The sequence below is a fragment of the Chryseobacterium lactis genome, assembly GCF_003815875.1.
Taxonomy (GTDB): domain Bacteria; phylum Bacteroidota; class Bacteroidia; order Flavobacteriales; family Weeksellaceae; genus Chryseobacterium; species Chryseobacterium lactis.
This window is the reverse complement of record NZ_CP033924.1, coordinates 2075941-2191283: the sequence shown is the minus strand read 5'-3', so window position 1 is coordinate 2191283 and position 115343 is coordinate 2075941. Positions and strand designations below refer to the sequence as shown.

The 115343-nt window shown below is 36.8% G+C and carries 99 protein-coding genes, 3 tRNA genes and 3 rRNA genes (2 of these 105 only partly in view); 65 read left to right on the top strand and 40 right to left on the bottom strand.

The window, feature by feature from the left end; all coding sequences use genetic code 11:
• Window positions 1–140, top strand: the end of a protein-coding gene (locus EG342_RS09480; protein WP_103291614.1) for an IMPACT family protein. 466 nt of this gene lie to the left of the window's left edge; only the last 140 of its 606 coding nucleotides appear in the window; the start codon falls outside the window, past its left edge; the stop codon is at window positions 138–140.
• Here the strand turns inward: EG342_RS09480 and EG342_RS09475 are convergent.
• Entirely contained in the window at window positions 137–847 is a 711-nt protein-coding gene (locus EG342_RS09475) for a zinc metallopeptidase (protein ID WP_185126895.1), read from the bottom strand. The two genes, EG342_RS09480 and EG342_RS09475, sit on opposite strands and share 4 nt — an antisense overlap.
• A 104-nt stretch (window positions 848–951) precedes the next feature.
• Here EG342_RS09475 and EG342_RS09470 point away from each other — a divergent pair, with 104 nt between their 5' ends.
• From EG342_RS09470 to EG342_RS25470, 20 genes are all read left to right on the top strand, one after another.
• Window positions 952–2085 carry a GTP cyclohydrolase gene (locus EG342_RS09470; RefSeq protein ID WP_103291617.1) on the top strand — a complete coding sequence of 378 codons (1134 nt, stop codon included), beginning with the start codon at window positions 952–954 and terminating at the stop codon, window positions 2083–2085.
• 69 nt (window positions 2086–2154) lie between these two features.
• The gene (locus EG342_RS25135) at window positions 2155–2331 is read left to right on the top strand and encodes a hypothetical protein (RefSeq protein ID WP_164465166.1); all 177 of its coding nucleotides are present in this window, start codon (window positions 2155–2157) and stop codon (window positions 2329–2331) included.
• A gap of 122 nt (window positions 2332–2453) precedes the next feature.
• Window positions 2454–2825: an NADH-quinone oxidoreductase subunit A gene (locus EG342_RS09465; RefSeq protein ID WP_103291619.1), complete on the top strand. Its 372-nt coding sequence runs from the start codon at window positions 2454–2456 to the stop codon at window positions 2823–2825.
• 78 nt (window positions 2826–2903) lie between these two features.
• Window positions 2904–3464: an NADH-quinone oxidoreductase subunit B gene (locus EG342_RS09460; RefSeq protein WP_002983540.1), complete on the top strand. Its 561-nt coding sequence runs from the start codon at window positions 2904–2906 to the stop codon at window positions 3462–3464.
• Between the two features lie 6 nt (window positions 3465–3470).
• Window positions 3471–3965 carry an NADH-quinone oxidoreductase subunit C gene (locus EG342_RS09455; protein WP_103291620.1) on the top strand — a complete coding sequence of 165 codons (495 nt, stop codon included), beginning with the start codon at window positions 3471–3473 and terminating at the stop codon, window positions 3963–3965.
• 62 nt (window positions 3966–4027) lie between these two features.
• Window positions 4028–5251 carry an NADH dehydrogenase (quinone) subunit D gene (nuoD, locus tag EG342_RS09450; protein ID WP_103291621.1) on the top strand — a complete coding sequence of 408 codons (1224 nt, stop codon included), beginning with the start codon at window positions 4028–4030 and terminating at the stop codon, window positions 5249–5251.
• Between the two features lie 127 nt (window positions 5252–5378).
• Window positions 5379–5888 (top strand): NADH-quinone oxidoreductase subunit NuoE family protein, encoded by a 510-nt coding sequence (locus tag EG342_RS09445; protein ID WP_103291622.1) that lies wholly within the window; start codon window positions 5379–5381, stop codon window positions 5886–5888.
• Window positions 5889–5966: 78 nt separating this feature from the next.
• Window positions 5967–7325: an NADH-quinone oxidoreductase subunit NuoF gene (gene nuoF, locus EG342_RS09440; RefSeq protein WP_047382176.1), complete on the top strand. Its 1359-nt coding sequence runs from the start codon at window positions 5967–5969 to the stop codon at window positions 7323–7325.
• A gap of 27 nt (window positions 7326–7352) precedes the next feature.
• Window positions 7353–8201 carry a hypothetical protein gene (locus tag EG342_RS09435; RefSeq protein WP_103291720.1) on the top strand — a complete coding sequence of 283 codons (849 nt, stop codon included), beginning with the start codon at window positions 7353–7355 and terminating at the stop codon, window positions 8199–8201.
• A 41-nt stretch (window positions 8202–8242) separates the two neighbouring features.
• Entirely contained in the window at window positions 8243–9241 is a 999-nt protein-coding gene (locus EG342_RS09430) for an NADH-quinone oxidoreductase subunit G (protein WP_103291623.1), read from the top strand.
• A 113-nt stretch (window positions 9242–9354) separates the two neighbouring features.
• Complete coding sequence (gene nuoH, locus EG342_RS09425; RefSeq protein WP_103291624.1) at window positions 9355–10419, top strand: NADH-quinone oxidoreductase subunit NuoH; 1065 nt, start codon at window positions 9355–9357, stop codon at window positions 10417–10419.
• A 124-nt stretch (window positions 10420–10543) separates the two neighbouring features.
• Complete coding sequence (locus tag EG342_RS09420) at window positions 10544–11101, top strand: NuoI/complex I 23 kDa subunit family protein (RefSeq protein WP_034703566.1); 558 nt, start codon at window positions 10544–10546, stop codon at window positions 11099–11101.
• Window positions 11101–11598, top strand: a complete 498-nt coding sequence (locus EG342_RS09415) for an NADH-quinone oxidoreductase subunit J family protein (RefSeq protein WP_103291625.1) — start codon at window positions 11101–11103, stop codon at window positions 11596–11598. Before EG342_RS09420 ends, EG342_RS09415 begins: the two co-directional genes overlap by 1 nt.
• 4 nt (window positions 11599–11602) lie before the next feature.
• Window positions 11603–11932: an NADH-quinone oxidoreductase subunit NuoK gene (gene nuoK / locus EG342_RS09410; RefSeq protein ID WP_045492868.1), complete on the top strand. Its 330-nt coding sequence runs from the start codon at window positions 11603–11605 to the stop codon at window positions 11930–11932.
• Window positions 11933–11934: 2 nt separating this feature from the next.
• A complete protein-coding gene (nuoL, locus tag EG342_RS09405; RefSeq protein WP_103291626.1) occupies window positions 11935–13848 on the top strand; it encodes an NADH-quinone oxidoreductase subunit L in 1914 nt (637 codons plus the stop codon).
• Between the two features lie 2 nt (window positions 13849–13850).
• Window positions 13851–15344 carry a complex I subunit 4 family protein gene (locus EG342_RS09400; RefSeq protein WP_103291627.1) on the top strand — a complete coding sequence of 498 codons (1494 nt, stop codon included), beginning with the start codon at window positions 13851–13853 and terminating at the stop codon, window positions 15342–15344.
• Window positions 15345–15495: 151 nt separating this feature from the next.
• Window positions 15496–16875, top strand: a complete 1380-nt coding sequence (locus EG342_RS09395; RefSeq protein ID WP_103291628.1) for an NADH-quinone oxidoreductase subunit N — start codon at window positions 15496–15498, stop codon at window positions 16873–16875.
• Between the two features lie 336 nt (window positions 16876–17211).
• Entirely contained in the window at window positions 17212–19677 is a 2466-nt protein-coding gene (locus EG342_RS09390) for a TonB-dependent receptor plug domain-containing protein (protein ID WP_103291629.1), read from the top strand.
• A gap of 249 nt (window positions 19678–19926) precedes the next feature.
• On the top strand, window positions 19927–20928 hold the full coding sequence (locus EG342_RS25475) for a hypothetical protein (RefSeq protein ID WP_246008762.1): 1002 nt from the start codon (window positions 19927–19929) through the stop codon (window positions 20926–20928).
• Between the two features lie 45 nt (window positions 20929–20973).
• The gene (locus EG342_RS25470) at window positions 20974–22236 is read left to right on the top strand and encodes a hypothetical protein (protein WP_246008761.1); all 1263 of its coding nucleotides are present in this window, start codon (window positions 20974–20976) and stop codon (window positions 22234–22236) included.
• A gap of 66 nt (window positions 22237–22302) precedes the next feature.
• Here EG342_RS25470 and EG342_RS09380 read toward each other — a convergent pair whose 3' ends face one another.
• Window positions 22303–23478 carry a Pycsar system effector family protein gene (locus EG342_RS09380; RefSeq protein WP_103291630.1) on the bottom strand — a complete coding sequence of 392 codons (1176 nt, stop codon included), beginning with the start codon at window positions 23476–23478 and terminating at the stop codon, window positions 22303–22305.
• A 26-nt stretch (window positions 23479–23504) separates the two neighbouring features.
• Here EG342_RS09380 and EG342_RS09375 point away from each other — a divergent pair, with 26 nt between their 5' ends.
• Both EG342_RS09375 and EG342_RS09370 read left to right on the top strand, forming a co-directional pair.
• The gene (locus EG342_RS09375) at window positions 23505–27221 is read left to right on the top strand and encodes a metallophosphoesterase (protein ID WP_103291631.1); all 3717 of its coding nucleotides are present in this window, start codon (window positions 23505–23507) and stop codon (window positions 27219–27221) included.
• Window positions 27222–27550: 329 nt separating this feature from the next.
• Complete coding sequence (locus EG342_RS09370) at window positions 27551–28273, top strand: hypothetical protein (protein ID WP_123868059.1); 723 nt, start codon at window positions 27551–27553, stop codon at window positions 28271–28273.
• An 84-nt stretch (window positions 28274–28357) separates the two neighbouring features.
• On the opposite strand, the gene EG342_RS09365 is transcribed toward EG342_RS09370, so the two are convergent.
• From EG342_RS09365 to ruvX, 5 genes are all read right to left on the bottom strand, one after another.
• Complete coding sequence (locus tag EG342_RS09365) at window positions 28358–29230, bottom strand: hypothetical protein (protein ID WP_103291633.1); 873 nt, start codon at window positions 29228–29230, stop codon at window positions 28358–28360.
• A 59-nt stretch (window positions 29231–29289) separates the two neighbouring features.
• Window positions 29290–30057 (bottom strand): nucleoside triphosphate pyrophosphohydrolase, encoded by a 768-nt coding sequence (mazG, locus tag EG342_RS09360; protein ID WP_103291634.1) that lies wholly within the window; start codon window positions 30055–30057, stop codon window positions 29290–29292.
• A gap of 215 nt (window positions 30058–30272) precedes the next feature.
• Entirely contained in the window at window positions 30273–30830 is a 558-nt protein-coding gene (locus EG342_RS09355) for a DUF5606 family protein (RefSeq protein WP_103291635.1), read from the bottom strand.
• 76 nt (window positions 30831–30906) lie between these two features.
• Window positions 30907–31479, bottom strand: a complete 573-nt coding sequence (gene def / locus EG342_RS09350) for a peptide deformylase (RefSeq protein ID WP_103291636.1) — start codon at window positions 31477–31479, stop codon at window positions 30907–30909.
• Entirely contained in the window at window positions 31476–31892 is a 417-nt protein-coding gene (gene ruvX, locus EG342_RS09345) for a Holliday junction resolvase RuvX (protein WP_103291637.1), read from the bottom strand. The genes def and ruvX overlap by 4 nt, the downstream gene beginning before the upstream one ends.
• Before the next feature lie 115 nt (window positions 31893–32007).
• On the opposite strand from ruvX, the gene EG342_RS09340 reads away from it, so the two are divergent.
• Window positions 32008–32484 carry a SixA phosphatase family protein gene (locus tag EG342_RS09340; RefSeq protein WP_103291638.1) on the top strand — a complete coding sequence of 159 codons (477 nt, stop codon included), beginning with the start codon at window positions 32008–32010 and terminating at the stop codon, window positions 32482–32484.
• 175 nt (window positions 32485–32659) lie between these two features.
• Here EG342_RS09340 and EG342_RS09335 read toward each other — a convergent pair whose 3' ends face one another.
• Both EG342_RS09335 and EG342_RS09330 read right to left on the bottom strand, forming a co-directional pair.
• Window positions 32660–33862, bottom strand: coding sequence for a retropepsin-like aspartic protease (locus tag EG342_RS09335; RefSeq protein ID WP_103291721.1), 1203 nt, complete (start codon window positions 33860–33862; stop codon window positions 32660–32662).
• A 135-nt stretch (window positions 33863–33997) separates the two neighbouring features.
• The gene (locus tag EG342_RS09330) at window positions 33998–35542 is read right to left on the bottom strand and encodes a serine hydrolase (RefSeq protein WP_103291639.1); all 1545 of its coding nucleotides are present in this window, start codon (window positions 35540–35542) and stop codon (window positions 33998–34000) included.
• Window positions 35543–35635: 93 nt separating this feature from the next.
• Here EG342_RS09330 and EG342_RS09325 point away from each other — a divergent pair, with 93 nt between their 5' ends.
• The 6 genes from EG342_RS09325 (at window position 35636) to rsmD (ending at window position 39060) form a co-directional block, all read left to right on the top strand.
• Window positions 35636–36100 (top strand): hypothetical protein, encoded by a 465-nt coding sequence (locus EG342_RS09325; RefSeq protein ID WP_123868058.1) that lies wholly within the window; start codon window positions 35636–35638, stop codon window positions 36098–36100.
• Window positions 36101–36190: 90 nt separating this feature from the next.
• Window positions 36191–36640 (top strand): hypothetical protein, encoded by a 450-nt coding sequence (locus EG342_RS09320; RefSeq protein ID WP_103291641.1) that lies wholly within the window; start codon window positions 36191–36193, stop codon window positions 36638–36640.
• Window positions 36640–37137, top strand: a complete 498-nt coding sequence (locus tag EG342_RS09315; RefSeq protein ID WP_103291642.1) for a metallophosphoesterase family protein — start codon at window positions 36640–36642, stop codon at window positions 37135–37137. Before EG342_RS09320 ends, EG342_RS09315 begins: the two co-directional genes overlap by 1 nt.
• A 60-nt stretch (window positions 37138–37197) precedes the next feature.
• Complete coding sequence (locus EG342_RS09310; RefSeq protein ID WP_103291643.1) at window positions 37198–37692, top strand: Smr/MutS family protein; 495 nt, start codon at window positions 37198–37200, stop codon at window positions 37690–37692.
• An 18-nt stretch (window positions 37693–37710) separates the two neighbouring features.
• The gene (locus tag EG342_RS09305) at window positions 37711–38427 is read left to right on the top strand and encodes a DUF3822 family protein (RefSeq protein WP_103291644.1); all 717 of its coding nucleotides are present in this window, start codon (window positions 37711–37713) and stop codon (window positions 38425–38427) included.
• 60 nt (window positions 38428–38487) lie between these two features.
• Window positions 38488–39060 (top strand): 16S rRNA (guanine(966)-N(2))-methyltransferase RsmD, encoded by a 573-nt coding sequence (rsmD, locus tag EG342_RS09300; RefSeq protein WP_103291645.1) that lies wholly within the window; start codon window positions 38488–38490, stop codon window positions 39058–39060.
• On the opposite strand, the gene EG342_RS09295 is transcribed toward rsmD, so the two are convergent.
• Window positions 39057–39404 (bottom strand): winged helix-turn-helix transcriptional regulator, encoded by a 348-nt coding sequence (locus tag EG342_RS09295; protein WP_103291646.1) that lies wholly within the window; start codon window positions 39402–39404, stop codon window positions 39057–39059. The genes rsmD and EG342_RS09295 overlap by 4 nt on opposite strands.
• A gap of 84 nt (window positions 39405–39488) precedes the next feature.
• Between EG342_RS09295 and EG342_RS09290 the strand changes: the two genes are divergently transcribed.
• A complete protein-coding gene (locus tag EG342_RS09290; RefSeq protein WP_103291647.1) occupies window positions 39489–40091 on the top strand; it encodes an NAD(P)H-dependent oxidoreductase in 603 nt (200 codons plus the stop codon).
• Between the two features lie 36 nt (window positions 40092–40127).
• On the opposite strand, the gene EG342_RS09285 is transcribed toward EG342_RS09290, so the two are convergent.
• Window positions 40128–41177, bottom strand: a complete 1050-nt coding sequence (locus EG342_RS09285; protein ID WP_103291648.1) for a substrate-binding domain-containing protein — start codon at window positions 41175–41177, stop codon at window positions 40128–40130.
• A gap of 232 nt (window positions 41178–41409) precedes the next feature.
• Here EG342_RS09285 and EG342_RS09280 point away from each other — a divergent pair, with 232 nt between their 5' ends.
• From EG342_RS09280 to EG342_RS09240, 9 genes are read left to right on the top strand one after another with little or no spacing between them, the layout of a single operon-like run.
• A complete protein-coding gene (locus tag EG342_RS09280) occupies window positions 41410–42360 on the top strand; it encodes a class II fructose-bisphosphate aldolase (RefSeq protein ID WP_213083881.1) in 951 nt (316 codons plus the stop codon).
• Window positions 42357–43238, top strand: coding sequence for a myo-inosose-2 dehydratase (iolE, locus tag EG342_RS09275; RefSeq protein WP_103291649.1), 882 nt, complete (start codon window positions 42357–42359; stop codon window positions 43236–43238). Before EG342_RS09280 ends, iolE begins: the two co-directional genes overlap by 4 nt.
• A 17-nt stretch (window positions 43239–43255) precedes the next feature.
• Window positions 43256–44287 carry a Gfo/Idh/MocA family oxidoreductase gene (locus EG342_RS09270; RefSeq protein WP_103291650.1) on the top strand — a complete coding sequence of 344 codons (1032 nt, stop codon included), beginning with the start codon at window positions 43256–43258 and terminating at the stop codon, window positions 44285–44287.
• A gap of 24 nt (window positions 44288–44311) precedes the next feature.
• Window positions 44312–45178, top strand: a complete 867-nt coding sequence (iolB, locus tag EG342_RS09265) for a 5-deoxy-glucuronate isomerase (RefSeq protein WP_103291651.1) — start codon at window positions 44312–44314, stop codon at window positions 45176–45178.
• A 20-nt stretch (window positions 45179–45198) separates the two neighbouring features.
• On the top strand, window positions 45199–46203 hold the full coding sequence (iolC, locus tag EG342_RS09260; RefSeq protein WP_103291652.1) for a 5-dehydro-2-deoxygluconokinase: 1005 nt from the start codon (window positions 45199–45201) through the stop codon (window positions 46201–46203).
• Window positions 46204–46221: 18 nt separating this feature from the next.
• Window positions 46222–48102 carry a 3D-(3,5/4)-trihydroxycyclohexane-1,2-dione acylhydrolase (decyclizing) gene (gene iolD, locus EG342_RS09255; protein WP_103291653.1) on the top strand — a complete coding sequence of 627 codons (1881 nt, stop codon included), beginning with the start codon at window positions 46222–46224 and terminating at the stop codon, window positions 48100–48102.
• Between the two features lie 9 nt (window positions 48103–48111).
• The gene (locus EG342_RS09250) at window positions 48112–49590 is read left to right on the top strand and encodes a CoA-acylating methylmalonate-semialdehyde dehydrogenase (RefSeq protein WP_213083880.1); all 1479 of its coding nucleotides are present in this window, start codon (window positions 48112–48114) and stop codon (window positions 49588–49590) included.
• A 46-nt stretch (window positions 49591–49636) separates the two neighbouring features.
• A complete protein-coding gene (iolG, locus tag EG342_RS09245) occupies window positions 49637–50614 on the top strand; it encodes an inositol 2-dehydrogenase (protein ID WP_164465165.1) in 978 nt (325 codons plus the stop codon).
• Window positions 50615–50656: 42 nt separating this feature from the next.
• Window positions 50657–52261 carry a solute:sodium symporter family transporter gene (locus EG342_RS09240; protein ID WP_246008760.1) on the top strand — a complete coding sequence of 535 codons (1605 nt, stop codon included), beginning with the start codon at window positions 50657–50659 and terminating at the stop codon, window positions 52259–52261.
• Between the two features lie 129 nt (window positions 52262–52390).
• Here EG342_RS09240 and murI read toward each other — a convergent pair whose 3' ends face one another.
• From murI to EG342_RS09210, 6 genes are all read right to left on the bottom strand, one after another.
• The gene (murI, locus tag EG342_RS09235) at window positions 52391–53221 is read right to left on the bottom strand and encodes a glutamate racemase (RefSeq protein ID WP_103291656.1); all 831 of its coding nucleotides are present in this window, start codon (window positions 53219–53221) and stop codon (window positions 52391–52393) included.
• A 43-nt stretch (window positions 53222–53264) separates the two neighbouring features.
• The gene (locus EG342_RS09230) at window positions 53265–54860 is read right to left on the bottom strand and encodes a DUF4139 domain-containing protein (RefSeq protein ID WP_103291657.1); all 1596 of its coding nucleotides are present in this window, start codon (window positions 54858–54860) and stop codon (window positions 53265–53267) included.
• Window positions 54861–54909: 49 nt separating this feature from the next.
• Window positions 54910–56034 carry a radical SAM family heme chaperone HemW gene (gene hemW, locus EG342_RS09225; protein ID WP_103291658.1) on the bottom strand — a complete coding sequence of 375 codons (1125 nt, stop codon included), beginning with the start codon at window positions 56032–56034 and terminating at the stop codon, window positions 54910–54912.
• A gap of 51 nt (window positions 56035–56085) precedes the next feature.
• A complete protein-coding gene (locus EG342_RS09220; RefSeq protein WP_103291659.1) occupies window positions 56086–57036 on the bottom strand; it encodes a PorP/SprF family type IX secretion system membrane protein in 951 nt (316 codons plus the stop codon).
• Between the two features lie 51 nt (window positions 57037–57087).
• The gene (locus EG342_RS09215) at window positions 57088–58161 is read right to left on the bottom strand and encodes an RluA family pseudouridine synthase (RefSeq protein ID WP_185126896.1); all 1074 of its coding nucleotides are present in this window, start codon (window positions 58159–58161) and stop codon (window positions 57088–57090) included.
• 74 nt (window positions 58162–58235) lie between these two features.
• Window positions 58236–59321 carry a PASTA domain-containing protein gene (locus EG342_RS09210; protein WP_103291660.1) on the bottom strand — a complete coding sequence of 362 codons (1086 nt, stop codon included), beginning with the start codon at window positions 59319–59321 and terminating at the stop codon, window positions 58236–58238.
• Between the two features lie 156 nt (window positions 59322–59477).
• Here EG342_RS09210 and EG342_RS09205 point away from each other — a divergent pair, with 156 nt between their 5' ends.
• From EG342_RS09205 to EG342_RS09185, 5 genes are all read left to right on the top strand, one after another.
• Window positions 59478–60461, top strand: coding sequence for a D-alanine--D-alanine ligase (locus EG342_RS09205; protein WP_103291725.1), 984 nt, complete (start codon window positions 59478–59480; stop codon window positions 60459–60461).
• An 89-nt stretch (window positions 60462–60550) separates the two neighbouring features.
• Window positions 60551–61015, top strand: a complete 465-nt coding sequence (gene coaD, locus EG342_RS09200; RefSeq protein WP_089028976.1) for a pantetheine-phosphate adenylyltransferase — start codon at window positions 60551–60553, stop codon at window positions 61013–61015.
• A gap of 43 nt (window positions 61016–61058) precedes the next feature.
• Window positions 61059–61412: a four helix bundle protein gene (locus EG342_RS09195; RefSeq protein ID WP_103291661.1), complete on the top strand. Its 354-nt coding sequence runs from the start codon at window positions 61059–61061 to the stop codon at window positions 61410–61412.
• Between the two features lie 49 nt (window positions 61413–61461).
• Window positions 61462–62094: a trimeric intracellular cation channel family protein gene (locus tag EG342_RS09190; protein WP_103291662.1), complete on the top strand. Its 633-nt coding sequence runs from the start codon at window positions 61462–61464 to the stop codon at window positions 62092–62094.
• Between the two features lie 247 nt (window positions 62095–62341).
• The gene (locus EG342_RS09185; protein ID WP_103291663.1) at window positions 62342–63178 is read left to right on the top strand and encodes a T9SS type A sorting domain-containing protein; all 837 of its coding nucleotides are present in this window, start codon (window positions 62342–62344) and stop codon (window positions 63176–63178) included.
• A gap of 75 nt (window positions 63179–63253) precedes the next feature.
• Here EG342_RS09185 and EG342_RS09180 read toward each other — a convergent pair whose 3' ends face one another.
• Window positions 63254–63820 (bottom strand): hypothetical protein, encoded by a 567-nt coding sequence (locus EG342_RS09180; RefSeq protein WP_103291664.1) that lies wholly within the window; start codon window positions 63818–63820, stop codon window positions 63254–63256.
• Between the two features lie 150 nt (window positions 63821–63970).
• Window positions 63971–64468 carry a dihydrofolate reductase gene (locus EG342_RS09175; RefSeq protein ID WP_103291665.1) on the bottom strand — a complete coding sequence of 166 codons (498 nt, stop codon included), beginning with the start codon at window positions 64466–64468 and terminating at the stop codon, window positions 63971–63973.
• Between the two features lie 75 nt (window positions 64469–64543).
• Here EG342_RS09175 and EG342_RS09170 point away from each other — a divergent pair, with 75 nt between their 5' ends.
• The 5 genes from EG342_RS09170 to EG342_RS09150 all read left to right on the top strand — a co-directional run bounded on the left by EG342_RS09170 (window position 64544) and on the right by EG342_RS09150 (window position 68976).
• The gene (locus tag EG342_RS09170) at window positions 64544–65149 is read left to right on the top strand and encodes a LemA family protein (RefSeq protein ID WP_103291666.1); all 606 of its coding nucleotides are present in this window, start codon (window positions 64544–64546) and stop codon (window positions 65147–65149) included.
• Complete coding sequence (locus EG342_RS09165; protein ID WP_394338013.1) at window positions 65149–65577, top strand: TPM domain-containing protein; 429 nt, start codon at window positions 65149–65151, stop codon at window positions 65575–65577. Before EG342_RS09170 ends, EG342_RS09165 begins: the two co-directional genes overlap by 1 nt.
• Window positions 65558–66370 (top strand): TPM domain-containing protein, encoded by an 813-nt coding sequence (locus tag EG342_RS09160; RefSeq protein ID WP_103291668.1) that lies wholly within the window; start codon window positions 65558–65560, stop codon window positions 66368–66370. Before EG342_RS09165 ends, EG342_RS09160 begins: the two co-directional genes overlap by 20 nt.
• 197 nt (window positions 66371–66567) lie before the next feature.
• Window positions 66568–67089: an NAD(P)H-dependent oxidoreductase gene (locus tag EG342_RS09155; RefSeq protein WP_103291669.1), complete on the top strand. Its 522-nt coding sequence runs from the start codon at window positions 66568–66570 to the stop codon at window positions 67087–67089.
• 3 nt (window positions 67090–67092) lie between these two features.
• Window positions 67093–68976 carry a monovalent cation:proton antiporter-2 (CPA2) family protein gene (locus tag EG342_RS09150; RefSeq protein ID WP_103291670.1) on the top strand — a complete coding sequence of 628 codons (1884 nt, stop codon included), beginning with the start codon at window positions 67093–67095 and terminating at the stop codon, window positions 68974–68976.
• Between the two features lies 1 nt (window position 68977).
• Here the strand turns inward: EG342_RS09150 and EG342_RS09145 are convergent, their stop codons facing one another.
• Window positions 68978–69793: a head GIN domain-containing protein gene (locus tag EG342_RS09145; RefSeq protein WP_103291671.1), complete on the bottom strand. Its 816-nt coding sequence runs from the start codon at window positions 69791–69793 to the stop codon at window positions 68978–68980.
• Window positions 69794–70034: 241 nt separating this feature from the next.
• Here EG342_RS09145 and EG342_RS09140 point away from each other — a divergent pair, with 241 nt between their 5' ends.
• From EG342_RS09140 to EG342_RS09125, 4 genes are all read left to right on the top strand, one after another.
• Window positions 70035–72176, top strand: coding sequence for a M3 family metallopeptidase (locus EG342_RS09140; RefSeq protein WP_103291672.1), 2142 nt, complete (start codon window positions 70035–70037; stop codon window positions 72174–72176).
• A gap of 3 nt (window positions 72177–72179) precedes the next feature.
• Entirely contained in the window at window positions 72180–73025 is an 846-nt protein-coding gene (locus EG342_RS09135; RefSeq protein WP_103291673.1) for a hypothetical protein, read from the top strand.
• Window positions 73026–73027: 2 nt separating this feature from the next.
• Entirely contained in the window at window positions 73028–73450 is a 423-nt protein-coding gene (locus tag EG342_RS09130; RefSeq protein ID WP_103291674.1) for a hypothetical protein, read from the top strand.
• A gap of 101 nt (window positions 73451–73551) precedes the next feature.
• Window positions 73552–73929, top strand: coding sequence for a YchJ family protein (locus tag EG342_RS09125; protein ID WP_103291675.1), 378 nt, complete (start codon window positions 73552–73554; stop codon window positions 73927–73929).
• A gap of 218 nt (window positions 73930–74147) precedes the next feature.
• Here the strand turns inward: EG342_RS09125 and EG342_RS09120 are convergent, their stop codons facing one another.
• Together EG342_RS09120 and EG342_RS09115 are read right to left on the bottom strand one after the other, a co-directional pair.
• On the bottom strand, window positions 74148–74648 hold the full coding sequence (locus EG342_RS09120) for an FKBP-type peptidyl-prolyl cis-trans isomerase (RefSeq protein WP_103291726.1): 501 nt from the start codon (window positions 74646–74648) through the stop codon (window positions 74148–74150).
• Window positions 74649–74866: 218 nt separating this feature from the next.
• Window positions 74867–75118 (bottom strand): VF530 family protein, encoded by a 252-nt coding sequence (locus tag EG342_RS09115; RefSeq protein ID WP_103291676.1) that lies wholly within the window; start codon window positions 75116–75118, stop codon window positions 74867–74869.
• A 466-nt stretch (window positions 75119–75584) separates the two neighbouring features.
• On the opposite strand from EG342_RS09115, the gene EG342_RS09110 reads away from it, so the two are divergent.
• Both EG342_RS09110 and EG342_RS09105 read left to right on the top strand, forming a co-directional pair.
• Window positions 75585–76790, top strand: coding sequence for a metallophosphoesterase family protein (locus tag EG342_RS09110; RefSeq protein ID WP_103291677.1), 1206 nt, complete (start codon window positions 75585–75587; stop codon window positions 76788–76790).
• Between the two features lie 3 nt (window positions 76791–76793).
• Entirely contained in the window at window positions 76794–79829 is a 3036-nt protein-coding gene (locus EG342_RS09105; RefSeq protein WP_103291678.1) for an SbcC/MukB-like Walker B domain-containing protein, read from the top strand.
• A 216-nt stretch (window positions 79830–80045) separates the two neighbouring features.
• Here the strand turns inward: EG342_RS09105 and EG342_RS09100 are convergent, their stop codons facing one another.
• Complete coding sequence (locus EG342_RS09100; protein ID WP_103291679.1) at window positions 80046–81071, bottom strand: LLM class flavin-dependent oxidoreductase; 1026 nt, start codon at window positions 81069–81071, stop codon at window positions 80046–80048.
• A 434-nt stretch (window positions 81072–81505) separates the two neighbouring features.
• Entirely contained in the window at window positions 81506–83644 is a 2139-nt protein-coding gene (locus EG342_RS09095; RefSeq protein ID WP_103291680.1) for a S9 family peptidase, read from the bottom strand.
• Window positions 83645–83983: 339 nt separating this feature from the next.
• On the opposite strand from EG342_RS09095, the gene EG342_RS09090 reads away from it, so the two are divergent.
• Both EG342_RS09090 and ygiD read left to right on the top strand, forming a co-directional pair.
• Window positions 83984–84496, top strand: a complete 513-nt coding sequence (locus EG342_RS09090) for a YceI family protein (RefSeq protein WP_103291681.1) — start codon at window positions 83984–83986, stop codon at window positions 84494–84496.
• An 81-nt stretch (window positions 84497–84577) separates the two neighbouring features.
• Complete coding sequence (ygiD, locus tag EG342_RS09085; RefSeq protein WP_103291682.1) at window positions 84578–85405, top strand: 4,5-DOPA-extradiol-dioxygenase; 828 nt, start codon at window positions 84578–84580, stop codon at window positions 85403–85405.
• A gap of 129 nt (window positions 85406–85534) precedes the next feature.
• On the opposite strand, the gene EG342_RS09080 is transcribed toward ygiD, so the two are convergent.
• The 3 genes from EG342_RS09080 to hutH form a co-directional block, all read right to left on the bottom strand.
• Entirely contained in the window at window positions 85535–87016 is a 1482-nt protein-coding gene (locus tag EG342_RS09080) for a S8 family peptidase (protein WP_103291683.1), read from the bottom strand.
• A 137-nt stretch (window positions 87017–87153) separates the two neighbouring features.
• Window positions 87154–87600, bottom strand: a complete 447-nt coding sequence (locus EG342_RS09075) for a GNAT family N-acetyltransferase (RefSeq protein ID WP_103291684.1) — start codon at window positions 87598–87600, stop codon at window positions 87154–87156.
• A 79-nt stretch (window positions 87601–87679) separates the two neighbouring features.
• Window positions 87680–89167, bottom strand: a complete 1488-nt coding sequence (hutH, locus tag EG342_RS09070; protein ID WP_103291685.1) for a histidine ammonia-lyase — start codon at window positions 89165–89167, stop codon at window positions 87680–87682.
• Between the two features lie 130 nt (window positions 89168–89297).
• Here hutH and EG342_RS09065 point away from each other — a divergent pair, with 130 nt between their 5' ends.
• The 3 genes from EG342_RS09065 (at window position 89298) to EG342_RS09055 (ending at window position 92962) form a co-directional block, all read left to right on the top strand.
• Window positions 89298–90059, top strand: a complete 762-nt coding sequence (locus tag EG342_RS09065; RefSeq protein WP_103291686.1) for a hypothetical protein — start codon at window positions 89298–89300, stop codon at window positions 90057–90059.
• Between the two features lie 86 nt (window positions 90060–90145).
• Window positions 90146–91939, top strand: coding sequence for an excinuclease ABC subunit UvrC (uvrC, locus tag EG342_RS09060; protein WP_103291687.1), 1794 nt, complete (start codon window positions 90146–90148; stop codon window positions 91937–91939).
• A gap of 249 nt (window positions 91940–92188) precedes the next feature.
• Window positions 92189–92962, top strand: a complete 774-nt coding sequence (locus tag EG342_RS09055; RefSeq protein ID WP_103291688.1) for a T9SS type A sorting domain-containing protein — start codon at window positions 92189–92191, stop codon at window positions 92960–92962.
• Between the two features lie 353 nt (window positions 92963–93315).
• Here EG342_RS09055 and EG342_RS09050 read toward each other — a convergent pair whose 3' ends face one another.
• From EG342_RS09050 to EG342_RS09040, 3 genes are read right to left on the bottom strand one after another with little or no spacing between them, the layout of a single operon-like run.
• Entirely contained in the window at window positions 93316–94086 is a 771-nt protein-coding gene (locus EG342_RS09050) for a hypothetical protein (RefSeq protein ID WP_103291689.1), read from the bottom strand.
• A gap of 12 nt (window positions 94087–94098) precedes the next feature.
• Window positions 94099–95181 (bottom strand): putative type IX sorting system protein PorV2, encoded by a 1083-nt coding sequence (locus EG342_RS09045; RefSeq protein WP_103291690.1) that lies wholly within the window; start codon window positions 95179–95181, stop codon window positions 94099–94101.
• 17 nt (window positions 95182–95198) lie between these two features.
• On the bottom strand, window positions 95199–96074 hold the full coding sequence (locus tag EG342_RS09040; RefSeq protein WP_103291691.1) for a DMT family transporter: 876 nt from the start codon (window positions 96072–96074) through the stop codon (window positions 95199–95201).
• Between the two features lie 182 nt (window positions 96075–96256).
• On the opposite strand from EG342_RS09040, the gene EG342_RS09035 reads away from it, so the two are divergent.
• The 4 genes from EG342_RS09035 to EG342_RS09020 all read left to right on the top strand — a co-directional run bounded on the left by EG342_RS09035 (window position 96257) and on the right by EG342_RS09020 (window position 103840).
• Complete coding sequence (locus tag EG342_RS09035) at window positions 96257–96781, top strand: GNAT family N-acetyltransferase (RefSeq protein ID WP_103291692.1); 525 nt, start codon at window positions 96257–96259, stop codon at window positions 96779–96781.
• A 281-nt stretch (window positions 96782–97062) separates the two neighbouring features.
• Entirely contained in the window at window positions 97063–98691 is a 1629-nt protein-coding gene (locus tag EG342_RS09030; RefSeq protein WP_103291693.1) for an acyl-CoA carboxylase subunit beta, read from the top strand.
• 337 nt (window positions 98692–99028) lie between these two features.
• Window positions 99029–102169 (top strand): SusC/RagA family TonB-linked outer membrane protein, encoded by a 3141-nt coding sequence (locus EG342_RS09025; RefSeq protein WP_103291694.1) that lies wholly within the window; start codon window positions 99029–99031, stop codon window positions 102167–102169.
• An 18-nt stretch (window positions 102170–102187) separates the two neighbouring features.
• Window positions 102188–103840: a SusD/RagB family nutrient-binding outer membrane lipoprotein gene (locus EG342_RS09020; RefSeq protein WP_103291695.1), complete on the top strand. Its 1653-nt coding sequence runs from the start codon at window positions 102188–102190 to the stop codon at window positions 103838–103840.
• A gap of 837 nt (window positions 103841–104677) precedes the next feature.
• Here the strand turns inward: EG342_RS09020 and rrf are convergent.
• The 10 genes from rrf to sov form a co-directional block, all read right to left on the bottom strand.
• Window positions 104678–104785 (bottom strand): 5S ribosomal RNA (rrf, locus tag EG342_RS09015).
• A 142-nt stretch (window positions 104786–104927) separates the two neighbouring features.
• Window positions 104928–107694: ribosomal RNA gene (locus tag EG342_RS09010) — 23S ribosomal RNA — on the bottom strand.
• A gap of 203 nt (window positions 107695–107897) precedes the next feature.
• Window positions 107898–107970, bottom strand: a tRNA-OTHER gene (locus tag EG342_RS25130).
• A gap of 52 nt (window positions 107971–108022) precedes the next feature.
• Window positions 108023–108096 (bottom strand) — tRNA-Ala (locus EG342_RS09005).
• Between the two features lie 89 nt (window positions 108097–108185).
• Window positions 108186–108259: transfer RNA gene (locus tag EG342_RS09000), tRNA-Ile, on the bottom strand.
• Window positions 108260–108456: 197 nt separating this feature from the next.
• Window positions 108457–109973, bottom strand: a 16S ribosomal RNA gene (locus EG342_RS08995).
• The 16S, 23S and 5S rRNA genes sit together here with 3 tRNA genes alongside, the layout of an rRNA operon.
• A 1354-nt stretch (window positions 109974–111327) precedes the next feature.
• Entirely contained in the window at window positions 111328–111687 is a 360-nt protein-coding gene (locus EG342_RS08990; protein ID WP_246008791.1) for a VanZ family protein, read from the bottom strand.
• Window positions 111680–112057: a glycine cleavage system protein GcvH gene (gcvH, locus tag EG342_RS08985; protein ID WP_103294231.1), complete on the bottom strand. Its 378-nt coding sequence runs from the start codon at window positions 112055–112057 to the stop codon at window positions 111680–111682. The genes EG342_RS08990 and gcvH overlap by 8 nt, the downstream gene beginning before the upstream one ends.
• A 229-nt stretch (window positions 112058–112286) precedes the next feature.
• On the bottom strand, window positions 112287–113174 hold the full coding sequence (locus tag EG342_RS08980; protein WP_103294232.1) for a FliH/SctL family protein: 888 nt from the start codon (window positions 113172–113174) through the stop codon (window positions 112287–112289).
• A gap of 266 nt (window positions 113175–113440) precedes the next feature.
• Window positions 113441–115343, bottom strand: the 3' end of a protein-coding gene (gene sov / locus EG342_RS08975) for a T9SS outer membrane translocon Sov/SprA (protein ID WP_455423427.1). 5225 nt of this gene lie beyond the right edge of the window; 1903 of the gene's 7128 nt are visible here — the last part of the coding sequence; its start codon lies off the right edge, out of view; it ends in the stop codon at window positions 113441–113443.

The window sequence follows — 115343 nt, the reverse complement described above, 5'->3', positions numbered from 1 at the left end:
CAAAATTTGATGCCAAGGTCCTAAGTTTTGATGCTAATGAAAATTGTATCCTGACAGCCTCTTTAAAACTGGTGCAAAAAGAAAACATCTCGGAAAAATTATCCGAGATGCAATATGTTTCATTTGAATTTAAAGATTAATCTCTTCTTCCTCCGAGAAGTAAAGAACCCCAATACAACAGCTGTGCTAATGATCCGATAGCTGCGACCACATAAGTTCTGGCAGCCCATTTTAAACTATCCTGTACTCCGACAAATTCTTCCTGGGTTACAGTACCAGTATCTTTCAGCCATTTCATTGCTCTGTTACTCGCATCATATTCTACCGGTAACGTTACAAATGCAAAAAGAGTCGTCATCGCAAACATGGCTACCCCAATCGCTAAAACGGTTGTATTTCCATTTGGATTTTCGATTGTTCTTGATGCTGCCATAATCGCAATACCTGCGATAAGGACAAACTGCATCAGATTAGAACTTATATTAACAATAGGAACCAGTTTCGAACGTAAATTCAGCATAGCATACCCTACGGCATGTTGTACGGCATGTCCGCACTCATGTGCTGCTACAGCTGCAGCGGCTGCATTTCTCTGCATATAGACTCCTTCAGAAAGGTTTACTGTTTTATCTGCCGGATTATAGTGGTCCGTCAACTGCCCAGGAACCGATATTACCTGAACATCATTAATCCCGTTATCTCTCAACATCTTTTCCGCTACTTCTTTCCCCGAAAGGCCATTTCGAAGATGTACATTGGAATAATATTCAAATTTAGATTTCAACCTGGATGAAACCCACCAGCTGACCAGCATTGAAATTCCAATAATGATATAATAACCCACCATTTTATATAGATTTTGTGTTCAATTTTTAAGCATAATGATATAAAAACTGTGCCAAAGTATACGATATTATTATTTATATTTGTCCTTAAATTACCTCAAAAAACATGTCTAGAATTTCAATTATTGAAGTAAAAACAGCTGACCAGCTCAAGCAATTCGTAAGATTTCCGATGGATTTATATAAAAATAATCCATACTACGTTCCATCCTTTATTAAAGATGAAATGAAAATCTGGGATGCAAAAGAAAATCCGGCCTTAGATTATTCAGAATCCAAACAGTTTCTGGCTATAAGAGACCAGAAGATAGTTGGAAGAATTGCTGTAATTATTAATCATAAAGAAGAAAAAGAATTAGACATTAAAAAAGTTCGGTTTGGCTGGATAGATTTCATTGATGACGCCGAAGTTTCCAAAGCTTTAATCCAAACAGCAATTGATTATGCCAAAGCACACAATCTTAACAAGATTGAAGGCCCAATGGGGTTCACCAATCTTGACAAGGCAGGTATGCTGACCATGGGGTTCGACAAACTGGCAACCATGATTGGAATTTATAATCATGCCTATTATCCTAAACATCTTGAAAATCTTGGATTAACCAAAGAAAAAGAATGGGTAGAATATGAAATGAATTTCCCGAAAGTACTTCCTGAAAAAGTAGAAAAATTCAGTGGATTAATTGCTCAGAAATACAAACTTAAAGTTCTTAATTTCAAATCTAAAGATGAAATACTTCCTTATGTAGAACCCATGTTTAAGTTATTGGATGAGACCTATAAACATCTTTCTACTTATACCCCGATTTCCGACGAACAGATCAAAACGTACAAAGAGAAATACTTCCCTCTTATTGATAAAAACTATGTGATATGTGTGGTAGATGAAAATCAGCAACTGGTATCTTTTGCTATTACAATGCCCTCTTATTCTAAGGCTTTACAGAAGTCGAAAGGAAAACTATTCCCCTTCGGATGGTGGCATTTCTTACAGGCTACAAAAAAGAACGACCGAGCCAATTTTTACCTGATCGGAATCCATCCTGAATACCAGAGACGTGGTGTAACGGCTATTATCTTTAAAGAAATTTTTGTCCGGTTTACAAGTATGGGAATTAATTTTGCAGAAACCAATCCTGAACTGGAAGAAAATAAAAGTGTACAGGTTCTTTGGCAGGATTACAATCCTGTAAATCATAAAAGAAGAAGAACGTACTCACTTGAGATAAATGATAAATGATGAATGATGAGTAAGTACAACTTTACTCCTTCACTCTAAAACTCTCCCACCCTCAAACACTTTCACCTCATGAAGCCACAGCTTATCATTTTTGCCGTTTTAATCGCCGGATTTATCGTGTATAATTTCTTTTTTCAGTCACCGGATGACAAAACAAATACGCTGATCAATATTGTTTTCGCCAGTCTCCTTTTTGGATATATTTCATTTATGGCCTACACTCTCCTTAAAAAAATGAAGAAATAACCTGTTATTTTTATTGATTCTAAATTATCGGTTTTCCTAATTTTCATCCGACTTTTAAGCTCATAAATTTCATGCTTTCTTGTTTATTCGCTAAATTTGCAAATTGAGATAATAATGCAAAAATGAATTTACCTGAAAGTTATATTCCAATCCTTATCCAGGCTGGTGTAGCAGTAGGATTTGTAGCTGTTTCTTTGCTTGGGGCACATTTCCTGGGGCCACAACAGAAAAAAGGAAACTCTGTGAAAAACCAAAGCTGGGAATGTGGAGTTCCTAGTGAAGGAAATGCAAGAACACCGTTTTCTATCAAGTACTTCCTGACTGCGGTATTGTTTGTACTATTCGATATTGAAATCGTATTTTTTTATCCCTACGCGGTAAACTTCAGAGAATTCGGCATGGAAGGATTCCTGGCAGTACTTACATTCGTGGCCATCTTCTTCATGGCGTTTTTCTATGTTTGGAAACGTGGTGCGTTAGATTGGGATAAATAAAGTAAATTATGAATTTTGAATGATGGGTTTTGAATCAATAATCCAGCATTTATAATTCAAAATCAAAAATCAAAGAAAATGTCAGATAAAAAACCAGTAATAAGAACAGATGCACCTGCTCCCGAAGGCTATGAAGGAGAAGGGTTTTTCGCAACAAAACTGAGCAGTGTAATCGGGATGGCAAGAAAGTTTTCACTTTGGCCATTACCATTTGCTACCTCTTGTTGTGGTATCGAGTTTATGGCTACCCTGAACCCTACTTATGATGCTTCAAGATTTGGTATGGAAAGAAACTCTTTCTCCCCAAGACAAGCAGATATGCTGATGGTTTGCGGAACTATATCAAAGAAATTAGGACCAGTCCTAAAAGAAGTATACACTCAGATGGCTGAACCCAAATGGGTGGTAGCCGTTGGAGCTTGTGCTTCTAGCGGTGGTATTTTTGATACCTATTCCGTACTTCAGGGAATTGATAAAATTATTCCGGTAGACGTATACGTTCCGGGATGTCCTCCAAGACCTGAACAGATCATTGAAGGAGTAATGCAGGTACAGGCTCTTGCAGAAAGCGAAAGCATCAGAAGAAGAGATATGCCTGAATACCAGAAGTTATTAGATTCTTACAACATAAGCAACTAAACGGAAATGACGAACGAATTTGTATTAGAAGCAATCACGAGAGAATTTCCGGAATCTGTTATTTCAAGCTCAGAACCTTACGGGATGCTGACTATTGAAGTAAAGAAAGAAGATATCAAGAAAATCATTCACTATCTTAAAGATTCATCATTGGAATTTAATTTCCTTACCGATATCTGTGGAATTCATTATCCTGAATTTCCGGAAAAGGAAATAGGAGTTGTGTATCATTTGCATAATATGATGACCAATGTAAGATTACGTCTGAAAATCTTTATGTCCAGAGAAAATATCGAAGTAGATTCTCTTGTAGATTTATTTGCGGGTGCCAACTGGATGGAAAGAGAAACTTTTGATTTCTATGGAATTAAATTTAAAGGACATCCGGATTTGAGACCTATCCTGAATATGGAAGATCTGGGATACCATCCAATGTTGAAGGAATATCGCCTTGAAGACGGTACAAGAACCGATAAGGATGATAATATGTTCGGAAGATAAAAAAGCGAATGGCCAATGGCTGCTAGCCAATAGCCGGAAGCAAATAGCTAAAAGCAATCATTATGAAAGATAACTCATTATCTAATATACTAAACCAGTACGAAAGTAAGGAACAGATTGACGGACAATTATACACCCTCAATTTAGGACCTACCCACCCTGCTACCCACGGGATTTTCCAGAATATCTTAACGATGGATGGAGAAAGAATCCTTCACGCTGAGCAAACGGTAGGATATATCCACAGAGCATTTGAAAAAATTTCTGAAAGAAGAAACTATTCTCAGATCACCACCCTTACTGACCGTATGAATTACTGTTCTGCACCCATCAACAATTTGGGTTGGCACATGACAGTTGAGAAGCTGATTGGCGTTGAAGTTCCTAAGCGTGTAGACTATATGCGTGTTATCTTAATGGAATTAGCAAGAATCGGTGACCACCTGATCTGTAACGGGGTAACCGGAATGGACTCAGGAGCGATTACAGGTCTTACGTATATGTTCATCGAAAGAGAACGTATTTACGATATGTATGAGCAGATTTGCGGAGCGAGGATGACCACCAATATGGGAAGAATCGGAGGGTTCGAAAGAGATTTCACACCTAAATTCCATGAGTTATTACAGGACTTCTTAAAAACCTTCCCTGGAAGATTTAAAGAATTCGGTACTTTATTAGAAAGAAACAGGATTTTCATGGACAGAACCATTGGTACAGGAGCTATTTCTGCCGAAAGAGCATTAAGCTATGGTTTCACAGGTCCAAACTTACGTGCAGCAGGCGTAGATTACGATGTGAGAGTTGCACAGCCTTATTCATCATACGAAGATTTCGACTTTATTATTCCTGTAGGAACTTCAGGAGATACTTACGACCGTTTCATGGTTCGTCAACAGGAAATCTGGGAATCACTTAAAATCATCAAACAAGCATACGAAAACCTTCCGGAAGGACCATTCCACGCGGATGTTCCTGATTTCTATCTTCCTGAAAAGGCAGATGTATATCAGAAAATGGAAGCATTGATCTACCATTTCAAAATTGTAATGGGAGAAACTGATGTACCGAAAGGAGAAGTTTACCATGCTGTAGAAGGTGGAAACGGAGAATTAGGTTTCTATCTTGTGAGTGACGGAGGAAGAAGTCCTTACAGACTTCACTTCAGAAGACCATGTTTCATCTACTATCAGGCATATCCTGAAATGATTACAGGTTCTGTAATTTCAGATGCTATTGTAACGATGTGTAGTATGAATATTATTGCGGGAGAATTAGACGCATAATAGATTAGACTAAAAAGATAATAGAAGAAAAGATAATAGACTTTCTTCACCCAATATAAAACGAATTTAGAACACGAATTTCAGAGTCTATTCTCTTTTTTTAATGTTCTTTAATCTTAGATAAAAAATGAGCGAAACAATAGCTTTTAAACCGGAAAGTTTAGCACAGGTACACAAAATTATCGCAAGATATCCTGAAGGAAGACAGAAATCTGCTCTTCTTCCCGTACTTCACTTGGCACAGAAAGAATTCGGAGGATGGTTAGATGTTCCTGTGATGGATTATGTTGCCGGACTATTAAGTATCAAACCGATCGAAGTATATGAAGTGGCTACTTTCTATACGATGTTCAACATGAAGCCGGTAGGTAAATATGTTTTGGAAGTTTGCAGAACAGGACCTTGTATGGTTTGTGGAAGCGAAAAAATCCTTGACCATATCAGAACCAAACTGAACATTAAGGATGGGGAAACTACTGAAGACGGTATGTTCACCTTAAAGCCAGCTGAATGTCTTGGAGCATGCGGATACGCACCCATGCTACAGCTTGGAAAATTCTTTCATGAAAATTTAACGATAGAAAAAGTAGATGAAATCCTTGATCTTTGCAGACAGGGACAACTTGCTTTAGACTAAATAAATTTTAACACATTAAAAATAGCCATAAGCTAAAAGCCACGAGCCAATAGCTGAACGCTAAAAGCATAATAAACAATGAGTAAAAAACTTTTACTTAAAGACGCACATATAGAAGGTATTCGCTACTTTGAAACGTACCGTAAACAGGGAGGTTACACAGCGGCAGAAAAAGCCTTGAAGATGACTCCTGATGAAATTCTTGAAGAAGTAAAAGCTTCAGGACTAAGAGGACGTGGTGGAGCCGGATTTCCAACAGGGATGAAATGGAGCTTTTTGGCAAAACCAGAGGGCGTTCCAAGACACCTTGTGGTAAATGCAGATGAATCTGAGCCTGGAACATTCAAGGACAGATATTTAATGGAATTCCTTCCTCATTTATTGATTGAAGGAATGCTGATCTCATCTTACTGTTTAGGTTCAAATGTTTCTTATATCTACATCCGTGGAGAGTATTCCTGGATTCCTGATATTTTAGAAGAAGCAATTGAAGAAGCCAAAGCAGCAGGGTTTTTAGGTAAAAATATCCTTGGAACAGGTTTCGATTGTGAAATTTATGTTCAGAGAGGAGGTGGAGCATACATCTGTGGTGAGGAAACTGCATTGCTTGAATCCCTTGAAGGAAAAAGAGGTAACCCAAGATTAAAACCACCATTCCCGGCGGTAAAAGGTCTTTGGGAAAGACCAACGGTAGTAAACAATGTTGAGTCTATTGCAGCAATCGTTCCAATCATTGATATTACAGGTGCTGAGTATGCTAAAATCGGGGTAGGAAGATCTACAGGTACGAAATTGATTTCTGCTTGTGGAAACATCAACAAACCGGGGGTATACGAAATTGATATGACCATCACTGTAGAAGAATTCATCTACTCAGATGAATATTGCGGTGGTATTAAAGACGGTAAAAAATTAAAGGCTTGTATTCCTGGAGGAAGTTCTGTTCCAATCGTTCCAGCAAACTTATTGTTGAGAACCGTGAACGGAGAGCCAAGATATATGAACTATGAATCATTAGCAGATGGTGGTTTTGCTACCGGAACAATGATGGGTTCAGGAGGTTTCATCGTGTTGGATGAAGATCAGTGTATTGTAGATCACACAATGACTTTAGCAAGATTCTACAATCACGAAAGTTGTGGACAATGTACCCCTTGCCGTGAAGGTACAGGATGGATGTACAAGATTTTGAAAAAAATTGAGAAAGGAGAAGGAAAAATGGAAGATATCGATCTACTTTGGGATATTCAGAGAAAAATCGAAGGAAACACGATCTGTCCATTAGGTGATGCCGCAGCTTGGCCGGTTGCAGCAGCAATCCGTCACTTCAGAGATGAATTTGAGTGGCACGTGAAAAACCCTGAGTTGTCTCAAACTCAAAACTATGGATTAGCACATTATGCAGATCCTATTCCGGCCGTTGAAAAAAACGCGTAAATGAAAAAGTTATTGGTTGTCGGCTTAATGATGTCGAGTTTAGTTTTCGGACAAAAAAAGGAAAAAGATACTTTGATAGATAGAAGCATGGATTCGTTTGAAACCACTTCTGTTAAGAAACCTGAACCTTTGAGTAAAAAGGGACAGATGTTTGTTTTCTTTGGATGGAACAGGGCAATATTCAGTAATTCTGATATTCGTTTCAAAGGAAATGGTTATGATTTTCAACTGAATAATGTAACTGCTCAGGATAGGCCAACAAAATTTGGTATTGTTTACATTAATCCGGGATGGTTTACGGTAGTTCAGTACAATTTCAGAGCAGGATATTTTATTAAAGATAATTTAGCACTTGTCCTTGGAATTGACCATATGAAGTATGTGATGGATCAGAACCAGACTGTTAATTTCAAGGGACATATTTCAGATCCTGAATATGCCGGAATGGTACAGAACGGGCAGGTAAATCTTGCAGATGAGAAGTTCCTTACTTTTGAACATACAGACGGACTTAATTATGAAAACTTAGGTCTGGAAAGGTATCAAAGTCTGATCAACAAAAAAAATGTTGACTTAGTCTGGTCTTATGGTGCCGGAATCGGGGTAATGTTTCCAAAAAGTAATATAAAGCTTTTTGGTAATGAAAGAAGTGACCGTTTTCATGTAGCAGGTATGGGAACTGACGTAAGAGCCAGTCTTAACTTAGTTTTGTGGAACCACTGGATGGTAAGAGTAGAAGGAAAAGCCGGTTATATTAACATGTGGGATATTAAAACCACATTGAATAATAAACCAGACAAAGCCCAGCAGGATTTTGTTTTCGGACAGGTTATGGCGGGAGTTGGATATACATTTAATACGAAAAAATATAAATAACAAAGCCTGTTGCTTAACGCATAAAGCTTAAAGCATATAATATGAGCGAAGAAGTTAAAAAATTCAAAATAACTATAGACGGACAGACTGCTGAAGTTTTGCCTGGTACTTCTATTCTGGAAGCTGCGAGACAAATCGGTGGTAAATCTGTACCTCCTGCGATGTGCTACTACAGCAAGTTAGAAACCAGTGGAGGAAGATGCAGAACTTGTCTTGTAGAAGTTTCTAAAGGATCTGAAGCTGATCCCCGTCCTATGCCGAAATTGGTTGCAAGTTGCAGAACCAACGTTATGGATGGTATGGAAGTAAAAAACCTTACTTCTGAGAAAGCTCAGGAAGGAAGAAAAGCGGTTACCGAATTCTTATTGGTTAATCACCCGCTAGACTGTCCTGTTTGTGATCAGGCCGGTGAATGCCATCTTCAGGATCTTGGATATGAGCACGGAAACCTTGAGACTAGAACAGAATTCGAAAGAAATACTTACGAAGCTGATGATCTTGGACCGAACATCAAACTGAACATGAACCGTTGTATTCTTTGTGCAAGATGCGTATTAGCAGCCAACCAATTAACAGGTGAAAGAGAGCACGGAATTCTTTTCAGAGGAGATCATGCTGAAATTTCTACCTATTTAAATAAGGCTTTAGATAATGACTTCATTGGAAACGTTATCGACGTTTGTCCTGTAGGAGCATTAACAGACAGAACATCCCGTTTTGCAAGCAGAGTATGGTTCACTAAACCAATGAATGCTACTTGTAAATGTGATAAATGTTCCGGGAAAGCTGTTGTTTGGATGAAAGGTGACGAAATTGTAAGGGTAACTGCAAGAAAAGACCAGTGGGGTGAAGTTGAAGAATTCATCTGTGATACATGCCGTTTCGAAAGAAAAGCATTGTCAGACTGGAATATCGAAGGTCCTAGACATATCGACAGACACTCTGTCATTTCATTGAATCATTACCAGAAGCCAAAAGACGAATTGATAATGATTGATAATCCTGGTGCCAAGGAGATCAGTGAAAAAGACGAAAAATAAAATTTGAAAATTTGATAATGAGTTAATTTGAAAATGAGAGATTCCGGTGATGTGACTATAACTTCCGTCTTCCAGCTCCCATCTTCATAACTTCTAACATCTATAACAATAAAATGGATTTACTTACATTTAAACTTATACTTGTACTAGCACTTTTCCTGCTGTCATTAACGATTGCAGCCTACTCTACCTGGGCGGAAAGAAAAGTTGCCTCTATCATGCAGGATAGAATTGGTCCTAACAGAGCTGGACCTTTCGGATTGCTGCAACCTCTTGCTGACGGTGGAAAATTCTTCTTTAAGGAAGACTTTACGCCTGCCAATGCTGAAAAATTCCTTTTCGTGTTGGGACCGGCTTTAGTAATGTTTATTTCATTAATCACAGGAGCAGTAATTCCTTGGGGTAAAAGTTTAAATATTGCAGGTACTTCTTTTGATCTTCAGGTGGCTAACATTGACGTTGGTGTACTTTTCATCATCGGAATGGCTTCAATCGGGGTTTACGGAATTATGATCGGAGGTTGGGCTTCGAACAACAAATATTCATTACTAGGTGCTATCCGTGCTTCTTCTCAGATGATTTCTTATGAACTGGCAATGGGATTAGCACTTCTTTCTATCATTATGATGGCTGGAAGCTTGGATCTAAAAGTAATTACTGAAAACCAGACTCACGGAAAATTATGGGGAATTATTCCTTGGGTTTCCGGGATGAACTGGAATATTTTCTATCAGCCGGTTGCTTTCCTTGTTTTCTTTGTAGCAGCTTTGGCTGAAACCAACAGACACCCATTCGATTTACCTGAGTGTGAATCTGAATTGGTAACAGGATACTCTACAGAATACTCTTCCATGAAATTAGGATTATATATGTTCGGAGAATATGTGAACATGTTCATTTCCAATGCTTTCATGGTGGTTCTTTTCTTCGGAGGTTACAACTATCCTGGTATTGAATGGGTAACTCAACATTGGGGTGAAAACATTGCAGGAATCTTAAGTATCGTAGCATTCTTAACGAAAACGGTAATCGGAATTCTGATCTTCATGTGGATCAGATGGACGCTTCCAAGATTCAGATATGACCAGTTAATGCACTTAGGATGGAAAACATTAATCCCGATGGCATTAGTAAACCTATTAATTACAGGAGCTGTAATTTTAGCGTTTGGAAATTAAATTATCTAAACCTAACAGTTTTTAAAAACCTGTTAGGTTTGTGTGAATATTGAATATTAAAAATTAAGATAGCAGACAAGATTAGTCTAAAATCTGGTGTCTAACATCTAATATCTATAATTAAATGAAACTTACAAACAGATCAAAAGTTGTTTCCAATAAAGAAATGACCCTTGCTGAAAAAATCTACCTGCCTGCGATCTTTACAGGGATGGGGATTACATTTAAGCACGCTGTAAGAACCGTGATAAAAGGTGCTCCCGCAGTATATTCGTATCCGGAAGTACAGAAGCCAAGAACGACTATCTGGAGAGGTCAGCACGTTTTGAAAAGAGACGAAGAAGGCAGAGAAAGATGTACTGCTTGTGGACTTTGTGCGGTAGCTTGTCCTGCAGAAGCCATTACAATGACTGCTTCTGAAAGAACTAAAGAGGAAAAAGGCCTTTACAGAGAAGAAAAGTATGCTTCAGTATATGAAATCAATATGCTAAGATGTATTTTCTGTGGTATGTGTGAGGAGGCTTGTCCTAAATCTGCCATCTATCTTACCGACAGATTGGTAGACGTAGAAACCAACAGAGGATCTTTCATTTACGGAAAAGATAAATTAGTTGAAAAAATAAATGAAAGGATTGACATCACGACAAGACAATCCGAGAAACAAAAAAATGCGGTAAAATAATGGATCAGTTTTTATTTTTCTTGGTGGCGTTTTTAGCAGTGGCAAGTGCAGTGTATTTTGTATTTGCAAGAAATCCTTTATATGCTATTTTGTCATTGATTGTTACGATGTTTTCAATTGCCGGAATGTACATTCTTTTGAATGCTCAGTTCCTTGCAATTATCCAGATTATAGTGTACGCAGGTGCCATCATGGTACTTTTCCTTTACATTTTAATGATGCTTAACCTTAATAAAGCAGACGAAAGTAAGAAGGGTAATACTTTAAAATTTATTGGAGTTTTTACTGCAGGTCTTCTTTTAGTTGGAGTTTTAGGGGTATTCAGAGGTGTTCAGCAAAACCATATTGTGGTAGAGAATGTAGACAGAAGTATTGGTCTTACTAAAAATCTGGGTAGACTTTTGTTTAATGAATATGTTTTACCGTTTGAGCTTGCTTCTATCCTGATTTTAGCAGGTATTGTAGGCGCGGTATTAATCGGTAAAAAAGATTTATAAAATTATGGGAGAAGTAAATACTTTTATACAAAGCATCCCTTTGAATTACTTCATTATCCTTTGTTCAGTATTATTCTGCTTAGGAGTGATGGGAGTATTGCTTAGAAAAAATGCTATTGTGATTCTGGGCTGTGTAGAGCTTATGCTGAATTCTGTAAACCTTTTGTTGGCAGCTTTTTCAGCATATAAAGGCAACGGCGACGGACAACTTTTAGTTTTCTTCATTATGGTGGTTGCAGCTGCAGAAGTAGCAGTAGGTTTGGCAATTATTGCTATGCTATATAGAAATACCCGTTCTGTAGATGTGAGTATATTTAATAAATTAAGAGGATAAGAATGGAGAATCTAGTATATGCAATAGTACTTTTACCACTTTTAGGGTTTCTTATTAACGGTTTATTCGGGAAAAATCTTCCAAAAATCTTGGTAGGTTCTTTGGCCACTGCAGCAGTATTCGGATCTTTCTGCATCGCTGTAAGTCTTTTTATGAATTTCAATTCTGAAAGCCAGCCCGTAATCGTAAAAGCTTTTGAATGGTTTAGAGTAAATGGTATTCAAATCAATTTTGGATTCCAGATTGATCAGCTTTCATTAATGATGATCATGATTATCACAGGGATCGGTTCACTGATCCACTTATACTCTATCGGATATATGAGTCATGATAAAGGATTCTATAAGTTTTTTACTTACCTGAATCTTTTCATCTTCTCTATGTTACTTTTAGTAATGGGAAGCAACTATCTTATCCTATTCATCGGATGGGAAGGTGTAGGTCTTTGTTCTTACCTGTTGATCGGATTCTGGTATACCAACGAAGAATATGGTAAAGCGGCAAGAAAAGCTTTCATCATGAACAGAATTGGTGACCTTGCGTTATTGATCGGTATCTTTATGATCGCTTCTCAGACCAATGCTGTAGATTATCTTTCTGTAGCAGAGAATGCTTCAAAATTTGAATTAGACGGAACAGTGATCATCTTTATCACAGCGAGTTTATTCATCGGTGCAACCGGTAAATCAGCTCAGGTTCCTTTATATACATGGTTACCGGACGCAATGGCCGGACCAACTCCCGTATCAGCCTTGATCCACGCGGCAACGATGGTAACGGCGGGGGTCTATTTGGTAGTAAGATCAAATTTCTTATTTACTTTAGCTCCAACGGTACAGGGAGGAATTTTATTAATCGGATTCTTAACTGCAGCTTTAGCAGGATTCTATGCACTACGCCAAAACGACATCAAAAAAGTATTGGCATACTCTACAGTTTCACAACTTGGATTTATGTTTATCGCTTTAGGTCTTGGTGCTTATACAACAGCAATGTTCCACGTAATGACACATGCTTTCTTTAAAGCGTTATTGTTCTTAGGAGCTGGTTCTGTAATCCATGCAATGAGCAACGAGCAGGATATGCGTTTCATGGGAGGTCTTAAAAAATATATTCCTCTTACCCACGCTACCTTCCTGATCGGAACATTAGCCATCTCGGGTTTCCCTTTATTATCAGGGATGATATCCAAAGACGAAATTTTAGTAGCAGCTTTCGCTAAAAATCCAATGTACTGGGTAATCTTATTTGTTTTAGCGGCAATCACTGCAACGTATATGTTCAGACTGTACTATTTGACATTCCACGGAGAATTCAGAGGTACTGAAGAACAAAAACACCACTTACATGAAAGCCCGTCTAATATGACATTACCATTGATCGTATTGGCTATCCTTTCTGTAATCGGAGGTTTCATCAACCTGCCACACTTCATCGGTCATGGGCATTATGCCAAACTGATGGAATGGTTAAAGCCTGTTCTTACGGAACAAAGCTACAACCAGATGGAAGCTACTCTTTCAGGAGTAGATTTCAATACTGAAATGATCTTATTAGCAGCAACAGTACTGATGTTCTTCTCTGTATGGTTTATCGTTAGAAATACCTACGTGAAAAAGAAAAAAATGGCTATTGCAGAAGAAAGCTATACCGGATGGGAAAAGCTTTCTGCTAAGAAATTATACGTTGACGAACTTTACAACGCATTGATTGTAAAAACTGTTGAAGGATTAGGACGCGGAGGAAAGATGTTTGATAAGGGGATCTTAGACCGTTTTGTAAACTTTGTAGGTGATGGTGCTGAAGACAGCGGAAAAGCTATGAAGCGTGTTCAAAACGGAAATGTAGAGACGTATATTCTTATCATGTCTTTAGCAGTGGGAATTATATTAATTGTTAACTTTTTATTACAATAATAATGTCTTGTTTATTATTAACATTATTACTATTACCTCTAGTAGGTTCGGGATTAGTTTTTGCATGGAAGGGTAATTCCAGCAAATATTTGGCGCTTGGAATTGCATTGGTACAGATGCTTCTTACTTTCTATGCACTTTCGGATTTTGATTTTACTCCGACAGTAGACAGTAAGCTTCAGTACGAAATCACTTATCCATGGTCACAATTTATTAAAAGTACTCTTCATTTCGGAATTGACGGGATGAGTATGCTGCTTTTATTATTGACCAATATTTTAGCACCAATCATCATTTTATCTTCTTTCAACGAAAATGTAAATTACAGAAATACATTCTACGGTTTGATTCTGTTGATGCAATTTGGTCTTGTGGGAGTATTTACTTCTTTAGACGGATTATTATTCTACATTTTCTGGGAAGTAACTTTGATTCCAATTTGGTTTATTGCCGGACTTTGGGGACAAGAGAATAAAAGGTTCGAATTCACTACGAAATTCTTCGTATATACATTCGTTGGATCTTTATTTATGTTAGCCGGATTGATCTATGTGTACAACCACTCTGCATCATTCGCTTTAACTGATCTTTACAATGCGCAACTGAACGAAACACAACAGACTGTGGTATTCTGGTTTATCTTCTTTGCTTTTGCAGTGAAATTACCGGTATTCCCTTTCCATACCTGGCAGCCTGATACCTATACCTACTCTCCTACTCAGGGATCGATGTTGTTATCCGGTATCATGCTTAAAATGGCAGTATATGGCGTAATGCGTTATTTACTCCCAATCACTCCAATTCCTATTGCAGGAATTTCCGGGCAGATTGTGATTATTCTTGCTATTGTAGGAATTGTTCACGGAGCACTGATCGCGATTATCCAAAGTGATATGAAGAGAATCATTGCCTATTCATCTTTCTCTCACGTAGGGTTGATGGTAGCCGGTATCTTCGCTTCAGCAGTAGTTACTTTAAGAGGAACATTCAATGTTGAAGGTGCTGAAGGAGCACTGGTACAAACTTTTGCTCACGGTATTAACGTAGTAGGATTATTCTACTGTTGTGATATTTTATACAAGAGATTTAAGTCAAGAGACATCAGACAAATGGGTGGATTAGCGAAAGTTGCTCCGAAGTTTGCCGTTTTGTTCCTGATCATTATATTAGGTTCAATGGGAGTTCCATTGACGAATGGGTTCATCGGGGAATTTATTCTATTGAAATCAGTGTATGATTTTAACGGAACAGCAGCAGTAATTGCTGGTCTTACGATCATTCTTGCAGCAGTGTACTTATTGAGATTCTACGGAAAAGCAATGTTTGGAGAAGGAGATGCAGCAGTTCTAAGTACAGCAAAAGATTTATCAGGAGTAGAATTTTCTGTATTGGCAAGTTTAGCGGTTTTTGTGATTTTACTTGGTATCTTCCCTCAACCGATAATCGATATGGTGGGTAGTTCAGTGAAGTTTATCTACATGGCGATGGCTAACTAAAAAATTAAAAGATTTAAAAATTAAAAAATTAAGAGATTAGAGAGAATAAAGATAAAGAAGCAGAGATAAGAGACGGAAATTTTTCAACCCGGAACTTTAAACTCTAAACCTTGAACTTTAAACTTTAAATCTCAAATCTCAAATCTATATTATGAGTGTTTTAATTATTGTTTTCCTAACGGCAGTTATTGCGTTATTTTCAGGAGTTTTTGAACAAGGAAAATTCGCAAGATACATTGGGATTTTGGGATTAATCATTGCATTGTACGTAAGTTTCATGCCGGAATGTTCGTTCTTCGATCATTACAAGCATATGTATGAATACAGCGCTAATGCTGCATTATTTACCAAAATATCAATTGTAACAACCTTATTGTTATTCTTCCTTGGAGGTTTTGCTTTCAGCAACCACAGAAGCCACCAGTCGGAATTATATGCATTGATGCTATTTGCATTGGTGGGAGGAATTGTACTTTTCGGATACCAGAACTTAGTAACCATGTTCTTAGGTATTGAAATCCTTTCTATTCCGTTATATGTAATGGCAGGAGCCAACAAAACCGATCTTAGATCAAACGAAGCTTCAATCAAGTATTTCTTAATGGGTGCATTTGCGACAGGTTTCTTACTTTTCGGAATTGCCTTCATCTACGGAAGTACAGGTAGCTTTGATTTATATAAAATCCATGACTTTGGAGTAGCAAATGCATCGAATGTAATGTTCATCTTAGGAGTATTACTGATTCTTTGTGCATTGGCATTCAAAGTGGCATTAGCTCCTTTCCATATGTGGAGCCCGGATGTATACGCGGGATCTCCTTCATTGATCACGGCTTTCATGGCGAGTGTGGTAAAAATTTCAGGTTTCTTTGCCTTGTTCAGATTGATGACAATCGGATTTGCCGGAGTAACCCACGAATGGATCAATGTTCTGGGAGTATTCTTAATCATTACATTGCTTTTGGCAAACGTTATGGGTCTTGCTCAGACGAATGCAAAAAGAATGTTGGCATACTCTTCAGTTTCCCACGCAGGATACATCGGATTGGTATTCTTCGGAATGACAAGCCTTTCTACGTATAACTTAGCGTTCTATTTATTCGCTTATTCATTATCTACAGTAGGCGTTTTCATGTGCTTGATCTGGGTAGAGAAATTAAAAAGAGAAACTTCTTTCGGAGCGTTCAAAGGATTGGCAAAAACAGAACCTTTACTGGCAACAGCTGCTGCAATCTCTATGCTTTCAATGGCAGGAGTTCCGTTAACAGCTGGTTTCATGGGGAAATTTGCTTTATTTTCCCAGGCTATGAACGGTGCAGCTTTCTTAGTATTAGTCGCAGTGTTGGGTTCTGCCCTATCAATCGCTTACTATTTAAGACTGATCGTTGCTATGTTCTTCTTTAAAGAATCAACATTCAAATCATCAGAAAAAGTAACACCTACTTATAATATTGTAGCAGTAGTCGTAATTGCATTGATTATTATCCTGGGAATCTTCCCGGACTTTTTCGCAAGTATGTTCGGATTGTAAACAACATTATAACAAAATAATACTAAAACCTTTCAGCCAACTGGAAGGTTTTTTTAGTTTAAAAAATGAGATGAACAAGCTCAAATATATTCACTATTAAAAGAGATACCAAACAATCATTATTCTATACATTGAAAAAATATTAACTCACAGAAGCAAAAATAAAAAATTATAAACTACACAAGCTTAATTGATTAAAATTTAAAATAAAATAAACAAATGTTAATTTTAATAAAAATAAAATCTTAAAAAAAGTTAAAAATAAACATCCAAAACAAAATAACATTCGATATATTTGTCTTCTATTTCGAAAAACACACTACAAAAAACGACAAAATGATGAAGACAAACAGCAATGCCGCTGCGGCATTTTTATTATGCACCATAGGCTTAGTAAAGGCGCAGGAAAAAGACTCAGCAACCTCAAAAAAACTTGACGAGGTCGTGATGGTAGGAACCAGAACTGCTCCAAGATCAAGTATTTCTACTCCTCTACCCATTGATAATATAGACGCCGCTATTATCCAATCATCCGGGCATAGTTCCGTAGGACAAGCCTTACAGTACAGAATTCCGTCTTTCAACTCTACCAGTGCCGCCGTGCAGGATGCTACCTCGTTACTGGATCCTTTTGAAATCAGAAATATGGGATCATCAAGAACCTTGGTTTTAATCAATGGTAAAAGGAAAAATCAGTCATCCCTTATATTTACACAGAACACCATTGGTAAAGGAGAAACCGGAGCAGATCTTTCCTCTATTCCTTCTATTGCGATCAAGAAAATAGAAATTCTGCGAGATGGTGCTTCTGCACAATATGGTTCGGATGCTATTGCCGGAGTTATCAACATTCTATTGAAAGATAAAATCAACTTTACGGAAGCTAATGCCAATCTGGGATTATATTCCAAAGGAGATGGCTTTTCACAAAATTTTAACCTGATTACAGGATCTACGTTTAAAAACGGAGGCTTTCTTACTTTCTCTACCAACTTTCAAAACAATGATTACGCCTATAGAAACGGAAAGGTAAATTCATATTGGGAAGCCCAAACCTTTGGAGCCAATCAAAATGAAGTGGATGCTTATTTAGCTCAATATCCCGATGCCCAAAATAAAAATGCTTATCCAAAAAAGAACAGCATCAGTTTTTTGGTGAATACCTCAATACCCGTTTCTGAGCGTTCAAGTCTTTATGCCAACGCCTCTTTTGCGGTTAAAAAAGTAAGCAGCTTTGCCAATCACAGAGTCCCTTATTGGGTGAGTCCTAAAAATGTACTCAATTCACCGGATGGATTTACTCCAACCTTCATTGGAGATCTCACAGATTATGGAGCAACTCTGGGATATAAAACAAAAACAGAAAGCGACTGGAATATTGATCTGAGCGCCACTTTTGGAGGAAATAAAATTCTATATACTGTCGGAAACACTTTCAATGCAGCATTGGGAGCATTAAGTCCTATTAACTTTAAACCCGGAGGTTTCAGATTCAATAATATTATCGGAAATATTGATGTTTCCAAAAGGTTATCAGATCATGTTGCCCTTGCATTTGGTTCTGAAGCGAGAAGAGAAGAATACGAAATCTATGCAGGTGACCCGGCTTCGTATTATCAGACGGGTTCCATTTCGTTTCCGGGACTATCACAGGAAAATTCAGGTGTTTTCTCCAGATATAACATCGGAATATATGCAGATGCAGCTTTTGATATTTCTGAAGCAACCACATTCAATGCCACAGCACGTTTTGAGAATTTCAGCGATTTTGGGAATGCGTTAGTTTGGAAAGTGAGTGCCAGACAAAATATTATAGGAAAAAAACTGGTAGCGCGAGGATCTGTATCTACAGGTTTCCGTGCGCCAAGTCTTCAGCAGGTCTATCTTTCAACAATTCAGAATGTTTTTAATAATGGAAAGATCGTATCAGAAGGACTTTTCAATAATGTAGGTAAAGAAGCTAAGGCAATTGGTATCCCGAAGTTAGATGCAGAAAAGTCACTTAATTTCACTTTGGGACTAGGCATTCAACCCAATAAAAACTTCTCAATAACTCTTGATGGATATCTGATCAAGGTATATGACCGCATTTTACTAAGTTCCAGAATGAGTGATAAAGCTACTATTCTGGATCCTTTAAGCAGTATAGGAGTAACAACAGTTAATGCAGCGAGCTTTTTCATTAATGGAGTCGACACCAGAACCATAGGTCTTGATCTTGTGGCCAACTACAGAAATATTGATCTGGCTACAGGAAAGCTTGCCTTAAATCTTGCCATGAATATGAATCAGTCTAAAATAACGAAGAACTCGGATAAACTGAATGGTCTTAATCTTGTGGCTCCATTTAACAGAACTGAAGAAGCTCTGGCTACCACTTCAAGACCCTCATTAAAAGCCGTTCTCGGAATAGATTACACCATTAAAAAATGGAATCTATCGCTTAATAATACACTATTTGGTAAGGCAACTTACGCCAACAGTGGCATGCCGGGAGCTAACCTTGCCTGGAATGATCCTGCTGCAGGTTCACAATCTTATTTGAGATTTAAGCCCAGAATTACGACAGATCTTACCATCAATTACAACATCAATAGTAAAAACACGATTAATGTCGGAGTATTGAACATTTTTAATATTTTACCAAAATGGGAATTACGAAATCTGCCTTCGGATAAGACGTACGATGAAGTTTACAATACTGTTACTTTCAATGGACGATATCAGCAATCCAGCTATGATGCTCAACATTTCAGTATTTTCGGAACACAGTTTATATTGGGATATAATATCAAATTTTAGTCTTCATAGATTTTTAGATAATGAAAATTGCCTCAGTTCTTCGGAGGCAATTTTTTGTTCGAAATATCATTAAAAGCAAAGCAGATAGAAAATCTTCAAAAAGAAAAAGAAGAATCATTTAATGTAATATCCTTTTCTACAGTTCTTTCAGAAAAACAAAATAAAACAACAGCAAAAGATCATTTTTACCAATCCTAAACACATTTGTAACTAGTGTTTTTTTCATAACTTTACTTTAAATTTCAGCTTTTGGCTAATCTTTACAACAAAGACTCTCCCTTTCAGGTTTATATTTCATTCAAAAAGTATTTGGATGTGTTGGAACATATCCGCTATAATGACCGCCTGGAGTATAGGGTTAACTATGCCGAATCCCTTATTGACAGGACAAAGAATGTCAAAGAGCTTAAAGATGGATTTCAGGACATCCGTCTTCTGGAAAAAAATGAAGACCTCATCAGATTGCTGCTGGCTGATCTTTTCCCTACCGGCCTTACTCATAATGAAATCAAGGCAGCAAGTATTCCTCTTTCCAATATCACATTTAATTATACCGAAAGATTTAAAGGAATTCTTAAGGATGCAGGGAAAGATTTTGAAATAGAACTCAGAAATATTTCTGACAACGAATTTTATGTATTTTGTTGCTGCCTGATTCTTCAGGCCTATTTTAAAAAAGACATTAAAGGAATGATTCCGTTTTATTATGATATTCCTAATAAACAGGGAATCATGAAACATTATAAAATTACGGTAAACTCAGACTTTACTGAAATTATCCCTACAGAAAGTGCTAAAATCCCATCAGAGGATATTCTGGATATGCTTTTGGAAAATCTGGATGATTTTAACTTGTGGAAAAAATATTTTCCGTCCCAATCCTGGATACTGAAAGGATTCACCATCATATCATTGGTTGATTGTACGTCTGAAGTTGCTTTATCTGATCTTAAATCAAGCATGATTGAGATCGATCCTGAAAATCTGAATCCGAATGAAAATCTGACCGAAATTTTCAAATCTTATTTTGACGTTTCCGAGCTTAATTTCGGAATCATGACGTTCAACAAAAAAGAACAAAAGCTGGATAAGCTTCCGATCTATGAAAGTCTTTTAACCAATCATATTCTTGACTTCTGGATCAATACTTTTGATGAAGAAACCCGGAAAAACACGTTTAACAATTTAAGTAACAATTCAAAACCAATTGTTATTTCCAATGTTAATAATTTGGATGAAAACGTGAAGTAACTTCCTTCCTTCAGTATTTTAAAAAATAACAACATCAATAGTTTCATGGTGATTCCCATCATTAAAGACGGAGAACTTCTTGCGATCATGGAATTTACCTCTACTGTTGTTGGCAGTTTTAATGGTTTAAAACTCAAAAAAATGGAGTTTTTCACCGATATGGTTCTTTTCTCTTTGAGCAGGTTTTATTTTGAAAAAAATTATCAGATAGAAGCCATTATTCAACGTGAATATACTACGATTCATGACAGTGTGGTCTGGAAATTCAGGAATGAAGCGGAGAAGTATTTTACCGCTTCGATGGGAAAGAAAATGTATTCCCTGAAACAGATTTCCTTTAAAAATCTGACTCCATTATTTGGAGTTTCTGATATCCGTTCGTCTTCGGAAAAGCGTTTTAATCTGATGCTAGAAGATCTCAATCAGCAAATTGAATGGCTGAAAGATATTTTTACACTTACCAATTCAGATTCGGAAAAATTTACATTAGCTCTTGATATTTTTGAAAGTGAATTGAATCATGAAATCAAAGCGGATACGGAACAACGTTTCCAAAGGCTGCTGCGTGAGGAAATTCATCCGTTTTTACAGGGCAAGCTGGAGGTAAGAACTTCCAAAGAAATAAAAGCAAAAATTCAGGATTATTTCCTTCAGATATTGGCTCAGACAGATTTATTCTACAATCACAGAAAAAATCTGGATGATTCTATTACGCTTGTCAATAGAAAACTGGCGGATATGCTGGATGAAAGCCAAATCAAGGCTCAGCAGATCTTTCCGCATTATTATGAAAGATTTAAATCTGACGGCGTAGAGCATAATCTCTACATTGGCTCTACAATTGCTCCTGATCTTCACTATACGTCAAAAGTTGTTCATAAACTAAGATACTGGCAACTGAAAACCATCTGTAAAATGGAACTGGATTTTCAATCTTTTAAAAAAGACCTTCCTATTCAGTTGGATATTGCCTCATTAATCTTTGTCTATAACGAAAAGATAGACATTCGTTTCAGAATGGATGAAAAGCGCTTCGATGTGGACGGTGCCTACAATTCTTATTATGAAATTATCAAGAAACGTCTGGATAAAGCTCATGTAAAAGATTCTGCGGAAAGGATAACCAGTCCCGGAAAAATAACTATTGTCTACTTCGGCATGGAAAATCAGAAAGAATATCTGGAATATATTTCCAAACTTCAGAAAAAAGGTGTCCTTCAGCATGACATTGAGTTCCTTAAAGTAGAAGATCTTCAGGGAATTACCGGACTGCTTGCTTTGAGGGTTTCTTTAAGCTCAAATGATTAATCCACAAAATACGTATAAGATTTTTTCATTTCTAATTGTGGAGTTTTTCCTTGTTCAAAGTCGAAATTAAAGACTAAGAAAAGCCACTCCAAAGGATAAGACAGAAATAATAATTCCCGCCATGAAAATCTTATAGGTTATTGATAAAAGCTTATACTTCCTGTCGAGAACCTTGCCTAAGTAATATAAATCTTTCACCATAGAATCATAAATATAATCTCTGTCTTTAATCAGATCCCTCATCGCATTGTGATAGTCATCAAAAAGCATCTGCTGAAAGTTTCCGAAGAACAGCAAATTAACTTTCCTGTTGGTAATATCCTCAGATGTAAAAGTCGTTTTCGTGACATTCGGTTTGGTGGAAAGAATCGCAAATATAATGGTAAGTACGCTTGAGGTAAGCAATATAAAACTTGGCAAAATGAGATGGGCATTCTTCGGAGCATCCAGCTTCGGAACCAGCACTGAAAGACAAACTGAAATAATAATTGCATTAACCGAAAGAAGTATATTCGCTTTACTATCTGCAATATCACTTAACCTGGTGTGATTATTCAGAGTAACCCTGAACAAAGTATCAACACTTCTGTCAGATTTTTCTTTATCTTTTTTTCCTTCTGAATTGTCTTTCTTATCTTCCTTCTTCACCTCTTCCTTTTCCAGCTTCTTTTCAATTTTTTTGATATTTTTCTTCTTTAAAGGCTCCCAGTTTTCTTTCGCATAATCGGTGTAAAAGGTGTGCTTGTTTTTAAGCATATCCAGATTACCGGCATTCCATTCTTCATTGGAAAAACATCTTACGTTGGTAAGCTCCCACTCTTTTCTTAAGGCATCAGAAATATCACCATAATCATGTCCTGCAAAATGGCTGAAATCTGCATCTTTCACTATTTTCTCCAGCAATCCGTCGGGTTCATGAGTGATTTTTGTAGCAAGAATCAGCTTTTCAACATCATCAATATAAGTCTGTGGATAATTTTCCTGATGAAGAAAATCTTTCATGATCTCCACTCCTCTTTCTTCATGATTTTTCGCACATTCAATATATCCTGTATCATGAAACCATAGTGCCACAAGTACTTTTTCCTGATCCTCTTCTGAAACAGGTGTGTTTTTCATGATTTCCTCAGCCTTGTTGACTGTATAGGCAGTATGTATAAAATTATGATAAAAATATACCGAAGATAACTTATCTTTGAATAAGATTTCAACATAATTTTTAGCTTTGTGTAGAATGCTCATCCCTGAATTTTTGTTAATGTAAATTTATGAATTTATCCTTTAAAACTCATCTAAAAAATACTTCTATTGTTCTGAGAACCGTAATGTCTGCCGGAGTACTGTACTCCTGCGCAACATATAACGTACAAAAGGGCAAAAACTTATTCGAAGTAAAAGATTCCGACGTAAAATCTGATAATGATTTTAAATTGTTCCTGATCGGGGACGCCGGAAATGCAGATGAAACACAGGCTCAAAAGACTCTGAATCTACTGAAAGGCAAACTTGATTCTGCCAACAACAATTCTATGCTCATCTTCCTTGGAGACAATATTTATCCCAACGGAATGCCTAAAGAAAAGGATGAAGGCTATGCTTTAGCAAAACAAAAGTTGGAAGACCAGCTGACCATTACCAAAAATTTCAAGGGAAAAACATTGGTTATTCCTGGAAATCATGATTGGTACAATGGTGTGGACGGATTAAATGCTCAGGAAAAATTCGTTAAAAAATATTTTGACGATAAAAAAGCATTCCTCCCTAAAAATGGCTGTCCTATTGATGACATCAATATTTCGAAAGATATTAAACTTATAGTTATTGATACGGAATGGGTCATTACCAACTGGGACAACCATCCCGGTATCAACAAGAACTGCAATATCAAAACCCGTGAAGATTTTTATACAGAATTCAAAGATCTTATTATTAAAAACCAGGGCAAAAGAATTATTGTTGCACTCCACCACCCTATCATAAGCAGCGGAACACATGCAGGTTTTAATTCTGCAAAATCTCATCTTTATCCCTTTAAAAGTAAATTCCCGGTTCCTGTTATAGGAAGCATCATCAATACATTAAGAAGTTCTTCCGGTGCCAGTCCGGCGGATCTCAACAATCAGCATTATGCAGATCTGGCCAACAGACTGAAAAGTATTGTTCAGGATAAAGAAAATATCATTTTCGTATCCGGCCATGACCATAATCTTCAATATCATGAGGATGGAAATATCAGACAGGTCATCAGTGGAGCAGGTTCTAAAATTGATCCGGCTACCATCGTAGAACCTACAGACTTTTCATATGGAGGCAGTGGTTTTGCTATTTTAAATATCAGAAATGACAAGAGTACTGACATTGAGTATTTCTCGACTAAAGACGCGGAGTTAAAAAAGCTTACCCATATTTCGGTGACTTCCAAACCTGATGTATTTGTCAATAATTTTCCCAATTCATTTCCTTCAACGTTCTCCTCTACTATATACCCGGTTCAGCTTACTCAAAAACGTAAATTTTACCGATGGCTTTGGGGAGATCATTACAGAAAGTATTACGGAATTCCTATTGAGGCACCTACCGCCAATCTTTCAGAATTAAACGGCGGATTCATCCCGTTCAGAGAAGGAGGAGGAAACCAGTCCAATAGTTTACGGTTAAAATCATCAGACGGGCAGGAATTTGTCATGCGTGGAGTAAAGAAAAGCGCCATCCGCTTTCTTAATAATATGGCTTTCCAGAAAAGTACGCTAGGTGAAGAACTGGCAGATACTTTCCCTGAGAAATTCCTACTGGATTTTTATACTACCAACCATCCTTTCACTCCGTTTTCCATTGGAAATATGTCTGAAAAGCTGAACATTTTCCATAGTGATCCTAAGTTGTATTATATACCAAGACAAAAGGCTTTAGGAAAATACAATGAAAATTATGGGGATGAAATGTATATGATCGAAGAACGATTTTCTTCGGATCCGAAAACATTAGCCTCTCTGGACAATGCAAAAGATATTGTTTCCAGTGATGATGTATTAAAGAATCTCAACAAAAACACCAAATATTCCGTTGACAAAGAATCTTACATCAGAGCAAGAATTTTTGATATGTTGATTGGTGACTGGGACAGACATTCGGATCAATGGAAATGGGCAGAATATGAATTAGGTGATAAAATTGTTTATAAACCTATTCCGAAAGACAGAGATCAGGCTTTCAGTAAATATGACGGTGCCGCATTTAAAGTGATTATGAATGTTCCGGCCATACGACATATGAAGACATTCACGGAAGACATCAGCAGTGTAAAATGGCTCGCTATGGAACCTTACCCGATGGATTTAGTTTTCTTAAAAGGTGCTACTCAGGAAGACTGGGAAGCACAGGCAAAGTACATCCAGGAACATTTGACGGATGCTGATATTGATGAAGCTTTCCGTAATCTTCCAAAAGAAGTTCAGGATGACACGATCGCTGAAATTCAACGAAAATTGAAAATACGAAAAACGAAACTTCAGAATTACGCCTCGCAATATTATGATGTACTTCAGAAAAAAGTACCATTGGCCGGTACCGTTAATCCTGATAAATTCGTTATTACAAAAAATGGACACTCTGTACTCGTACAACAGTATAAACTGGGCAAAAACAAAGATAAAAATGAACTTGTTTTTGAAAAAACATACCATGATTCAAAAACAAAAGAACTTTGGATTTATGGTCTTGAAGATGATGACATTTATGATGTAGTAGGGAAAGGAAATCCTAAAATGACGATCAGACTGATCGGAGGCTACAACCATGATGTATATAATGTAGAAGACGGAAGAAAGGTGAAAATTTACGATTTCAAATCTCAAAAAAACACCTATAATGCAGGCAGTGCCACCAAAAATATCTCTGACGATTATGATATCAATTCTTATAATTATAAGCATCCGAAATACAACTCGGTAGCCGGTTATCCCAATGCAGATTATAACCCCGATGATGGAGTAATCATTGGTGTTTTGGCGAATTATACCGTGAATAACTTCATCAGAGATCCTTATACTCAAAAACACAGCTTAAAAGCCAATTTTTATACGGCTACTGCAGGTTTCAGTCTTGTGTATAAAGGAATTTTCAAAAAGGCAATTTACGGTTGGGATTTCAATCTGGATGCGGCCTATACAACCCCGAGATTTTCTCAGAATTTCTTTGGATTATCCAACGACAGCCCTTATGACAAGGAAGATACTGAAAGGGAGTACAACAGAGCAAGAATTTCAAAATTCAATTTTGCGCCATCTATTTCTAAGAAAAGCTGGATGAATCTCAGCCATCAGATTCAGCTTACTTTTGAGGATAATAAGGTTCAGCGAAAGGATGATCGTTTTATCAACATCTCTCCGGATGTAAGACCTGAGGTTTTCAACAGTCAGCAATTTGTGGGAGCCAACTATACTTTTGGCTATAAAAATGCTGATAATGTAGCCTTTCCTACCCTGGGATTAGAGTTTATGCTTAATGCCGACTGGAAATCAACGTTGTCAGATTTCAACAAAAACTTTCTTACGCTGAAAGGAAAACTGGCGATTGACCACCGGATTGATAAAAAAGGAGTTTTCGTATTTGCGAACTCAAGTAACGTCATGTGGATCAACAATAATAATTTTGAATTCTATCAGGCGGCAGCTATCGGTGGTAACAACGGGATGAGAGCTTTCAGAAATGAAAGATTCTCCGGTAGATCCTATTTTATCAACAATTCTGAAATACGATGGGATTTTGGAAGAATAAGAAACAATATTGCTCCTGCCAATCTGGGAATCCTGATTGGATATGACATCGGCCGGGTATGGAATGATGCGGAAAATTCCAGAAAATGGCACGAGTCCGTAGGTGCGGGACTTTGGCTCAGCATCGTGGAAATGATGTCGGCAAGACTGAATTATTTTTATGGTTCAGACGGAGGAAGAATTTCTGCCGGAATAGGGATGAAATTTTAAAAATTGTTTAATAAAAAGCAAATTAACTCTAATTTTCTTGACTAGAAAAACACTACCCGTAAACCTTTTTAACATTAATAATCAGCACATTATATACTGCTAAAGAATTTATTTCACAAAAAGATAAATTTAAATAAAATTTAATAATTCTACTTTTTAATTAACATCTTTCACCGATAACTAAAATATGGTTTTTATATAAGAGCCATATTTTCAGCATTATAGACAAAACACATACATAGGTTAATATGTTTATTGATTTATAAAAAAACGGATATTTTAAAAAGAATATATATTTGTTTAAAATTATTTCAACCAAAACAAACCAGATGATGAAAAAAAAGCTATTATACATGGCATTATTTGCTATGTCCATAAGTGCAAATGCACAAGTTGGGATACTAACTCCTACTCCACAACATTCACTACATGTCAACGGTTCTCTTCAGGTTGTAAAAGACATTAATGTCGGCGGGAATGCAAATACCAAAGGAAATTCGGGAAACAGAGGCGAGTTTCTGATGTCAACCGGTGCCGGAAATGCTCCTGTCTGGAGAAGCATCGAGTCTGAAAACTTTCTGAAAGTCGTTTTTGTAGGCAACAAAACAAATATCAGTCCCAGCTCAGGAAGCTATACCGGAACAGGAAGCACACCTGTCAGTACCCACGAAAATTATGTACAAACGTATGTTTATAATGTGAGCAATAAAATTGACAATGCTTATCTTACCTATGATATAAATTCCGGATTATTTAAAGTGGTAAAAGCCGGCTTTTATAATATTGTACCTTATGTAACTTACGATCTCAACTTAAACGGAAACGGGCAAACTGCAGGAACAGCAAAATCAACCATTGAAAAGGTATCACCCACCAAAACGACTCTTACCTCAACCTCAACGGGGCACGGAGAACGTACTTTAGGGGTTTATCACAATATGTCTTCTATTAACTATTTCAATGTGGGAGAAACGTTCAGAATCCGATGTGTTTATACGCAAAGCTTTAGATTATCAAGTGGAAATATTCACATCTCTTACCTTACTCCTTAACTAAACTTTAATCACTTCAACTATACTAATCAAAAAAATCCACAGCTATTTTCTGTGGATTTTGATATGGTATGGAATGTTACTCTAAAAAGAAAAGTGATAGACATTTCCGCCCTCATTTTTTGCTTTTTCATCGGCAATTAATAATTCTTTATCATTTTTAAAAACAATCGCTTCTTTTTGAGAATTATGGTTTAAAGGAATTTTCTGAATTTTAGCCGCACTGAAATCATCTGCTGTAAACCCGGTAAGAACATGAATATTTTTATGGGTCAACAATACAATTTTATCCTTTGTCGTATTGATTGTTGCCGATGTGATTGCTGCATCGTTATATCCTCCCTGAAGTTTTAATCTACCGATTAACTTTGCCTCGAAATTCCCTTCTTTATTAGGAACTTTGAATACCAGAAATGTTCCATCGAAACCTTTACTCCTGTTTTTAGTAAACAGGTAAAAGTTACCATCCATCTCTACAAAAGCTTCACAATCATACAATAAATTTGATTTCTTAGGTGGAAATTCTGTTTGCCCCTGATAACGAAATTTGGTTGTCTGAACCACTTTTGTTGTCGTCTGATTACTGCTTTTCAAATCCGTTTTTAAAATCGCCAGATCCTGCCTTTCATTATCATTATTACCAAAATCACCGATATATATATTTCCTTGTGAATCTGATATAATATCTTCCCAATCCGTATTATCAGCATTTTCGACAGGAACTTTTGCTATCATATCGCCTTTATCATTAATCCCGTATACTGCATTTTTATTGCCTCTGTCTTCTATTAACCAAATTGTCTTTTGATCTTTTGACAAAGTCATTCCGGATACTTCCTTCAATTTTTTAGGCATTGAAAAAAGGGTCTGCAATTCCTCGCTGGTTGTAGGAGAATTTTGAGCTTTGGGATTACAGCTCAGCAGAAATAAAAAAGGTACAATAAGAAATCGCAGCATGTTTTCTTTTTTTTAAATTAAACTAAAAGTAAGAAGCATTAATCATTCCAATCAGAATGTTATGACAGTCGTTTTGCTTTTTCCCAGAGAACATCCATTTCTTCAAGGGACATATCTGCCAGTTTTAAATCCTGTTCGTCCGCCAGTCCTTCCATTTTCTGGAATCTTGAAATAAATTTCAGATTTGTTCTTTCTAAAGCAGAATCCGGGTTGATTCCTGAAATGCGGGCATAGTTGATCAATGAGAAAAATACATCTCCCAATTCCTGCTCTTTTTTCACCGGATCAGTCTCTTCATGAAACTCCTGAATTTCTTCATCTACTTTCTTCCAGGCATCTTCAGCATCATGGAACTCAAAGCCGATACCTTTTACTTTATCCTGTATTCTGTAGGCTTTTACCAAACTCGGCAGACTCTTTGGTACGCCTCCCAGAATAGATTTATTGCCTTCTTTTAACTTCAGTTTTTCCCAATTCTGCTTCACTTCTTCTTCATCCTTCACAATTGTATCCCCATAAATATGCGGATGACGGAAAATCAACTTTTCATTGAGTGAGTTGATCACATCTGCAATATCAAAACTCTCTTTTTCAGAGCCAATTTTAGCATAGAAAACCAAATGAAGCAAAACATCACCCAACTCCTTTTTTATTTCCTGTAAATCACCCTGCAAAATGGCATCTGAAAGTTCATACGTCTCTTCCAGCGTCAGGTGGCGAAGTGATTCCAATGTTTGTTTCTGATCCCACGGGCATTTCTCACGAAGATCGTCCATGATATCCAGTAATCTTCCGAAAGCATCCAGCTTTTCCTGTTTTGTGTTCATAATTTGAGAATTCAAGTCTTACAAATTTAAGGATTGTTTCTGTTATTCTGAATCCGGCAAAGGGAAATAAAGAATCTATTAATAAAATGTTGTCAGATTCCTTTCTACTTACTAATTAAACCTAACTGGTTTCAGAAACCAGTTAGGTTTTGGGCAATAAAAAAACCTTGTCAAGAAAATCTTAACAAGGTCTGTATTATTAATTCAAAAATGAATTATCCTTTTTTAGAGTGTGTACTCTTCGGAGCTGATTTTGCAGCTGAAGTAGCTTTCACTTTTGGTACAGCAGGTTTCTCTGCTTTTGGAGCCGCTTTCTTAGCTTCTTTTTCAATGCTCACTTCTTCAGCAGGTTCACCGTCCAATGTTTCAGGTTCAGCTTTTACGAAGCTGTCTGGAGTAATATATCCAGCTTTGTGAAGAATATTATACCACTGAGCCAATTTCTTGATATCAGAAGCATATACTCTTTCAGTATCGTAATTAGGAAGTGAAGACAACATAAAATCTTTCAAATCTCCATCTGAAGATTTGTGAGAAATAGTCTCCTTGTATTCATTGTTTTTAGCAATATTTTCAAAAACTTCGAACAAAGGAACTTCTTTTTCAAATGTAAACATTGCGATATTATCTAATAAGCTTACCTGGCTTGAGTTTCCAATGCTTACTTTTTTCTTGTTGGTAACATCTTCAATAATGAACCCGTTTCTTAATTGAGAAACTAATTTGTAAAGTCCTGGTTTTCCAGAAATTGAAATTATTTTTTCTAACAGCATAATTTTATTTTTTGTAAATTCTGCAATCAGCTCTAAGCTTTTTGCTTTTTATTATTTCTTTATATCCTTGTTTAAATTATTTTGGAAATCTCATTTTGTAACCGATGCTTACATCACCTTGAGAAATCTTTGCCAATTTTCCTTTTACCAGTTTCTTCTTCAATGAACTCAGATGATCGGTAAATAAGACCCCTTCAATATGATCGTATTCATGTTGAATTACGCGGGCTCTAATATCGGAAAAAGTTTCTGTATGTTTTACAAAATTTTCGTCATAATACTCTATAACGATTGTTCCTTTTCTTTTCACGTCTTCTCTTACGTCGGGAATAGACAGGCAACCTTCGTTAAACTTCCATTCTTCACCTGATTCTTCAAGGATTCTGGCATTAATGAATACTTTTCTGAACTCTGCCAATTCATCTTTGATATCCTCATAATCTTCATCTTCCGCAAGCGGCGTCACATCGATTACAAACAGACGAACATCCAAACCGATCTGAGGCGCAGCAAGACCTATGCCATTTGCGCTGTACATCGTTTCGAACATGTTATCTATCAATTCCTGTAATTCGGGATAATCTTTGTCTATATCTTTTCCTACTTTTCTCAAAACAGGATCCCCAAAAGCTCTTATCGGTAATATCATCTTACTCTTTGTTCTAAAAAATTCTGCAATATGATGGTTGCACTTACTTTATCTATTAGTCCTTTCTCTTGTCTCTTTTTTTTATTTTTTCCACTTTGGGATATAAAAAAAGACGCCATTTTGGAAGTAAATCTTTCATCAAAACGATGGACTGCAATATCCGAAAATTCTTTCTTAAATTCTTCAATGAATTTTAAAATATCAGTTTCCACTTCTGAAACATTTCCTTTCAAATCTATGGGAAGCCCAACTACTACTTCATCTACCTTATTTTCATTGAAATATTTTTTTAAAAACTCCAACAAAAATCGGGTCTCAACCGTATCCAGTCCGCTGGCTATAATCTGCATATCATCCGTTGCAGCGATGCCACAACGAGCCTTTCCGTAGTCTATTGCAAGGATTTGTCCCATAAGTCTGCAAATTTAGTAAAATTTACTGATTTTATTCATAACGCAGTTTTTTTATATAAATCATGTTTTATTCCATTATTTTTTTTATAATTTTAATCTTCCAAAAAACAAATATATGAAGAGACTCATCCTCGTAAGACATGCAAAAAGCGACTGGCCGGAAGAAACGGAGGACTTTGACAGACCTTTGGCAGATAAAGGTTTGGAGGATGCTATGAACATGTCCAGATTTTTAAAAAACAATCAGATTTCGATTGATCATTTCGTATCCAGCCCGGCAGTACGGGCGTTGAACACGTGCAAAATCTTTAACCAAACGTATCAGCTGAAATGTTCTACCGACGAAAAGTTGTACAATCCCTCTGAAAGAAGTTTTGAATCTGTAATCTATGACCTGGATGACCAGCTGAGTTCTGTAGCATTTTTCTCCCACAACAATGGAATTTCCAATTTTGCCAATTCTATTTCTGAAGACATCTTCCATTTCCCAACCTGTGGAGTGGCCGGTTTTGAAGTAGACTGCAATTCATGGTCAGAATTTGACGGTGCCAAAAAGAAACTCCTTTTCTTCTATGAGCCCGGGAAAATATAAATTCTTTCTACATTTCTTCATGTTTGAATATCTTTCATCTTCTTTTCCTGTCAGAAAAGGCGGGAGGTGTATGTTGACATAATTTCTTTAAATGATATAAAGCTTTCTTATTACAAACCGGGAAGCTGATCATATAATCATGATGAAGCGTTTCAACAATTTTCAGATTTTCAAATTACTTTTTATTAACGACCTCTTTCAAATATCTTTCATAATTCATGTAAGGTTCCTTTTCGCGACCGTTCGGCTTTAAGTAAAGCATTCCTTTTGTATTATCCAGAATTACATTAAACTGACTCAGGATTTGATTTCCAAACAATGTTGGCCTTCCGGTAGGTTTTAAAGGATCTGCAGCATTGGTTACAATATCCTTAAATTCTCTCCCACCGATAAAAGCATTTAACCGGACAAGCTTTCTTTCATTCACCATTTGAAGCTCTTTTAAATTTTCCCAGTTTTTGCCCTGGCTTGTGAAATCATCTCCAATCAGCATGGTTCCGTCTCTTCCCGTATCAAACAGAAACCAAAAAGAGTATTTCTTATCATTCTGAACAAAACTCACATTAAATTTCGGACGATTTTGTTCATAGAAGACTCTTTGTTTCTTAAATTCCTTTGCTTTGGCCGGTAATTCGGTATATACCATCATTATTTTCCGGTCATAATCAATTTCAATAATCTTATCTCTAAAAAAGCTGTTTCCTACAATAAGATCTTCTTCAGCTTTCATATTGCCTACTTCTGTTAAAGGAATATCATTCCAAACAGCATTACCTATTTTCAATGTATTTCCGGAGCTGGTACGTGCTTCATTGGTACCTTGTGTATTGCTTATTGTTGATTTACCTGTAAACGTAAGCTTCAGTTTTTCTGAAGATAGCTTATTAACGCATGATGTTCCTGCCCCAAGATCAAATTGTATGTTGACTTCTTCTTTTTCATTCAAAAGTCCTTTACAATAAATCCGTGAGCCAATAATAGTGAAAGGGATTTCCAAAGGATAAGGCCCGGCTGGTTTCAATGAATTAAAAGAAGGATCTTCTTTGGCCATGATACGAACAAAACAACTGTCTTTTCCATTTAACAAAACAATCAGATTATGACTTTCTCCATATTGGGTATTGAAACTTATCCTCTGCTGATCAGTAACAAGCTCCACTTTACTTTTCTTGTAAGGTATGTTTACGTAGTAAATATCAGGTCGCAGTTTTGGATCAAGTTTCCAGTCTATTTTAACATCAGTTCCGTCGTAAATTACAGAATGATCACTGGTAGCTTTAATGACAGGAATATGTTTTTGTGCTGATACCACTTCTACCCATCCGGATGAAAGGAAAAGAGATAAAAAAATAAGTGCAAAAAAAAGTTTGTTTATCATGGTATTACTGACTTGTTTCCCATTTACTCCACGAACACACAACGCACTCATTTACAAAGAGTAAATCCATATTTATTTACATTTTAAAGATATAAATAAATATGGATTCTTTTATTTTTTGTGGCAAAAACTTGACTATTTCCTTTTCAAATCCAGATCATCAAAATCAAAACTGAAATCCGTCACATCAGAAATAGGCTTCAACTTTGCAGATTGTGCTTTTCCGTTCTCATCATACTCAAAAATGATATAGGTATCGGCATCGTAGCTTCTGTCATCCCATTTTATAATGAAAGAATTGTTGGAAAACGGAAGCAGCTCACCTTTTAATCTTGGTGAGTTTTTACACGAAACTCTATATGCATTTCCTTGCTGAGCAATGTCTACATCCCCAAACCAAATATCGTTATATGTTCCGATAAACTGTTCTGCTTTTGGCTGAAGTGCTTTTTCTTTTTTAAATGCTTCGGATTTTGCAAATGCTTCCTTCTTTTGTTTGTCATAATCTGCATTTATTTTAGACATTCTGTCTCCGTATGTTTTCAGCCAGTTTCTGTCTGCTACTCCAAGATATGAGTCTTTTACCGTATTTGTGATGGTATTGAAAGCAGCCCCGGACTGTTGATTAGTCAATACCACAATTCCCAATTTAAGATCAGGAATTAAAGTAAACTGTGTCACTGTTCCGATTAATCCTCCGGTATGCTGTACTTGTTTGTGACCTTTCACATCACTTAAAAACCATCCTAAACCATATCCGTAGAAACTTGTATCATATGGATTTTTTGCAGCAACCCTGTCAGGAATCTGCAGGCTCCATAACTGTTGAGCATTTTTATCCGACACCAGCTTTTTGCCATCTTTGGTTGTAAAGTTATTCATTAAAAATTCTGCCCAGCTTGTCATGTCCTTAATATTGCTCATGATTCCTCCGGCGGCGTTACCCGTTTCATTCCAGTCGTGAGGAACGGCTATTGCTTTTCCGTCTACCGGGGCGTGGGCATCAATCTTATTGGTTGCAGCTTTGGCTCTGTTGTAACTTCCAAAACTCGCAGTCATTCCTACCGGTTTCATAATTCTCTGTTCGATAAATTCTGCCCAGCTTAGTCCTGAAATTCTGTGAATCACTTCTCCGGCCACGATAAACATGATGTTATTATAGTCCAGTTTCGTTCTGAAAGGATTTTCGGGTTTTAAATATCTTACATTGTGAACAATATCATTCACGGTTAAGCTACCTCCCTCCGGAAAAAACATTAAATCTCCCTGTCCAAGTCCTAATCCGGCTCTGTGAGTAATCAGATCTTTAATGGTTACATTTTGAGAAACATAGGGATCATACATCTGAAATTCAGGGATATATTTAGAAACTTTGTCGTCCCAGTTCAACTTTCCTTCATCTGCAAGAATCGCCAGTGCGACACAGGTAAAGCCTTTAGAATTAGAAGCAATTCCCACCAAAGTATTGTCATCCATGGGTTGTTTCGTAGTAAGAGAGCGCACACCAAAGCCTTTGGAGTAGGTAATTTTACCATCTTTTACAATTCCTACCGACATTCCCGGCACATCAAAGGTCTTCAGGGTATTTTGGATCAACTCATCCAGTTTTTTTTCTTCAACCTGTGCATTGGCCAATCCTACGGTCAAAAGAAAAATGAAAAAAGAAAGTTTCTGTTTCATTATTTTTTTAATTTTCCCAAATTTAGTAAATATGATGCTAACTTTGCTGCATTAAAATTCACTTATATCACATTCAATATGTTTTTATTACCGATGAAAAAATCTATTTGTATTATACTGTTGTCTTTCTTTACAATCACTTTTGTTAAAAGCCAGGACAGAGTTTCCAACCCTTTGCTACTACAGACATGGAAGCTGAAAAAACTGGACACCTATATTTATACGTTTGAAAGAAAAGATGTTTTTGACAACAAAAGCTTTGGAATCAGATTTAAAGAGAATGGGAAAATGCAGGCCAACTTACCTCAGGCAGGAGACAGAAGTGGCTTCATGGAAGATTTTAGTAATAAAAAATTAAAATTTGAACGTTATACAGGAGAATGGAAAAAAACCTCCGACAGTACACTCACTGTCATATTCTCTTCGAATTCCAGCATGAATGGCAATTTTATTATTTCAAGACTTACCAGTGGTGATTTAAAATTAAAAAGACTCTTCGACGCAAAAACAGAAAAGAAAATGGATTCTATCCGCAGGGAAAAAAACATTCTCGATTAATTTCTGAAACCTTCTTCAGGGAATTATCATCTCAATCAAAATAATTTTATTCAAGCTTCTTTATATTTGCAGAATAAAAAGCATTAAAAAATGACAATAAAACGATTATTGGCTTTCTTCATATTGATGATAAGCTGTAATTTATATTTCTCACAGAACGTAACCATCAAAGATGATAAAGTTTTGCTGGATGGAAAACAGATCTTAAAAGCAGAAAAAATCAATCTTGCCCAATATTCTTTTTTTTCCATGAAGAATGATGATGAAGTTTTACTGTATAAATACATGGATAATGAAACGCCAAGCTATGTAAGCGATGATTATTTTATTCTGAATTTTCTGACTGAAAAAGTGAAAATAGAGTCTACAGATCTAGGAAAGGTTTCCAACTTTATGAACTCGAAAAAAGGAATGGAGAAAATCATAAAATGGCTACTAAAGGAAAGGGTATTGAATCAGGATGGAGAGCTAAATCCTGACCGACTTTCTGTATTCAAAGAAAAATACGACGAAAATATTACTGCCAGAACACTAAGATAATGACAAAGATTCTTCTCCTCTCCGACTCCCATTCCTACATAGATGACAGAATTCTGGAATATGCTGCACAAGCCGACGAAATCTGGCATTGCGGCGACTTTGGAAGCATGAACGTTATTGAGCAGCTTGAAAAAATAAAACCTCTGAAAGGGGTTTACGGAAATATAGACGATGCCAAAATACGTGCAGAATTTCCGGAAGTCAATCGTTTTTTCTGTGAGGATCTGGAAGTCCTGATGATTCATATTGGCGGCTATCCCGGAAAGTATACTCCACTAACAAGAAAAGAAATTACAGAAAAAGCTCCCAAGCTATTTATTTCAGGACATTCTCATATTCTGAAGGCAATGTATGATGAGAAAAATAAACTTCTACATCTGAATCCCGGAGCTTGTGGAAAACAGGGCTGGCATAAGGTAAGAACCATGATGCGCTTTGTAGTGGATGGTGAGGAAATAAAAGATCTGGAGGTAATTGAGCTAGGATCAAGAGTTTAGAGTAGTAGGGTTTTAGAAACCTGTCAAGGTTGCGTTGGTAATTCAAAGTAGGAAAAAAAGATGAAAATCGGAGATACAGTTTCTGTAGTAGATGAAGATTTAAGCGGAGTTGTAACTTCCGTGAAAGGGAATATTGTGGTTTTTAAAGATGAATATGGTTTTACGCATCAATATCCCAAAGAAAAACTGGTTCCGAAGGATTCGGATCTTTATGAAAACGTCAGAGTAGTAAGAAAAGCAGAACCTAAAAAAGTCATTTCTAAAAAACATCAGAAAAATCATTTGGTTTTAGACCTTCATTTTCATAATTTGGTAAAGAATCCTAATGACTATGACAGCTTTGAAAGATTGTTTATTCAAAAGGAAAAATTAATTGAAGTATTGGAATTCTGCCGGAAAAATAATTTAAAGAGACTCGAGATCGTACACGGTATTGGTGACGGAACCCTGCAAAGAATGGTTCATGACGTTTTGGAAAGCCAGGTTAAACTTGATTTTTATAATAAGGAAATACTTCACCATCAATCAGGTGCGGTAATGGTAGAATTTCACTAAATTTGCACCAATTGAATTATGAACGTACTTAATTTACTTTTTACCAAAGACGGATTGATCTATCAGATTGTGAAAAATAAAAACATTCTGGAAGAAAAGTCTTATTTCGTTACCGAAGAAACCCCGGCCAGCCTTATTGATGAAAAACTGGATGAAGTTCTTATCAAACAACGTTTCGATGAGATTCAGGTGGTTTCCGCATGGAATCATTTTACATTGATGCCCGAAGGTTTTTCTGAGCATGATGCCGGATTTGACCTTATTTCCTATAATGCTCCGGCAGACAAGGACAAAGAAGAACTGATGCTTTCTATCAATAAAAAATTCAATATTCAGTTTTATTATACTTTTCCGAAAAACTATTATAAAAAAATAAAGGAGCTGGCTATTCCGGTACACTTTAATTTCTCGGGAGAAAAGTTTTTGAACTCAATCAACAATAAAAACAATAAGGAAATTCACATCAATCTTTATCATAATCAATGTGAATTTTTTGCTATTGATTCTAAAAAGATCATCCTTTACAACAACCTGGATGTGAACTCGGAAGTTGATTTTCTTTACTTCATTATGTTTACCTTGAGTAAAATAGGTTTCGGAATTAATGAAACCAATTTCTTTGCTTATGGTGAGACAACGGAGAACGAAACATTTATTTCTGAGCTTCAGAAATTCGTTAAAAACCTGAAGATTGTTTTTGACAACGTTCCCAATAAAAATTTTATACTTAATTAAGGAACAAAGAATCAGGAATTACTTTAACTTCCTGAAGCTTTTACCTAAACCCTAAAAAATATGTTCAGAATAATATCAGGCAAATGGAAGGCAAAAAAAATTGCTGCACCTAAAAACTTTGACGTAAGACCTACGACTGATTTCGCAAAGGAGGCACTTTTCAGCATCCTTGAAAATAAATACGATATGCAGTCGATCTCTGTGCTTGACCTTTTTGCAGGAATTGGTTCTATTTCTCTGGAATTGGCTTCGAGAGGATGTCAGGATGTTACTTCTGTAGAAATGAATCCGAAACATACCGCATTTATCAACTCTACGGCTTCTGATCTTGACATGTCTGTTCAGATCAATGTACAGCGAGGAGACGTTTTCGATTGGCTGAAGAAATTCAGAAACAAAAAATCGTTTGAGATTGTCTTCTCTGATGCACCTTTCGAGATGGAAGAAAAAAAATATCACGAACTGATTTCTTTAGTTTTGCACAATAAATACCTGAAAGAAAATGGAATTCTTATCGTGGAACATCAAAGTCGTATGAAGCTGGATCATCCTAATCTGATTGATACCAGAAAATACGGAAATATCACTTTCAGTTTTTTTGAACCGAATAAACAAGATAATCAGGAACTTTAATTCCTGATTATTTTTTTTGATATCACCGGAGCTTCTATTCCCCATTTTGTGATCGCCTCTAAAACAGGCAATAAGGTTTTTCCAAATTCTGTCAATTCATATTCAACCACTAAGGGAGGTTTTTCTGTAAAAACGGTTCTGTTTACAATACCATCTTCCTCCAGCTGCTTAAGCTGCAAGCTTAATGTCCTCTCCGTAATCGTAGGAATAGATTTTCTTACTTCACTGTATCTTTTAGCACCATCAATTAAATGATGTAAAATAACCGCTTTCCATTTCCCCCCGATAAACTTCATGGTAACACTGGTACAACAAGGGTATTCTTTATTATCAATTGTATACATTTTTATACTATCATTTTTTACCGTTATTGCAAAGTTAGTAAACTTAAATTAATTTTGTAACTATAAAAATGATAGTATAAAATTATGAATTTTTTAAACAAAATGAAATCGAGATATACTGTAAAAAAGTATAATCCACAAGAAACAGTAAGTGAAGAGAAAATCCAGCAGCTTAAAGAAATTCTGCAATTGAGTCCTTCTTCGATCAATAGCCAGCCATGGAATTTTATTTTCGTAAATAATGATTCTAAAGTAAAAGATCAATTGGCGGAGGCCTCTTACTGGAACAAAGAAAAAGTATTGGAAAGCAGCCATTTAATTATTTTCCAAGCACTTAAAAATCCGGAAGATTTTGAAAAACAAATTGAAGGGGTTCTACCTGAAGGATCTGTAAATTATTACAACAACTTTGTAAAGCCAAAAGGAGAAACAGGAATCAAGTCTTGGCTAAAACACCAGGTTTATTTATCATTAGGAGTATTTCTTTCTGCCTGCGCTGATATGGAAATAGATTCTACTCCCATGGAAGGTATTGAACCTGATAAATATGATCAAATTCTGAACAATGAAAAATACGAGACTCTTTTTGCAGTTGCTATTGGTAAAAGAGATGAAACAGACGCCAATCAGCCGAAATTCAATCCAAAGACGAGGCTGAAAACTGAAAAAGTAATTGTGGAAGCATAATTATCTTTCTACATAAAACCTGGAATATTTCATCGATCAATGCATGTAATATTCCAGGTTTTCTTTGGTTATAATATGAATGGGAGACATATAAACCTTGTTCAGGTTTTCACCGTGTACAAGATGCTCGAACATAAGTTTAACACTTTTATAACCTTGTTGAAAGGGTTCCTGACCAATTAGAAAAGTGATGATATCTTTATTCAGAAACTTTCTATTTTCTTCAGTCACATCATACCCGACGATCATATCTAATTTTATCCCGTGTGTTTCAAAATATCGTCCTGCTTTAGTTACCGCATTGGATGGAAAGAATATCCCGCCGGCATCTTTATAGATATCCAGACTATCTCCAAGTAATTTATAAAATTGCTTAGTATTCTTGTTCGGAACTCTTATTTTTTCAACTTTCACATGAGACTCGTAATCTGCGAAAAAGCTCATAAACCCCTTTACACGTTGATCCAGTCCATAATAATTTTCAAAATCTTCCAGGACCTCCATGATTAAAACTCTTGGCTTCTCCGTATTTCTTGCAATATGAAAAAGTTGGGCTGCTAGACGCCCGCTTCCGAATGAATCCTGTCCTACAAAAGAGACATTATTAAATCCTTTCAAAGGAACGTTTAAAAATAGGTAAGGAATATTAAGAGCATTCAGTATATCACTTCTTTCCTGCGTTTCTTTAACAAAATGTGAAGCAATGATAATCCCATCCAGATTTTTATTCTTCAGAATTTTGTCTAATTCTTTGCTGTAAGAATCTACATTAAATTCATCAAAATAGGACACGGAAACTTTCATTCCATAACTGGAAACCTCCTCAATAGCTTTAAGAACTCCTCTTTTAGGATATTCCCAAAATGGACTGGCAGCATTAAACAAGGGCATCAAAACGGCCACCTGATATATTTTATTCAGAGCAAGATTTCGCGCAATAACATTAGGTTTGAACCCTCCCGCCTGTTCAATGATTTCCGTTACTCTTTTTTCAGTACTTTCTGATACTCCTCCTCTATTATGCAGTATACGATCAACTGTTCCGGGGGAAACGTTAGCTAATCGGGCGATTTCCTTGATTGTCAAAATATATAATTTAGTATAATAACAAATATAAAAACATTTTTCTCGTTTTTCTCACCCTTCTCAAATTCCCTTTAATCCTACAAATAAACAATAATTAAAATAAATTTTTAATAAATATTTTGCTAATTACAAATTAATATATAAATTCGTGTTCGAACACAATGTAAAAATATTAAATAAAATGGTTAATTTATTACATATAATATAATTAACAACAGACTTTAATTAGCAAATGATGAAAATTAATTCACTTACCCTTTTAAAAGAAGCTTACGGGAAGTTTTGTATCCCTGCAATTAACGTTTCCATGCCCGAGCAGGTGTATACTTTATTTAGTACGGCACATAAAATGAATGCGCCATTTATTATTCAAACAACTCCTGCTGCAAGAGAATATATGCACCCCGTAATGCTTCTTAATTATGTAAAGGCAGCTGCAAAAATATATCCCGATGTTCTTTTTGCTCTACATCTGGATCATGGTGATGAATCTCATATCTATCATGCTATTGAGTCGGGTGAATACACCTCTGTAATGATTGATGCCTCTCATGATCCTTTGGAAAAAAATATTGAGCGGACAAAGCTGGTCTCTACCAGGGCTCATCTTAAAAATATTTCTGTAGAAGCAGAACTTGGAGTGCTGAGCGGTGTAGAAGATCATTTGAATATAGAAGAAGAGAATGCCCTATACACCAATCCTGCTGACGTGGAATATTTTGTAAAAGAAGCAGGATGTGACAGTCTCGCCGTTGCGGTAGGTACAAGCCATGGTGCCTATAAATTCTCTGGAGGCAAAGGTCTTCGTTTTGATCTTTTAAAAGATATTCAGAGAAGAGTGCCCGGATTCCCGATTGTTTTGCATGGTGCTTCTTCCATAGATATCGACGAGGTAAAACGAATTAATGCTACCGGAGGAAAGATCAAAGAAGATGCGAAAGGAATAACTGAGGAAGAAATAAGAAAAGCTATCCCCTATGGGATATGCAAACTGAATATCGCTACCGATCTCAGAATATTATGGATAAGAGTATTCAGAGAATATTTCCAGAACCATCCTGATCAATTGGATCCATTAAAACCAGGCATTCAATATATAGAAGAATTAAAAAAACTGTTCGAAAAAAAATTTGAGATACTCGGCAACAGCAATAAAACACAACTTTATAAAAAACACTTATGATACAATTAGGAATTGCTCCCATCGGCTGGACTAATGATGACATGCCTGAACTGGGGAAAGACATTACTTTCGAACAGTGTATCAGCGAAATGGCTCTGGCAGGCTATACAGGCTGTGAAGTAGGAAACAAATATCCTGAAGATCCCTCTGTTTTAAAAAAACATCTCGACATAAGAGGACTTACTATTTGTAACCAATGGTTCAGTTACCAACTGACAACTCAATCTTATGAACAGGTAAAACAGGGTTTTATCAAGCAACTGAATTTTTTAAAACATTTCAATTCAAAAATAGTAGGCGGTGCAGAGTGTGGAAATACCATTCATGGAGAATACAACACGGCTATCACGCAACGAAAAAAAGCTTCAGATGAAGACTGGAAGAAGCTCACCAACGGATTGAACGAACTTGGAAAAATCGCCCTGAACGATTTCGGAATGCATCTCTCATACCATCATCATATGGGTACAATGGTACAAACTATCGATGAAACCGAGCGTCTATTGAACGAAACAAAAGAAAAATATGTACAACTTAATTATGATTGTGGGCACTTCGATTTTGCCAATGAAGATCCGGTAGAAGCATTGCAGAAATTCATAAGCCGTACGGCACATATTCATTTTAAAGATGTAAGAAAAAATATCAAAGAGCAGGTATATAAGGAGAACTTAAGTTTTTTGCAGGCCGTAAAACTGGGAATATATACCGTGCCCGGTGATGGGAATCTTGATATGCAGGCTCTAGCTAAAATTATTCATGAGAACCAATACAAAGGCTGGATTGTGGTGGAAGCCGAACAGGACCCAGCTAAAGCCAATCCTTTTGAATATGCCCAAAAAGGATATCAATTCATGAAAGACATTTTAAAATTCTAAAAAAGAAAAACACATCTATGAAAAAACTGAATATCGGAATTGTCGGACTGGGAAGACTTGGCAAAGAATATGTAAAAAATCTGACTTATCTGGTTCCCAATGCCCACATGATTGCAGCATGCAGCATCAAAAAAGAAGAACTGGAGTATGTAAAAGATACCTATAATGTTCCCAATCTGTATTCTTCATATGAACAAATGCTCGATCAGCAAAAAGATATGGAAGCTGTAGTGATCGTTACTTCAACAGATCAACATGCTGATCAGATCATTAAAGCTGTTGAAGCCGGTTACCATGTTTTTTGTGAAAAACCTCTTGCCCTTAATATAGAAGATTGTATCCGTGTTGAAAAAATAGTTGCAAAACATGCTGACCGGATTACTATGTTAGGATTCGTAAGAAGATTTGATGCCAGTTATGCTGATGCTAAAACTAAGATCAACCAGGGACTAGTAGGAACCCCTTATTTATTGCGTTCTCAAACCGTAGATAAAGATACTTTTGCTCCGTTTCAAATTGAATTTTGCACCACTGGCGGCGGTATATTTCATGATTATAACGTGCATGACATTGACCTTGCTCATTGGTATCTAGGCTCAAGGATTGAAAAAGTATGGGCCCTGGGAGGGGCTTATAGATTCCCGGAGTTCGGTTTGGCCGGAGATGCAGACAATACAGCGGCTATGTGTGAACTGCAAAACGGAACGATGGCCATAGTATTGGCATCCAGAATTTCCTCTTTCGGTCACAATACCTGTACGGAAATTTTTGCCACAGAAGGGAATTTGAAAATAGGTGATCCTCCAGTAAAAAACATGCTTCAGATTTCAGATAAATATGGTATCCGAAGAGAAGGGATGGAAACATTTTTTGATAGATTTCAAGCTGCATTTTTAACACAAATCCAATCTTTTGTAGATCATGTTTTAGAAAAAAGGCAGCCTGAACTTACCATGAATAATGCAACCAATGCAACTCTGGTAGCTACAGCTCTAACAAAATCTTTCAAAGAGAAAAAACCAATTACTATTGCTGATCTGATCTCTTAGATAAAACCCTTAACAGCAACACAAATGAGTCTTTTAATACAACCTCAAAAACAAAAAATTTACCAAAGTATCTCTGCTGAAAGTGCAGGTTGGACATGGTTAAATTTTGAAACCCGCCTTATGGGTCCACTTGAAACCTGGACCTATGATACGGGAGAACATGAAATGGTTATTGTCCTATTATCCGGCAATTACAAAGTAGAAAGCAACCGGGGAAACTGGGAAACCGGCAATGGAAGAAAAAATGTATTTCAAGGGGTAGCCCATACCCTTTATCTTCCCAGAAAAACACAATTTACCCTTACATCAACCTCTGATACTTTGGATATAGCCTACTGTTGGTGTAAAGCTGATCACGATTTTGAACCTCATCTGATCACTCCCGAAAAAACTCCTTCAGTAATTTTTGGTGGAGACAATGCTACAAGGCAGTTTAATGACCTCATCCCTCCCGGATTTGCCTGCTCCCGAATCGTATGCAGAGAAGTATATACCCCATCCGGAAACTGGAGTTCATTTCCCGCTCATAAACATGACGAAAGAATTGTAAACGACAGAGGCCAATTACAGGAAGCCCAACTGGAAGAAATTTACTTTTATAAATTTCAGGAACCGGAAGGATATGCGATTCAACAGATCTATACCAAAGACGATAAAAATCCGTTAGATGAGATCTTACGGGCAAGACATAATGATGCCGTATTGGTTCCAAAAGGTTATCATCCGGTAGCAGCTGCCCATGGCTACCATTGTTATTATTTAAATTTTCTGGCAGGCTCAGATCAGTCTTTAGCCAATACTACGGACAGCGACTATGAATGGATTTTTGATTCATGGAAACAAAAAGATCCCCGCCTTCCTTTAGTCACTCCTGCCATGAATAATCAGTAAACAATTAATAAAAAGTAAAAATGAAATTTGATCTATTAACATTTGGACGGGCCAGTATCGATTTATATTCTAAAAATATTGGGGCGGAGTTTAATGATATTAAACTACTCAGCACCGCAATTGGCGGCTCACCAGTCAATATATCTGTAGGAGCACAGAGATTGGGACTTAAAACCAGTATCGTAACAGGCGTTGGAAATGATCCTATAGGTAGTTTCATTATCAATGCTTTACAACAGGAAAAAGTAGATGTTTCGCATGTCAATACAATAGAAGGCACTACAAGTACTGCCGTAGTCTGCGGCATTGTTCCCCCTGACAAGTTCCCGCTGGTATTTTATCGGGATAAAGCTCCTGACAATTACCTTAGTATTGACATGGTAAATACGATAGATTTCACCCATTACAGGTCCTTTTTGATGACTGGTACTGCACTATCTGTTGAGCCTACCCGGAGTGCAGCTATTTATGCTACCGAAAAAGCCAGAGCTCAGGGAGCAACCATTTTTTTAGACATAGATTTTAGAGCTAATTTATGGCATGATGTACGTGCATTCGGAGTTACCCTTCGCCAATACCTGCCTCTTTGTGATATTATTATGGGTACAGAAGAAGAACTTCTGGCAATGGGACTCACAGAGTCTGATCAGGTAAAAATTAAAGACAATGCCATTTCTTCACCTACTATAGAAGGAGATATCAATGCCGTGATTAAACAGGTATTATCTTCCGGAGTCAAACTTTTGTTGGTAAAAACGGGAGCCAAAGGAGTGTCTGCCTATTACCCCGATGGCAGAATAGAAAACATACCCGGGTTTCCTGTAGAAGTCGTAAATGTATTGGGCGCAGGAGATGCATTTGCTTCCGGATTTATTTATGGATATCTTCAAAATTGGGATACTTATCAATCTTGCCGGCTTGCTAACGCTTGTGGCGCCTGGATAGTGACCAGGCAGGGATGTAGTAACTACGCTCCTACCTATGAAGAAATTATCCAATTTATTAAAGATAAAGGAGGCTTTTAACTACTTCAATGTTGAATTATGGACACAAAAAGATTAACTGTAGCACAGGCTACGATTGAGTTTTTAAAAAAACAGTATACAAAAAGAGATGGAAAAGAGCAGCCATTTTTTGCAGGATGTTTCGGAATTTTTGGACATGGAAATGTGGCTGGATTTGGAGAAGCTTTGAAGCAGAATCCCGATTTCACATATTATCAGACCCGCCATGAACAGGCGATGGTTCATACGGCTGCAGCCTATGCAAAGATGAAGAACAGGTTACAAACATTTGCCTGCACAACTTCCATTGGCCCTGGAGCTCTCAATATGATTACTGCAGCTGCAGGAGCCACTATTAACCGACTTCCCGTCTTATTGCTTCCGGGGGACTTTTTTGCAACCCGCTCAGCTTCTCCATTACTGCAACAATTAGAATCGGGTCATACTCAGGATATTTCAGTGAACGATTGCTTTAAACCGATTTCAAAATACTGGGATCGCATTCAACGTCCGGAGCAGCTTACTTCGTCTTTACTGGAAGCGATGAGAGTTCTTACCTCGCCGGCAGAGACCGGTGCTGTTACCCTAGCTTTTCCACATGATGTACAAACGGAAGCTTATGATTTTCCTATGCACCTTTTTCAGAAAAGAATCTGGTATATCCCAAGACCTCTACCGGATTTTCAATTATTAAAGCATGCCATCAGCCTTATCAGAAAATCAAAAAAGCCAATGATTGTCGCTGGAGGAGGAGTCATCTATTCTGAAGCAGAAGAAGAATTAAAATCTTTTTCAGAGCAATTTGGAATTCCGGTTGTTGAAACGTATGCAGGAAAAGGATCACTTCATTATGAACATCCATTTAATCTTGGAGCAATAGGAGGTACAGGGACTAAGGGAGCCAATAAAATTGCAGAAGAAGCAGATCTAGTCATTGGAATAGGCACCCGTTACGGAGATTTTATGTCAGCATCAAAATCAGCCTGGAAAAATCCGGAGGTTACTTTTATTAATATCAACATTACAGAAATCGATGTTTTTAAGCATAGCGCTGTTCCTTTACAGGGGGATGCAAGAGAAATCCTGAAAGTAGTAAGGAAAGCATTAGGTAATTACCATACAGAAAAAAAATATGTGGAAAAAATTCATGCATACCACAGTGAATGGGACAAGATTGTAGCAAAGGCATATTCATGTGAAAATCCTGATGCCCCAGTTCAGGCAGAATATATTGGAGCTCTCAATGATTTTATAGATGATCAGGATGTTGTTTTATGTGCAGCCGGTTCTCTGCCGGGAGATCTTCATAAACTATGGAGGACTAAAAGTTCAAAAAGCTTTCATCTTGAATACGGAAATTCTTGTATGGGATATGAAATTCCAGGTGGACTTGGCGCTAAAATGGCCTCTCCTGATCGGGAAATATATGTTATGTGTGGTGATGCTACTTATCTCATGATGCCTTCTGACCTGATCACCACTTTGCAGGAAGGATACAAAATCACAATCATACTCATCAACAATAGTGGCTATGCTTCTATTGGAGGTCTTTCTCAATCTGTGGGTGAAGAAGGATTCGGAACTTATTTTAAATATAGAAATAAAGAGACAGGACAACTTGACGGGCCGCCACTAATGACAGATCTGGCAAAAAATGCAGAAAGCCTGGGAGCAACAGTTTTCCGACCACAAAATATGGATGAGTTTAAAGACAGTCTTGTGAAAGCCAAAAACAATACGGAGACAACTGTTATTTATGTAGAGACCATCCGGGATAGAAAACTTCAGGGCTACGCTTACTCGTGGTGGGAAGTGCCCATCCCTGAAATATCAGTTTTTCCGGAAGTCATTGAAGCCAGAAAACAGTATGAATTAAATAAAAAACAGCAACAGCAGTATATAAAGCCTAACCAATACTAATTAATACAAATGATGAAAAAAATAGAAAATTACATCAACGGAGCATGGGAAAGCAGTATTTCCACACAATATACTTCAGTACACAATCCTGCCACTCAGGAAATTATCGCACAAGTTCCTAATGGTCCGGATACCATAAAGGATGTTAATAAAGCTGTACAATATGCTCATCAAGCTTATCTTGAATGGAAAGATGTTCCTGCAATGAAGAGAGTACAGCCGCTTTTTAAAATGAAAACATTATTAGAAAACCATCAGGAGGAGATTGCAAAGCTTATTACCAATGAGTGCGGAAAAACCTTTACGGAATCTTTAGGTGAAATACAACGTGCAATTGAAAATATTGAGGTTGCATGTGCCACCTATGTTCTTAATCAATCTGAGTTTTCAGAAAACATAGCTCCGGGAATAGATGAGTTCATGATCAGGCAGCCATTAGGGGTATGTGCTTGTATTACGCCATTTAATTTTCCGGGAATGATCCCTTTCTGGTTTCTTCCCTATGCTATTGCTACGGGGAATGCTTTTATTTTAAAATCTTCAGAAAAAGTACCTACCACCATGCAATATGTATTTGATCTTATTCACCAACATATAGATTTGCCTAAAGGTCTTCTAAGTCTGGTACACGGTGGAAAAGAATCTGTGGATGCTTTACTGCAACATCCGGATGTGAAAGCCATTAGTTTCGTAGGCTCAACTCCAATAGCCAAATACATCTACTCTGAGGGTGCAAAATATGGAAAACGCGTACAAGCGCAGGGTGGAGCAAAAAACCCCGTCGTTATTATGCCTGATGCTGATATTGATATGACGACTAAAATCATTACAGATTCAGTATTTGGCTGCGCCGGGCAACGTTGTCTTGCCGCCTCTCTTATCATTACAATCGGAGACAACAAAAATATCAAAGAAGCTTTGATTGAAGCAGCAAAATCCAGAAAAGTAGGCTATGGATTGGAAGATGGAATAGAAATGGGGCCCGTAATTTCTCAGGAAAGTAAAACAAGAATTGAAGGACTTATTAAAAAAGGAGTTAATGAAGGCGCTAATCTTCTGGTAGATGGAACCCAGAAAGGGGTTTCCGGGTTTGATAAAGGCAACTTCCTCTACCCTACTATTTTAGAAAATGTTCCATTAGATAAAGAGATTATTTCTACGGAGATCTTTGGACCGGTAATGAGTCTGCTCAATTTCAAATCTATGGATGATTCCATTCGGTTTATTAACAGTGGACGTTATGGCAATATGGCTTGTATTTTCACTCAAGACGGTCTTTCAGCCAGGAAATTCCGAAGTGAAGCAATGGCAGGTAATATAGGAATTAATGTAGGTGTGGCCGCTCCGGTAGCTCAATTTCCTTTTTCGGGATGGAAAGAATCTTTCTTTGGCGATCTTCACGCACAGGGACGCCATGGAATTGAATTTTATACCCAAACAAAAGTAGTGATTGAACGCTGGCCTAAAACCTGGTCAAGAACATTTTAGATTTTTCCCGCTTCATAAAAAAGACACCAATAAAACGATACACACAGTGGATACTATATTAAAAATAGCAGTTATAGGACTTGGGCGAATTGGGCAAATACATCTGGCAGCATTAAAAACATTTAAAAATATCAAGATTACTGCTGTATCTGACATTTCTCCGGAACTTGCAAAATGGACAGCTGCAGAATACCAAATCCCTCATTTTTACACCAATTACCAAGACATCTTTCAACAAAAAGATATTGATGCAGTATGGATATGCTCTCCTACAAGCTATCATCTTGCACAGGTAAAGGAAGCATTGGACAGTAACAAATATATTTTCTGTGAAAAACCTCTGGACAAAGACAGCAATAATATTCAATCTTTAATCGATATTTATCCCGACCTCAACCATCGGCTCATGGTAGGTTTTAATCGACGTTTTGATCCTGACTTTGCTGCCGTTAAAGCAAGTTTAAAAAAAATAGGAAAACCAACTATTATTAAAATTACCAGTAGAGATCCCTTCCCTCCAACGGCAGAATACACCAGGGCCTCAGGAGGAATTTACAATGATATGAGCATCCATGATCTTGATATGGCTCGCTTTATCAGTGAAAGTGAAGCTGAGCAGGTAATTGCCGTAGGTTCTAAAAATTATACAGATGATACAGATACAACACTGATTACCATAAAGTTTAAAAATGGAATCATCTGTAATATTGATAACAGTAGAAAGGCTTCCTATGGCTATGATCAACGCCTGGAAATATTGGGAGACAAAGGAATGATCTCTGTAGAAAATAAAAAGATCAACCATCTCACTTTTTATTCAGAAAATTCTTTAGAAAGCAGTGTACTTGAACCTTTTTTTCTGGAAAGATATAAGGATTCATATATAGAAGAAATAAAAGCATTTATCACTTCTATACAGGAGAAAAAAGAGTTTCCTTCCACAGGGGAAGACGCTCTTAAAGCTTCAATATTGGCTGATGCCTGTGAAAAGTCATTAGAACAAAAAAAAATAATTTTTCTATAAAAATAATGTTCTAAAATTTCAACTAAAAAAACACATAATCTTATGCTTATTACATTAATTACATTTTTCCTATTTACTGCCGGAGTAGCTGTTGCTTCCTGGTGGTTTACCAGAAAGACAAAAATGGCACATTCTTCCGTAGGATACTTTCTCGGAGGACGTAACCTGACTGCTATTTTAATTACAGCATCTCTATTGCTTACCAACCTGTCTACAGAACATTTAGTGGGGCTTAACGGAAGTGCTTATGCTTTTGGAATGGAGGTGATGGCCTGGGAAACAATGGCTGCATTAGCCCTCGTACTGATGGCCGTCTATTTTCTTCCCAGATATCTAAAAATGGGCCTGGTAACCATTACAGAATTCCTGGAGCTTCGTTATGATAAACAAACCCGGGTAATCTGTTCCGGATTATTTCTATTGCTTTACATTACGACTCTTCTTCCGATTGTACTCTATACGGGAGCAATCAGCATGGAAAGTATTTTCGATGTTTCAAAAAATCTGAATATTGATAAATTAACAGCTGTTGTAATTATGGTAGTGGGCATTGGAGTTCTTGGTTCCTTATATGCTATTCTGGGAGGATTAAAAGCAGTAGCTATCTCTGATTTAATTAATGGTATTGGTTTAATTATTGGCGGATCACTGATTCCGATACTTGCATTTTGTAAAATAGGTGACGGACACTTTTTAACAGGTGTACATACCGTTTTTGAAGCTGTTCCGGATCGTTTCAATGCCATTGGAGAATCTACTTCCGATGTGCCTTTTTCAGTACTTTTTACGGGAATGTTTATTCCACAAATATTTTACTGGACGATGAATCAATCAATTATTCAGCGTGCCTTTGCAGCCAAAAATCTGGCAGAGGGACAAAAAGGAGTTCTTCTAACTGCTTTTTTTAAAATATTCATTCCTTTTGTTGTAGTCGTGCCGGGTATTATTGCTTATTATTATTTTAAAAATAGCTTAAATGATCCGGATTATGCATACCCGGAATTGGTAAAAGCTGTATTACCGGTAAGCCTTATCGGAATTTTTGCTGCGATTGTAGTAGGAGCTATTTTAAGCACATTTAACGGAGCTTTAAATAGTGCATCTACCTTATTTTCAATCGATATTTATAAAGGTTATATGAACCAAAATGCCACCGAAACACAAATTGTGAAAATAGGCAGAATCAGTGGAACCATTATGGCGATTGTAGCCATTGTTCTTGCTCCTTTTATCAGTATGGCAGGCAAGGGGCTTTATATTATTCTTCAGGAGTTTAGCTCCATCTTCAACATGCCGATTTTTGCCATTATCATTTCAGGATTATTACTCCCAAAGGTTTCAGCAAAGGCAGCAAAAATCGGATTAATAACCGGTACATCGCTTTATCTGTTTTCCAAATTTGGAATGGAAGCGATGGGTGTTCATATACATTTCCTGCATCGTTTGGCGGTGGCATTTATTGTTACGATTCTTACATTGATTATCGCAAGCAGATACTATCCAAGGAAAAACAATTTTGTGATTCAGGATACCGGAGCCGTAAATGTGGAAAACTGGAAATATGTAAAGCCAGCATGCATCTTCATCGCTATTCTTACCATTGTAGTTTTCATTCTTTTAAGCCCTGTAGGAATTATTCCTAAATAATAGCCTTTTTTTCAGACGAGTTTTCATACCATTTAATATATTTTTAGAATGCAGACTGCCGATAATTTACATGTACCGGCAGTCTCTTTATTTTTTATAATTGTCTTGAATAATACTCAAATCCAGGCATTATAAAACCTTAAATTCTAAATCAATGCTTTTTCCAAAGAATTTTTTGGAGATCTTTTCAAAGTTCTTGGTAAGATCTGAAAGATAGAAATGATAATTTGGTTTTGGATTATGATCATTCAAGAGGTTATATTTATCCAGAATAATCTTCAGGTGATTGGCTACAATATTGGGAGAATCAATGACACGCACCCTATTTCCATAATACTGTTTTATTTCATCAATTAAAAGGGGATAATGCGTACATCCTAAAATTAACGTCTCAATATTCTTTAATTTACTATTACTTAGATAATTGTAAATAATTGCATGCGTGATCGGATGGTTTTTAAAACCTTCTTCAATAGCAGGTACCAGCAATGGAGTTGCCAGCTCATCTACCTTGATCCATTTATTATGTTTCCGGATACTCTTTTTGTATAATCCTGAATTTACCGTTGCTTTGGTAGCAATAACGCCGACATTATTATGAATTTCGTAGGAAACTTTTTCAGCGACGGGATTGATAACGTCTATTACAGGAACTTTGCCTGCCACAGACTGCATCACTTCATTCAACGCATTGGCAGTAGCCGTATTACAGGCAATTACAATAGCTTTGCAGTTTTGCTCGAGCAAAAAGTTGGTGATTTTGGTAGAATATTCTATAATCGCTTCCTTCGACTTTTCTCCGTACGGAAGGTGCTTGGTATCTCCAAAGTAGATCAGATCTTCGTGAGGAAGAAGTCTCTTGATTTCTTTAGCTACGGTAAGACCTCCCACTCCACTATCAAAAATACCGATAGGCTGGCTGGGTGAAAGATGCGAATAGTCTTGTTTTTTAGTTTTCAAATGAACTGAAATTTTATACAAAAATAGTGAATAATCCGGTATCTTACTTAAGATTACTGATCGAAAAATCTTTTGGATATCTCACCTTATAACTTACTCTAAACTTCCTGGTTTCCGAAGGTGAAATTTTAACATTCCACGTTAAGAATCCCTTTTCTTTATCAACATCGGCATTGTCACTTTGAAGAAGTTCAATCTTTACCGACTCATCTTTACTCAAAGGTATCTGATCTTTTATATCAATATTGATCACCTCTTTTTTATTGTTACGAACAATAAGATCGTAGGTAAATGTTTTTTCCTGATAAGAAGAAAAGAATTTCTCACTTGCCTTATCATTCACAACCTCCTTACGTATACTAATTTTTTTATCATCACCGAGCGTAATGCTCATTTTATCATCTGTCTGATTAGGATTGATCCTCGTTTCTCCAACATACATGTTTTCAAAGATCACATTGGCAGAACCGGCGATCAGATCATATTTATTAAAATCTTTGATATCAGCTATCAGATAAGCAGTTGCATTGTATTTCGGTACCGTGTAATATTTATAATCAGCCGGGATTTTTATTTGCTTTAAATTAATAAAATGATCCTCATTATTTGACAAAACATCATACGGTATATCAACATCAAAACTTATGTTCAATTGATTCTCATTGATCTTAAAATCGCTTGAATAACCAATCACTACAACCTCTTCAATCTCCTTCGTTCTCACTGTATCTTTTCTACTGGACGAGGAGTAGCTTGGCCTATCTTCATTTTTATAGGAATTTAAAAACCAAGGATTCAAGACCGGAGCATTATTATTTCTTGAGGATCTTGCATTGATCAAAGAAAGCTTTACACCTTTCCAGTCAAGTCCGGTATCTTGTCTAAGCTTTGCTTTAAAGGTCACATCCAGAGGTTCTGTCAGTTTATTTCCTTTGACCTCATAAAACGGTTCCCAGGATACATTTTCCACCAGATACCCCAAATCCATTTTTGCATTTCCGGCAACATTATTCGCAATTTTCAAAACAAGAACGCCATCAGAGATGGTTTCTTCAGCTTCCGTATTGGCCTTCAGCCGATTTTTTAACTTCTCCAGCTTTGATGTAGTCTCTGTATATTTTTTATTGATATCAAGCTGAGCAATACTGATCTCATTTCTTTTAGTCTTGTAATATTCTGTTAACTGCATTAGCTGAGCCACTGTGGAAGTATTGCTACCCACTAAAAGAGCTTGATTTTTGTCTAATAGCTCCAACGTCTTTTCATTGGTTTGACGCTCGATACCGATTTTCGTTGAAAGGTTTTCTAAAATGGCTATACTATCTTTAATCCTCTTTCCATTAGGATTATGAGTTTCAAAATAGGTTGAATTGTAGTCATCTCTATATTGTGCAGAAAGAATTGAAATATTCTTGTTATTGGTGTTAATCTGTACCGATTTTTCAACAATTTCATCAGAAATATTAGTCACTACAACCTCAGATGTTCCGGCAGGAAGTGAAACATTGACAGAATTTTGCAACTCGGCAGAGCTTCGATATACGTTCACTGCGGTAACTTTTGCTTTTGTAAAAATTGGTTTTTGAGAAAAGTACAGAGTACCTGAAAAAAGAAAGAGTAGCAATAAATTTCCTTTCATCGTTATAGTTTTTATTTAAAGTTGAACTTCAAATATACATTAAATAACGTTATACCAGAAATAAATCCGATGCAATCCCATCTGCCATAAACCAATGTTTTTCGGGAATTTTTAAGTGGTCATTTTCGATAATTAAAATACCTTCTGCTATTTTCGGTTGTATCTCTTTTTGAAAATATTCCATTACTCTATCGGGAAATTTATTCTTTAAGCTTGAAAGATCAACGCCCCAAATTGTTCGCAGCCCAATCATAATCATTTCATTAAACTGATCTTCCTGTGAAAGAATTTCTTCTTCTTTTGCTAAAACTTTTTCGTTAAGCTTTTTGATATACTGCTGATTATTGGCAACATTCCAGCTTCTGACATCAAATCCGTTATAAGAATGTGCGGAAGGGCCTATTCCCAGGTATTCCTGATATTTCCAGTACGCAGAATTATGTCTGGAATAAAATCCGGGTTTGGCAAAGTTGGAAACTTCATAATGTTCAAATCCATTATCTTTTAAAAAGTCTGACAGATAATAGAATTCTTTGTTTTGCTCCTCTTCCTTTGGGCTTTTTACTTTCCCTTTTGAAATCCAGTTTTCCAAAGCTGTTTTAGGCTCAACCGTTAAAGCATATGAAGAAATGTGAGGAACTTCCAGCGCTATTGTTTTACGCAGGTTTTCTTTCCAGATTTCCAGATTGGAAGTCGGGGAACCATAAATCAGATCAATACTGAGGTTTTCAAAGCCGAAATCCTGGGCACGTTTGATAGATCCTTCAGCTTCAGAAGCCGTGTGAGCACGATTCATCAATTTTAAATCTTCTTCAAAAAAACTTTGGGTACCAATGGACAGACGGTTAACCGGAGTTCGGGATAATTGTTTTAAAAAGTTTTTATCCAGATCATCGGGATTAGCTTCCAATGTGATTTCTATATCTTTTTCAAAGCTAAAATAACGCAAAACTTCATCAATCAAAGAGTTGATCTCGTCCACGGAAAGAATAGAAGGAGTTCCACCTCCGAAATAAAGCGATTTTAAACTTTTGTTCTGTAACTCATCCTTTCTAAGCAAGAGCTCGGTTTTCATTGCTCGAAGCATTTCATCCTTAAAATTAAGGGATGTTGAAAAATGAAAATTGCAATAGCTGCACTTTTGTTTACAGAAGGGAATGTGAATATATATCATAAAAAAAGCTCTGAAAAATTCAGAGCTCAAATTTATTTAAATTAAATTGATTTAGTATCTATATCCTCTAACATTAATAAAGTTATCGAAGTTGTACCCGAGACCGATCATGAAACTGTTTCCACCATACGTCTGGATATCAGACAATCCAAGGTTGTAAGTAGCACCAATCATAAATTTATTAAATCTTACTTTAACAACCGGAGCGATTTCCAACTGCTGGCTATCGAATCTGTTTTGAGCAGCTCTGTAGCTTACCCCAAATGAAAATGCATTGATATCATTAGAGAACGTAGCCATTAAATTGTAATCCATTACTCTTGTAGAGTTAGTATTCAGGTTAATCATAGCTGCCGGCGTGATCATGATATTGTCAGCAATATGCCAGTTATATCCCAAATTTAAGAAGAACTTAATCGGTGAAGGTTCATAACCATTAACGATAGGTCTATCGTTACCTAATGCAATATCATTTACAGATACCCCTCCAAAAAGGTTTTTATACGTAGCAGCCAAACCGAAGTTAGCATACGCCATGAAGATATTACTTTGATCTCCTCTTACTAATGGATCTCCCTGTTCTTCAACGTTAATTTTAGAATAGTCAAAATTTCTATTATACAAACTTACACTAGTACCGAAAGAGAACTGATCTTTTCTTTCTCCGTCACTACTTAGAGGAATAAAATATGAAGCACCCGCTGTAACACCACCTGCAGATTCAGCTCCGTTGCTGTCTCTGAAAACGGTTAAACCGGCACCGACTCTATCGAAAATGTTTGCATTGATTCCCACTGATTGTACGTTTGGGGATTCGCTGAATTTTGAAAATTGCTTTTGATAAATGGCATTCAGCTGTACGTAATCTGTTTTTCCGTATTGAGCTGGGTTGAACAGGAAGTCACCATCCAAAAGATACTGTTGATAATATGGTAGTGATTCTTGTGCTTTGTATGCATTTGACAAAAGAGCTAAACATACGATAGCATATAGTTTTCTCATAACAAATCTTGATTTCAATTCAACAAATATAAAAAAAATCTCAATATATTTTTAGTTTTCTAAATAATTTCTCCATTTTTTTACGGCATCCGCCATATCTTTGGGCATTGGGCTTTCAAAATATAATTCCTTTTTTGTAGTAGGATGTATAAATCCTAGGGTATGCGCATGCAAAGCATGTCTTGGTAAAATTTCAAAGACATTCTTGATAAATTGTTTGTATTTTGGAAGATTTACTCCTCTCAACGGTGTATGCCCTTCATATCTTTCATCATTAAACAAAGTATGCCCGATATGCTTGAAGTGTGCCCTGATCTGGTGAGTTCTTCCTGTCTCAAGCTTACACTCTACCCAGGTCATATACTTGAATCTTTCCAATACTTTAAAATGGGTAACCGCATGTTTCCCGTGACTTCCATCTTCATAGACAGACATTTGCATTCTGTTTTTAGGATGTCTTCCGATATGTCCTCTTATGGTTCCTTCTTCATCTTTAAGATTTCCCCACACAAAAGCCCAATACAGCCTTTTTGTAGTTCTGTTGAAGAACTGCTTGGCCAGAAAGCTTAATGCATATTCATTTTTAGCAATGACCAGAAGTCCGGAAGTATCCTTATCAATCCTGTGAACAAGACCTACTCTGTCCAGGTCAGATTTTTGCCCGTTCTTTTCAAAATGATAAGCCAATGCATTCACCAATGTCCCGTCCCAATTTCCGTGTCCCGGATGGACTACCATTCCCGGCTCTTTATCCACGACAACCAGATCATCATCTTCATAGATAATATTAACCGGAATATCCTGTGGAACGATCACATTCTCTCTCGGAGGGTGCGTGAGAAGCACTGAAACCTGGTCTCCCGGCTTTACACGGTAATTTTGCTTTACAGCGGTACCGTTGACTATAACATTTCCCGCTCTGCAGGTTTGTGAAATTTTATTCCTTGAAGAATTTTGCCTGTATATCAATAGAAACTTATCAATTCTCAAAGGTTCCTGCTTGGGATCAACAGTGATATTAAGGTGCTCATACAACCCCTTATTTTCTTCGTCTATATCGATGTTTTCAATACTGTTGGAGTCTAATAACTCTTCGTCTAAAAAATCTTCGTTATCTTCTGACATTGTTTTTGATTTTTATACAAAAGGCTTCAACATTTTTCAGTTGAAGCCTATATTTTATTTATAATAGTTTCGTATTATTCTACGACTACCTTTTTAGCTTTTGGTTTTTCCGCCGGTTCTTTAGTCCCTGATGCAGCAGGTTTATGGGTATTTCCTGAAGCCTGGTTATTGTTTCCGCTAGAAGTTTTAGGCTTATCAGTAGCTGATGCTGCCGGTTTTGGAGTATTCTGAGTCTTTGGTGCCTCAGTTTTTACAGGCTCCGGTTTAGGAACCTCTCTTTTTGGTACAGGAGCAACAGGTGGTACATAAGTTGGTTCAGAGTGAACTTCTTCATATTGTACCGGTGGCAGAGAAGTATCTACTTTCATACGGTAGATAGAGTTCAATTGCTCAACCTTGGCTCTTAACTCGGCCGGAGTTTTCTTACTTGCCCAAAGGTCAATCTGCATTCCCTGGTCACGAACATCTCCAGAAGCCGGATCCTGATAATAAATAATATCAGATTCATCCTTACTACCCTCTTCGTGTTCTACCAATCCCACTTCAAACATACTCTTTGTAATGACCGCTCTTGCTTCTTTTACTGAGAGACCTACAACATTAGGAATTGAAATATTTCTCATAGGACCTGATCCTACAACTACATCAATAACAGAGAATCGAGGTAAACGGGCACCCGGATTTACGGCATTTCCTTTATATAAAATTCTCAAAAGAGCATCTTTCTGAATACTTGGTTCATAGATGGTATCTCCGATTTTAAGACCTACCTGATCCAATCTCTGGAATGCCAGCCCTGAATATTTATTAATAACATCAGGTACCGCAATCTGAGCCCATGTTCTTGGATTAACCTTTAAACGCACTGTTCTTCCATCCTTCACACGGGAACCCGGTGCCGGATAAATCTGTAGCACCTGAAAAGGCCTGTACTTAGGATCATAATTGGTACTGTCAACCTCATATTCCAGTCCGGTATCATCTAATATTTTTACTGCATCATGTACAGATTTATTGACTACATTGGGAACAGGAATTTCCTGACCATGGTTCGTATGGTATTCCAACCAACGAAATGTAAGCCACACGAGACCTACGAAAACGCCGATGGCTATTACTAAATTCAGTAAAACTTTCCAATTGAAAAGTGATTTAAGCATACTTAAAATTACTTTAATTACAACCGCAAATATAGCTAATAATTTTAGAATGGGCTTTTTATTTAACACAATTCATTTTTGATCTTAAAATTTCCTTATTTCCCGTATTGCATTATATAAAATCATTAAATTTGCCTTAATTGATACTATATGGTTATGAACAAAAAACGTGTTGCCGTAGTAATGGGAGGCTATTCTGATGAATATGTAGTTTCTTTAAAAAGCGGGCAGTTGATCTATGATTCCTTAGACAGAAATCTTTATGATGTATATAAGGTCGTAGTCCTTAAAGATGAATGGTATTTTTTAGGAGAAAATGATAAAAAATATGAGGTCAACAGAGGAGATTTTTCTGTCACACTAAATAACGGTGAAAAATTAAAATTTGATGCCTGCTTCAATATTATCCATGGAACACCAGGTGAAAATGGAATATTACAGGCGTATTGGGATGCAATAGGTCAAAAATACACAGGTTGTGATTTTTATCAAAGTGCCCTTACCTTCAATAAAAAAGATACACTCGCTGTATTATCCAAATATGGAATTCCTTCCGCAAAAAGCATTTATTTAAGAAAAGGAGAAGACATCAATGTTGATGAAATCGTTTCCGAATTAAACCTTCCTCTTTTTGTAAAGCCGAATCAATCCGGATCATCTCTGGGAATTTCCAAAGTAAAAGAAAAATCAGAATTAATTGCAGCAACAGAAATAGCTTTCAAAGAAGATAATGAAATCCTGATCGAAAGTTTCCTGAACGGAATGGAAGTATCTGTGGGAGTGATCGACTTTAAGGGAGAAACTATCGTTCTGGGAATTACAGAAATCGTTCCTACCAATGAGTTTTTCGATTATGAAGCCAAATACGAGGGAGCTTCTGAAGAAATTACACCTGCCAGAATTGATGAAGAAACCACAAAAAGAGTGGAAGAAATTGCAAAAAGAGCTTACAATTCTCTTGGTATGAGTGGTTTTTCACGAAGCGAATATATTCTGATGGACGGCATTCCTTATATGCTGGAAATGAATACCAACCCGGGGTTCTCCCCAGCAAGTATTCTTCCTCAACAAGCAAAACATTATGGAATTTCCATTATGGATCTTTGTGGAAATGAAGTTGAAAAAGCACTTAATAAATAATTTAGAAGTTAAAAATTGAAGATGAGAAGCTATAGATGGGATATCTTTATGGCTCATAATTCTTAACGTAAAATCATAACTCGTACAACATGAAAATTGCTGTTTTTCCTGGGTCATTTGACCCGATTACACTAGGACATTACGATATTATAGAGAGAGCGGCACCGCTATTTGATAAATTAATTATTGCCATCGGACAAAACTCCCAGAAGAAATATATGTTCCCGTTGGAAAAGAGAATGGAATTCATTCAAAATTCTGTAGCAGAATTCCCCAATGTAGAAGTAGATTATTTCGAGGGACTGACTGTTGATTATTGCTTTGAAAAAAACGCTCAGTACATTATCAGAGGATTGAGAAATCCGGCTGATTTTGAATTTGAAAAGGCAATTGCCCATACCAACAGAACATTAGCTCATAAAAAATTAGAAACTGTATTTCTACTCACGTCATCCGGCAAATCTTTCATCAGCAGCAGCATTGTAAGAGAGATTATTAATCACGGAGGTGAGTATGAACTTTTAGTTCCGGACTCGGTAAGAGTGGAGAAGTAAATCTATTAGTAATGAGCAATTAGTAATGAATAATTCTGATAGTATGGATTTTAATCAGATTTTTCGGGAAAGAACCAAAAATTTTTCTATTGCTATCATTAGAACATTTTCATCATTACCCTATTCTGATGATATTTCAATAATCAGAAAACAAATTATTCGATCTTCAACTTCTGTTGCAGCCAATTACAGGGCAGTGTCCAGGGCAAGATCTGATAAAGAAAAATTTGCTAAAATGTGCATAGTAGTCGAAGAAATTGACGAAACACAGCTTTGGCTTGAAATTATTGAAGATTTAGAATATATAAATCCGGAAAAAATTTTACTTTTAAAAACAGAATGTGAAGAACTTGTAAAAGTTATGACTACCTATAAGTTTAAATTATCTCAGATTTAAATGGCATAATTTTTATTACTGATTGCTCATTATTCATTACTCATAATTTATGCACGAACAGTTCAATTTTGCCATAGAGGTATTGGGAACCATTGCCTTTTCCATGTCAGGAAGTTTTGCAGCAATGCAGAAGCGGCTTGATCCGTTTGGTGTACTTATTATTGCCTTTGTAACCTCTGTAGGAGGAGGAACCGTGAGGGATCTTCTGCTGGATATTCCTGTATTTTGGATGCATGATCTTTTGATGTGTATTCTGATATTGGTTACCAGTATATTTACCATGCTGTTTAAGTCATTGGAAAAAAATTTCAAAGTGACTTTATTTATTTTTGATAGTTTCGGCCTTGGATTATTTACCATTATTGGAATTCAAAAAGGATTAAATGTAGGAATCCATCCTTTAATCTGTATCGGACTGGGGACCATCACTGGCTGCTTTGGAGGAATTATCCGGGATATTTTGCTCAACAGAATTCCTTTAATCTTCAGAAAAGAGATCTATGCGACAGCATGTATTGTCGGGGGTGCAGCATTTCTGTTAATGACCAAGTATACTACTTTATCCTATACTTTTATACAAATCTTCACGATTTTACTAATCGTTGCCATCAGAACTTTTGCCGTGAAATACCATTGGCAAATGCCTAAATTTTATGGCTATGATCACAATTCTGAAATGTAATTATGAGAAAAATTTGATTGAATATGATCCTCTTTTTTTGAGATAAATACACTTATTCATCCTATGCATTCATTACAAAATCCTATTAAAAATAACTTACAAAGAATATTTTAAAGGATTGTTATCAACAAAATTATATTTATCAACAATAAAACACAATCAACTGAACAACAACTGATTATATTCAAATCCCATTATGTAGAAATATGTTTTTGTACTATTTTTATCTTGTTAAAAAATTTACAAAATGAAAAACATTATTTCTACTTTTTTATTGGTGCTGGGAATGAGTACCATTCAAGCACAACAGGAAGTCGTTGTCGGATCAGGAACAACCGGCTCTTCACGTCAATTTCAAAGAGCAGCTCAGGCTGCATCAGAAATACTTTACAATGGATCTGAAATTGGAATGACCGGAACAATTACAAGAATTGGCTGGGATATAAAATCACAACCTTTTAATGGTCAAATAAATGCTTCTATTTACATGAAGATGAGTACTCAAAGTGAACTTGGCTCTCCTACAAGTTTAAATGATTACACACTAGTCTATTCAGGAATTGTTAATTGTAGTACAATAGGTTGGCAAAACATACTGCTTACTACTCCATTTGCATACAATGATTCGACGAAAAATTTACTTTTTCTTATCACATCTACAGCTTCTGATAATACATATAGTTCATCTCCACGTTTTAGTGGAGGTACTAGCTATCGCAAACAAACTAATTATTTACAAACTAATCCAAATCTTCCTTGGAAAGAAACAACATACATGAATCAAACGGGAAGTAGATCCAATATCAAATTATATTTTGAAAACACTTTAAGTACAGTAGATATAACAAAAAATACAACTTTAAAATATTACCCGAATCCTGTTAAAAATAAACTCAACATTTCTAACAGTCAAAATATAACTTCACTTGAATTATATAATGTAACCGGTCAAAAAATAATATCTGCTCAACCTAATACTACGGAAACCGCCTGGGATTTGTCAAAACTTCAGCCAGGAGAATATATCATAAAAGTCAAAGACAAGAATAATTCTCTACAAAATATAAAAATCATCAAAGAATAAAATTAAAAACAGCCGTTTCACTTTTGTGAAACGGCTGTTTTCTTTACAATATCTTAAGTGTTGATTCAAATTCTGTTAGAATTTCCCTCTTTGTCTCATATTCGGGTTATGCATATGCTTTTGCATTGTAGGCATTTTAAGCTGATCCTTCATCATTTTGATCTGATCAGTCATCATTCCTGCACTGTCTAATCTTTTTGCTTCTTCCAACAGCTTCTGTCCTTCCTGCTTTCTTCCTTTAGAAATAGCTGCAGCTGCAAGATTTAAAGTGGCCATTGCTCTATCATGCTTCATATTCAAACCATATTCCAGCGCCTTTTTCATCAACGGTTCTACTTTCGTAGGATGTTCCTGAGCTTGCGTTAATCCTAATAAATAATGGAAATATCCATATTGAGATTTGTGAAGCTGTGACTGGTAATTTGTAATTTTTGTCAACCATTCTGCTGCTTTCTCCATATTTTGTTTTCTCAATTGCCAGAATGCCAAAAGGATATATTCGTTTTTAAAGAAAAGCAAAATTGGAAATGCTGCCAGCAGAAAAATAACAATACCCCATCCAAGATTTCTTGTGAAAATCATCATCAAAAGTCCTGTAATGATAAGGAGCGCTGCTATTACAATTTTTATGTATTTATTCATTTTTAAATTTTAGAAGTGCAAAGATAATAAATTTAAGGCTTAAAGTTCAAAAAGTCAATGGTGAATGGTCAATTCACTGTGTTTATCAATTTTTCATATCGGGCAGCGATTCACTGTTCACTTTCTTAAGCAAAAAATGACAATAAACTGCTAAGCTTCTCTTTTTATTTTTTCAAAAGTCTGGAAACAGAAATCATATGCGTTTTTCTCATCCTTTTCATGACAGATTTCACTTGTTTTTTTCCAGATCTTAGCATCTATTTTAGGGAAGAATGTATCGGCTTCAAGATCAGCTTTCACCATCGTAACTTCAAGTTTATCTACCATATCAATTGTCTGCTCATAAATATTGCCACCACCGATGATGAAAACTTCTTCATCAATTTTCTTAGCAAATTTCACAGCCTCTTTAATGCTTCCTACGATAAGAATACCTTCCTCAAACCAATCTTTTTTTCTTGAAATAACAATATTGGTACGGTTCGGAAGAGGTTTTCCGATACTTTCGTAGGTTTTTCTCCCCATAATTATCGGATGTCCCGAAGTTATATCTTTAAAATGCTTTAAATCCTTGGGAAGATGCCAAAGCAACTGGTTTTCAAAACCAATCTCATTCTTCTCTCCCATTGCCACCACTATTGTTGTCATTCAAATATAATTTTTTACAAAATTAGCACATAATTTGTATATTTGATTAGCACAAAAAATTAAAAAAAATAAACTATGAAAAATAAAGGATGTCTGGGCGCCGGAACAATTGGTATTGCCCTCCTTATTATTGTTGCAGTTCTATTCTTCTGGGGAAAAAGCGGATACAACAGCTTTGTTACCAAAGAACAAAATGTCAACACAAAATGGTCTAATATAGAGACTGTGTATCAGAAAAGAGCAAATCTTATCCCTAATCTGGAAAGAACGGTAAAATCGTATTCAAAATTTGAACAGGAAACGTTAACTCAAGTCGTTGAAGCACGTTCTAAAGCGACGTCAATCAATATCGATCCTACCAATATGACGGATGCCGATATTGCAAAATTCCAGGCTGCACAGGGAGAATTATCAGGAGCGCTAAGCCGATTAATGGCTGTGGTGGAGTCTTATCCTAATTTAAAAGCAGATCAGCAGTATATTAACTTCCAAAGAGAGTATACAGCCATTGAAAACAGCATCAGAACTGAAACTGTTTACTACAACGAAGCTGCGCAGGATTATAATACATCCATCAAGACTTTCCCAAATAATATTTTGGCGAATTTCACCAATTTTAAAGAAAAACCTTATTTCAAGGCTGAAGCAGGCGCTCAAAAAGCCCCTGAAGTATTCAAATAATGAGTAATTTCCTTACCAATCAGCAGATCGCTTCCCTTGTGGAAGCGATTCAGTCAGCAGAAGACCATTCTACAGGCGAGATCAGAGTACACATCGATTCTCATACAGACGATCATCATGCTAAAACAGCATTTGAGGTTTTCAAAGAGCTTCGTATGGATAAAACGACCGACCGGAATGCTGTGCTTTTTCATGTCAATTTTGAAAAAAAATATTTAACCATTATTGGTGATATCGGAATACATGAAAAGGTACAACAATCTTTTTGGGATCATCTGCATGACTATATTACGGCTGAATTTGCAAAAGGAAATTATTACAAAGCACTCAAAAGTGCCGTCCTTGAAACAGGTCTTGAACTCAAAAAATACTTTCCTGTAGAAGGAGAAAACCCAAACCAACTTCCGAATGAAATTACGTTCTCTTAAAATAGTATTTTCATTTTTATTGATCTGCTTTTACACGATTGTATCAGCACAATACACCATTCCCGAAAAACCAGCGGTTTTATATCCGGTTTTCGATGAAGCCAATCTTCTTTCTCAACAGGAAAAAGACGAGCTTAATAATAAACTGATCAAATTTGCAGATACTACCTCAACAGAAATTGAAGTGGTTATCATCAAATCTACCAAAGGTGAGGATGTCAACTTTTTGGCGACCATGTTTGGTCAGAAATGGAAAATCGGCAAAAAAGGAGTGGATAATGGGGTTGTTTTCCTGATTGCAACTGAAGACAGAACCATGTCTATCCAGCAAGGAAGGGCTGTTGAACAGTATCTTACGGCATCGGTAGCAGGACAGATCCTTGATTATATCGTCACCCCTAATTTTAAGAAAGGGCTTTGGTATGAAGGGATAAACGGGGGTACCTCAGCTATTATGGATGCTGTTCAGGGGAAATTTAAACCTGTAGCAACTACCGCACCTTCCGGCAACGGAAGTGCATTTAAAGTTCTGGTCATTGCTTTTATAATTTTTATCATTATTGCCATTCTCTTTGGCAACAGAGGTGGCGGCCCCGGTGGGGGAAATAATGATGACGATGATGTAATTATTACACGCCGTGGACGAAGAAATTATCCCGGTGGCTTCTTCCCGTTCCCTGGTGGATTCGGAGGAGGAGGCTTTGGTAGTGGCAGTTCCGGCGGTGGCGGAGGATTTGGTGGCTTCGGAGGCGGTGGAAGCTTTGGAGGCGGAGGCGCATCCGGTGGATGGTAATCTTATAAAAAATACAACTATAAAAAACAGATCAGGTCTCAATGACCTGATTTTTTTATTTAAAAAACTAAAATAACTGCATTTCTTTGATTTTTATTAATATTAAATTGACTTTTACATATTAAAAAATTAACAAATCAACCTAAATACTGCCTTTAATTCAATATTTTTTTACTATATTTACTGAAAACAGGATTATGAAGAAGACATTAACCGTATTTGCACACCCTTATCTGGAGCACTCCAATTCGAATGTAGAGCTCATCAATTTCTACGTTCGACACCAGCATTATACCCTACGTGATCTTTATGAAGAATATCCTGATTTTCACATTGCTGCTTTCAGAGAAAGAAAACGTTTAGCCAATTATGATCGTTTTATCTTTCAGTTTCCTTTAATCTGGTTCGGAATGCCTCCTTTGCTAAGATTATGGATTGATGAAGTTTTTGACCGCGACTGGCTTCTTCCGGAAAAAGAAAATCCTTTGGAAGGTAAAGAAGTGTACATCCTGGTAACCACCGGCGGAAAAGAACGTTCTTTCAGCAAAACAGGAACCTACCAGTATACCATTGATGAACTGATCAGCGGACTGATTGTTTCCTTAAAGGTTTTCAAAGCAGATATTAAGCATATCAAAATCGTTTACGAAGCTAACAAGCTGTCTAAAAAAGAAATCATTTTACATAAAAAAGAGTTTACAGAATTACTCAATCAATAGCCTATGGAATCCAGCTTAGCAATGAACACATTAATTTTCTTAGGTGTAGCTATTATTATGGTTCCACTGGCCAGAAAATTGGGGTTGAGTTCTGTAATCGGTTATATTTTGGGAGGAATTATTATTGGTCCTTATGCATTGAAACTTACGGGACACAATGTTAATGATATCATGCATGCCAGTGAGTTCGGGGTTATTATGCTCTTATTTCTGGTAGGTCTTGAGCTTGAGCCCCGAAAGTTCTGGGAAATGCGAAAAAAAATAATGGGATTGGGCCTCACGCAAATGTTTCTCACAATTTCTTTGCTATTCCTTGTCTTCATCTGTGTAGGCTGGAGAATAGATAAAGCCATTGCGGTTGCGATGTGTTTTGCGCTCTCCTCTACTGCTATTGTTCTCCAAACCTTACAGGAAAAGAACAACCTGAAGACTATGGCTGGAGAAGCTTCATTCTCTACTTTGCTGTTTCAGGACATTTCAGTAATTCCTATTCTGGCTATACTTCCGATCATTGCAAACTATAAAGCAAAACATCATGAAAATGAAATTCAAATCCTGATTCAGAAACTTCCGGAATGGCTTCAGGCAGGAACTGTAATCTTTGGTGTTGCCTTACTTATTTTGCTGGGCAGATATGTATTTGTCCCTTTTTTACGATATGTTTCAAAATCGGGAATGACAGAACTACTGACTGCTTCTTCTCTATTTCTGGTGATCGGAGTTTCTGAGCTGATGGTGGTGATCGGGCTTTCTCCTGCATTGGGAGCATTTCTTGCCGGAGTAATGCTTGCCAACAGCGAGTTTCGTCATGAACTTGAAGCACAGATCGATCCGTTTAAAGGGCTTTTATTAGCTGTGTTCTTTGTAAGTGTCGGTTCCACGATTAATTTTAATATTATTCAAAAAGATCCTTTATTTATTTTCACTACTGTTTTTGCGGTATTGTTTGTAAAGTTTATTGTATTATATACTATCGGAAGGTTTTTCAGAATGGATAATCCTCAAAGCTTATTTTATGCATTTGCACTTTCGCAGGTGGGTGAATTTGCCTTTGTACTGATCAATTATGCTTCAGATCTTTATCTTTTAGGTCCGGAACTCAATGCTCAATTGATGGCCGTAACGGCTATTACAATGTGTATAACACCCATTCTGCTTATTCTTAATGATAAATTCATCACTCCAAAATTTATCAAGGAAATCCCTGAAGAAGAAAATGATTTTAATATTCTCGACAATGATATCAGTCAAAAGAAAATTATTATTGTTGGGTTTGGGCATTTTGGAAGTACGGTAGGACGTCTTTTAAAAGCAAATAAAATATCAGCTACTGTTCTGGATAGAGATTCAGACAGGGTAAAATTACTCAGAAGCTATGGCTTTAAGGTATATTATGGAGATGCAACAAGAATTCCTATTTTAAGAGCAGCGGGCATTGAAGACGCTGAAATTTTAGTTTTATGCCTGGATGATCCTGATGACAATATGTTTATCGCAGAGCTTGTTCGTGAACATTATCCGAAAGTTAAAATTTATGTAAGAGCCAAAAACAGAATTGACGCTTATGAATATCTTAACAATGGTATTAATCATATTTATCGGGAAACATTAGGAACTGCTGTTGATATGGCTATCGACGTTCTTCATGAGACAGGAATGAGAAAATATGCTGCAAGACGTCTGGGACAAAGGTTTATGGCTATTGATAAGGCGTCTATCAGAAAACTGGCAAAATCGAAAGAAGAAGATGATATTGCATTATTTACCACAAAAGAAATCCTCCAGCGTGAGGAGGAATTATTAGCTTTTGATAATCTTAATTTTGATAATAAAAACTGGGAAGGCTCCTCCTCAACCGAAGATGATGAGGAAGAGTCCCAGGATTAATTTATTGGATGTTTACGCTTCCACCGCTGCTTTCTTCTTTGCTCACATTTTTCAGCTCACCTTTTTTAGAAATGTCTACACTTCCACCGGAAGATGCTGAAGCTTTAACGGAAGTTACGGCACTCATCTGAACACTTCCACCACTGGATGCATCAGCTTCTACACTGTCTGCAATTACCTGCTGTGCAGAAATACTACTGCCTGAAGAAGCAGTAACATCAGCATGTTTTGTTTTTCCTGAAACATCAATACTGGAACCTGAAGAAGCTTCAATATCAAGATTTACAGCCCAGATCTTTCCACTGAAATTACTGCTGCTGCTTGCATTGATATTAAAGTCGTTGGCTTCAAGATCTCCGGAAATGCTTCCGGCACTTGATAACTCAACGTCTGTTTTTTCCTGGGTAAACTTATCTTTTATTGTAATTTTTGCTGCAGAATCTACACCAAGCTTCGTAAAGTCTTTGGTATAAATTTTTGCGGTCACATTATTGATATTCATCACTCTGATGCCACGTTTATAATGAATATGGAGTTTTCCACCTTCATTATCGACAAGAATTTCATTGATGATACTTTGAGGAGCTGAAATGACAACTTTCTCTGTTTCGGATTTGATCACCTCAGCATCGATCGCCTGTGAAACCTGAATCTCATCAAAATCTCCAGTAAATTCTTTCTGCTGGATCGGCCCACTTTCTTTATTGATTACTTTTTCTACCCACCCGTTGTTTTCTCTGTTTTTTTTCTCATGTCTTTCGTTACACGAGGCTAAAACCACTAAGGCTGAAAAAATAAAAAGAGTCCTTGTTTTCATGTTTATTTCTTTTATATATTATTTTTGTTGATACTTTATTTAATAACAACTAATGTATGAAAAATATTACATTACCATTAAAAATACCCTGCTTGTCTGTTATTTAAAATTTTCAATAAAGCTTGACTCTACCACCCTCTTCTTTCTTTGTCTATTTTACCATTTCATTAAATACATCCATCCAAATACTTTCTATGAAGCAAGTTTTTAATATCTTTAGCTTTTAATAACAACTATATTTATGAAGAATATTTCATCGGTATTATTAATTTCTGCTTTGGCGTTCAATCAATCTTGTACTACAATGAAACCAACCGATACTCAACAGGAACTTCCTGCTCCTGATCCCTCTTTATCTTCTAATCCTTTTATGAAGAAAAGCAAGCTTCAGTACGAAGCTCCGGAATTTGACAAAATCAAAAACGAACATTTCAAACCTGCTTTTGATTTTGGTTTAAAACAGCATGAAGCTGAAATCGTAAAAATTGCGAATAATCCTGAAGCTCCAACTTTTGAAAATACAATAGTTGCCCTGGAAAAAAGTGGTGAAGTTTTGAGAAGAACTCAAATTGTATTTTCCAACCTTACGAGTGCGAATACCAATCCTACTCTACAGGCTTTAGATGAGCAATATGCACCTATTTTTGCTGCTCATTATGATAAAATGTACCTGAATGAGAATCTTTACAAAAGAATCAAGTCTATCAAAGAAGACGGACTGGATTCTGAAAGCAAAAGACTGGTACAATATTATAAACAAAACTTTGAAATTGCAGGGGCTAATCTTTCTACAGCTGAGAAAGAAAAATTAAAGCAGATCAACCAGGATCTGGCCTCACTTTCGACTCAATATGCCAACAAGCTATTGGAAGCAAGAAAACAAGGTGGTGTATTCTTTGCTGATGCAAAAGAACTTGACGGACTTTCTGCTGATGAAATTGCTGCAGCTGCGGCTGATGCTAAAACAGCAGGACAACCCGGAAAGTATCTTCTGGCTTTACAAAATACAACGCAACAACCTCTTTTACAAAATTTAAAAAACAGAGCGACCAGAGAAAAACTATTCAAAGCTTCCTGGTCACGAGCTGAGAAAGGGGATGCTAATGATACGAGAGAAACAATTGAGAAACTGGCTAAACTGAGACTTAAGAAAGCTCAGATTCTGGGCAAAAAGAATTTTGCTGCATGGAAACTTCAGGATCAGATGGCAAAAACTCCAGAAGCTGCTACCAAACTGATGAATCAGGTGGCTACTCCGGCAGTAGAAACAGCGAGACGTGAGGCAAAAGATATTCAGGATCTGATCGATCAGCAGAAAGGTGGTTTCAAGGTAGAGCCTTGGGACTGGAACTTCTATGCAGAGCAGGTAAGAAAAGCAAAATTTGATCTTGATGAAAGCGAAATAAAACCTTATTTTGAAATTACAACAGTTCTGGAAAAAGGAGTTTTCTTTGCTGCTGAAAAATTCTACGGATTAACTTTCAAGAAAAGAACTGATCTTCCGGTTTATCACCCTGATGTAGTGACATATGAAGTTTTTGATCATGATGGGAAATCTATTGCGATCTATTATCTGGATTTCTATACCAGAGATTCTAAAAATGGAGGGGCATGGATGAGCAATTTCGTTGAGCAATCTTATTTGTTAGGAACAAAACCTGTGATTGTAAACTGCTACAACTATCAGAAGCCGGCTCCCGGGAAACCTTCATTAATCAGCTATGATGATGTTTCAACAATTTTCCATGAATTTGGGCACTCCATCCATGGGATGTTTGCAAGTCAGAAATATCCATCTCTTTCCGGAACTAATGTACCGAGAGATTTTGTGGAGTTTCCTTCGCAGATCAATGAACATTGGGCTTTGGATCCGATTGTATTGAATAACTATGCGGTTCATTATGAAACCAAGCAACCGATTCCACAGACTTTGGTAGAAAAAATTAAGAAAGCATCTACTTTCAATCAGGGATATATGACGACTGAATTGGTCTCTGCTGCTGAACTGGATATGGACTGGCATACGGTAAGTGATGAGAAACAGTTTATTCCTGTTTTAGATTTTGAAAAACAATCACTAACGAACCATGGATTCACTTTAGCAACAGTTCCACCAAGATATCATACTCCTTATTTTGCTCACATTTGGGGAGGTGGATATTCTGCAGGATACTACGCTTATCTTTGGTCTGAAACGCTAGATAATGATGCATGGGAATGGATCAAAAGCAATGGTGGGTTAACAAGAGAAAACGGTGACCGCTTTAGAAAATATATTCTTTCGGTGGGAAATTCTGTAGATCTTAACCAGGCATTCAGAGATTTCACAGGACATGATCCGGATATTAAACCTTTATTAAGAAACAGAGGTTTTATTAAATAATATATGCTATTCAATACAAGTATAAAGGTATTGTCTTCATTAATCATTCTGACTTGCTTCTCAATTAACAACAAAAGATTTGAAAGCAGGTCAGAATCTTTATTTCAAAAAAGAACCGATACTATTCCGGATTCTGTTTCTCAAAAAGAAATGGCAGATTTTCTGAAAGAAGAAAGGAAATACTGGGATTCTACCTGCACTTCGGAAACAGCAAAAGCGGAAGCAGATATTAAGAAAAACAAACTTGTTTTTTTTCATTACTTTGGAATGGTAGATCACTACAATAGCAATGCGGAAATGGATTCTCTTTTGAAAAAATACAATATTGAGATAGACTCTGCCCTTACGTATTGCACTGTTCCCGAACATTTGCAGAATTGCTACGGCCAAGTAATGGACAGGGAAATCAAAAAAAGGTTTGGGGACAAATTTACTGATTCATTGAGGCGTGTTGCTGAAATACAGTTCGTAAAGAAAAATCCAAACAGGATTTATCGCTTTGAAGAATGTGATTTCACTTCAAGATATCCTGGTGATAAAGATTACAACGACTTTTCTAAAACCGGCAAAAGAGATTTTTGGCGAGATGTAAAATATCCTTCTGATTTTGAATTCAGAAAAGACAAAGATCTTTATTCTTACATGTCTGCCGACTTTATTTTGTATAAAACGGGAAAGATTTCGGATGTAAAAATTAATATCAGCTTTAAAAACAAAAAAAACTATAAATACTCATCTTATTTTATTAATAAACTCAGGAAATTCGTTCAGGATACCAAATGGGTTCCCGCAAAAAGCATGGGAATTCCTGTAAACAGTGAGATGGGAATGACAATACATTTTAAATAACTATGAAAAAAATCATTTTAAGCACATTGATCCTTGCTTTTGGAACAGCATGTGCACAAAAGAGTGCTCCAAAGGTCAATAAAATTGATAAAAAGCTGGTCGGTCTATGGAAAGGCAGCGAAAAAGACCAGCAGATTGCCGGAATGGAAAAGCTTTGGATCATGGACAGAAAAGAAGACGGGACTTTTGTGCTTATTTTTACAACTGTTCAGAATTGTGAGGTAGATCAACACGTGGAAAAAGGACAATGGTGGATCGAAAACGGAGAGTTTCATGAACTTCATTTTGATTCTGGAGGAACAGATGTTTATACATATCAAGTACTTGATAGCTCACATGTAAAATATAAGTCGAAAAGTCTCACTATGGAAATGGCTGGCAGTGAATATACTTTCATTGACACGAAAATAGAAGATAAAAATTAAAATAACGAAAAGCATTCTGTAAAGGATGCTTTTTCATATTTAGGCTAAGCTTGTTTCTATTGATATTTATTATTTTTGTGGCCTAAAGTAAAATACAACATATGGATTGTCCCTGCTGTTCAGGAAAAACCTACGAAGAATGCTGTAAACCTTATCACACGGGAGAAAAGTATGCTCCCAGTGCTGAAGCATTGATGCGTTCAAGGTTTTCTGCCTTTGCTATTCCCAATGGGGAATACTTAATGGAAACCACGCTTCCGGGAAAGCGAAAATACCACAACAAACAGGATCTGCAGGAATGGGGAGAGATCAATGACTGGACAAAGCTGGAAATTATCCAAACCCCGGCATTAAACCAGGTAGAATTCAAAGCTTATTATACGGATCAGGATGGTCATCCACAGATCCATCATGAATTTTCTTTTTTCCAGAAAATGCATGAACGCTGGTATTATGTTTCGGGTGAATTTTTAGATTGATGAAGAAGAATTTTATGTAATGATCATGGAGTAAGAGAACGTGGTAAACCACCCCGTCAAATCGAAGATTTCCCACCCCTCCAGCGGAGGGGAATGCCAAGCATATTATGACTATTATTCGGTAAAATAAAAAGACGCATTTTTAAAAATGCGTCTTTTTTATGTTTTGGCTAAAGCCGATAGAAAAAATGTCCGAAAAAATCGGACATTTTTATTTTTTAGTGAGCGTCAGTTCCGTCAATTCCATGAGCGTGACCGTGTGACAATTCCTCTTCTGTCGCAGGACGAGTATTTAAAATTTCCACCTGGAAATCTAAAACTTTACCAGCCATTGGGTGGTTAAGGTCTGCTACTACAACTTCCGGAGTGATTTCTACCACAAAAGCCTGGAAATTGTTTCCTTGATTATCAGACAAAGGTAAAATCGCTCCAACAGGAGGAAGTCCGGATTCGTTAAACATTTCAACCGGTAATTGTGCAATAGCATCAGGTTGTCTTTCACCGTAAGCTTCTTCAGGCTGAATAACAAAAGCTGCTTTATCTCCGGCTTTCAGGCCAAGGATATTTTGTTCAAACTTAGGAATCATCATTCCTGCACCATACAAAAATGTAAGTGGATTTTCTGCTGTAGTTTCTTCTACAAGAATCTTACTTCCATCTTCTTCGATTGTGTGAAGGATGTATTTTACCGCTACAACGTGATTGTTTTCAATTGTCATATTTTTCTTTTTTGTCGTGAGTTTCTTCACGATTAATGGCACAAATATACTATTTTTGAAATGATTTAATCTGGTAGGAAGATGGGAGATTAAAGAAGGAAGTTATGAAGGGCATAAAGAACCACTACATCTGCATTTTATGTTTTAAAAGCTTCCCCATTAATAACCATTAGCAGTCATAAGACCAATAGTCGCATCCACCTTCAGGCTTGCTGGCTTTATTTTTTATTTCTGGTTTCGTCTCGTTTTTTCTGTCTCAGCATAAAAAGATACAAACTTTCTACTTTAGTTCTGGCCCATGGTGTTTTTCTCAAAAACTTCAGCGAAGAACTGATACTCGGATTGTCTGTAAAACATTTTATATTGATCTGCTCGCCTAGTTTTTCAAAGCCTTCATAGTATTCTACCAGCTCTTCAAGGATAGCATCAAGTCTTTTTCCGTGTAAAGGATCTTTTGGTTTTTCTTCCATAACGCAGTAAAATTAAAACATTTTACCAGACTTAACGAGTAAAATTGTTTAAACTCTTAATCTTTAGTATTTTTGAAGAGGCTATTGCTTATCACTTAAAAATTATTCTTCACCAACCTATATGAGCAAAAACAACGAAGCAAACAGGAAAAAAAATAAAAAGAAAATTGATCAGAAAAAACGTAAAATACAAAATGCAGAAGCAGAAAGGAAAGCTCGTTTAAAACAAATCCAGGAAGGTTTCAAGACCCAAGAAACCGATAATAAACTATGAAAATCGTTCATTCCTAAGCCAACTATTGCTTTGTTGCAAACAGTTTTTTTGGTTAAATTACACCTCCTGATAAATTAAGGTAAACCGTATTTTTTACAATACAACTTCATTTATCTTTGGTATTGAACAATATTGGAAAAAATATTATATACCATTACCTTTCATATTTCCTTTAAACAATGATATACTTTTATGAAAATTCTACACACTGCCGACTGGCACTTAGGTAAACGACTGGATCGCTTTTCCCGTCTGGAAGAACAGGTTTTGGTCATGGAAGAGATTATAAGTATTGCTGATGATGAAAAAGTTGATCTCGTTATTGTTGCCGGTGATCTTTTTGATAGCTTTAATCCCAGCGTAGAAGCTGTTGAATTGTTCTATAAAACACTGAAGCGTCTATCTCAAAATGGGAAACGTCCAGTAATTGCCATTTCAGGGAATCATGATTCTCCCAACCTCATCGATGCTCCGGATCCTTTGGCCAGGGAGTGTGGAATTATTTTAATTGGTCATCCCAAAGCTGAAATTCTGCCTTTTGAAAATGAATATTTTAAAATTCTAAAATCAAAAGCAGGATTTATAGAACTGAAAATTGAAAATACAGATTTCCCTGTCAGAATCCTTCATACACCTTATGCCAACGAAATTCGTCTGAAAGAATATTTTGGAGAAAATAAAGAAGAAGAAATTAACAAAGTGCTGGCACAAACCTGGAAAAACCTTGCAGATGAGTTTTGTGATGATTCGGGAGTCAATCTTCTGACCGCTCATTTATACATGAACAAAAGGGGTGCTGAGATTCTGGAAGAACCGGAAGGAGAAAAACCTATCAAAATAGGGAATGCAGATATTATTTATTCAGATATTATCCCGGATCAGATCCAGTATACTGCTTTGGGGCACCTTCATGCTTTTCAAAACATCGGAACTGCGGAAAAACCGGTGATATACTCTTCTTCCCCTTTGTGCTACAGCTTTAGTGAAGCAGGCCAGAAAAAATATATTTCTATTATTGAAGCGAACCCGGGAAAGGCAGCATTATATGAAAAAAAGCAGCTGAAAAACGGAAGAACTCTGGTTAGAAAAACATTCACATCTGTAGAAGACACTATTCAGTGGCTTAAAGAAAATCCGAATACCTTTATTGAACTGACTTTAGAGAGTGAGACTTTTTTAACGGTGGATGAAAGAAAATTAATCTATCAATCGCACAATGGTATCGTTCATCTTATTCCCAAAGTCAAAAACCGGGAACTTATGGAAGGTGCAAACCACGAAATCAATCTGAGTCAGGATATTGATATATTATTCAGAGATTATTTTAAATCTAAAAACGGGGGCCAGGAAGCCAATGAAGAACTGATGAATTTGTTTAACGAAATTTTAAATGCATAAGCCATGATTCCTGTACAATTAACGATCGAAGGACTTTATTCCTACCAGGAACGTCAAATTATTGATTTCAGAAATCTTACCGAAGCTGGATTGTTTGGTATTTTCGGGGCTGTGGGCTCCGGAAAATCGTCGGTTCTTGAAGCGATTTCATTTGCTTTATACGGTGAAACAGAACGTCTGAATATGCGTGACAAAAGAGCTTATAACATGATGAATCTAAAGTCGAATTCTTCTTATATAGAATTTGATTTCATCAATTATGAGAATAAGCTATTCCGGGCAACCAGGGATTTCAGGCGTAATTCTAAAAAATTTGAAGATGTAAAGCCCTATTCTGTTGCTTTTTATGAGAATAGTAATGGCAAATGGGTTCCTTTGGATCATACCAATGCAGAAACAATTATTGGTTTAAGCTATTCGAACTTCAAAAGAACGATCATTATCCCACAGGGACAGTTTAAAGAATTCCTTGAATTAGGCGCTGCAGAAAGAACGAATATGATGAAGGAGATCTTTAATCTTCAGAAATTTGATCTTCAGAATAACGTTTCCGTGCTCAATACAAAAAACAGATCTGAACTGGATCAACTTGAGGGACAATTAAAAGGTTTTGAGGAAATTGATGAGGAAAAAATTCAACTTCAGAAAGGATTTTTAACGGAAGAGCAAAAAAAGCTTACCGATTCCAATGAAAAGTTGGAGAAGATTTCCAACACTTATCAACAATTAAAAAATTTAAAAACTGATTTTGAAAGTTTAAAACAGAATAAAGAAAATTTCGGAAAACTCTCTGAACAAAAGCCTCAAATGGATGCTCTGGAAATACGGACAGAATTATATGATCGTGTTTTCAGAATTTTCAATCCTTTACTTGTTGAAAAAAATAAGCTTGTAAAAGAAATTTCAGATAAACAGGCTGAAAAGGAGAAGCAGACTCAAACACTACAGGAAACTGCAGCCGCTTTTAAGACCGTAAAAGAGCAACTTGCTATTCTGGAGCCCAAATTCCAGGTATTGGATCAGTCTAAAATACAGGAAAATGACCTGAGTCTGATTATTACGATTTTAAAGTCTTCTGATGAGATTAAAATTCTCAATGAAAGGACTCAAAACGGTTCTCAGAAAGTAACGGAAGTTGAAACTCATAAAACCAGCATTCAGAAAAAGATTGATGAACTTTCTCAGCATATTATTGCTTTAAAAGAAAAAAAGCTTGATACAGCCTTGGTTTCAAGTGTTGGAAATTGGTTTCTGCAACTTAAGAACTTTAAAAAATCACAGCAGGAACAGGTTGAAAAAATTGAAAAACAGCAAAAGCAACTTGAAGCAGTTTCTGATGAATTAAAACCATTTAACTTTCAGGAAAATTATAAAGAAGTCTTCAATACAAAAAAAGAGCTTCTTGAAACAAACAGGAAAGAGTTTTCCCAAAAACTGGATCATTTAAAAATTCAAAAAGAGCTTTCTCAGTTTGCAAGCGAGCTTCATAATGGAGAAGCATGCCCGTTGTGCGGTTCCAAAGAGCATCCGGATATTGTAGAATTCCACGATGTCAATGCGGAAATCCTGGCGATTCAGGAAAAAATAACAGCTATTGAAAAGGAAATTCTAAGTCTTCAAAAACAGGAAACTGAAATTGAAAAAATCCTTGACAGAAAAAAAATCTTTGAAGAGCAACTGGTCGCTGAACAAAAAAAATCAGCTCAGCTTCAAACGGAGATTGAAAATCATCTTCAGCATTTTACGTGGAAACAATTCAGTCCAGATCGGGAGGATGATTTTGAGAAAAAAAGGGAAGAATCTTTTGCTGTAGAAAAGAAAATTGGAGAGGCCGAGCAAAACCTTTCTACAGAACGTGAAACTCTGGAAAAGGAACATAAAATTTTAGAAAAATATAAATCTGCTCTGGAAACTTTTAAACTGGAAGAGGTTACCAAGCAAGAGCAAATTAATATCAGTCGTTCCAACGTAAAAACGCTGGAATGGAATCTTTATGAGCAGAAAACAATAGCAGAAGTAGAAGCTAAGTATCAAAAGTTGGTGCAGTCTAATACTGAAACAGAAAAAAATTATCAGATTGCCACCCAGCAGGAAAAGGTTCTTGCACCTCAGCTGGCAGAACAAAAAGCCATTGTAAGTCAGTCTGAAAAACAAATTAGTGAACTTGAAAAAGAAGTTTCTCAAAATGCGGTGGTAATTTCCAATGCCTTGGCAGAACAGAAATTCAGTAATTTTAAAGAGGTTGAAGGTATTTTAGCTCAGGAAATCAATATTCAGCAGGCCAGAGCTTACATCCAAAAGTTTACAATTGATTTCGAAACTTTAAAAAAGGTCATTGAAGGTCTGGAGCTGAAACTCAAAGATCTTTCATTCAATGATGAACAATTTTCTCTTGCTGAGCAACAGTTTACGGAGGTCAAAAATGAAGTCCAGCGAATCAACGATTCTGTTGTAAAAATGATGACTGAGATTGAGAGGCTGGAAAAAGAGTTTCTTAAAAAGGAAGATTTGCAAAAGGAGTTTTCAAAGCTTCAGAAGCGCTCTGAAAATCTGAAACTGATGATAAACTTATTCAAAGGGGCTGGTTTTGTGCAGTATGTTTCATCTATTTACTTAAGACAGCTTTGTGATCATGCCAATGTACGTTTCCATCGAATGACCAGAAATCAGCTCAGCCTGCAGCTTAATGAAAACAACGATTTTGAAATCATCGATTACCTCAACGAAGGCAGAAGCAGAAGTGTAAAAACGCTGTCGGGCGGACAGTCTTTTCAGGTATCGCTAAGTCTCGCACTGGCTTTGGCAGAAAGTGTTCAGGCAAATGCACAGGCAGAGAAAAACTTTTTCTTTATTGATGAAGGTTTTGGAACTCAGGACACGGAATCAGTTAATATTGTTTTTGAAACTCTAACTAATCTGATGAAAGAAAACAGGATTGTAGGAATTATCTCGCACGTGGAAGAACTGAAAGAAAAGATTCCAACTGCACTTACTATTATCAAGGATGAAGAAAGAGGAAGCTTGATTGAAATAGTCTAACTTATATTATTTTAAACCATAAAAGTCACAAAACTTTATTTTTAAACACTTTAGTTCACTTAAGTTGAAAATTACACTGCAAAAAGTTCACATAAGTTGAAAATCAAAGATTTTCATAAGGCTTAAGTGTACTTCCTATGCGTAAAGCTTGTCCCTTAAAAAGAACTAAAGTGTTTAAAGACTTTTGTGACTTTTATGGTTAAATACTATGAATAATTACAGGTTTTGCACCAACGGTTTTACTTCTTTCCCGAATAGTTCAATAGACTTCATCATAATGTCATGAGCAGGATCTCCAACGTCCATATGGCCAATGAATCTTGTAATTCCGAAAAGCTCTTTCATATAAGCAATTTTGTCTGCTACTTCTGCCGGACTTCCGATAAACAGAGCGCCGTCTTTACTTCTTCCACCATCATACTGCATCTTTGTGTACGGTGCCCAACCTCGGGATGCTCCTATCCTATCCATCTGAGATTTATAATTGTTGAAATATCCATCTACTATTTTCTCATCATCACTCACAAAAGTATGGGAGTGAACGGCAATCTGCATGTTGGCAACATCATGTCCTGCTTTTTGATATTCCTGTTTATAAAACTCAATCAGATTTTTAAACTGAATCGGCATACCACCAATAATCGCTACTACTAGAGGCATTCCTAATTGTGCAGCACTTAAAACAGATTGTGGTGTACCTCCAACTGCTCTCCAGATAGACAATTTCCCGTCATTTTTTGCTCTGGGATAAACGGTTTGGTTCTGCATAGGTGCGCGAAGTTTTCCTGACCATGTTACGTTTTCTTCGGAATTAATTTTCAACAGTAATTCCAGTTTTTCATCAAATAATTCTTCATAATCATTCAATGAATATCCATATAGCGGAAATGACTCAATAAAGCTTCCACGGCCTACAAATATCTCTGCTCTTCCGTCTGAAATCAAATCCAGTGTTGAAAAGTCCTCATATACTTTTACCGGTTCCGAAGAACTTAAAACCGTCACTCCACTTGCTAATTTTATATTTTTGGTAATACTGGCTGCTGCTGCCAATACCATTTCCGGAGATGAAACCGCATAATCGGGACGATGGTGTTCACCCATGGCAAAAACATCAATTCCTACCTCGTCCATTAATTTTATCTGATCCAATATTTCACGGATCTTTATTCCTGCATCTCTATATTTTCCGGTTGACTGGTCTAAAGCCAAATCCCCGAACATTCCTATTCCTAATTCCATATTGTTGATTTTAGTAATGCAAAATTACAGCTATAAAATGTCAGATGCATTGATGTTTGGTAAGATCGAAGGGTATACTTTAAGCATTAATAAATTCGGTTTTTATATTGTTGGAAAGCGCAAGGGGATTAAAAATTATGCCGTTTTTAAGTCGCAAGAAAATCGAAGATTTTCAGCAAGAGATTTTTAATATTTTCTCGCGAAGATAGGAAATCAGGTAGGTTCATTTTAAGCGATCATCTGCGAAATCCGTGTAATCTACGGGAAATAAAAATAATCATTCGTGAATTCATGACAATTATTTAGCCTTTTACAATTTTATTACAGATAAAATCCTTGCGCCTTACAACAGTATCACATCAACTTTCTTTGCGCCCTTGCGATTTCAAACAAAAATCAACAAAAAATCCAACCAAAATGGCTGGATTTTCTCATTATTTCTTCAGATACAGATCAAAATAATCTGTGATTTTCTGCATCAGGTGAACTCTGTCTTTTCCGATCACATTGTGCGGGTGTCCTGGGTAAGCAAAATAATCAAGCTGTACTCCGTTATCAACGGCTGCTTTGATGAACTTAATAGAATGTTGCCAAACTACAACGTCATCCTGCGCTCCATGGATCATCAATAGCTTTCCTTTCAGGTTCTGAACTTTGTCCAGAAGATTAGCTGTTGCATATCCCTGTGGATTTTCCTGTGGCGTATCCATATATCTTTCACCATACATGATTTCGTACATATTCCATTCGATAACAGGCCCTCCTGCAACGCCTACTTTAAAGACATCCGGCTTACGAAGCATGAAACTTGTAGTCATAAATCCTCCGAAGCTCCATCCGTGAATTCCCATTTTATCAGCATTTACGTAAGGAAGAGATTTTAAATATTCCACACCTTTCATCTGATCGTTCATTTCCGTTGTTCCCAGGTTTCTGAAAACAGCCTGCTCAAACTTCATCCCACGGTTGGAAGATCCTCTTCCGTCCATTGTGAAAATAATATATCCGTTTTGTGCCATGTATTCATACCAAAGGTTTCCGGAAGCCGGGAAAGAGTTGGTTATCAATTGTAGGTGTGGCCCGTTGTACAAATAAACGATTGTCGGGTATTTTTTATTAGGATCAAAATTCGTTGGAAGAATGATCTTTCCATATAAAGGTGTACCGTCGTCTGCTTTTAACTCTACATTTTTAATTTCCGGTCTCTGATAATTCTTTAATGGATTTTCAGAAGTAAGAATATTGGTAGATTTTAAATTGTTTGTATTGATAATATTACCAACTCTCGGCGAGTTTGCATTGCTGTATGCATCAAACAAATAATTTCCGTCACTACTCAATGTTCCGATGTGCATTCCCGGAGCATCATCCAGTCTCTGCATTTTGAAATTAGCCCAATTGATCTTATATAAATGTCTTTCTAAAGGTGTTTCTTTTGTTGACGTAAAGAAAATTTCTTTTTTCTTTTCATTAAAACCTAAGATATCCGTTACCAACCAGTCTCCTTTTGTAATCTGTGCTACAAGTCCTTTTTCCAGGCTGTAGTGGAAAAGATGGTTATAACCGGTTCTCTGACTTTGCCAGATGAAGTCTGTATTGGAATTTGGAAAGAAAGTAAGCGGATGCTGTGGTTCAACATATTTACTGTCTTTTTCTTCGAATAAGGTTTTCACCAATTCTCCTGTCACAGCATCATATTGATTCATTTTCATATGATTCTGACCTCTGTTTAAGACGCCTACAAAAATATATTTTGAATCCGGGCTCCAGGTAACGGCTGTTAAATATTGATCTTTTTCACCTTCAATTTTTAAGAAAGTGGTTGTTTGATTTTTAATATTGAAAACCCCTAAAGTTACCTGATGAGAAGTTTGACCTGCCATCGGATATTTAATGTTGTGGCTAACGGCCGGAGTTACTGACCAGTCAATGATCGGGTAATCTGCGACCATACTCTGATCCATTTTATAGAAAGCTACACTTTCTGAGTTGGGAGCAGGAAAAATTCCGGTATCAATTCCGAATTCATTACGGTGAACCGCTTGTCCGCTGATGATATTTTCATTAGCCTCATTGGTTACCGCAATCGTTTTACCGTTTTTATTAACAAATAAATTGTTCTTTGCTGTAAAGGCAAAAGTCTGACCGTCCCCGAACATTTTTACATTAGCCGCATCCTGATCTACTGTGGCTGAGTTTTTTACTTTCCAGTCACTTCCTGATTTTTCAATCCAGAACATTTTGCCACCGTTATTGAAATAACCCTGGGAGGTTCCTGCAAACTTAATCTGTGGAACTGCTTTCAGCTTATCATTTGAAAATTGTTTATTCAGCTGGGTTAAAGAAACCAGGGTGTCTTGTTTATTGGTTTTCAAATCTGTAACCAAATATCCTCCTTTCACCGATTGGATATACGATTTTCCGTCTGCAGACCATGAAAATTGTGAAATATTTTTCACTGCAAGATTGGTTCTCATCCCATTTACAGCCTCCGCCATAGTAAATTTTTGGGTCTGAGCAAATGCTGAGCTGCCCAAAACCAGTATCAATAAAGAAAATTTATATAATTTCATTGCATAAAATTGAATCCATCAAAAATAAGAAATAAAAACCATCCGTTAATAAACGTTAAAATAAAACATTCGTAAAATAGAATTAATGAATTGATTTAAATTATTCCTTAACTTAATAGTAGAATTTTTTGGAGTTGAAAATGGAGAATTGAAAGTTGAAGATTAATAGATATGCACCATTCACTTGCGAAGCAATATCGACTGTTAACTTTACTCTTAATTGATTCAAAATTGACAATTTTAAGTGTAAACAGCATTTCTTATCCTATATCAATGACTTGTATATGTGCTGTATCCTAAATTTGCATCATTAATAACAAACAAAAAATATAAAATACAATGGCAACAAAATGGAACCTAGACCCTACGCATAGTGAAATTACTTTCAAAGTAAAACACATGATGATCTCTAACGTAAAAGGAAGCTTCAGAACTTTCACTGCAGAAATTGAAGCAGAGGATGATACTTTCGCTAATGCAAAAACTACAGCAACTATCCAGACTGATTCTGTATTTACCAACAATACTGACAGAGATAATCACTTAAAGTCCGGTGAGTTTTTCAATGCTGAACAATATCCTACCATTACTTTTGACTCTCAGGCACTGAATGATCAGGTAGTAGGAAATCTTACCATCAATGGAATTACAAAACCTGTAACATTGGATGTAGATTTCGGAGGAATCAATGTTGACCCATGGGGAAATACAAAAGCTGGATTCTCTTTTGAAGGAAAAATCAGTAGAAAAGACTTCGGATTAAACTGGAATGCAGCTCTTGAAGCAGGAGGTGTGATGGTAAGTGACGATGTAAAAGTAGCCGGAGAATTACAGTTTGTAAAGCAAGCATAGTTTTTTAACATACATTATAAAAGGTTCAGGGATTTGTCTAAAAGCCTTGAACCTTTATTTTTTTATAAATCTTCAATATTTATGAACCTTAACGATCTTCAAAACATAAGCGAAAGTTTTAATACAACTCAGAGAATGCCCGTTTTATTTCTTGGACACGGATCGCCTATGAATGCTATTGAAGAAAATCAGTTTGTACAGGGATTTCGAAAAGCAGCTACAGAAATTCCTAAGCCTAATGCTATTTTATGTATTTCTGCACATTGGTATACGGAGGGAACTTTTGTTACCGCCATGAAAATGCCTAAAACCATTCACGACTTTTATGGTTTTCCAAAAGCATTATTTGATGTGCAATACCCGGCACCCGGAAGTCCTGAACTGGCACATGAAACCGCAGAACTTTTACTACCCATCGAGGTAGAGGAAGATCACAACTGGGGACTTGATCACGGTGCCTGGTCTGTTATCAAACATATGTATCCTGAAGCAGATATTCCTGTGATACAGCTCAGTATTGACCATACAAAACCAGCTCAATATCACTACGATCTGGCAAAACGCCTGAATAAGCTTCGCGAAAAAGGAATTTTAATTATCGGAAGCGGAAATATTGTTCATAACCTTCGCCTTATCGACTGGAAAAATATCGATACAGTAGGTGCCGGCTGGGATTGGGCAATAGAAGCACGTGAAAAGACCAACAACTGGATGCTGGATGGTAATTTCCAAAATATTATCGAGTATCAGAAACAAGGTACTTTTTTACAATATGCTGTTCCTACTCCCGACCATTACCTCCCGTTAATTTATACTCTGGGATTAAAGGATACATCCGAGGAACTGACATTATTTAATGATGAGCTTATTGGCGGCTCGCTAAGTATGACCAGTGTAAGAATTGGATAAAATACAGGATGAAAATGAGGGAAAGCCACTCATTTCTTTTTATGATTAAAAAACTTTCTCTGAAAATAAAAAGGAAATACCTCAGCTGAGATATTTCCTTTCCTTTTATAGTCTGTTTATTATTTGTTTTTATTGTACCGCCTGTAATACATTGATATTTCCATACCCATAACTGGAGTTTACATTTGGATAATAAGTAGCCGATTGCCTCATTTTATTAAGAACCTGATCTCTTGTCCATGAAGGATTTTTAGCCCAAACTAAAGCCGCAATACCTGCGGTGGCTGCGGTTGCTACTGAAGAACCACCTACATAATCAGACTGTCCGTTATAGTAACTCAGAACAGGCACTGTATTTCCTGACGCTCTTTCCATCTGGAAGGTAAAATCAATCTGGCTTCCGGAATGGCAGACATTACATTTCTGATTGGAAGTTCCTTCCTTCACCCCTGTTATTGCTTGTGTTTCCGACATTGATGCTGGAAAAATAACCCCTACAAAATTGGTAAAGCTTGTTGAGGTTCCTCCTGCACAGAAGATTAGTTTTCCTCTGTTATAGGCATATTTTACCCCATCTTCTATTTTTCCCACTGAAAAAATATGTCCCATTGACATGGAAATGATTTTTACATTGGCATTGTTACCCAACTCCGTGAACGCGGTTTTTACTCCGTTTTGTTCGTTGGAAGTTTCCAATACTACATTTTCAGCAGCTCTGTAAGCAATTAAATTCGCGTTATAAGCTACTCCTACAGGCAATCCTGCATTATTTCTTGGCGCTGTCATTACTGAAGCCATTTTGGTTCCGTGTCCACACTGGTCATTAGGACCATCTGAGTTGAATACCCCAAACTTACTGATGCTTCTACCCGATGATGCTCCGTTATTAAAGCTATTCCCAAGCAAAGTCTGTTCTGGTGAGACTCCTGTATCCACAAGACCGATAGTTACACCGGCACCTGTACTGTAGTTCCAGGCATCAGGAATATTATGTTTTGCAAAGGCCCACGGAATTTTTGCCCCCGGAGTGGTTGATGTATAGTCGGCTGCATTTAATGCTGTTGAAGAGAAACCACATCCCGAAGAGCCGCTGCCGGAAGATTTTGATGTTAAATTATACTTATTTTCAATTTCAAAATAATGATAATCCGCTGGCTCTACATATCGGATATTTTTCATCTGCCTAAGTGCTGTTAAAGTCTCTTCATTTTGGATGACAATATCCATCTGGTTAAGATATTTATCCGAATTAAGAAGAAATCTGGCAGGTTCTATTCCTTCGTATTTTTTGATGAGTTCTACAATTTCATTCTCCATATTTTTATTATCAGGAGATTTGCTTCTGTCAAAATCATCCTTTGAAGAACCGAAGCCTACAGAAGCCATTTTGTTTCCACGGAAAATAGCACTCCATAAAAAGTGATCAGATTCATTACTCCAATTGAAAGAGCCGTCCGTTTTAATAGATTGATTGATTCTCTCGTTGATCTGTTTTTCTGTCAACGGATCTTTTTGAGCCATTTCGGTTTTAGGGCTTTCATTTTGAAGTTCATCCCTTGTACAGGAGTGTAAAGCAATGCATAAAGCTAATAAGAATACACTTTTTTTCATATGTTATAATTTTGGTTGTGTGCCACAATATAACACTTTAATGGGAATTACAAACTTTTTAAAAATGAATTTAGCATTACATGAATATTAATGATCGCCTATGAACCAATCTCTTACCAACGCAAACCCCAAAGAGTCTAAAGTATCTTTTCGTAACACACGCTTTGATCTACTCCTATATATTGTCCATAATTTGGAATCCTGTAAAATCCACTTTTTTCATATACGGAAATTGCATTATCCAATTCTGATGAAGTTTCCAGTATTGCTTTTTTAAAACCGGACTCTTTAGCCCAACTTTCCAATTCTGATACAATGGCTGAACCCAGCCCTTTTTTTCTAAATTTGGGATCGGTGAACATTCTTTTGATCTCTACAGCATCTTCTGAAAATGGTTTGAAGGCTCCACAAGCGGCCGGAATATTATCTACATAAACCACTATACAATTCTTAATCGTATCAATTGTGTTAAATTGGTTAAAGAAATCGTGATCATCGCCATTGTGTTCAGCCAAAGTAGAATCTAGTAATTTCACTAAATTTCTGAAATCCTGGTTCGTGGAATCTGTTCTGCGTATCGTCATGTTTTGATAAAAATTAAATCATTTAAAAAATATTCAGAAATAAAAAAGCTCCCTTTCGGAAGCTTCAATGTTATTTGATTTAGTTGACAACAAATTTTCTCTCATTGATCAATTCTGCGATTGCCAGCATATCTTTCCCGATCAATCTGTCCTCTTCAAGCTTGGAAACTTTAGAACGAAGAATAGCAAAATTTTCTTCAATTATTTTAGAACATTTGGATGGTCGCCTGAATTCTAATCCCTGAGCGGCAAACATTAATTCTACGGATAAAATATTCACCAGATTACCCAGAACCTGATTGAATTTTCTACCGGAAATACTTCCCATAGAAACATGGTCTTCCTGTCCTAAACTTGTAGGAATAGAGTCAGCAGACGCCGGGAAACATAAAGTTTTGTTCTCTGTAACCAAAGCTGCTGAAGTGTACTGAGGAATCATAAATCCTGAGTTTAATCCTGAGCTTTCCGTCAATAATCTTGGTAGTCCGTACTTTCCTTCTAATAAAAGGTAGCTTCTTCTGTCTGAAATATTTCCTAATTCAGCCGCGGCCAATGTTGCGTAATCTAAAGGTAAAGCCATTAATTGTCCGTGGAAGTTACCTCCTGAAATAGATTCTTCAGCACTAAGAACAATTGGGTTATCTGTTACTGAGTTGAGCTCTGTTTCAGCCATAGCTTTAAGATGTTCGAATGCATTTCTGCTCGCCCCATGAACCTGTGGCACACATCTCATAGAATAAGGATCCTGAACTCTTTCACAATCTTCGTGAGCCTTCATATTTTCTGATCCCTTTAAAAACTTAAGCATTCTTGCCGCCACCTTTTTACTTCCTTCGAAAGGTCTGATGTCGTGCAGCTCTTTTTTGAACGGACTGGCAGAACCTCTGTAAGCTTCAAGACTCATTGCCGCCGTCATGTCAGCAAGATCTAACAGGTATTCAAACTTTTCAAGTCCTTTGATCGCATGAGCGAGGATAAATTGTGTTCCATTGATTAATCCTAATCCTTCTTTCGGACCTAAAGCTAATGGCTCAAGGTCATGTTTTTTCAAAACTTCCAATGTATCAGCAACCTCGTTTCCTTCCCAAACTTCTCCCAGTCCAAGTAAAGGTAATACCAGATGTGCTAAAGGAGCAAGATCTCCTGAAGCTCCTACAGATCCTTGTTCCGGTACTACGGGGATAATATCTTTTTCAAGCATCAGAATCATTCTCTCGATAACTTCCAGAGAAACACCGGAAAATCCTTTGGACAGAGCATGAACTTTAGCAATCATCATGATTTTGGAAAACTCCTTATCAATAGGCTTTCCTACTCCCACTGCATGAGAAATGATCAGATTGTATTGTAGCTGTGCTGTTTCGTCAGCAGATATTTTAGTATCGCACAACGGTCCGAATCCCGTATTAATCCCATATACACATCGATCAGACTCTACTATTTCCTGTACGTTTTTCTGAGATTTTAAAATTTGTTCTTTGGCGGCTTTGTTCAATTTGGCCTTATTTGGCTTTTTACATATTTCCAGAACATCATGGAAAGTAAAAACATCTACTCCGTATATCATTTCTAAAAAATTTTCTTAAAATTACGCATTTAACAATAATTGGCGAAACTAAATTTCATCGTTCTATATTTTTCTCGAAAGAAGTGAATTAATTTACTATTTTTAGCCCCGAAATTAAAAACAATAATACATGAGACTGAAAACTTTACTGCTTGCTTTATGCGTTGCAGGGAGTACAACCTTCGCCCAGAAAGTAAAATATTCTAAAGAAGACATCAAAAAAATGGAGACTTACCTTTTCAATGAAGGTTTTAACGCTCCATCTCCCAAGAAAACATCAACTATTATTTTAAAAGACGGATCTACTTTTAAAGGTTTTTGTAATAAAATAGAAACCAAGAAAGGCCAGATCTATGAAGTAGCCATTAAAGACAGCGCTACGAAAAAGAACAATACCTATAACGCTGATGACATCAGTGAAATGTATGTGTACCCAAGCAATGCTGAAAAGATTGCCAAAGTTGCCAAATATATGGGTAACATCAGAAATTTTGGAACAAAGAAACTTACCAAGAACACCAATAATGACAGGATTTATTTTGTAAATCAAACGGTTTCTTTAAAGAACAAAAAAGATGATAAAGAATTTCTGATGCAGGTCATCAATCCCGGTTTTGATGATATCATTGCAGTATATCACGATCCGCGAGCCAAAGAAACAGGTGGTTTCTCTATCGGAGGAGGTCCACAGCTGGGAGGTGGTGTGATCAAATCGTATTATATAAAAAAAGGAGATAAAGTAATGTGGCTTCATAAAGATGATTTTGAAGACAATTATGACTTCCTTTTTGGAGACAATCAGGAATTCATGAAAAAATATCCTAAGAAATCTGTTGAATGGGATTATTTCAGTTTTCTTGTGAATGAATACACAACAATGACAAACGGATAAAATATTTTAAACAAATAATTTGAACCTGTGGAGCGATCTGCAGGTTTTCTTTTTTTAAATCTGGAAAGTTTCCTTAATTTTGTTATATGAATCCTTCTTTAGAACTACAGCTCAAAACTTTACCGTCGGAACCCGGTGTTTATCGTTATTATGATAAAAACGAACAGCTATTATACGTCGGTAAAGCCAAAAATTTAAAGAAAAGGGTTCTCTCTTATTTTAATAAAAATCTTTCAGGATACAGGATCAAAATAATGGTCAGCAAAATACAGCGTCTTGAAACAACCATTGTTAACAGTGAGTATGATGCACTTCTTTTGGAAAACAACCTGATCAAGGAGCACCAGCCGTTTTATAATGTCATGTTGAAAGATGACAAAACCTATCCCTGGATTTGTATTAAAAATGAAGATTTTCCGAGAATTTTTCTGACCAGAAATAAAATTAAAGACGGTTCCGAATACTACGGTCCTTATGCAAAGGTACGTCCTGCAAAAATTTTGCTGGATACCATCAAGCATATTTATAAACTCAGAACCTGTAACCTGAATCTGGCTCCAGCGAAAATAGCCGATGGAAAATACAAAGTCTGCCTGGAATATCACATTAAAAATTGTGAAGGACCTTGTGAAGACCTTGAAAGTAAAGAAGATTATGATGAAAAGATAGATGCCATCCGTGGGATTATCAAAGGAGATTTCCGTAAAGCCAAGGATTATCTGGTGAATCAAATGATGAAGCATGCCTCTAATCTTCAGTTTGAGGAAGCTCAGATTATTAAAGAAAGACTGGATATTCTTGAGGACTATCAGGCCAGAAATACAGTTGTTAATCCGAATATTGATGATGTAGATGTTTTCGGAATGACCAGTGACGAGACGGCCGCTTACGTTAATTTCTTTAAAATAAGAAACGGAAATATCATCCAGAGTTTCACTACGGAAATCAAAAAGATCCTTGAAGAAACAGATGAAGACATTATGGAAGAGGCATTGATTGAGATCCGGCAAAAGTTTAACTCCGATTCCAAAGAAGTGCTGCTTCCTTTTCATTTGTCTGTAGAAATACCTAATGTAAAGCTGATCGTTCCAAAAGTTGGTGACAAAAAAAGAATTGTAGAGCTTTCTGAAAAGAATGCAAAAGAATATCGTCTGGAAAAATTAAAGCAGGTGCAAATCATAGATCCCGAAAGACATACCAACAGGATCATGGCTGAAATGCAAAAGTTGCTGAGAATGCCGGTTGAGCCAAGACACATTGAAGGTTTTGATAACTCCAATATTCAGGGAACGAATCCTGTCTCTGCCTGTGTCGTTTTTAAAGATGGAAAACCAAGCAAAGCAGACTATAGAATTTTTCATCCTAAAACTGTAGAAGGTCCCAATGATTTTGCAACGATGGAAGAAGTAATTTACCGCCGTTATAAAAGAATGCTGGATGAAGGTGAAAACTTACCTCAATTGATTCTGATTGATGGTGGAAAGGGTCAGCTTTCTTCTGCCGTAAAAAGCTTACGGTTATTAGGATTGTATGGGAAAATTACCATCGTAGGAATTGCCAAACGACTGGAAGAAATCTTCTTCCCGGAAGATCCTATCCCATTATATCTTGATAAAAAGTCTGAAACTTTAAAAATCCTGCAAAGAGTGCGAGATGAAGCGCACCGTTTCGGAGTAAAGCATCACAGAACAAGAAGAAAAAACTCCACTATAAAATCTGAATTGGAGGAAATTCCGGGCGTTGGTGAAAAAACGATTGAACTTCTGTTATCAAAATTGAAATCTGTTAAAAGAATAAAAGAATCTAATCTGGAAACTTTGGAAGAAATTCTGGGGAAAAGTAAAGCTAAGGTTATATGGGAATTTTTCAATTCGAATTAATAATTTTCAAATACCAATCACTTATTATTGAAAGTCAACCGATTAATCAGCACACTTTTGTTCTAAACAGGTAAAAAGGTGGGTAAATAAATTCCAGAACAAATCAGAATATTAAAAAAATCTGTCAACAAAATCAGAAATTTTTAACAAAAAGATCGTGTAAAAGTATAAATACAATTTAATAAATTCACATAATAGTGATTTAATGTTTTTTTTCTTACATTAGGTATTAATTAAAAAATCACAATTATGAAAAAACACTTCTTCTCTGCAATTTTATTTGCATGCCTTTTATTAGGCTTTAGTCTTGTCAATGGACAAACGTATTGCAATCCAACCTATTCTAATTGTTCCGTTTCTAATTGGAAAATAACTAAAGTGGAAATACCTCAAGTCAACTTCAATGATTCCAATTTTTCGGGAACCTGTTCCACTCAGACTGATAAAACCTCCACAATGATCAATATGAATATCAATACTACCTACACTATTAATGTAACAACCAAAGGATGGCTTAGCTGCGGGATGGCTATAGATTTTAACAAAAACGGAAGCTTTGATGATGCTGGTGAAATATTATTTATGCCAGATTATATTGGAAATAGTCCTCAAACTTATAGTGGCAGTTTTGCTATTCCCTCTTCATTAAGCCCCGGGAATTATAGGATGAGAATTTGGAACCGTCTCGGTAATTCCGTGGAAGGAAACCCATGTGATTCTTTTGGATATGGCAGTTGGGTAGATTATACTTTAGTTATTACACAAACTCTTTCCACAAAGGAAATGTCTTTATCAAAAGCCAAAATCTATCCTAATCCGGTTTCCGATATCCTGACTATTGAAGATACACAAGCAATACAATCAGTTGAAATTTATGATTTTAATGGGAAGCTTATAAAAAATGATTATTCATTAAATAAAAAGAATGCCTCTATTAAACTTTCAAATCTAATTCCAGGTACCTACACGGCTAAAATAAAGACAAGTGCCGGAATACGGGTTTTTAAATTCATAAAAAAATAAAGTATCCATTTTCTAATAAGGGAAGACCGTTTCACTAGTTGGAATGGTCTTTTTAGATTATTTGTGGCATTGATTAAGATGATTTACTATATGTTGAATCCTATTATCTCAAAACAAGACAACATAACACTAAAGCACCATAAACACAGGAAATATAAAACTATAAACATTAATTAATAAAATATTATTTATAAATTAACATTATTTATAATATTTTTCATAAATTAGTATAAGCTAACAAAGACTATACATAAGAATTTGCCTAGTAACTGCATTCAAAGAAAACACATCATCATATATGAACATAAAAGGCTCTTAAAAAGAGCCTTTTATACATATGTATTATATTTCATTTATTTTCCTGTGAAAACTTCTTTAGCATATCTTCCATCAGCCTTAGGCATATCTATCACTATATTTCCATTTTCAAAATAACCTAAAGTTGTACTTCCGTCAGATAGCTTAACAATGAAGACATCTTTCTTGGAAGAAGTTTTAAAAACAGCAAAAGGAACCGAACTTCCAGCCTTAGCTAAAATAAACTGACCTGCATCAACCTGTATTTTTTGAAGATCTACCTGCCCGTTTGAATAATTACTGGCGGGTGGCCCTGAAACCACTTGAGTTGATGTCTCAGAATTTGAAGCTTGTTTTGTAGCATTTGTCTTGTCCTGAACTTGTGTTGACATTTGTGTCGGTGGTAACATCTCAACAGGATTAGAAGCCCCAACTTTTACCAGAGCTTGCTGTAAAGCATCAGGATATCCTGTTTCAAATTCCTTAATATCTGAGCGGCCTTTCGATTCAAGGATTACCTTCTTATTACAATCTTTAAATTGTAGTATTACTTTATTAGTAAACAAGCTCTTATCATTAATTACATCAGCATTAAGGATATTACAAGAATTATCTTTGGCTTCCGAAGGCCACTGATCAACTCCTGCCGGCAAAACCACATAGTTCTTTCCTTTTAAAGCTTTCGTAAGAAATGCTTCCAACCCGAAGCTTCCGCTTTTAAATGTTTCAAACTTTTCAGGGACGGATATATATTTATAATCCGAAACCTTTTGTCCAAAAACAACTGTTGAACATACTGCTAATATAAGTACTGATATCTTTTTCATTCTTTTACCAATTTAATCATTTCTAAATGCTCCCATATCCAGCTTCAATGAGAAGAAGTTGGAATAAAAATTAGAACCGCCTATCCCTGAATTCGTAATAGCATAATCCAAAGTAAGCCCTCTATATCTTATCCCGATACCTGCACTAGGCTGGAAAGAAACTTTTCTCTTAAGGTCTTCTATATCTGTAATAGATTGGAATCTGTTAATCCCCAATCGTACAAAAATCATTTTCTGATAGCCCAGTTCAGCCCCTGCATAAGGACTGATACTTGCAAAATCCGTTGAAATCAATGATGCAGTTTTAGCAAAATCAACATTTAAACCTGCTTCAGGTAATACGTATACACTGCTGTTGATTTGAAATAATTTACTCGCTCCAACATTTAATTTCGGCATGGTAAGCTCCATTTTATCTTTCGGAGCCGGGTTGAATTCTTCTCCGTTGACAACCGTTGACAGTTCTTTTTGATTAATGCTCCAAAAGTTTACCGTGGTTGTAATATCTCTGATCATCCCTCCGAATTTCCAGCCGTTGTCTGCTTTATAGATCGCTCCTACATCAAATCCGAATCCATATCCGTTTGCAAATTTACCCACATTTCTATAAACAATCTTGGCATTCACCCCTACATCCAGGTTAGGATTCCCCCCTGGTCTGAACGCATAGGAAAGGATAGCCGCATAATCAGATTGTGAGAATTTTGTGATTTTATCGTAATCAATATTCCCTTCAGAGTCGATCATCTGAGTGGTATTCAAAATATTATCAACTCCCAGTCTCACTACTGAAACTCCAAAAACACCTTCTTCCAATACCTTGGCATAGGCCAGATAATCATACTTTGCTATAGACTCAAAATATTCGGCGTGCATTGCAGCTCCCTGCCAGTCTCTTTCAATAGACATCAATCCTGCAGGGTTCCACATAGGAGAATACACATCATCCTGATTGGAAATTACTGCTCCTCCCATTGCCAATCCTCTTGCGCCGGCTCCGATATTTAAAAATTCATTGGAATACTTCCTGATAATCTGAGATTGAGACAGCCCAAACAGCAGTGAAAATGCAAGTAAAAAATATTTTTTCATCATATAAATTTGATGCTTAGTTAAAGTTTTTTTGTTTTCCTGGCTTTTATTAATCCATTAACAATGATTGCCAATATCATAACTGCTGAAGCAATATAAAATATAGGGCTCATATGTTCTGATTCCCCAAAGATAAAAAAAGCTAGTATAATTCCGTAAACAGGTTCCAAATTAACTGTTAAAATTAGAGTAAAAGGCGATATATACTTCATTAATTTCACTGATTCCAGCATCGGAAAAGCAGTAAAAACACTGGCTAACAAGCATATTAACGCCAGATCTCTATAGTTTATTTCATTCATTTGAAAAATTTGACCTGAAAACAGATAAAATATCATCAGAATAAACCAACCACAGAATATTTCATAAAATATAATGTTTCCGGAACTTGTTTTACCAAACATTTTTCCATTAAATACTGAGAAAATAGTCCCGAATACTGCACATAGAATTCCATACATAATCCCTTCTTTAAAATGAAATTCAGTCTTAAAAATCAATAAAATACAGGCAACAATAACCATCCCCATGACCACTTCCGATACATCTACCTTTCTTTTAAAAATAATGGGTTCCAGTATCGAAGCAAAAAGTGTAGATAATGACAAACAGCTTAAGGCAATGGAAACGTTCGAAACCTTAATGGAATAAAAGAAGCAATACCAGTGAAGCGCCATCGCAAAACCTATGGCAGCGAGCTGAAAAAATATTTTTTTCGAAACTTTTATACTTTCCTTTTTATATACCCTGATAAATACAAAAAGGAAAATAGCAGCAAACAACATTCGGTAAAATACCAGAATCTGAGCATTGGCATCGATCAGTTTCCCCAAAATAGCCGTAAAACCCCATAAAAATACAATTAAATGTAACCTGAAAAGTGCCAATTTATGCATAACCTATCTTCTTCTTTTTTTGAACATGCAAATTTACAAATAGGCTTGTATAAATCTCACAAAAAATATAAATTTACTTTAATAAATAAACGTTTTTATTGGTTTTTCTTACTGATGCATGATCTCTGTTATTATTTTTTTGAAAAATCACATAAAAAGGAGAAAAAATAATAGAATACAGCATGATATTGCAGTCAGATATTAAAATCAAAACAGAACGGCTAACCTTACAACCTGTTGACGACTCGTACATAGATGATATTCTGGAACATTTCACAAGTGAAATCACCAGATATATGCCCTTTAGTCCACAAGGCAACAGAAACGATATTGTCAGTTTTGTCAATGAGTCAAAAAGAACCTTATCAGAAAATACAGACCTGATAATGGCTGCCTTGGATTCAAATGGAGATTTTGTCGGATGTTGTGGGATTCATAATATAACAAAGGAGTCAATTGAGCTTGGACTATGGTTAAAAAAGAGTTCTCAGGGCAAAGGATTCGGTACTGAAATTATCACAAAACTCGTTGAATTTCTGGAAAATAATTTTGTCTTCCAATATATTTTATATCCAGTAGATGAACAAAATATTGCAAGCAGAAAGATTCCGGAAAAACTGGGCTTCACTCCCTTCAAAAAGTATAAGAAGATTAAGGATTCTGCTACCGATCTTAACATTGTAGAATACAGAAAATATTACCATTGATTTCAATGACAGATCAAAAAAAACCCTGAAAATTTGTTAAACTTTCAGGGCCTTCAAATAATAAACTATTAAAAAAATAAACTAGGAACTTAGAGTATTTTGCAGAGAATATCACCTCTGTTACTCTACTGTAAAGTTAGAAAAAATATAAATCATTAAAAAATATTTTTCTGTTAAAAATTTCACAATTTACTAATAACCAAAGTATTAAACACCCGTTTTACTTCAAATCTATATTCCTCATAAAAATAGTATCTTTAAGCGTAAAAAATTGAAATCTTATGGACATTGAATTCAACAAACGGGAAGATCAGAACAGATTAAAACTTTCAGAAATAAATCGCCTGCTCGCCGAAATCAAAAAAGGAGGTGGTGAAAAGAGGCTTCAAAAGCTTCGTGATGAAGGAAAAATGACGGCAAGAGAAAGAATAGACTATCTTCTCGATAAAGATTCAGATTCCATAGAAGTAGGAGCATTTGCAGGATACGAAATGTATCCCGAGCATGGAGGATGTCCTAGCGGTGGTGTAGTCGTTATGATTGGCTATGTTTCCGGAAGACAATGTATTGTTGTGGCTAACGATGCTTCTGTAAAAGCAGGTGCATGGTTCCCAATAACCGGAAAGAAAAACCTTCGTGCGCAGGAAATCTCCATGGAAAATAAACTTCCAATCATTTACCTGGTAGATTCTGCCGGTGTTTATCTTCCGATGCAGGATGAAATATTTCCTGATAAAGAGCATTTCGGAAGAATATTCAGAAACAACGCCAAGATGAGTTCTATGGGTATTATCCAGATCTCAGCAGTAATGGGAAGTTGTGTAGCTGGAGGAGCTTATCTTCCTATCATGAGTGACGAAGCGATGATTGTTGATAAAACAGGCTCTATTTTTCTTGCCGGAAGCTACCTTGTAAAAGCTGCCATCGGAGAAAGTATTGATAACGAAACATTGGGAGGAGCTACGACCCATTGCTCTATTTCAGGAGTTACCGATTATAAGGCTAAAGATGATAAAGATGCTTTAAATAGAATTAAAAACATTATGAAGTCTTTAGGAAGCACTGAAAAAGCTGGTTTCGACAGAGTAGAAAGCTTTCCGCCTAAAGAAAATCCTGAAGATATTTTTGGAATTATGCCGGTTTCCAGAGCCGAGCAATATGATACTTACAATATATTGAAATGTATTGTGGATAACTCGGAATATGAAGAATATAAACCTGACTATGGTAAAAGTATTATCTGCGCCACCGCCAGAGTTGACGGCTGGTCTGTGGGAATAGTGGCCAATCAGAGAAAACTGGTAAAAAGCGGAAAAGGTGAAATGCAGTTTGGAGGAGTGATCTATTCTGATTCTGCAGATAAAGCAACCCGATTTATTGCCAACTGTAATCAAAGGAAAATACCATTGATCTTTTTACAGGATGTTACCGGTTTTATGGTAGGTTCCAAGTCAGAACATGGTGGAATTATTAAGGATGGAGCTAAAATGGTCAACGCAGTTGCCAATTCAGTAGTTCCTAAGTTTACCATTATTACAGGAAATTCCTATGGTGCCGGAAATTATGCCATGTGTGGAAAAGCTTATGACCCACGACTTATTGTAGCCTGGCCTTGGGCTGATCTGGCTGTAATGGGAGGTGCTCAGGCGGCAAAAGTATTAGCTCAGATTCAGGAATCTACATTGAAAAAACAAGGCAAAGAAATTTCCGAAGCAGAACATAATGAAATTCTTGACACGATTTCAAAAAGATATCAGAAACAAACAGAATCAACCTATGCAGCCGCAAGATTATGGACAGATGCCATCATCAACCCTGCAGATACCAGAAAATGGATTTCGATGGGCATTGAAGCTGCTAACCACTCTCCTATTACCGAAAAATTCAATTTAGGAGTCATTCAGGTGTGATGTAAATGTAATTTTGATCTCATATAATTATACCAATCCCTTATCATAGTTGATAAGGGATTTTTTATTCTTTATATTATTGATAAACGCCTATTTTAAACAAAACTTAATAAATTAGGATATCTATTCGTGAAAAAAATAAAATTCATATAAAAAAAAGATGAGTTTATTTTAATATCTATAATATTCAATATTAAAGAATTTTATACATTAAATATTAATTCAAACATCCTAATTTACGCAATTAAATACTGAATACCAATAAGTTACATTAAATAAATTTAATTTTATATCCATTATTTTGTTAATATTGTAGCATTAACCAAATGATGGACAAATGAAACAATTAAACATAGGGGTTCCCCTTACTGTAAGTGTCTTTTGTTTTCTGCTGGGCACTACCAACCATTTAAATGCTCAAAAAACAAAAAAAGACACCACAAAAAATAAACAAATTGAGGAGGTTGTGGTAACTGCTCTCGGAATCAAAAGAGATCAAAGAAAATTAGGATATGCCATAACAAAAGTTGAAACTAAAGATATTACGCAAGCAGGCGTGGTGAATCCAATGGAAGCTCTACAAGGGAAGCTGCCGGGTGTGGAAATTTCTGCAGGTTCAGGTGGACCTCAATCCAGTGCCAGAATTCAGATCAGAGGTAACACTTCACTAGGAAACAATAACCAGCCCCTTATCGTTGTAGATGGTGTTATTATTGATAACAGCATTACTGGTGCAGATCAATGGGGATCAGGTTATGATTTTGGTAATGAGATGAAAAACCTTAACACTGATGTTTTTGAATCAGTTACAGTATTAAGGGGTGCGGCAGCGTCTGCTCTTTACGGTTCTCGTGCCGCCAATGGGGTTATTGTTATCACTACTAAAAAAGGAAAAGATAAAAATGGATTGGGTGTCAGGATCAACTCTTCCCTTACTACACAACATGTATACGAAGGTCCAAAATTTCAAAATGAATTTGGAGCTGGTACTGCCCCTACCTTTTCAACAGATGTTAATGGTAACCGTTTTGTTGATGCAAGTAATTTTTTCCGTAGTTATGGACCAAAGTTTGATGGAAAGCCAGTAAAAGATATTGATGGTAGAACCATATTATGGAATCCTCAGCCAAAAAATTACAGAAATCTTTATCAGGTAGGGTTCGATCGTAAAAATTCATTCGAGATTTCCGGAGGAGACGCTAAATCTACCTTTTTATTAAGCTATACCAATCAGGAAGCAGAAGGTATTCTGCCTCGTAACAAATTTATTAAAAATGCTTATTACCTCCGTGCAACTCATGAATTTAACAAGTATTTACAAATAGATGCCAGTTTTAATTATAACAGATCATTTGGACAAAATCCCGTACCACAAGGCGGAAATAGTAGCCCTTTATTCAGTTTTATATACGGATTACCCAGGAGTTTTGATGCTGCATATTGGAGAAACAATTATTTAGATCCTGTAAAAGGTGGTATAAGGCAAGATACTGCAGATCCATATGGAATGGCTAGCACCTACTTTAATATTTTCCAGAATACAAGAACGCAAAAAGAAAATAATTATATTGGACGGCTTGACCTAAAATCTCAAATAACCGATTGGTTAAATCTACTTGTGAGTGGCAACTTTAACAATTATAATTTCGTTAACGAATCTAAAATTCTGGGAGAAAATCCTGGCTTTTCAGGGGGAAGTTATACTGTATTAGAAGGTACAAAAGAGCAATATATGGTTAAATTTTTATTAAATGGAAATTTTAAACTGACAGATCATCTCACACTCAATGCATCTGTTGGTGGTGAAGATTTCAGATCTAAATACAAAGCCAGCAAGCAATGGACCAACGGAGGTTTAAATAGCCCAGGAGTTTTTCAACTCTCAAACTCTATAGATCCAATAACAAATGAGCCATCCTATTCTGATGGGCAATCTCCAAAAAGAATTCAGGGTTTATATGCATTTGCAAATTTCGCATGGAAGGACCAGTTGTTTATTGATATTACTGGGCGTAATGACTGGTCTTCTACACTTGCATATCCCGACGGTCACGGAAGTCTGAGCTATTTTTATCCATCTTTTGTTGGTAACTGGACATTTTCTAATTCATTTAAGCTTCCAAAATGGATTAATTTTGGAAGTTTGAGAGGAAGTTTAGCCTGGGTAGGAAGAGATACTTCTCCCTATAATACCAGTTCAGGACTTTATTATAAACCTGATCCTTCTGCCTACAATACTCCGGGTGGTACCCGGATCCCGTTAACCGGCTTTAACAGTAATTCATTGGCTAATCTCAATTTAAAAAATGAACTGAGTAAATCCATAGAATTTGGAGTGAATATGGCCTTTTTTAATAATCGGTTAGATTTTGATGTTTCTTTTTATAAAACCAATACGACCAATCAACTATTAACCCTATCACTACCACAGGAATCCGGTATTAGCCAACAACAAATCAATGCAGGAAATTTACAAAATCAAGGGATAGAAATAATTGTCAATGCTGTTCCTGTTAAATCATCAGATTTTCGATGGAATACAACATGGACATTTTCTCAAAACAGAGATAAAATTCTGGAACTTTACCCGGGTGTAACTGAATACGTTATCAATTGGGGGATGGGAAATGATGTGAAAAGTATTGCCATACCAGGACAACAATATGGTTTAATACAAACCAAATATGCTTATGCAAGATATCAGGCATACGATGCAAATGGTAACAAAATTGATGATCCCAGAAATGGAATGAAAGTTCTGAAACCGAATGGTACTTACTTACGATCAGACTCTTATCAGAATCAGGGATATACTACAGTAGGTAAATCAACTCCTGATTTTTTAACCAGTTTCAGAAATACTTTAAGATATAAAAACTTATCATTAAGTGTCTTAATAGATGCTAGAGTGGGAGGAGATCTCCTTTCTGCTACCTATAATTACGGCGTTCAGTTTGGAAATCTAGCATCAACATTACAGTACCGGGATGAGGAAAAAGGAGGTATTAAATATATTGACAACGCTGGCAACACCCAATTTGGATTAATTCCTGAAGGGGTTTTTGCCCAAGGTACTGAAATAAAAGATAAGCAGGGAAATACCAGACAAGTTGGAGGCATGACCTATCAGGAAGTATATGACAAAGGATGGGTAAACCCTGTACGCACAGTCGGATATTACAACAATTTATCCTCGTGGGCAGGAGGTATTCGAGAACATGCAATATTTGAAAATACCTGGGTTTCCCTTAGAGAAGCAAGATTAACCTATTTCTTTAAACCGGAAATGATTAAACCCCTTGGGTTAAATACTCTTAATATGTCTATAATAGGAAGAAACCTCTTTTATATATATAATAAATTACCTGATGGAATAAATCCTGAAGGAAAATACTCCAACAGTGCAGGAAGCTTTGCAGAATATGGAGGAGCACCCATGTCAAGATATATCGGATTTAATCTGGATTTCTCATTCTAATACTTAAAATTACCTCAAATGAAAAAAATACTTTTACTCATCATATCGCTGCAGTTATTCAACTCATGTACCAACGATTTTGCTGAAATCAATACCAATCCGATCGATCAGGTAACCGCTACTCCTGAAGAACTATTACCACTAGCAATTAAAGCGGGATATAGTGCCAGCTACGAATACTATTATGATTATTACCGCAGGATTATGCCGTGGACACAAACATTGGTACCGAGTACAGGCAATTCCGGACAATTTATGAATGATGGTTCTAATATGAACCAAAGAAAAGATACCTTTTACGGCGATCATGGAGCTTTGCTTACTGATATCATTTACAAGATCAACAAAATGCCAACAGATCAGCAAACAAAATATGTCTATCTAAAAAGTATTGCTACAATTTTGAAAGTTTATTATGCATGGTATGTGACTGATGTAAATGGTAGTTTAGCCTATACAGAAGCTTTCCAAGCTCGCTATGGAGGAACCCAAACTCCCAAATATGAGACACAGGAGCAGCTATACGATATTTTTGATAAACAATTAAGTGAAACGTATACCGCAATTGAAGGAGCTAATCAATCCATACAGGTAAACGTTGGTTCAAAAGATTTCTTTTTTGATGGTGATATTACTAAATGGAAAAAGGTTGCTAATTCATTAAGATTAAAGATTGCTTCAAGATTAATGAAAAGAAATTCAACAAAACTTACAGCTATTGCTACAGAGGTATTGTCAAGAGATCAGATTAGTAAGCAGGAAGAAGATTTTTCACTACGATCAAGAAGATTTACAGAACATGGTAATTTTAATCCTATTGGCATGTTAGCCTCAAAACCTATGGTTGATTTTATGAATACTACGGAAGATCCTAGAAGACGCATATTTTTCGAAAAGAATGATTATTCCCAGGAAAACATTAATAAACTTGTAGCAGCAGGGCTAATGAAGCAAGTGGATACTGCTGAAAGATATGTGGGAGGCCCCATCAGTCCCGATTTGGTTCCAGCTAATAAAAGCCGTTATTATACTTCGGCAAAAAGAGTATTAAATCAGGTTAATTATGATACAGTTTCACGATTACAATATAGAATATGGCGCCCGGAAAATGTTGTAGGCATTACTATTGGTACCGGAAACGCTATATTTCCACTCCTTACCTATGCTGATTATTCTTTATTAAAAGCAGAGCTGGTTGTGAGAAATCTGATCCCTGGTAATGCTGAATCCCTCTATATGGAAGGTATCAAAGCTTCTATTAAAATGTACGACAATATAGCAAAAGAAGCTATCATAGATAAATATATACCTATTAAAGGAACTGATACTAATATATATCTCAATAGTTCTAAAATTAAATTCAATTCTTCAAAAGCTCTTGAACAAATCATTCTTCAGGAATATCTTAATTATTTCAAACAGCCAAGCGAAGTATGGGCATTGATAAAAAGAACTGGTATGCCTAATACATCAACTGCCCTTAAACTTGAAGAGCCTACTCGCGATGGATTTCCATTGACAATGCCAAGAAGAATTGCTCTTCCAACTCCATCAAAAGATAACTTAAATTATCAAAACCAACAAACAGCCCTTGATCAGATGAATCAGGATCCCGGTTTTGGCGGTAATCCAAACAATATTTGGGGTCGCATTTGGTGGGATAAAGAATAAATCATTAGTAATGAGCAACCAGTAATGGGCAATAAATAATCACCCCAAAACAATAAGCAATCGCATATCCGTAATCTTTGTCATCTCGTAGAGATCCAGACAGCGTTATTCTATTTTGTAATTAGAATATAATACTGCATATCTCCTTTCAACCGTCTGGATCCTTTCAGGATGACAAAAAGAGGTGATAATTCAGAAGCAGCAGTGATGTTAATAAATTGAATATGCTCTTACGCTTGATTTGTAAGTAATAATGGATTTATAATGTAGATATTCAATAGCAACAGGCTTTAGCCCGTTGTACAAATAATCAATCCTTCCATCGGCTTTAGCCAAAACCTACAAACCTTATCTACACGCATATCCGCACACTTTGTCATCTCGTAGAGATCCAGACGACATTATTCAATTTTTTAATTAGAATACAACTCCTATAACCTTTCAATCGTCTGGATCCTTACAGGATGACAAAAGGAAGTGATAATTCAGAAGCAGCAGTGATTTTAATAAATTGAATATGCTTCTACGCTTGATTTGTAAGTAATAATGGATTTACAATGTAGACATTCAATAGCGACGGACTTTAGCCCGTTATCATCATAGAACATATTCCATTGGCTTTAGCCAAAACCTATTTATTATTTAAAATTGAAAATAGAGAATGAAAAAGGCTGTAGAAAAAGGGTTGAGAATTGAAAGATTGAAAATAAAGTAATCCAGTGGTATTAAGTGATACAGCATTACCTATTACTTATTACTCATTACCTATTCCCGGGGGGTATATACCAAAAAAAAAGTCTCATACATTACTGTATGAGACTTTTAAAATAAAATAAAAACTGGCGGCGGCCTACTCTCCCGCTTTCGCAGTACCATCGGCGCTGGTGGGCTTAACTTCTGTGTTCGGAATGGGAACAGGTGAGCCCCACCGCTAAAACCACCCTAAAGGTTGTATATAGCATCTGGCTTATTGCATAGGGCTCCTGGCTTGTTTGCCAATCACTTTTTGCTGTTTGCCTTTTGCGTTTTAATCGATAAAAACTTTCACAAAGAGCTAACCTTGCTGCACTTTCGTAGCACCATATCAGGCTATAAATCTACGGGTAATTAGTACTACTCGGCTATGACATTACTGTCTTTACACCTATAGCCTATCAACGTGGTCATCTCCCACGACCCTTAAAAGATGTCTCATCTTGAGGCGAGTTTCGCACTTATATGCCTTCAGTGCTTATCTCTTCCAAACGTAGCTACTCAGCAGTGCACCTGGCGGTACAACTGATACACCAGAGGTTTGTTCAATTCGGTCCTCTCGTACTAGAATCAAGCCCTCTCAAACATCTAACGCCCGCAATAGATAGAGACCGAACTGTCTCACGACGTTCTGAACCCAGCTCGCGTGCCACTTTAATGGGCGAACAGCCCAACCCTTGGGACCTTCTCCAGCCCCAGGATGTGACGAGCCGACATCGAGGTGCCGAACCTCCCCGTCGATGTGAGCTCTTGGGGGAGACTAGCCTGTTATCCCCGGAGTACCTTTTATCCTATGAGCGATGGCCCTTCCATACGGAACCACCGGATCACTATGTCCTGCTTTCGCACCTGATCGACTTGTAGGTCTCACAGTCAAGCACCCTTATGCCATTACACTCTACGCACGGTTACCAAGCGTGCTGAGGGTACCTTTGAAAGCCTCCGTTACTCTTTTGGAGGCGACCACCCCAGTCAAACTACCCACCACGCAATGTCCTTCCCAAAGGAAGTTAGGCTCCAAGTAAGTAAAGGGTGGTATTTCAACGTTGGCTCCACAAACACTAGCGTGCCCGCTTCACAGCCTCCCACCTATCCTACACATTACTTACTCAAAGTCAATACGAAGTTATAGTAAAGGTTCACAGGGTCTTTTCGTCCCATTGCGGGTACTCGGCATCTTCACCGAGACTACAATTTCACAGAGCTCATGGTTGAGACAGTGCCCAGATCGTTACACCATTCGTGCAGGTCGGAACTTACCCGACAAGGAATTTCGCTACCTTAGGACCGTTATAGTTACGGCCGCCGTTTACTGGGGCTTCAGTTAATGCCTTCGGTTTAACCCTAAGCACCTTCCTTAACCTTCCAGCACCGGGCAGGTGTCAGACCCTATACTGCATCTTTCGATTTTGCAGAGTCCTGTGTTTTTGATAAACAGTCGCCTGGGCCTCTTTACTGCGGCCACCATTGCTGATGGCGTCTCTTCTCCCGAAGTTACGAGACTATTTTGCCTAGTTCCTTAACCATGATTCACTCTAGCACCTTAGGATTCTCTCCTCGACTACCTGTGTCGGTTTTGGTACGGGTTGCTTCACTTCGGCTTTTCTTGGAAGCACTTTCCCTACAGCAGCTTCGCCCGAAGGCTAGGCCTTGACTATTCCGTCAGTCTCCAGTAAGTACGGCACTCCGTCCCCTTTTTAGTGTGAGCAAGTATGGGAATATTAACCCATTGTCCATCCACTACCCCTTTCGGGTTCGCGTTAGGTCCCGACTAACCCTCAGCTGATTAGCATGGCTGAGGAAACCTTAGTCTTTCGGTGAGGGGGTTTCTCGCCCCCTTTATCGTTACTTATGCCTACATTTTCTTTTCTATCCGCTCCACAATACCTCACAGTACTGCTTCGGCGCAAATAGAATGCTCTCCTACCAGATGTATCCCTAAGATACAAATCCATAGCTTCGGTAATATGTTTATGCCCGATTATTATCCATGCCGGACCGCTCGACTAGTGAGCTGTTACGCACTCTTTAAATGAATGGCTGCTTCCAAGCCAACATCCTAGCTGTCAATGCAGTCCAACCGCGTTGCTTCAACTTAACATATATTTGGGGACCTTAGCTGTTGGTCTGGGTTCTTTCCCTCTCGGACATGGACCTTAGCACCCATGCCCTCACTGCCGTAGAACATTTATTAGCATTCGGAGTTTGTCAGGAATTGGTAGGATTTGACTCCCCCGCATCCAATCAGTAGCTCTACCTCTAATAAACTTATATACGACGCTGCACCTAAATGCATTTCGGAGAGTACGAGCTATCTCCCAGTTTGATTGGCCTTTCACCCCTACCCACAGGTCATCCGAAGACTTTTCAACGTCAACCGGTTCGGTCCTCCACTCTGTGTTACCAGAGCTTCAACCTGCCCATGGGTAGATCACAAGGTTTCGCGTCTAATCCTACTAACTATACGCCCTATTCAGACTCGCTTTCGCTCCGGCTCCGGTACTTAATACCTTAACCTCGCTAGTAAAATTAACTCGTAGGCTCATTATGCAAAAGGCACGCCGTCACACCATATAGGTGCTCCGACCGCTTGTAGGCGTACGGTTTCAGGTTCTATTTCACCCTTCTATTCGAAGTGCTTTTCACCTTTCCTTCACAGTACTTGTTCACTATCGGTCTTTCAGGAGTATTTAGCCTTGGAGGATGGTCCCCCCATATTCAGACAGGATTTCACGTGTCCCGCCCTACTCATTTATCACTCAAATATGCCTTTCATATACGGGGCTATCACCCTCTACGGCCGTTCTTTCCAGAACATTCTATTAAACATATATCAGCTTTTGGGCTAATCCGCTTTCGCTCGCCACTACTTACGGAATCTCTTCGATTTCTTTTCCTCCGGGTACTTAGATGTTTCAGTTCTCCGGGTTTGCTCTCTAAATAAATTTAGAGTGACATGTCTTCAACATGCCGGGTTGCCCCATTCGGACATCTGCGGATCAATTCGTGTGTGCCAATCCCCGCAGCTTTTCGCAGCTTACCACGTCCTTCGTCGCCTCTGAAAGCCTAGGCATCCGCCATACGCCCTTAACGATTTCTTTCCTAATATTAAATTAGTTCAGTATTTTTTGATAAAATTTAATTTATCGATATTTTTATAAACTCGGCACTCGAAAGTGCTCGGTTATCTCTTTGTGATGTCTTTACCGTTAATGTCAATGATCTTAATGTCTTCTTGTCAGCTTAATGAACAGATATTGTTTTTGGCTCTATCCGTAACTTTTAAATTAAGCTTTCAAAACTGTGGAGAATAAGGGAGTCGAACCCTTGACCTTCCCGATGAATCGGGACGCTCTAGCCCCTATCGGCTAAAATCCTGTGTTTTATTTTATAAATATCTTCTATTCTTGTTACATTACTGTAACTATGTGGAGAATAAGGGAGTCGAACCCTTGACCTCCTGCGTGCAAGGCAGGCGCTCTAGCCAGCTGAGCTAATTCCCCTCTAGTCGAGTTGGTGAGTGAGTGTGTTGGAGCGTTTAAGTGTTAACTCTTATGCTCTTATACTCTCAAACTCCTGTACTCAAAATTAGTAGTCTCGGGCAGGCTCGAACTGCCGACCTCTACATTATCAGTGTAGCGCTCTAACCAGCTGAGCTACGAGACTTTGTTATGAGTAATGAATGATGAGTAATAAGTAATTCCTTCTTCCTCTGCATTGCTCAATCTCTTTCCCTAATACTAATTTCTAGTGGGTGTTGTATTTTTTTATATAATCAACCAAACAAAAAACTAAAGCTTTACTTTAAGTAAGTACTTGTATCCTAAGATACTAATTTTGTTTATCGTCTAAAAGACGCTCTAAAATGAGATGTTCCAGCCGCACCTTCCGGTACGGCTACCTTGTTACGACTTAGCCCTAGTTACCTGTTTTACCCTAGGCAGCTCCTATTACGGTCACCGACTTCAGGTACCCCAGACTTCCATGGCTTGACGGGCGGTGTGTACAAGGCCCGGGAACGTATTCACCGCGCCATGGCTGATGCGCGATTACTAGCGATTCCAGCTTCATAGAGTCGAGTTGCAGACTCCAATCCGAACTGAGACCAGCTTTCGAGATTTGCATCACATCGCTGTGTAGCTGCCCTCTGTACTGGCCATTGTATTACGTGTGTGGCCCAAGGCGTAAGGGCCGTGATGATTTGACGTCATCCCCACCTTCCTCTCTACTTGCGTAGGCAGTCTCACTAGAGTCCCCAACTTAATGATGGCAACTAGTGACAGGGGTTGCGCTCGTTGCAGGACTTAACCTAACACCTCACGGCACGAGCTGACGACAACCATGCAGCACCTTGAAAAATGTCCGAAGAAAAGTCTATTTCTAAACCTGTCATTTCCCATTTAAGCCTTGGTAAGGTTCCTCGCGTATCATCGAATTAAACCACATAATCCACCGCTTGTGCGGGCCCCCGTCAATTCCTTTGAGTTTCATTCTTGCGAACGTACTCCCCAGGTGGCTAACTTATCACTTTCGCTTAGTCTCTGAACCCGAAAGCCCAAAAACGAGTTAGCATCGTTTACGGCGTGGACTACCAGGGTATCTAATCCTGTTCGCTCCCCACGCTTTCGTCCATCAGCGTCAGTTGTTGCTTAGTAACCTGCCTTCGCAATTGGTGTTCTAAGTAATATCTATGCATTTCACCGCTACACTACTTATTCCAGCTACTTCAACAACACTCAAGACCTGCAGTATCAATGGCAGTTTCACAGTTAAGCTGTGAGATTTCACCACTGACTTACAGATCCGCCTACGGACCCTTTAAACCCAATAAATCCGGATAACGCTTGCACCCTCCGTATTACCGCGGCTGCTGGCACGGAGTTAGCCGGTGCTTATTCGTATAGTACCTTCAGCTACTCTCACGAGAGTAGGTTTATCCCTATACAAAAGAAGTTTACAACCCATAGGGCCGTCGTCCTTCACGCGGGATGGCTGGATCAGGCTCTCACCCATTGTCCAATATTCCTCACTGCTGCCTCCCGTAGGAGTCTGGTCCGTGTCTCAGTACCAGTGTGGGGGATCACCCTCTCAGGCCCCCTAAAGATCGTAGACTTGGTGAGCCGTTACCTCACCAACTATCTAATCTTGCGCGTGCCCATCTCTATCCACCGGAGTTTTCAATATCAAATGATGCCATTCAATATATTATGGGGTATTAATCTTCCTTTCGAAAGGCTATCCCCCAGATAAAGGCAGGTTGCACACGTGTTCCGCACCCGTACGCCGCTCTCAAGATTCCGAAGAATCTCTACCGCTCGGCTTGCATGTGTTAGGCCTCCCGCTAGCGTTCATCCTGAGCCAGGATCAAACTCTCCATTGTATGTTTGTCTGACTCACTCAAAGTTTTTTAACGCTTTAGTTTTTCCTTACTTGGTTGTTATATTATATTTCAATGAACTTCTTGTCTTTCGCTTTTCAACGAAGCACTCTCTTCTGTCAGTGGCGCTCCGTATTTGCGAGTGCAAAAGTAAAACTTTATTTCTTAATGACCAAATGTTTTTGAAGAAAATTTTAAAGTTTATTTTGTAACCTTAATTCCTCTCTAACCCTCAATCTATCTACTCCTGCGCTCCCTTAATTGGGACTGCAAAGATACTAACTTTATTTTAACTCGCAACCTTTTTTATTAAAAAGTAAAAGTTTTTTTTCGTCTCGTTTCTTTCGTAGATCTTAATGTTTCTGCTTATCTAAAAGCCCTTCTGCGCTTACTGAATATCTTTCGTTTTTCAGTGGGGCAAAGATAGAAACTTCAACATTACCACGCAACTTTATTTAACATAAAATTAATCCACATAATACAATTGTGGGAAAGTTTGACATCTAGTAACCTGATAATGCAGCTTTTAATAACCTTTCAACACTTATCAACAATAGTGAAATTGTTTTTAAAAGGGCTTTTGAGGCTGCTTTTTCGATATTTAAATAGATCTGAGGTTCTTTGTATACATATATATAATACACATATATATATAATACATATGTCTAGTATATATTATGGACAAGCACAGTCTGATGTAAGTTTTGGCTAAAGCCAGAGGAAAGGGATTTATTGATTTGAGTGGGCTAAAGCCCACTCCTATTGATGATGATAGGATGATAGAGACCTACATTCATAATTAAGATGACAGAATTGTGGATAACGCTGTCTGGATCTCTGAGAGATGACACAAGCGAATGTATATTGGGGAATAATAATGAGGATAACAAATTGAAGTCGCCCTAATCTTATAATAACCTATATTATTGAAAATGGAGAATGGAGAATGGAAAGTAGAGAGCTGAAAGAAAATAAAGTAACCAAGTGATATTACGTAATACAGCATTACTTATTACTTATTACTCATTACTTATACCCCTAGCCCCGATAGCAACGGATACCCCGCAGCAAGCGTTGGATCCTTCGGCTACGCTCAGGATGACAGCGCGGGCGCGAGGAGTATGAGTGGATAGCGGGATGAAGCTCCTGAATGGGTTTGAGAGTAAGAGAGTTGGAGAGAATGAAGGGTTAGAGTCTTGGAGGAGTCGGAAAGTATTAGAATACAAAGGCTTTAAAGTAAGGGAAAATTGGGAATGGGTAGAGATAGAAAGATTGGGGATGAAGAATGTACAATTGAAAGTGTAGATGTCTGTATACAAAGTTTTGAAATCTGATCTTGATCTATCCCGGTGTCTGATTAGAAAAAACGTTTGATTAATATCTTATATGTAAAATATCCAACTAAGCATCCAATGGCATCAGCTACGATATCTAATGTTTCCATTGATCTTCCCAGTCCCATTTCCTCCTGTAAGATTTCGGTGAGGAAGGCATATATAAGGATAATTTGTAAAAAGTAAGAGAATTTTATTTTGGGGAATGTGGCAATGAAAGAAAAGCCTAAGGCTGCAAATATACAGAAATGCAAAACTTTGTCGATGCCGCTGAACATGAACCAGTACTCATGATTCTCTTCTCCGGGTTTGAGAAGCATATAAGTAAGAAATGCCCAATAAATGGGCAAGATCTTACTAAATATTTTTGAAATTTTATCCAATGATAGCCTGGTATTCTTCTGCAGAAAGTAATTCAGATAGATCTGCACCATCAGCAACTTCCAATTTAATAATCCATCCGTCTCCATAAGGATCTGTATTTAACAGTTCCGGCTGATCTTCCAGCTCTGCATTGAATTGAGTCACTTTTCCTGCGATTGGTAAGAATAAGTCTGAAACAGTTTTTACTGCTTCCACGCTTCCGAAAACATCTCCCGCATTAAGGTCATCATCTACAGTATCTACATCTACGTATACGATATCTCCAAGCTCTCCCTGTGCGAAGTCTGTAATACCAATGGTAGCGATATTACCTTCAATCTTGATCCATTCGTGATCTTTAGTGTACTTTAATTCTGATGGTGTGTTCATTTTTTAATTTTTATTTGTACAAATGTATTCAAAATTCTAAAAGCTTCAAAGGGTTAACAGGCATCTTTATGAAATTTTGGCTCAAAATAAAAAATCGCTGCCTTAGCAGCGATTTCAAATGAATCATTTATTTTTTGATGACCTTATTAGAAGAGGTCTATCCATTAAAAAACAGTCATGAATTATCACAAAACATAGTAGTGATTTTTCTTCTTGTATTTATTCAAAACTATTTCCTAGCCGCTTTTTTCAAAGTCTCAATTTCTTCAGTTTGCTTTTTCACTTGTTTATTTAGCTCTATTGTATATAAAGTTAACTCTTCAATTTTCTGTAAAAGTTTGATTTGAAACTCTCCCACATTCACACCTTCTTTTTCCATTTCTTTGGCAGAGGCTATTTCAGGAAGATGCTTTTTTTCTTTGATATGTTTTTCAACCTCATCTAATGTTGGTAAATCGTAGTTCTCATCAAATACGAAATCGGCTGTGGGCGTCAAGATGATTTTAACTTCTTTTGCTTCAAATTTCCCGTTTAATAAAGCGTTTCCATTTTCTCCATTAATAACAAATGACTTTCCCCAATCCCAATCTACATTATTAGTATTCCTTGGAACAATATGCAATGATTTCCTACCATCATCAGGAGTGTGGAAAATCCAAGAATTACTCCCTGAGCTTATAAAATCACTGAATTTGGCATTTCCATTAACCTCCAATCTTTCTCTAGGTGTACTGGTATTTATACCTATATTACCATCGTCTGCTAAAAATAAAGACAATTCACAAATACCTCCAGCACAACGATTTACAGCATCATACCTCATAAACCCCAACCCTTTTGCCCAGGTATTCCCTTTCCATATACTCCATTCCTTCACCTGGCCAGCCTGATTATATGAATCATCAATAAATCTTAGTCCAGTAGGGATATAATCTCCATTTCCTCTAATGATAGGAATACTACTATTAGCATTAATATCAAGACTTCCTTGTGGAGCATTGGTTCCGATTCCAATATAATTAGTTGATGAAGTTTGTACCCCACCAGTTGGTGTGTATAACTGTGCACTAGCAAAAGATGATACTAAAACAACAATCGATAATAATTTAGTTTTCATAATTTTTTAATTAATGTAATAGTGCAAATTTAATCCTTTGTAGTTTTAAAATCCCAATAATGAGAATTAAAACTCGCCTTTTCGTATAATTGTGCTTTTTTATGAATGGTATACAAAAGTATATTGTCAAAGCGACAAAACATGTCGTATTTATACAGGATGAGTATAAAAATTACAAAACAAAAACCTTAATTTGTTCGCTTATCATAAAACAAAATCCCTTTCTTTTCAGAAAGGGATTTTGTTTTTATATTTTTATATGATCGCTAGAGCCCACCACCGGAATCTCCGAATGTAAATGTTGCAGAGATACCTGCTCTTATCGTAGATAATGGGAATGCTGTTGAAATCTTATACTTCGAGGTCATTTGTTCATAGAACACTCTTAGGTTTAAGTTTTCAGAAACATTATAGTCGGCAGAGAGTTTTATATTTAAAAGTCGCTGTCCTCCGGTTACCTGCGCATCATTCAGCAGAATATTCATAATAGACGTTCTGCTGTCTCTTAAGGCAATATCTCCCCTGATGTTAAGATCACTTCCTTTTCCTCTGGTACCTCTTCCTCTGATATTGGCTGTTCCCAATCTAAAGTTTCGGACAATGTATCCTAATCTGACTACATATTCGGTGTTGGCATCTTCTGTAAGCGTATTGTTTACCAATCCGAGCACCAGCATTCTGGTTCTGTTGTACTGCAAACCAAACTGCATATTGTTTCTCATCGTTACATCTACTCCAATCAGTGGTGAGAATGATTCAACATATCCTACCTGAGCAAATGTATAAGGATTAATTTTATCTCCGCCATTTTTTACTACGGCACCTGTATCATCCACTGTCTGATAAAACCCACCAGGATTACTATGATAATCAATATTCCTTTGAATTCCTGTTGCTGTATACGTTGCAGTGTATCCGTGTAAGATATCAAACTTCGTAAACTGCCCGCTGATGATTGGGATATTTTTTAATCCTGAATAGGTAATTCTCCAGTTTGGTAACGGGAAACCTGATTTTTTAGGGTTGCCCATCGGACTTACAGAGTTTCCTTCCATCGCTGCTCTGAATGCAGGAATCAAGACATAAGCATTAGCAATGCTATAGCCTTTGGCAAATCCATTATTATCCAGAGTTGCACCAGGTCCACCTAATTGTTGTGAAAACGCCCTTGCATTTTCTCTCAGTGTCTGATAAACAGCCTGGCCGTCTTTAAAGGATGTTCCTAACAGCATCGTAGAATTGGAATACGTTACCATCTCGTTCGCAAATGTAAAGTCCGGATTTGCTACTCCACCATTTATATAATTAAAGCCACTCTGGGTAAAATTACTGTTAAAGGTATGGAGCACATTAAGATCAATACGGAAATCATTCATCGGCATCACTTGTAGGTCTGCCCTCAATTCTTTTGTCGACATTCTTACGTATGGATCTGTCATATATTTAGAATCACTTACCCAGCCATTCTCCATTACTGTTCTTCTTATATCAGCCTGTGAACCTAAAAGGAATCCAATTGTAGGCCCTCCTAATGTCTGCCCATATCCATAAAAGTTTGGAGCAGATAGTAATCCCGGAAGTACCGTACCATTATTTTCTGTATAACTTACATTCAACTGTTTGAAAGAGGTTAAGAAAAAGGCTGCACTTTGAAGTGGAGTAAGCTTATTCTTAAATTTATATTTCTTGTATCGGTATCTGTTTTTCTCCCACTGTTTTGTATACACATTGTTCAGGGAATCCATTTCCTGCTTGCGCTTCTGAAGTTTAGCACTGATATTTTTAAAATAACTAAACTGTCCAAAGAACTTAGGAAGATCTGCCGACGCTGTAGCCTGAATCACATTTGTATTCTGTCCTACAGATCCTAAACTTGCCGGCCTATTGGTATCAGGATCTACAAATCCAAGCATTGAAGTAGATCTCGCATTCCAGTTGTAGGTAAATCCGTAGCCCAATTCTGCATCAATAAAATCCAGGTAAGGAAGGTACTGGAAGGGAAGTTTATAATTTAGCTGTACTCTGTGGTTATACAATACAGGTCTTCCCGCTCTGAAAACATTTCCGAAAATCGATTTACTATCCATCGCATTAACGTCCATATTATCATTAAGAGTTCTGGTTGCAGAGTTGATTTCAAGTTTTAATGACTTGGTGAAATTGAATCCT

What these genes read in the sequence shown, in the direction of transcription:
- EG342_RS09475 (WP_185126895.1), bottom strand. Translation starts at nt 847, where the DNA reads ATGGTGGGTTATTATATCATTATTGGAATTTCAATGCTGGTCAGCTGG.
- EG342_RS09470 (WP_103291617.1), top strand. Translation starts at nt 952, where the DNA reads ATGTCTAGAATTTCAATTATTGAAGTAAAAACAGCTGACCAGCTCAAG.
- EG342_RS25135 (WP_164465166.1), top strand. Translation starts at nt 2,155, where the DNA reads ATGAAGCCACAGCTTATCATTTTTGCCGTTTTAATCGCCGGATTTATC.
- EG342_RS09465 (WP_103291619.1), top strand. Translation starts at nt 2,454, where the DNA reads ATGAATTTACCTGAAAGTTATATTCCAATCCTTATCCAGGCTGGTGTA.
- EG342_RS09460 (WP_002983540.1), top strand. Translation starts at nt 2,904, where the DNA reads ATGTCAGATAAAAAACCAGTAATAAGAACAGATGCACCTGCTCCCGAA.
- EG342_RS09455 (WP_103291620.1), top strand. Translation starts at nt 3,471, where the DNA reads ATGACGAACGAATTTGTATTAGAAGCAATCACGAGAGAATTTCCGGAA.
- nuoD (WP_103291621.1), top strand. Translation starts at nt 4,028, where the DNA reads ATGAAAGATAACTCATTATCTAATATACTAAACCAGTACGAAAGTAAG.
- EG342_RS09445 (WP_103291622.1), top strand. Translation starts at nt 5,379, where the DNA reads ATGAGCGAAACAATAGCTTTTAAACCGGAAAGTTTAGCACAGGTACAC.
- nuoF (WP_047382176.1), top strand. Translation starts at nt 5,967, where the DNA reads ATGAGTAAAAAACTTTTACTTAAAGACGCACATATAGAAGGTATTCGC.
- EG342_RS09435 (WP_103291720.1), top strand. Translation starts at nt 7,353, where the DNA reads ATGATGTCGAGTTTAGTTTTCGGACAAAAAAAGGAAAAAGATACTTTG.
- EG342_RS09430 (WP_103291623.1), top strand. Translation starts at nt 8,243, where the DNA reads ATGAGCGAAGAAGTTAAAAAATTCAAAATAACTATAGACGGACAGACT.
- nuoH (WP_103291624.1), top strand. Translation starts at nt 9,355, where the DNA reads ATGGATTTACTTACATTTAAACTTATACTTGTACTAGCACTTTTCCTG.
- EG342_RS09420 (WP_034703566.1), top strand. Translation starts at nt 10,544, where the DNA reads ATGAAACTTACAAACAGATCAAAAGTTGTTTCCAATAAAGAAATGACC.
- EG342_RS09415 (WP_103291625.1), top strand. Translation starts at nt 11,101, where the DNA reads ATGGATCAGTTTTTATTTTTCTTGGTGGCGTTTTTAGCAGTGGCAAGT.
- nuoK (WP_045492868.1), top strand. Translation starts at nt 11,603, where the DNA reads ATGGGAGAAGTAAATACTTTTATACAAAGCATCCCTTTGAATTACTTC.
- nuoL (WP_103291626.1), top strand. Translation starts at nt 11,935, where the DNA reads ATGGAGAATCTAGTATATGCAATAGTACTTTTACCACTTTTAGGGTTT.
- EG342_RS09400 (WP_103291627.1), top strand. Translation starts at nt 13,851, where the DNA reads ATGTCTTGTTTATTATTAACATTATTACTATTACCTCTAGTAGGTTCG.
- EG342_RS09395 (WP_103291628.1), top strand. Translation starts at nt 15,496, where the DNA reads ATGAGTGTTTTAATTATTGTTTTCCTAACGGCAGTTATTGCGTTATTT.
- EG342_RS09390 (WP_103291629.1), top strand. Translation starts at nt 17,212, where the DNA reads ATGATGAAGACAAACAGCAATGCCGCTGCGGCATTTTTATTATGCACC.
- EG342_RS25470 (WP_246008761.1), top strand. Translation starts at nt 20,974, where the DNA reads ATGGTGATTCCCATCATTAAAGACGGAGAACTTCTTGCGATCATGGAA.
- EG342_RS09380 (WP_103291630.1), bottom strand. Translation starts at nt 23,478, where the DNA reads ATGAGCATTCTACACAAAGCTAAAAATTATGTTGAAATCTTATTCAAA.
- EG342_RS09375 (WP_103291631.1), top strand. Translation starts at nt 23,505, where the DNA reads ATGAATTTATCCTTTAAAACTCATCTAAAAAATACTTCTATTGTTCTG.
- EG342_RS09370 (WP_123868059.1), top strand. Translation starts at nt 27,551, where the DNA reads ATGATGAAAAAAAAGCTATTATACATGGCATTATTTGCTATGTCCATA.
- EG342_RS09365 (WP_103291633.1), bottom strand. Translation starts at nt 29,230, where the DNA reads ATGCTGCGATTTCTTATTGTACCTTTTTTATTTCTGCTGAGCTGTAAT.
- mazG (WP_103291634.1), bottom strand. Translation starts at nt 30,057, where the DNA reads ATGAACACAAAACAGGAAAAGCTGGATGCTTTCGGAAGATTACTGGAT.
- EG342_RS09355 (WP_103291635.1), bottom strand. Translation starts at nt 30,830, where the DNA reads ATGCTGTTAGAAAAAATAATTTCAATTTCTGGAAAACCAGGACTTTAC.
- def (WP_103291636.1), bottom strand. Translation starts at nt 31,479, where the DNA reads ATGATATTACCGATAAGAGCTTTTGGGGATCCTGTTTTGAGAAAAGTA.
- ruvX (WP_103291637.1), bottom strand. Translation starts at nt 31,892, where the DNA reads ATGGGACAAATCCTTGCAATAGACTACGGAAAGGCTCGTTGTGGCATC.
- EG342_RS09340 (WP_103291638.1), top strand. Translation starts at nt 32,008, where the DNA reads ATGAAGAGACTCATCCTCGTAAGACATGCAAAAAGCGACTGGCCGGAA.
- EG342_RS09335 (WP_103291721.1), bottom strand. Translation starts at nt 33,862, where the DNA reads ATGATAAACAAACTTTTTTTTGCACTTATTTTTTTATCTCTTTTCCTT.
- EG342_RS09330 (WP_103291639.1), bottom strand. Translation starts at nt 35,542, where the DNA reads ATGAAACAGAAACTTTCTTTTTTCATTTTTCTTTTGACCGTAGGATTG.
- EG342_RS09325 (WP_123868058.1), top strand. Translation starts at nt 35,636, where the DNA reads ATGAAAAAATCTATTTGTATTATACTGTTGTCTTTCTTTACAATCACT.
- EG342_RS09320 (WP_103291641.1), top strand. Translation starts at nt 36,191, where the DNA reads ATGACAATAAAACGATTATTGGCTTTCTTCATATTGATGATAAGCTGT.
- EG342_RS09315 (WP_103291642.1), top strand. Translation starts at nt 36,640, where the DNA reads ATGACAAAGATTCTTCTCCTCTCCGACTCCCATTCCTACATAGATGAC.
- EG342_RS09310 (WP_103291643.1), top strand. Translation starts at nt 37,198, where the DNA reads ATGAAAATCGGAGATACAGTTTCTGTAGTAGATGAAGATTTAAGCGGA.
- EG342_RS09305 (WP_103291644.1), top strand. Translation starts at nt 37,711, where the DNA reads ATGAACGTACTTAATTTACTTTTTACCAAAGACGGATTGATCTATCAG.
- rsmD (WP_103291645.1), top strand. Translation starts at nt 38,488, where the DNA reads ATGTTCAGAATAATATCAGGCAAATGGAAGGCAAAAAAAATTGCTGCA.
- EG342_RS09295 (WP_103291646.1), bottom strand. Translation starts at nt 39,404, where the DNA reads ATGTATACAATTGATAATAAAGAATACCCTTGTTGTACCAGTGTTACC.
- EG342_RS09290 (WP_103291647.1), top strand. Translation starts at nt 39,489, where the DNA reads ATGAATTTTTTAAACAAAATGAAATCGAGATATACTGTAAAAAAGTAT.
- EG342_RS09280 (WP_213083881.1), top strand. Translation starts at nt 41,410, where the DNA reads ATGATGAAAATTAATTCACTTACCCTTTTAAAAGAAGCTTACGGGAAG.
- iolE (WP_103291649.1), top strand. Translation starts at nt 42,357, where the DNA reads ATGATACAATTAGGAATTGCTCCCATCGGCTGGACTAATGATGACATG.
- EG342_RS09270 (WP_103291650.1), top strand. Translation starts at nt 43,256, where the DNA reads ATGAAAAAACTGAATATCGGAATTGTCGGACTGGGAAGACTTGGCAAA.
- iolB (WP_103291651.1), top strand. Translation starts at nt 44,312, where the DNA reads ATGAGTCTTTTAATACAACCTCAAAAACAAAAAATTTACCAAAGTATC.
- iolC (WP_103291652.1), top strand. Translation starts at nt 45,199, where the DNA reads ATGAAATTTGATCTATTAACATTTGGACGGGCCAGTATCGATTTATAT.
- iolD (WP_103291653.1), top strand. Translation starts at nt 46,222, where the DNA reads ATGGACACAAAAAGATTAACTGTAGCACAGGCTACGATTGAGTTTTTA.
- EG342_RS09250 (WP_213083880.1), top strand. Translation starts at nt 48,112, where the DNA reads ATGATGAAAAAAATAGAAAATTACATCAACGGAGCATGGGAAAGCAGT.
- EG342_RS09240 (WP_246008760.1), top strand. Translation starts at nt 50,657, where the DNA reads ATGCTTATTACATTAATTACATTTTTCCTATTTACTGCCGGAGTAGCT.
- EG342_RS09230 (WP_103291657.1), bottom strand. Translation starts at nt 54,860, where the DNA reads ATGAAAGGAAATTTATTGCTACTCTTTCTTTTTTCAGGTACTCTGTAC.
- hemW (WP_103291658.1), bottom strand. Translation starts at nt 56,034, where the DNA reads ATGATATATATTCACATTCCCTTCTGTAAACAAAAGTGCAGCTATTGC.
- EG342_RS09220 (WP_103291659.1), bottom strand. Translation starts at nt 57,036, where the DNA reads ATGAGAAAACTATATGCTATCGTATGTTTAGCTCTTTTGTCAAATGCA.
- EG342_RS09215 (WP_185126896.1), bottom strand. Translation starts at nt 58,161, where the DNA reads ATGTCAGAAGATAACGAAGATTTTTTAGACGAAGAGTTATTAGACTCC.
- EG342_RS09210 (WP_103291660.1), bottom strand. Translation starts at nt 59,321, where the DNA reads ATGCTTAAATCACTTTTCAATTGGAAAGTTTTACTGAATTTAGTAATA.
- EG342_RS09205 (WP_103291725.1), top strand. Translation starts at nt 59,478, where the DNA reads ATGAACAAAAAACGTGTTGCCGTAGTAATGGGAGGCTATTCTGATGAA.
- coaD (WP_089028976.1), top strand. Translation starts at nt 60,551, where the DNA reads ATGAAAATTGCTGTTTTTCCTGGGTCATTTGACCCGATTACACTAGGA.
- EG342_RS09195 (WP_103291661.1), top strand. Translation starts at nt 61,059, where the DNA reads ATGGATTTTAATCAGATTTTTCGGGAAAGAACCAAAAATTTTTCTATT.
- EG342_RS09190 (WP_103291662.1), top strand. Translation starts at nt 61,462, where the DNA reads ATGCACGAACAGTTCAATTTTGCCATAGAGGTATTGGGAACCATTGCC.
- EG342_RS09185 (WP_103291663.1), top strand. Translation starts at nt 62,342, where the DNA reads ATGAAAAACATTATTTCTACTTTTTTATTGGTGCTGGGAATGAGTACC.
- EG342_RS09180 (WP_103291664.1), bottom strand. Translation starts at nt 63,820, where the DNA reads ATGAATAAATACATAAAAATTGTAATAGCAGCGCTCCTTATCATTACA.
- EG342_RS09175 (WP_103291665.1), bottom strand. Translation starts at nt 64,468, where the DNA reads ATGACAACAATAGTGGTGGCAATGGGAGAGAAGAATGAGATTGGTTTT.
- EG342_RS09170 (WP_103291666.1), top strand. Translation starts at nt 64,544, where the DNA reads ATGAAAAATAAAGGATGTCTGGGCGCCGGAACAATTGGTATTGCCCTC.
- EG342_RS09165 (WP_394338013.1), top strand. Translation starts at nt 65,149, where the DNA reads ATGAGTAATTTCCTTACCAATCAGCAGATCGCTTCCCTTGTGGAAGCG.
- EG342_RS09160 (WP_103291668.1), top strand. Translation starts at nt 65,558, where the DNA reads ATGAAATTACGTTCTCTTAAAATAGTATTTTCATTTTTATTGATCTGC.
- EG342_RS09155 (WP_103291669.1), top strand. Translation starts at nt 66,568, where the DNA reads ATGAAGAAGACATTAACCGTATTTGCACACCCTTATCTGGAGCACTCC.
- EG342_RS09150 (WP_103291670.1), top strand. Translation starts at nt 67,093, where the DNA reads ATGGAATCCAGCTTAGCAATGAACACATTAATTTTCTTAGGTGTAGCT.
- EG342_RS09145 (WP_103291671.1), bottom strand. Translation starts at nt 69,793, where the DNA reads ATGAAAACAAGGACTCTTTTTATTTTTTCAGCCTTAGTGGTTTTAGCC.
- EG342_RS09140 (WP_103291672.1), top strand. Translation starts at nt 70,035, where the DNA reads ATGAAGAATATTTCATCGGTATTATTAATTTCTGCTTTGGCGTTCAAT.
- EG342_RS09135 (WP_103291673.1), top strand. Translation starts at nt 72,180, where the DNA reads ATGCTATTCAATACAAGTATAAAGGTATTGTCTTCATTAATCATTCTG.
- EG342_RS09130 (WP_103291674.1), top strand. Translation starts at nt 73,028, where the DNA reads ATGAAAAAAATCATTTTAAGCACATTGATCCTTGCTTTTGGAACAGCA.
- EG342_RS09125 (WP_103291675.1), top strand. Translation starts at nt 73,552, where the DNA reads ATGGATTGTCCCTGCTGTTCAGGAAAAACCTACGAAGAATGCTGTAAA.
- EG342_RS09120 (WP_103291726.1), bottom strand. Translation starts at nt 74,648, where the DNA reads ATGACAATTGAAAACAATCACGTTGTAGCGGTAAAATACATCCTTCAC.
- EG342_RS09115 (WP_103291676.1), bottom strand. Translation starts at nt 75,118, where the DNA reads ATGGAAGAAAAACCAAAAGATCCTTTACACGGAAAAAGACTTGATGCT.
- EG342_RS09110 (WP_103291677.1), top strand. Translation starts at nt 75,585, where the DNA reads ATGAAAATTCTACACACTGCCGACTGGCACTTAGGTAAACGACTGGAT.
- EG342_RS09105 (WP_103291678.1), top strand. Translation starts at nt 76,794, where the DNA reads ATGATTCCTGTACAATTAACGATCGAAGGACTTTATTCCTACCAGGAA.
- EG342_RS09100 (WP_103291679.1), bottom strand. Translation starts at nt 81,071, where the DNA reads ATGGAATTAGGAATAGGAATGTTCGGGGATTTGGCTTTAGACCAGTCA.
- EG342_RS09095 (WP_103291680.1), bottom strand. Translation starts at nt 83,644, where the DNA reads ATGAAATTATATAAATTTTCTTTATTGATACTGGTTTTGGGCAGCTCA.
- EG342_RS09090 (WP_103291681.1), top strand. Translation starts at nt 83,984, where the DNA reads ATGGCAACAAAATGGAACCTAGACCCTACGCATAGTGAAATTACTTTC.
- ygiD (WP_103291682.1), top strand. Translation starts at nt 84,578, where the DNA reads ATGAACCTTAACGATCTTCAAAACATAAGCGAAAGTTTTAATACAACT.
- EG342_RS09080 (WP_103291683.1), bottom strand. Translation starts at nt 87,016, where the DNA reads ATGAAAAAAAGTGTATTCTTATTAGCTTTATGCATTGCTTTACACTCC.
- EG342_RS09075 (WP_103291684.1), bottom strand. Translation starts at nt 87,600, where the DNA reads ATGACGATACGCAGAACAGATTCCACGAACCAGGATTTCAGAAATTTA.
- hutH (WP_103291685.1), bottom strand. Translation starts at nt 89,167, where the DNA reads ATGATATACGGAGTAGATGTTTTTACTTTCCATGATGTTCTGGAAATA.
- EG342_RS09065 (WP_103291686.1), top strand. Translation starts at nt 89,298, where the DNA reads ATGAGACTGAAAACTTTACTGCTTGCTTTATGCGTTGCAGGGAGTACA.
- uvrC (WP_103291687.1), top strand. Translation starts at nt 90,146, where the DNA reads ATGAATCCTTCTTTAGAACTACAGCTCAAAACTTTACCGTCGGAACCC.
- EG342_RS09055 (WP_103291688.1), top strand. Translation starts at nt 92,189, where the DNA reads ATGAAAAAACACTTCTTCTCTGCAATTTTATTTGCATGCCTTTTATTA.
- EG342_RS09050 (WP_103291689.1), bottom strand. Translation starts at nt 94,086, where the DNA reads ATGAAAAAGATATCAGTACTTATATTAGCAGTATGTTCAACAGTTGTT.
- EG342_RS09045 (WP_103291690.1), bottom strand. Translation starts at nt 95,181, where the DNA reads ATGATGAAAAAATATTTTTTACTTGCATTTTCACTGCTGTTTGGGCTG.
- EG342_RS09040 (WP_103291691.1), bottom strand. Translation starts at nt 96,074, where the DNA reads ATGCATAAATTGGCACTTTTCAGGTTACATTTAATTGTATTTTTATGG.
- EG342_RS09035 (WP_103291692.1), top strand. Translation starts at nt 96,257, where the DNA reads ATGATATTGCAGTCAGATATTAAAATCAAAACAGAACGGCTAACCTTA.
- EG342_RS09030 (WP_103291693.1), top strand. Translation starts at nt 97,063, where the DNA reads ATGGACATTGAATTCAACAAACGGGAAGATCAGAACAGATTAAAACTT.
- EG342_RS09025 (WP_103291694.1), top strand. Translation starts at nt 99,029, where the DNA reads ATGAAACAATTAAACATAGGGGTTCCCCTTACTGTAAGTGTCTTTTGT.
- EG342_RS09020 (WP_103291695.1), top strand. Translation starts at nt 102,188, where the DNA reads ATGAAAAAAATACTTTTACTCATCATATCGCTGCAGTTATTCAACTCA.
- gcvH (WP_103294231.1), bottom strand. Translation starts at nt 112,057, where the DNA reads ATGAACACACCATCAGAATTAAAGTACACTAAAGATCACGAATGGATC.
- EG342_RS08980 (WP_103294232.1), bottom strand. Translation starts at nt 113,174, where the DNA reads ATGAAAACTAAATTATTATCGATTGTTGTTTTAGTATCATCTTTTGCT.